Raw genomic sequence first — 107,449 nt, 5'->3', positions numbered from 1 at the left:
CCTCGAGATGGTTGACCGCGATCAGCGGCTTGCCGCTCGCCAGCGCCAGCGCCTTGCCGGTCACCAGCCCCACCATCACTCCGCCGATCAGGCCCGGGCCCGCGGTCGCCGCGATCGCATCGACTTCGCCCAGCGTCACACCGGCTTCATCGAGCGCAGCCTCGACCAGGGGGGCCAGCACCTCGACATGCGCGCGCGCCGCGATTTCGGGCACCACGCCGCCGTAGGGCCGGTGCGCCGCCTCCTGCCGCGCCAGCTTGTGCGCGAGGATGCGGCGGTCGGTGGTGACCAGCGCCGCGGCGGTTTCGTCGCAGCTCGATTCGAGACCCAGGATCAGCGCCATTGCATCCATCTAGAACCCCGATGCATTAGCACAAGACTATGGCCCTCTTCCGCCTCGGTTCCCGCGGTTCGCCGCTCGCCCTCACCCAGGCCGCGATGGTGCGCGAGGCGCTCGTCGCCGCGCACGAAGTCGCGCCCGAGGATGTGGAGATCGTCGTGATCCGTACCACCGGCGACAAGGTGCAGGACCGTCCCCTCGCCGAGATCGGCGGCAAGGCGCTGTGGACCAAGGAGCTCGATCGCGCACTGCTCGCCGGCGAGATCGATGCCGCGGTCCATTCGATGAAGGACGTCGAGACGATCCGCCCCGAGATGATCGCGATCGCCGCGATGCTGCCCCGTGCCGACGTGCGCGACCGGCTGGTGGGAGCCGAATCGTTCGAAGCGCTGCCCGAGGGCGCAGTGATCGGCACCAGCTCGCCGCGCCGCGCCGCGCAGGTCCGCAGACTCCGCCCCGATCTCCGGACGGTCTTCTTCCGGGGCAACGTCGACACACGGCTCGCCAAGCTCGCCGCGGGCGAAGCCGACGCAACCCTGCTCGCCGCCGCCGGGCTGGAGCGGCTGGGGCGTCATGACGTCGGCACGCCGATTCCGATCAACGTGATGCTCCCCGCGCCCGCTCAGGGCGCCGTGGGCGTCGAATGCCGCGCCGATGATTCGCGCGTGTGCGCGCTGCTCGCCGCGATCGACGACGCGCAGACGCACGCCTGCGTCCTCGCCGAGCGTGCGCTGCTCGCCGCGCTCGACGCCAGCTGCCATTCGCCCGTCGCCGCGCTCGCGACGATCGAAGGCGCGATCCTGACGCTGCGCGCCGAACTGCTCGCCGAGGACGGCAGCGCGCACGTCTATGCACAGCTCGAGGGCGCGCCGCTCGACTCGGGGCTGCCGCGCGCAGTCGCGGCCGACCTGCTCGCGCGCGCGCCCGACAGCGTCCGCCGGCTGTTCGGCGGATGAGGCGACCGATCGCGGTGCTGCGGCCGCAACCGGGCAACCGCGCCACCGCCGCCGCGATCGAGGGCCGCGGGCGTGTCGCGATCAGCCTGCCGCTGTTCGAAGTCCGCCCGCTCGCCTGGGAAGCGCCCGATCCCGCCGGATTCGACGCGCTGATCCTCACCAGCGCGAACGCCGTCCGCCACGCCGGCCTCGGCCTCTCTGCGCTCGCCTCGCTCCCCGTCCATGCCGTGGGCGAAGCGACCGCCGATGCGGCACGCCGCGCGGGGCTCGCGGTCGTCTCGGTCGGCCAGGAGGGCGCCGCCGAGCTGATCGCCAATGCCGAGGCGCGCGGAGTCCGCCGCGCGCTCCACTTGTCGGGCCGCGAACATACGCTGCAGCCGGGCGGCATCGTCGCGCGAATCGTCCCGGTCTATGCGAGCGAAGCCGTGCCCGTCGCACCCGAAGCCGTCGCGCGGCTCGCGGGATCGGTCGCGCTGGTCCATTCGACTCGCGCCGCACATCGGCTCGCCGAGCTGGTCGCGGCCCCGGCACGCGGACGGATTGCGCTGGCCGCGATGAGCGCGCGCGTCGCCGCGGCCGCAGGCACCGGCTGGGAAAGCGTGGTCGTCGCACCGACACCGCATGCCGAGGCACTGATCGCCACCGCGATAGCGCTGGCCGATTGACCGAGCGGGCGACGCAGCGAATAAGGGGCGCCATGAGCGACGAGCCCCTCGCGCCCGAGCCCGTCCGCGGCTCCGCCGGAAAGAACAGCCTGCTGATCGGAGGCATTGCCTTCGTCGGAGGAATTGCCGCGACCGCGGCTGCGCTGCAGCTCTGGGGCACCATGGGCCCGGAGCCGGTGCCCGAACCCACGCCAGTGACCACCACGATCGAAGCGCCGCCCTTCGTGCGTCCGCCGCTCCCTCCGGGGACCGACATGGCGACTCTCAACGCCCGCGAGCAGGAGCTCGCGGCCAGGCTCGACCAGCTCGATGCCCGGCTCCGCGAAGTCGACAGCGGCTCGCGCGTGGCATCGGCGCACGCCACCCGGGCCGAGCAGCTGATGGTGGCCTTTGCGGCGCGCCGCACGCTCGAGCGCGGCCAGCCGCTCAACTATCTCGAGCCGCAGCTGCGCGCGCGGTTCGGCGAGAAGCACGGCGATGCCGTCGCGGCGATCCTGCGCGCCGGCGAAGAGCCGGTGACGCTCGAGGACCTTCGTCTCGCGCTCGACACGATCGCGCCGCGGCTCACCAGCAGCCCCAGCGACACGCTGTGGGCGCAGGCGCGCCGGCTGCTCACTGATCTGGTCGTGCTGCGCCAGGCCGAATCGCCCAGCCCGCGCACGTCCGATCGGCTCCGCCGCGCGCGCCGCTCGCTCGATCAGGGCCAGGTCGAGGCGGCGCTGGCGGAGGTCGTCCACATGCCCGGTGCCGCCAATGCCGAGAGCTGGGTGAGCGCGGCGCGGCGCTACATCGCCGCGCGCAAGGGGCTGGCCGAGATCGAGAAAGCGGCGCTCGAAGCGCCGACTCCGGTGCCGACGGGCGCGGCGGCGGCGCCGCTTTCCGCGGTGCAGCCGGTGAGAATCTGAGAGGAAAAACGTAAAAATGGCTGAGATGGGCCGGTTCGACTGGCAGGATCCGTTCGCGCTCGACGCGCAGCTGACCGACGAGGAACGCATGGTTCAGGGCGCCGCGCGCGACTATGCGCAGGGCGAGCTGCTGCCGCGCGTCACCAGCGCCTTCCTGGAAGAGCGCTTCGATCGCGAGATCATGGCCGAGATGGGCGCGCTCGGGCTGCTCGGCGCGACGATTCCCGAATCCTATGGAGGCGCCGGGCTCGGCTATGTCGCCTATGGCCTCGTCGCGCGCGAAGTCGAGCGCGTCGATTCGGGCTATCGCTCGGCGATGAGCGTGCAGTCCAGCCTCGTGATGCACCCGATCTTCGCCTATGGCACCGAAGCGCAGAAGCGGAAGTATCTGCCGAAGCTCGCGACCGGCGAATGGGTAGGCTGCTTCGGCCTGACCGAGCCCGATGCCGGCTCGGACCCCGGCGGCATGCGCACCCGCGCCGAGAAGATCGATGGCGGCTATCGCCTCACCGGCACCAAGATGTGGATCACCAATTCGCCGATCGCCGAAGTGATGGTGGTCTGGGCCAAGTCCGATGCGCACCAGGGCGCGATCAAGGGCTTCGTGCTCGAACGCGGGATGAAGGGCCTCTCCACGCCCAAGATCGAAGGCAAGCTGAGCCTACGCGCCTCGGTCACTGGCGAAATCGTGATGGATGGCGTCGAAGTGGGCGAGGAAGCGCTGCTTCCCGAGGTCCAGGGACTCAAGGGACCCTTCGGCTGCCTCAACCGCGCACGCTACGGCATCGCCTGGGGTTCGATGGGCGCGGCGGAGGCGTGCATGCACGCCGCCCGCCAATATACGCTCGACCGCGCCCAGTTCGGCCGCCCGCTCGCCTCCAACCAGCTCGTCCAGCTCAAGCTCGCCAACATGCAGACCGAGATAGCGCTCGGGCTCCAGGCGGCGCTGCGCGCGGGGCGGATGTTCGACGAGGGCACGCTGGCGCCCGAGGCGATCTCGATCATCAAGCGCAACAATTGCGGCAAGGCACTCGATATCGCCCGCGTCGCGCGCGACATGCACGGCGGCAACGGCATCTCCGCCGAGTTCCACGTGATGCGCCACGCGATCAACCTCGAGACGGTCAACACTTACGAAGGCACGCACGACGTCCACGGGCTGATCCTCGGCCGCGCGATCACGGGAATCGCCGCGTTCTGATGGGGCCCGATCGTCAGCCCATCCTCCAGGGCGAACTTGTCACGCTCCGGCCAATGGCCGCCGAGGACCGCGAGGCATTGTTCGCGATTGCCAGCGATCCGCTGATCTGGGAGGTCCACCCGGCGCACGATCGGTGGAAGCGCGAGGTGTTCGACGCATTCTTCGACGCCGGGCTCGCCTCGGGCGGCGCGCTGACGATCGAGGACCGCGCGACCGGCGAAGTGATCGGCTCGAGCCGCTACGATGGCTATGACGCTGAGGCCGACGAGATCGAGATCGGCTGGACCTATATCGCGCGGGCCTATTGGGGCGGCACCTACAATCGCGAGATCAAGCGGCTGATGCTCGATCACATCCACCGCTTCGTTGGCACCGCCACCTTCATCGTCGGCGAGGACAATATCCGCTCGCGCAAGGCGATGGCGAAGATCGGCGGCGTGCTGCGCGAGGGCACGGTCGAGCGGACGATGGCGGGCGAAATGCGGCGGCACGTGATTTACGAGATCCGCAAGGGATGAAGCCGCTGGCGGGCCTCAAGGTCGTCGAGCTTGCGCGCATCCTCGCGGGCCCATGGTGCGGCCAGCTGCTCGCCGACCTTGGCGCCGACGTGATCAAGATCGAGCGCCCCGGCGAGGGTGACGACACGCGCCACTGGGGCCCGCCCTTCCTCCACGGCCCCGACGGCGAGAACCTCGACGCTGCCTATTTCCACGCCTGCAACCGCGGCAAGGCAAGCCGGGCGATCGACATCGCTACCCCTGAAGGGCAGGCTGAGGTCCACGCGCTGATCGCGGACGCCGACGTCGTGATCGAGAACTACAAGGTCGGCGGGCTGGTAAAATACGGCCTCGATCCCGCCAGCCTGCGCGCGCTGAACCCCCGGCTCATCGTCGCCTCGATCACCGGCTTCGGCCAGACCGGCCCCTATGCCGCCCGCGCAGGTTACGACTTCATCATCCAGGGCATGGGCGGCTTCATGAGCCTCACCGGCGAGCCCGACGGCGCGCCGCAAAAGGCCGGCATCGCCTATGCCGACATCTTCACCGGCGTCTATTCGGCGGTCGCGATCCTTGCCGCGCTCCGCCACCGCGACGCCACCGGCGAAGGCGCACACATCGACATGGCGCTGCTCGACACGCAGGTGGGCGTGCTCGCCAACCAGGCGCTCAACTGGATGGCGAACCCGGCCAAGGTGCCGCACCGGATGGGCAACGGCCATGCCAACCTCGTGCCCTATCAGGCCTTTCACGCCCGCGACGGCGAACTGATCGTCGCGGTCGGCAACGATTCGCAGTTCCGCAAGCTCTGCACGGTGCTCGGCCTGAACCTCGCCGACGATCCGCGCTTCGCGACCAACCCCGCCCGCGTCACGCACCGCGCCTTGCTGATCCCGCTGCTCGAAGCCGCGATTCGGCTCTGGGCCAAGGCCGACCTCTACGAGGCGCTCGAGGCCCAGGGCGTCCCCGCCGGCCCGATCAATGTGCTCGACGAAGTCTTCGCCGACCCGCAGGTGATCGCGCGCGGCATGAAGATCGACCGCGAAGGCATCCCCGGCCTCGCCAGCCCGATCGTGATCGACGGCGAACGCATGGTCTCGGACAAGCCGAGCCCGAAGCGGCCTTAGGATCTCACCAAAGCACCGGCTTGGCGATCATCAGCCAGAACACCCCGATCAGCCCCAGGAACGCGGGCCATCCCAGGGCAAACCACCAGCGCATCGCCTGATCATAATCGTGACCGAGCGGCTCGCCCGTTTCACAGGCCCGCTGCGCCAGCCGCTGCGCGCGGATCTGCAGGCCTACGACCGGCACCCAGCAGGCGAAGGCGATCAGGTAGAGGCCGTAGGTGGCGACCAGCCACGACGAATCCAGCGGCCATCCGGCCTGCCGCACGAGCAGCAAGCCGCTCGCGGGCTGCATCACCCCGCTCGTTCCGGTGAATATCCAGTCGGCTCGCACCACCATCCGTCCGACAGTGGCGATCGTCGCCGGATCGCGCGTCAGATGCGCGTTCCAGAAGTACCAGGCGGTTCCTGCGCCGAAGCCGAACAGCACGGTGCTGCTCAGCACATGCACCCATTTGAGGAGTAGATACGCGTCCATCAGCGATTGTCTCCGATGGCGCCATGGACAAGCACCAGCGCAAGGATCGGCAGGTTCTTGAGCAGTGGACCCAGCGGATCGGTCCAGAGGCCAGGAAGGCCGATTCCGATCACGAGCGTGTAGCCGCCTATCACCGCCAGCTGCACCAGCGTAGCGGCGCGCGCTTTGCGGTCCAGCAGCACCAGCGCGGCAATACCCAGATCGAGCAGGCTGCTGCCGATGCGCAGCGGATCGGCCCAGCCCTGCGGCGCGCCGACTGCCTCGATCAGCTCGGCAGTGGGCACCGCTCCATAGGCGAGGCCGAGCAGCGCAGAGGCGAGCCAGAGCAGCACGAGCACCGCTTTCACGAATGGCGCGAGGAAGAAGAGGCGGGCGTGCCAGCGATCCTGCACCTGCGCGGGGCGATCACGCAGCGCTTCGCCAAGGCTCCGCGGACGAAACCCGATAGCCTGCGCGAACGCCTGGCTGTCTCCCGCATTGCCCGCAACGAGCTGCGCGAGACTGTTTGTCGCAATCGGTCCGCTGCCCGCCATATCGCCCAATCGTCCGAGCAGTCGCATGATGGGCATCGGCACCGAAACGAAACGCGCGGCTCCGAATCCCAGCCATGCCCGATAGTGGTCGAGCAGCGAACGCAGGCTCAGCGTGTCCGGACCGACAGGCTCCAACGTTCGTCCGGCGAAGCGCGAATCCTCACAAACGATCCGCACCGCACGCGCCAGGTCGCGCGCATGGATTGGAGTGAAGACGAAGCCTCCCGTGCCCGGAAGCGGCACGCGCCAGGGCAGTCCGGCCATGCCCCGCAGCAGCGAGGTTCCACCGAAGCTCCCATCGCCATAGACCAGCGACGGGCGCAGGATCGTCCAGTCCACGCCCGATTCGCGCAGCACCCATTCGCCTTCGAGCTTGGATCGGGCATAGTCGGTTGCAACATCGCCGCGCGCGCTGATCGCGGAGATCAGGACGATGCGCCCCACCCCGGCAGCGGCAGCCGCGGCATGGAGCGCGCGCGGCATGTCGACGTGCATCGCGTCCATCGTGCGCCCGCGTAGCACACCAGCGGCGTTGACGATGACATCGGTACTCCGGGCGAGCGGTTCCCAGTCAGAAGCCCGTGTAGCCCGGGCAAGATCGCGCTCCTCGATCGCTGCATCGGGAAAGGCTTGGTCCAGTCCCTCGGCACGGCGAACGACGGCGGTGACTTCATGGCCCTGCGCGATCAGCTCGGCAAATATATGCCGGCCGATGAACCCGCCGGCACCCAGCAGCAATATCCGCATCCATCATCCCCCGCCGGGGATCGGCATAGCGCGTGGATCGCGGCCGCGCAGGCGAATTCTCGCTAGCCCAGCCGGCGGATCAGCTCCTGTGCCGCGGCGGGCGCGCGGACCTTGCCGCCGTGGATGAAGAAGACGAAGGTTTCGCGCGGCTTCCTGGGCGGGTCGGCATCCACCACATAAGGCAATCCCTCGGGCCGGCCGCCCGCTGCCCAGGTCCGCGCCGCCTCGATCCAGCGCGGCAGGTCGGATTCGGGATAGCAGAAGGGGTTGTCATCCTCGCCGGCCTCGAGCCGGGCATAGACGAAATCGCCGGTGACATCAGCGATCGCAGGATATTGCGGCGAATCGGCGAAGACGACCGCTGCGTCCGCCTCGCGGCACATTGCGACGAACTCGGGCACGGCGAAGCTTTCGTGGCGCACCTGGATCGCATGGCGCAGCGGCACGCCTTCATGGGCCTTGGGCAGGAGCTTCAGGAAAGCGCCGAAATCCTCGGGGTCGAACTTCTTGGTGGCCATGAACTGCCACAGGATCGGGCCGAGCCTGTCGCCGAGTTCGATGATCCCCTGGCCGACGAACTTCGCGATCGATTCGCCGCCCTCGGCCAGTACCTTGCGGTTGGTGCAGAAGCGCGAGGCCTTGACCGCGAAGACGAAACCGTCGGGCACGGTCTTCGCCCAGCCCTCGAACGTCGCGGGCTTGAAGCCCGAATAATAGGTGCCGTTGATCTCGATCGCGGTCAGCGCGCGGCTGGCGAATTCGAGCTCCTTCTTCTGGCTGAGCCCCTCGGGATAGAAGGTCCCGCGCCACGGCTCGAAGGTCCAGCCGCCGATTCCGACTCGTATGGGTGCTGCGTTCATGGCGCGAAGCTAGCCGCTCCGCCGCTCCGCGCCAGCCCGAATGCTGCGGCTAAACCCTCAGCGCACCCGCGACCAGGTCTGCGACTTGCAGATCACGCCGAACAGCACGCAGCCCTTGCCGACCATCTTGTCCTCGGCGGCGAAGCTCAGCGTGCCCGAGAAGGTCTGGCGGATGTCGGGCACGAACACCTTGCCCTTCCACTTGCCCTTGCCCGCGGGCGCGAGGTCGCGGAACAGCCGGGTGCCGACCAGATTCTCGGTGCCGCCGCGGCGCGCGTCGGCGATCGCCTTGGCGCTCGCCCAGGTGACCGTGCCGCAGATGGCCTCGCCGCATTTGTCGATGCGCACGTGCACGCTGTTGCTGGGGTTGCGCCATTCGCTCGCGATCGGCGCGGCGGCGCGATCGTTGGCGGCGGCGGGCACGGCAGCCAGCGGCAGCGCGGCGATCGCGAGCGCCAGCAGATTCGAAACAAAGGACTTCAGCACAGGCAATACCTCAAACGAAATCATGGCCGTCTGCACGGCGCGAAAACACCGATGATCGGGAGCCCTTCCCGCTTTCGGGACGCAAGAGATTTGGAAACCGAATGCGGCGCCCGCAAGGCGACAATCTGGAAACGCTGTGTTGGCGGCGGCGCAATCATGTCCGGGCCGTGGCCCCGGAAGCCGCTGGAGCGGGCGAAGGGATTCGAACCCTCGACCCCGACCTTGGCAAGGTCGTGCTCTACCCCTGAGCTACGCCCGCTCTGGCGTCTGGCCCGTGCGAAAGAAGCGCACCGGGCGGGTGAGGCGCGGCCACTAGCAGCGGGTTTCGGGGAGCGCAAGCCCCTTGCTGCGATTCGGGAAAAGGCTTGGCGCGAAGCGGCGGAACGCCCACATAGCGCCGATCCCGATCCGCCAATCCCACGAGGAGCAGTCCGTTGGCCACGCTTGGAATGAGCCCCGCCGAGAAGGAAGCCGTCGAAGCTTTCCGCCGCGACATCGTCGAGCCGTCGATGACGAGCCTGGTGATCATCGATTTCTGGGCCGAATGGTGCGGGCCGTGCAAGGCGCTGGCGCCGGTGCTCGACAAGATCGCCACCGATTATGCGTCCAAGGGGGTCAGGCTCGCCAAGGTCGACGTCGACAAGAACCAGTTCATCGCCGCGCAATTCCAGGTGCGATCGATCCCCACCGTCTATGCGATGTTCCAGGGCCAGCTTGTCGCCGATCTCTCGACTGCGCGCACCGAGACTCAGTTCCGCACGATGCTCGACCAGATCCTGCGCCAGTTGCCCGTGCAGAGCGAGGACGCGCAGGCCGAAGCCGAGATCGAGCCGCTGATCGCGATGGGCGAGCAAGTGCTCGCCGACGGTGACAACGAGCGCGCGCTGTCGGTCTTCGACCAGATCCTCGAGCTTGCCCCCGAGCATCCCGCAGTCGTCGCCGGGCGTGCCCGCGCGCTCGTCGCGCTCGGCCGAACCGAGGAAGCCGCTGCAGCGCTCGACGCGCTTCCCGAGGAGGCTGCCAAGGCCCCCGAGATCGAGCGCGCCCGCGCCGCGGTGAGCCTCGCGCAGGAGGCCCAGCCCGTCGACGATCTCACCGACCTGCGCACCCGCGCCGCCACCGGCGACATGGACGCGCGCTACGAGCTCGCCGGCGCGCTGATGACGAGCGACCGCGACGCCGCCGCCGAGACGCTGCTCGCGATGATCCAGGAAGACCGCGAGTGGAACGAAGCCGCCGCCCGCGCACGGCTGCTCAAGCTGTTCGAGGCAGTGGGGCTCGAGGATCCCTGGGTATCGGCGCAGCGCCGCAAGCTCTCCGCGATCCTGTTCGGATGACGGTGACGCGGCTCTCGGTGTTCCCGCTTCCCGGCGCGCTGCTCTTCCCCCGGATGCAGCTGCCCCTGCACATCTTCGAGCCGCGCTACCGGGCAATGGTGTCCGAAGCGCTCGCGCGCGACCGGCGCATCGGCATGATCCAGCCGCGCGATTCGGCCGATCCGCCTGCGCTGTTCGACATCGGCTGCGTCGGCCGCATCGCCGATGTCGAGGCGCTGCCCGACGGCCGCTTCAACATCGTCCTCGAAGGGCTCGCGCGGTTCACGATCCTGCGCGAGCTCGATGTCGCCACGCCCTTCCGCCAGGTCGAAGCCGAGCTCGAGGAGGCGGGCCCGGCGCAGGTGCTCGCCCTCGCCGAGCGCGCGAGCATCGAGATGGAGGCGCGCCGCTTCGCCGACGGGCTCGGCTATGCCGTCGACTGGGAAGCCGTCAGCCGGCTCGACGACGAATCGCTCGTCAACGGCATCGCCCAGATCGCCCCGTTCGACGCCGCCTCGAAACAGGCGCTGCTCGAGGCCGGCTCACTGAGCGACCGCGCCGAGCTCGTCGTCCAGCTCATGCAGTTCTTCGGCCGCCACGGCGAGGACCGGGCGACACTGCAATGAGCACTCTTCCCATGATGGAGATCGACCCCTGGCTGCTCGAACGGCTCGTCTGCCCCGCGACGCGCACCAGGCTGCGCTATGACGCGGAGCGCCAGGAGCTGGTCTCGGACGAGGCCGGCCTTGCCTATCCGATTCGCGACGGCGTGCCCGTACTGCTGGTCGAAGAAGCGCGGAAGCTCTGAATTTCAAGTCCTGTACCCCGGCGAAGGCCGGGGCCCAGTTGCCACGCACTCAAAGGCGCGAGCGACTCGAAGAGAGTCCGAGTCTATGCCGTCACACCCTGCAGCAGCTTGGGCACGTCGCCGCTCTCGCCGCGGGCCTCGGCCATGAACCAGCCCTTCAGCGGCGGCAGCTTGTCGACCGCCGAGAGGCCGAAGCGCCGTACCGCGCTCGCGGTACGCCCCGGAATCCCGAACAGGCGGGTGAGGCCATCAGTCGCCGCGGCGACCATGAAGGTGTCGAGCCCGCGCCAGCGCTGGTAGCGCGCGAGCAGCTGCGGGTCGCCCAGGTCCATGCCCAGCCTCTTGCCGTCGACCAGCACCTCGACCAGCGTCGCCACGTCGCGGAAGCCCACGTTGACGCCCTGTCCCGCGATCGGATGGATGCCGTGCGCGGCATCGCCCACCAGCGCGAGCCGATCGGCGGTGATCCAGGCGGCGTGATGAAAGCCGAGCGGATAGCTCGACCGCGCCGAGAGCGGCCCGAGCTTCCCCAGAAAGCCGCCCATCTTCTTCTCGGCCTCGGCCAGATAGGCGCGCGGCGAAATCTTCATCATCCCCGCCGCTTCGCTCGCCTTGACGGTCCACACCACGGCCGAGCGATGGCCGTTCTCGTCGTCCAGCAGCGGCAGGATCGCGAACGGCCCCTCGGGGTAGAAGATCTCGAAGGCGATGTTCTCATGGGCACGCTCGTGCCCCAGCGTCGCGATCATCGCGGCATGGTCATAGCTCCAGCGCGCGGTCTTGAGTCCTGCCGCCTCGCGGGTGGGCGAATTGCGTCCCTCCGCCGCCACCAGCAGCGGCGCCCGCACCACTGCGCCCGAATCGAGCGTAGCCGTGACGCCGATCGCATCGCGCTCGACCGAGACTGCGCGCGTCTTCATCCGCACATCGGCCCCCGGCGCCGCCTGCGCCGCCTCGAACAATGCCCTGCGCAGCACGCGGTTCTCGAACATATGGCCGAGCGCGCCTTCCTCCGCGTCGGGCGCGAAGTCGAGCTTGCCGGGATCGAGTCCGTCCGAAACGCGGATGCCCTGGATCGGGCAGCCCTTGCCCGCCAGCCGCGGCGCCACGCCGATCGCCTCGAACATCCGCATCGGGGCGCTCGCGATCGCCGAGGCGCGCCCGTCGAACCCCGCGCCGAGGATCAGCTCGGGATCCGCCGGGTCGATCACGATCGAAGTGAGGCCATGCGCATCGAGCGCAACCGCAAGCGCGCTGCCGACCAGCCCGCCGCCGAGGATGAGGACGTCCGCGCGATCCATAGCCTCCGCACTAGGGTCCAGACCCATAAACCGCAATGGCCGGGACGGAGCGGATTTTGGCGCATGGGTAGGAATGAGGAGGGAGCGATGCCGAAGCATCGTGACCGACAAGTGACGCCCTCCATGGGCCAAAATCCGCCCGCCGCTTCGCGGTTGCCCTGTCGCGCCCGCCGGCTGCGTTGCGGCACTTGCGCGTAGCGCCGCTACGCGCTGCGCACCGCTCCTTGCCGGACGAACACGACAGGGCAATCCCGGCCGTTGTGGTTTATGGGTCTGGACCCGGGCGCCGCAGCCTCCACGCGACAAACGCTTTCCTACACACCGTTGTTCTGCTATTGTTCCGACAGATGCGCGTTCTCGCCGGTGATATTCCCACGCACGACGCGTAATAAAATTACGAGATGCACGCAGTTTCCGTGAAAAGAGTCAAAACTGGCGGTGCCCGCGATGCTTGACGGGGGACTCCCCACAGGCGATGATTCGCGCCGCACCCCCTGACAATTTGGAGGCTGGACGATGGCGTCCCGCGCAGAACCGTCGCCGTTGCGCGACACGATGAAGGCAGGCGCGCGCCGCAGCGGCGCGCTGATCGGCGGAACCCTGCTGTTCCTGCTGACGATGGCCGCCGTGCTCGCGCTCCTCACCTATCATTCGCAGGATCCTTCGCTGAATACCGCCTCGGGCGGTCCGGCGCGCAATCTGCTCGGCAATCCGGGCGCCTGGACCGCGGATCTGCTGCTGATGGTTCTCGGCCTGCCCGTCGGGCTGATCGCTCCCGTCGGCCTTATCATCGCGCATCGGCTCTGGACCGATCGCCCGGTCGGCAATTGGCGGCGGATGTTCTGGGGCGTGGCGATCGGCGTGGTGCTGCTCTCTACTGCGCTTTCGTTCTTTTCCAGCGATTCGGTGCTGTGGCTCGTCGGCGGCTGGGGCGGCGTGATCGGCCTCAGCATCGCTAGGCTGTTTTCCTGGGGCATCGGCTTCATCGGCCGGCCCGACATCGAATTCTGGATCACCCGCGGGCTGGGGCTGGTCTTCGCGCTCACCGGCCTGTGGATCTGGTGGCGCAGCCTGGACCTCCGCTTGCCGGAGCGTGGTGCGCGCACGCCGGGCGATTCGCCCGCGCAGCGGCCGCAGCGCTCGGCCACGGCCGAACCGCTGCTGCGCGAACCTCCCGAAGTGCGCGAGCCGCGCGAACCGCGCAAGCTGGTGGTGCCCGACAATCGCCCCGGTCCGGTGATTGCCGACCGCTCGATCGCTCCTTCTCCCGCGCGCAGCAAACCGCCCGAGCAGACCAGCCTCGACTTCAAGGACAGCTACAAGCTGCCTCCGCTCGATCTGCTCAAGGCGGCGCCGCCCAACCAGAACGCCGTGATCGACAAGGCTGCGCTCGAGCGCAACGCCCGCCTGCTCGAAAGCGTGCTCGACGATTTCAACGTCAAGGGCCAGATCGTCGAAGTCCGCCCGGGCCCCGTCGTCACCATGTACGAGCTGGAGCCGGCGGCCGGCATCAAGGCTAGTCGCGTCATCCAGCTCGCGGACGACATCGCACGCAACATGAGCGCGATCTCCGCGCGCGTCGCGACCATCCCCGGCCGCACCGTGATCGGCATCGAGCTTCCCAACGCCAAGCGCGAGCCGGTCAACCTCCACGAGCTGATCGGCAGCGAGGCGTTCGAATCGCAGGGCGCGTCGCTCCCGCTCGTGCTGGGCAAGAACATCGCCGGCGATCCGGTGATCGGCGATCTCGCGCCGATGCCGCACCTGCTCGTCGCCGGCACCACTGGCTCGGGCAAGTCGGTCGGGCTCAACTCTATGATCCTGTCGCTGCTCTATCGGCTCACGCCCGATCAGTGCCGGATGATCATGATCGATCCCAAGATGCTCGAACTGAGCATCTACAAGGACATCCCGCATCTGCTCGCCGATGTGGTGACCGATCCGCCCAAGGCCGTGCGCGCGCTCAAATGGGCAGTCGAGCAGATGGAGGATCGCTATCGCATGATGGCGAGCGTCAACGTCCGCAGCCTCGCCAGCTTCAACGACAAGGTGCGCGCCGCGAAGCTCAAGGGGCAGGCGCTCGGCCGCAAGGTCCAGACCGGCTATGATCCCGATACCGGCCGGCCGATCTACGAGGAGGAGACGCTCGATCTCCAGCCGCTGCCGCAGATCGTGGTGATCGTCGACGAGCTTGCCGATCTGATGATGACCGCGGGCAAGGAAGTCGAGTTCCTGATCCAGCGGCTCGCGCAAAAGGCGCGCGCGGCGGGCATCCATCTGATCATGGCGACGCAGCGCCCCTCGGTCGACGTCATCACCGGCGTGATCAAGGCGAACCTGCCGACCCGCATCAGCTTCCACGTCACGTCCAAGATCGATTCGCGCACGATCCTGGGCGAGCAGGGCGCCGAGCAGCTGCTGGGCAAGGGCGACATGCTCTACATGCCCGGCGGCAAGCAGATCGTTCGCGTCCACGGCCCGTTCGTGAGCGACGACGAAGTCCAGGCGGTCGCCGATTTCTGGCGCGCCCAGGGCGCCCCCGATTACATCAGCGCCGTCACCGAAGAGCCCGAGGACGGCGGATTCAGCCTCGAAGGCGCTCCCGATGGCGAGGACAGCCCCGAGGACCAGCTCTATCGCCGCGCCACCCAGCTGGTGGCGGAAAGCCAGAAGGCATCCACCTCATGGCTCCAGCGCCAGCTCCGCGTCGGTTATAATTCGGCGGCGCGCCTGGTCGAACGGATGGAGAAGGACGGCCTGGTGTCGCGGCCCGATCACGTCGGCCGCCGCGAAGTGTTGATGGACACCGACGGGCGCCCGCTGTGAGGATCATTTGGTGCGCGCGGGGGTTCAGGAGGCATTCAAGCCACCCCGCCTAGGGGCATCATCCGGCAATTGGAGAAGAAATACGTGTTTGCACGGCCCCTCGCCCTCACTCTGCTCGCCGCTCCCGCGCTGGTCGCCGCCGCGCCTGCGCCCGAGCTCGCCCAGGTGCAGCAGCACCTCCAGGCGGTGAGCAGCATGACCGCGGATTTCACTCAGATCGACCGCAACGGACGCGCGCTCACCGGCACGATGACGCTCAAGCGTCCCGGCAAGATCCGCTTCCAGTATCAGAAGGGCGTGCCCCAGCTGATCGTCGCGGACGGCAACAGCCTCTATTTCATCGACTATCAGGTGCGGCAGGTCGATCGCTGGCCGATCGGCAATTCGCCACTGGCGGTGCTGCTCAATCCCAAGCGCGACATCACCAAATATGCGACGCTCAAGCCCACCGGCGATCCGGCCGTCTTCTCGGTCGAAGTCCATGATCCGCGCCATCCCGAATATGGCCGGATCACGATGATCTTCCAGAAGAACGCCTCGGCGCCCGCCGGGCTGATGCTTCAGGGCTGGGTGGCGCTCGATTCGCAGAACAACCGCACCACCATCCGCCTGGCGAACCAGCGCTTCAATGCACCCGTTTCCGACGGAGCGTTCCGCTGGAACGATCCGCGGAGGCAGGGGCCCCGCAATCGCTGACGTCACTGGCCTGCTGTTCATCTCCGCGACAGGTTACGGGGCCTAAAAACCAGAGTGCGGATGTGGGCCATTACCTGAGATTTCCCCCTGTTGCTCGGGATTGACCCACATCCCGCCTGCGTGAACGAACGCTAGGTCGGCCCTCGCTCCACTGCCCCCGGAGCGGGGGCCTTTCCGCATCTGGCGCAGCGGGATTTGGATAGCTACATCGTCCGGGTGAAGATCGCTTCCTGGAACATCAATTCGGTGCGTTTCCGCATCGGCATCGTCGAGCAATTCCTGCGCGAGGAATCGCCGGATATCCTGTGCCTTCAGGAAACCAAGGTCATCGACGGCGACTTCCCCGAAGCGCCGTTCCGCGCGCTCGGCTATGAGCACATCATCAAGCACGGCCAGCGGATGCACCACGGCGTCGCCATCCTCTCCCGGGTGCCGGTGGTCGAGGATGATCGCTTCGACTGGCAGGCCAACGGCGAGGCCCGCCACGTAGGCGTCCGGCTCCCCAACGGCGTGCGGCTCGAGAATGTCTATGTGCCGGCCGGGGGCGACACGCCAGACCGCGAGATCAATCCCAAGTTCGGCCAGAAGCTCGATTTCGTCGAGCGGATGACGCGCTGGTCGGAGGGGCTGCGGGTGCCTTCGATCCTGGTCGGCGACCTCAACATCGCCCCGCTCGAATGCGACGTGTGGAACCACAAGGCGCTGCTCGACGTGGTGAGCCACACGCCCGTCGAGGTCGAGGCGATGGGCCGCCTCCAGGCCGCGCACGACTGGGTGGACCTGGGGCGCAGCTTCATCCCGGCGCCCGAGCGTTGCTTCACCTGGTGGAGCTATCGCGCGAAGGACTGGGCCGCCTCCGATCGCGGACGCCGTCTCGATCATATGTGGGCGAGCCCCGAAGTCGCCCGGACCGCAACCAACCACAAGGTGCACGAGCCCTGCCGCAGCTGGCTCAAGCCGTCCGACCACGTGCCGATCGTCACGGAATTTGACTTTTGAGCGATCCGCGCGCCGTTGCCCGCGCCATAGACGCGCTCCGCCGCGGCTGGCCGATCGCGATCCGCGGCGGCGACGGTACGCTGCGCCTGCTCGCAATCGAGACTGCCGACCCCGAACGGCTCGACGCCTTCGATCCTGCCGGAGAGGCGCCCGTGCTGCTCTCGGCCGGCCGCGCGGCGACGCTCAAGCTCGCCAACCAGCGTGAGGCCGCCGCACCCGATTGCCCGGTGCTGGTCGAGCGGACTCCCTGGCTCGACTTCGGCACCGCAACCGCGCTCGCCGACCCGCAGCTCGACTTGGCGACACCGCTCAAGGGCCCCTTCCGCGCAGTACCGCTCGCCGCCGCCGCAGCCGCGGCTGCGGCGCTACGCCTCGCCCGGGTCGCCGGGCTGCTGCCGGCATTCTTCGCCATTCAGGGGGAGGACGCCGAGGCGATCACGCCCGCCGACATTGACGCCCATGAGGATGCCAACCGGCTTCGCATCGTCGGCCGCGCTCGGCTTCCCGTCGAAGGCGCGGAGGACGCGGAGATCGTCGCTTTCCGCACCGACGAGATGCCCGGCGAGCACATCGCGCTGTTGATCGGCCAGCCGGACGGACGGCCGCCGCTCGTGCGGCTCCACAGCGAGTGCCTCACCGGCGACATGCTCGGCTCGCTCAAATGCGATTGCGGCCCGCAGCTTCGCGCCGCGATAGAGGCAATTGCGGCCAGCGGATGGGGCATCCTGCTCTATCTGCGCCAGGAAGGTCGCGGCATCGGCCTGATCAACAAGCTGCGCGCCTATGCGCTGCAGGACCAGGGCTTCGACACGGTCGATGCCAACACCCGGCTCGGCTTCGCGGTCGACGCGCGCAACTTCGCTACGGCGGGGCGGATGCTCGCACTACTGGGGCAGCGGAAAATACGCTTGCTCACCAATAATCCCGACAAGGTAGCTGCGCTGCAGGAGGCGGGGATCGAGGTGATCGAGCGCGTGCCTCATAAGCTCCCGCCGAACCCGCACAACGAACGCTATCTCGCCACCAAGCGCGACCGCACGGGGCACCAACTTTAAAGAATCAGCCGCGCCACTTCGCCAAAGTCGTGCGCGATCTCCTGGACTCCGAGCGCACGCAGCCGTTCGCCATGATCCGGCGCGCAATGCATGCCCGCGCAAAGCCCGATCACATGCGCCCCCGACGCCACCGCGCCGGTCACCCCCACCGGAGAATCCTCAAGGATAACGGTGCACTCGATATCCACGCCCAACTCATGAGCTGCGTGGAGATAGACATCCGGCGCAGGCTTGCCGCACGCGACATGCTCGCGTCCGCTGAAGATCTTGTCCCCAAAGGCATCGCGCACGCCAAGGTGCTCGAGATGCCGAGTGATCCAGCGCGTCGAACTCGACGAGGCGATCGCACGCGGCAGTGTAGGCGGCAGTGCGCGGATGAAGGCGATCGCGCCCGCCACCTCGGGAAGCCCCTCCTCGAGAGCCCGTCGATCCTCCTCGGCACGAGCATCGTGGAAATCCTCGGGAATGGGACGGCCGATCCACTGCTCGATCGCCGAGTGGAAGTCATTCCCAGCGAGGCCCATGAAGTTCGCCATCGACTGTTCGGGCGTGGTCGGATGGCCGATCCGAGTCAGATATTCGGCGATCTGCCGGTTGCCGGCATATTCGCTCTCGAGCAGCACGCCGTCGAAATCGAAGATTATGGCGTCGAACTTCACGAGCGTGCTCCGAACAAGGCGGTGCCGACGCGCACATGCGTCGCGCCGATCATCACCGCGGTTTCATAATCGCCCGACATGCCCGTGCTGAGCCCTGTCAGGCCGTGGTCGCGTGCGAGCTTCGCCAGCAGCGCGAAATAAGGCGCCGGCTCCACATCCAACGGCGGCACGCACATCAGCCCGGCGATCGGCAGCTCCGCCGCGCGTGCCTCCGCGAGCAGATCGGGCAGCGCCTCGATCGCGCACCCGCCCTTTTGCGGCTCGGCGCCGATATTGACCTGAACGAAGCAGTCAGGGCGCCGACCGGCGCGGTCCATCGCCTTGGCGAGCGCCGGGACGAGCGAAGCGCGGTCGACCGAGTGAATCGCATCGAACAGCGCGACGGCATCGTCCGCCTTGTTCGACTGGAGCTGACCAACCAGATGGAGCCGCACGTCCGGCGTCTCGGCCCGCAGCTCGGGCCACTTCGCGGCGGCCTCCTGGACGCGGTTCTCGCCGAACACACGCTGGCCTGCTGCGATCAGCGGCCGGATCGCGACAGTTTCGTGCATCTTGGATACGGCGATCAGCTCGACCGAATTGGACTTGCGACCGGCGAGTCGAGCGGCACGCGCGATCTTCTCGCGTACTTCGGCGAAGCGCTGACTGACATCGTCTATGGACATGCCCCGCGCTATAGGCAGGCGGATGCACCGCCGCCACCCCCTGCCGCACCTCTGGCTGATGACCGATGAACGCATGGGCGACGCGCTCTGGGCAGCTATTGAGCGGCTGCCGCGCGGAAGCGGAATCGTCTTCCGTCACTACCAACTCGAACAACGGGAGCGACGCGCACTGTTCGCGAAAGTGACGAAGCTCGCCCGCAAACGCGGGCTGCTGCTGGTGCGGGCGGGCGGCCAGCGCCTCGGGCCCCGTGAAGCAGGAGTCCATGGCGAACGCGCCCGCCCGGGGCTGGTTTCGACTCACCCGGTGCATTCACGGCGCGAAGCGGTCGCGGCAATCCGACAGGGGACCGATGCGTTGTTCGTGTCGCCGGTGTTCCCGACGCGCTCGCACCCCGGCGCACGCACGCTCGGCCGCGTGCGGCTGGGGCTGATGATCCGGGATTTGCGCGTGCCGGTGATCGCGCTCGGGGGGATGAATACGCAGCGCGCGAAAGGACTTGCGGTGCTCGGCGTCTATGGCTGGGCAGGTATAGACGCCTGGACCTGAGCGTCAGAAGCGGAAGGCGGTTCCCACATAGACCGCCTGGCTGTCACGGCGATCGTCACGCAACTCCGGCAGCCGGTCACGCTCGCTCTTGTAGCGGACGCCCGCAGTCACAGCGAGATTGCGAGTCAGCGAATAGGACCCGCCCACGTCGATCGAATAGCTCGGCTTGTCGCCGATCAGCACGGGCGTATCAGCTAGCGGACGATCCGCAGCGGCGATCACGCGGCCGGTGATTCGCTTACCGGCGTAGCTGACGCCGACATTGGTCTGCTCGCGCCCGCCGGGCTGGCTCACCAGATCGACTCGAGTCACGTCGCCCGAGACGGCGAAGCGCTTCCAGCCTACCGACACACCGAGGTTATAGGCGATCGGCGCGAGGCTGACCGCTTCCGCGGAAGCCAGCGCGCTGCGCTCGGCGGCTCGGGCCGCACGCGTCGAGCGCGCGCGCACTGCGACCGTCACTGCACGGTTGCCACGGCGCGATTCGGACGGTGTGAAGCGGAAGCCGCTCTCCGGAAGTCCGCTGCGCGCGAGGACGGCGGCGAGCTTGGGATCGGCGGCAGCCGGAGTGAAGGCGCCGAAGCCACGCGGGACCGAAACCGCGGAACGCTTGTCGAGGCGCTGGGCGCCTCCATTCTCCTGCGCCTGGAGCGCGGGCGCGATAATCGCGCCGGCGGCGCACAGCGCCCCGAGCCCGACTCCCGCGATCCAACGTCCCAGCCGCATTTTCACTCCCTTTAGATAAGGCGCCTACCATGATTCGGGAGCATGGTTCCACCGGTGGCACAAATTTCGTGCAACTGTTGCTCCATGCCCACAGAATCAGCAGACAATTAGGTACAAACCGCCTCGCGGGCCTGCGAATCGGCGCCTTGCTCCCGCCATATCAACCCCTATAGATGCTCGCACTGGTTTTCCCTTGCCTTTAGGAATGTGTCGATGAACCGCCTGTTGCGCACCGCGATCCTGGGGTCGCTCGTCCTTTCGGTTGCCGCGTGCGGCGGCAAAGAGCGCCCCCAAGCCGATCTCGCCGCGTCGAAGGTCACCACCATCGGCGTGAATTCCTATTTGTGGCGCGCAAGCCTAGACACGCTGAGCTTCATGCCGCTGCTCCAGACCGATTCGAACGGCGGGGTTATCGTCACCGACTGGTATGTGAACCCGAACGTGCCGACCGAGCGGATGAAGGTGACCGTCACCATCCTGGACCAGGACCTGCGCGCCGACGCGCTGCGCGTCGCGGCGCTGCGCGAAGTGAACTCGACCGGCCAGTGGGTCACCGCTCCGGTTCAGGCGGCTACGGTACAGAAGCTCGAGGACATCATCCTCACCCGTGCCCGCGATCTGCGCCGCTCCGCCCTCGTCAACGACTGAACCGACGGGGACATTAGCGATGACGTCGCGTTTCAACCCGCTCAAGGCGGACGCGGCGTGGCAGAAGGCGTGGGAAGAACGCCGCACCTTCGCCGCGCGTGACGATTCGCCCAAGCCCAAGAGCTTCGTGCTCGAGATGTTCCCCTATCCTTCGGGGCGCATCCACATGGGCCATGTGCGCAACTATACGATGGGCGACGTGCTCGCGCGCTTCCGGCGCATGACAGGGCATGAAGTGCTGCATCCTATGGGATGGGACGCCTTCGGCATGCCCGCCGAGAATGCCGCGATGGAGAAGAAGGTCCATCCCGGCGCCTGGACGCGGCAGAACATCGCGACGATGAAGGCACAATTGAAGCGTCTGGGCTTCGCACTCGACTGGACACGCGAGCTCGCCACCTGCGAGCCCGGCTATTATGGCCAGGAACAGGCGCTGTTCCTCGACCTGTACGAGGCGGGACTCGTCTATCGCAAGGAATCGGCGGTCAACTGGGACCCAGTCGACATGACCGTCCTCGCCAACGAGCAGGTGATCGACGGCCGCGGCTGGCGATCGGGCGCGCTGGTCGAGCGCAAGAAGCTCAGCCAGTGGTTCCTGAGGATCACCCAGTTCGCCGACGAACTGCTCGAAGGGCTGAACGGCCTCGAGCACTGGCCGGACAAGGTCAAGCTGATGCAGGAGAACTGGATCGGCAAGTCCGAGGGGCTGCAGTTCCGGTTCAAGCTGTCCGACGACGGCGAAGTCGAAGTCTTCACCACGCGGCCGGACACTATCTTCGGTTCGAGCTTCGTCGCGATCGCGGCAGACCATCCGATCGCGCAGCGCCTCGCCGCGGACAATCCTGAGGTCCAGGCGTTCATCGAGCGCTGCAAGCAGGGCGGCACCACCGCCGCCGAGCTCGAGACGCAGGAGAAGTTGGGACTCGACACCGGGCTTCGCGCTACGCATCCCTTTGATTTGACATGGGAATTACCGGTCTACATCGCGAATTTCGTGCTGATGGACTATGGCACCGGTGCGGTCTTCGGCGTGCCCGCGCACGACCAGCGCGATTTCGAATTCGCGACCAAATACGCCCTGCCGATCCGCCGCGTGGTATCCGAAGGCGACAAGACCGCGCCGGAGTTCCACGAGGACGAGGCCTATACCGGCCCCGGCACGCTGGTGAACTCGCACTTCCTTGACGGCATGGACGTGACCGACGCCAAACGCGAGGTCATCCGCCGCGCGGAGGAAGACGGCTGGGGCACCGGCACCACCGTGTGGCGCCTGCGCGACTGGGGCGTGAGCCGCCAGCGCTATTGGGGCACGCCGATCCCTATCATCCATTGCGATGCGTGCGGCGTCGTTCCCGCACCGCGCGAGAGCCTGCCGATCGTGCTGCCCGAGGACGTGAGCTTCGACATTCCGGGCAACCCGCTCGACCGGCATCCGAGCTGGAAAAACGTCGATTGCCCCAGGTGCGGATCACCTGCGCGCCGCGAGACCGACACGCTCGACACTTTCGTCGATTCCTCCTGGTATTTCATCCGCTTCGCTAGCCAGCCGAGCGACAAGCCGTTCGACAAGACGGTGGCCGAGCAATGGCTGCCGGTAGGCCAGTATATCGGCGGCGTGGAGCACGCGATCCTGCACCTGCTCTACGCGCGCTTCTTCACCCGCGCGCTCCAGCACATGGGCAAGCTCGACGTGGCCGAGCCGTTCGCCGGGCTGTTCACCCAAGGCATGGTGACACACGAGACCTATAAGTCGCGGGCGGGTGCTTGGCTCTCGCCCGAGCAGATCCGCCGCGACAGCGCAGGCGCGGTCGAGCTCGCGACGGGCGATCCAGCGATCGTTGGCCGCATCGAGAAGATGTCCAAGTCCAAGAAGAACACGGTCGATCCCGAGCCGATCGTGGACCAATATGGCGCGGACGCGGTGCGCTGGTTCATGCTCTCGGATTCGCCGCCCGAGCGCGACCTGGAGTGGACCGAGAACGGCATCGAAGGTGCGTGGCGCTTCGTCCAGCGGCTGTGGCGGTTGTTCGATGGGCTTGACGAGAGCCAAGACGCCAACGGCGCGGACAAGGAGCTGCTCCGCAAGCTCCACCGCACCATCGCCGGGGTTGCCGAGGACATCGAGGCGCTGTCGTTCAACAAGGCTGTCGCCAAGCTCTATGAGCTGGTCAACGCCATCGAGAAGGCACCGGCATCGGCAGCGCGCGCAGAAGCGATCCACACGCTCGCACGGATCGTTGCGCCGATGGTGCCGCACCTCGCCGAAGAGGCCTGGGCGGCAATGGGCAATGAAAACCTGATCGCCGACGCCGCCTGGCCCGAAGCCGATCCGGCACTGCTCGTCGACGACGAAGTGACGATCGCCGTGCAAGTGAATGGCAAGCTGCGCGATACGCTGGTAATGCCGAAAGGAGCCGCGCGCGCCGATGTTGAGGCGGCGGCACTTGCATCGGACAAGATCGTCCGGCTGCTCGAAGGAAAGGCCCCGCGGAAAGTGATCGTTGTGCCCGATCGCCTGGTGAACCTCGTCGCATGAGATGGGCGGCGCTCCTGCTTGGCGCGGTGGCGCTTTCGGGCTGCGGGCTGAAGCCGCTCTACGGCGGCGGTGACGGCAGGCAGGTCCGCGCGACGCTCGCCGCGGTCGAGATCGCGCCGATTCCCGGCCAATCCGGCTGGCTGGTGACCAACGCGCTGCGTGACCGCCTCAACACCGGACAGCGGAGCGGAGCGCGGTATCGGCTCCAGGTCGAGCTCGATGACCAGATCGTCGGGCTGGGCGTGCGCCGCGACGATTCGGTCGCGCGCGAGCGCCGGACGCTGCGCGCACGCTATCAGCTGGTCGACCTCACCAACGGCGCCATCGTCCTCGATGCTGCGGCGGGATCGGACGCTGGCGTCGACGTGGTCAATTCGGAATATGCGACGATCGCCGCCGAGCGGACCGCGCTCGAACGGCTTTCGGAGATCGTCGCGGACCAGATCGTCGCACGCGTGGCGCGCTTCGCCCAAACGGCCCCCGCTCCAGCCGGCGCGCAATGAAGGCGACCGCGTCGCAGATCCGCGCCGCCGTCGACAAGCCCAACCCCGACACCCGGCTCTACCTGTTCCATGGTCCCGACGAAGCCGGCGCGGCCGAGCTCGCCGGGCGGCTGGCGCGCGCGCTGGGACCGGAGGCCGAGCGTGTCGACGTCGACATGAAGGCGCTCCGCGATCAGCCCGGGCGGCTCGCCGATGAGGCGGCCTCGATGTCGTTGTTCGGCGGGGTGCGCTATGTCCGCATCGCCGGGATCGAGGAAGGCGCGATCGAAGCCGTGACGCTGCTGCTCGAGGCCGAACGCGCCGGAAACCCGGTGATCGCGATCGGGTCGGGGCTCAAGGCCAGCGGTAAGCTTGCCAAGCTGGCGATCGCCTCGCAGTGCGCGCTCGCCTTCGCCTGCTATGTCCCTGAGGGGGTCGATGCCGCCAAGCTCGCCTCGGCGGTGGCGCGCGAGCACGGGCTGCGGCTGACGAGCGACTTGGCCCAGCGCCTAGCGTCGGCGAGCGGCGGTGACCGCGCGATCCTGACACGCGAGATCGAGAAGCTCGCGCTCTACCTCGATGCCGCGCCGGATCGGCCGCATGATGCCGACGCCGACGCTTTCGAGGCGATCGGTGCCGATCTGGGCGAAAGCGAGATGTTCCATCTCATCGATGCGATCCTCGATGGCCGAGTCGATACGCTCGGCTCCGAGCTGGCGCGTTTGGGTGCTAGTGGCGGATCGGCGATTCCGCTGCTGCGCCAGCTCGTGCGCCGGCTGATGACGCTCGCCGATATCCGTGTGGACGTGGACTCGGGCTTGGCTATCGACCAGGCACTTGAAAAACATCGTGTTTTCTTCCGGGAGAAGCCGGCCACCGGACGCGCGCTGCGCCGCTGGAATGCGGGCCAACTCGCCCGCGCGATCGAGCGTGTGCGTCAAACCGAACGCGCGCTGATGCACGGCGCGAGCGCAGGGGAAGTCCTTGCGGAGGCCGAGTGTACGGCGCTCGCCCGCCAGGCAGCGCGAGCGCGCGGTTGAGGCTAGATCCGCTCGCCGGTCAGGCGCTGGCAGACCATGTCGAGCTGGTCGAGCGTCGAATAGGACAAGGTCAACGTGCCACCCCTGCCGCCATGCGCGATGCGGACGTTGAGCCCTAGCACATCGCCGAGCTGACGCTCGAGCGCGGCGATATCCGCGTTGCGTTCGGGGGATGCGCCGACAGCGCGACGCACGGATTCGGGCTTGGCCTCGCGCGCGAGCTTCTCGGTCTCGCGCACCGACAGGCCCCGCGCCACGACTTCGCGCGCCAGCCGTTCGGGATCGGGCGCGCCGATCAGCGCGCGGGCATGCCCCATCTCGAGCGCGCCTTCGATCACCATCTGCCGAACCGATTGCGGCAATTCGAGCAAGCGGAGGAGATTGGCGACATGGCTGCGCGACTTGTGGACGAGCCGACCGAGCGCTTCCTGGGTGTGGCCGAACTCGCCGATCAGCCGCGAATAGGCCTCGGCTTCTTCGATTGCATTGAGATCCTGGCGCTGGATATTCTCGACCAGCGCGATTTCCATCGCCTCGGCGTCGCTGAGCTCGCGGACAATGACCGGGACTTCGTGCAGCCGTGCGCGCTGCGCCGCGCGCCAGCGGCGTTCGCCGGCGACGATCTGATAGCTATGGCCGTGCGGACGGACGACGATCGGCTGGATCAACCCTCGCGCTGCGATCGACTGGGCGAGATCGTCGAGCGCCGCCTCGTCGAAATGCCGCCGTGGCTGGCCCGGGTGCGGCGCGAGCGAGCTGACCGGCAGCATGCGCACTCCGGTGGGGTTTCCGCCCTCCGTCGCACCCGAGATCGGCGCCTCCTGAACGCTGTCGCCCAACAGGGCGCTGAGCCCGCGGCCGAGGCCGGGACGCGCTTTGCGGGGGGCTGCGGCAGAATCGGTCATGCGGCCTTCTTGAGTTTGGGCAGGCGGTCGATCACTTCGCGTGCGAGCGCGATATAGGCTTCCGATCCGGCGCAGCGATGATCGTAGATCAGCGCGGGCACGCCGTGGCTCGGCGCCTCGGAAAGACGGACGTTCCGGGGAATCACCGTCTCGAAGACGACAGGCCCGAGCACCGCACGGACATCGTCGGCGACTTGGTCGGTGAGGCGATTGCGGCGATCATACATCGTCAGCGCCACGCCGAGGATCGACAGGCCCGGATTGAACCGGCCCCGGATACGCTCGACGGTGCTCAGCAGCTGGCTCAGCCCCTCCAGCGCGAAGAACTCGCACTGCAGCGGCACCAGCAGCGCGTCGGCGGCAACCATCGCGTTGATCGTGAGAAGCCCCAGCGAGGGCGGGCAGTCGATCAGCACCACATCCCATCGCTCCGCGCGGTAGCGTGCGATCGCGGCATCGAGCCGGTGGGTGCGCGCATCGAACTCGACAAGCTCGATTTCAGCGCCCGAAAGGTCCTGGGTGGCGGGGATGACGTCCAGCCCCGGGATGCGTGAGGCAACCGCCACCTCATCGAGCCCCGATTCCCCCACCAGCAGGTCATAGGAGGAGCGCTCGCGCTGCGCATGGCCAATGCCCAGGCCGGTGGAGGCATTGCCCTGCGGATCGAGGTCGATCAGCAGCACGCGCTGCCCGGTCGCCGCCAGCGCGGTGGCGATATTGATGGCGGTTGTGGTCTTCCCCACTCCGCCCTTCTGGTTGGCGATCGCAATGCAGATCATCTGGGCCGCACCCCCCGGGCTACCACGACGCCCGAGTCAGGCTGTGTGATGCTTGGTTCCACGTGGAACACACCCTGCCACTTCATGCGCGCGGCTTCCACCTCCGATTGCGCATTGCGCCCCTTGGGCAGCAGCCAGACTGTGGACGAATCTGTGCAGTGAATTGTGGACGAGAACAACTGGGACAACTCAGCGACCGCACGGGCTGAAACCACTGCCGCGGGTATGGCGGTCCGATAGGTCTCCACCCGTGATCCCTGCACGACGATCTTCTCGCTCAGGCCCAGCGCCTCTGCGGCTCGGCGGAGGAACTCGATTCGTTTAGCGCGTGGCTCAACCAGCACGACGGGACGACCGGTCAGTGCAGCCACAACGATGCCTGGGAGGCCGGCGCCCGAGCCGACATCGAGCCAGGCGCCACTGTCCGGCGCGCCTTCGGACAATGGCACAAGCTGGGCAGAATCGACGAAATGGCGCACCCACAGCGTCTCGAAGGTAGAGGCGGCGATGAGGTTCTGGTGCTGGGCTTCTTCCCGGAGCAGTTCGGCATAGCCGTCGAGCAGTGTTTCACGTGAAACGCCGAACCGCTCCCGAATCCAGAGCCGCGCCTCCTCTTCGGTCATGCCGCGGATCGCCGGGCGTGGAGAAGAATCGCCGAAAGCGCCGCTGGGGTTATCCCGCGGATGCGCGATGCCGCGCCCAGCGTCGCGGGCCGGGCTGCGGAAAGCCGTTCGACCATTTCGTTCGAAAGACCAGGAATAGCGGCAAAGTCGAGATCGGCGCGCAAGCGGACATTGTCATTGGCGCGAAGCTGCGCCACCTCCGCTGCCTGCCGCTCGAGATACGGCGCATAACGCGCATCCTCGACAAACTCGGCAAGCAGCACCTGATCGGCGTCGAGCGAGTCGCCCGACACGTGATGCAATTCCACTGCGGGAAAGCGCAGCCATTCCTTGGCACTGCGCCGCCCCCCGTCGAGCGCAACCGCAGCGCCCCGCTCCTGCAGATTGCTAGCGGTGTGCTGAACCGCGAAATGCTGCTCCAGCTTGTTGCGCTCGCGCCCACGCCATTCCATGCGGGCGATGCGCTCCACACTCAGACAGTCGAGTCGCCCGGCAATATCCCCCAGCCGAGTCTCGGCGTTGTCCGCACGCAGCCGAAGCCTAAACTCTGCGCGTGCGGTGAGCATACGATAAGGCTCTGTAACGCCCTGGAGCACCAGATCGTCGATCATCACGCCGAGGTAGCTCTCGGCCCGATCCAGAATCAGCGCCTCACGCGCGAGCGCGTGCGCGGCCGCATTGATGCCGGCAACCAGCCCCTGTCCTGCCGCTTCCTCATAACCCGTGGTCCCGTTGATCTGCCCGGCGAAGAAGAGTCCTGAAAGCTGTGGAAGGGCGAGCGTGGCTTCGAGTGCGCGCGGGTCGATATAATCATACTCGACGGCATAGCCCGGTGTGACGATCCGGCATCGCTCAAGGCCGGGCACCGACTCGACCATCGCTTGCTGGATATCCACCGGAAGCGAAGTCGACATACCGTTCGGATAGATAAGGTGCGTCCCCAGCCCCTCGGGCTCAAGGAATATCTGGTGCCCGTCGCGGTCGCCGAAACGATGAATCTTATCTTCGATTGAGGGGCAATAGCGCGGCCCCTGCGCATCGATCGCGCCGGTGAACAGCGGCGAGCGGTCGAGCCCGGCGCGGATCGCGTCATGCGTCGCCGCGGTGGTCCGCGTCACGCCGCAGTGAAGCTGGGGCAGCGCGCGCGCCGGCGTGAGCGGCGACATCGTCCACTGCTCGACGTCGGACGGCTGCTCGTCCACGCGGGCCCAGTCGATCGAACGTCCGTCGAGGCGCGGCGGCGTGCCGGTCTTGAGCCGCGCCATCGGCAGGGCGAGCTCGCGGAGCTGCTGCGCCAGCCGCGTGGCTGCGGCCTCACCGATCCGCCCACCTTCGAACCGCTCCTCGCCGCGGAAGATTCGCCCGCCCAGAAAAGTCCCGGTGGCGAGCACCACCGCAGGTGCTTCCAGCAACGAACCGTCGGCGAGTCGGAGACCAGCCACAACGCCCCCACGCACTTCGAGCGCTGAGGCCTCGCCTGACACCAAGGTGAGATTCGTCTGCGCCTCTAGCATGTGCTGGATCGCGGCAGCGTAGCGGACCCGGTCCGCCTGGACGCGCGGGCCCTGTACCGCGGTTCCCTTGCTGCGATTGAGCATCCGATAGTGGATACCCGCGGCATCGGCAGCGCGCGCCATCAATCCATCGAACGCATCGATCTCGCGGACCAGATGTCCCTTCCCCAAACCCCCGATCGCGGGGTTGCATGACATCGCGCCGAGCTTTGCGAGATCGAAGCTCAACAGCGCCGTGCGGGCACCGCGGCGCGCAGCAGCAGCCGCGGCCTCGGTGCCTGCATGGCCACCGCCGATGACGATCACGTCGAACTTCATGCTCGTGCAGCTAGGGATTTCAGGCGCCAAGGTCAAAAGCGTTCCACGTGGAACATCATTTTCCGATGCAGAACCGCGCGAAAAGCGCGTCGAGCATCGCTTCGACACTCGCCTTGCCGGTGATCGCGTCAAAGGCGATCCGCGTACTGCGTAGCTCTTCCGCGAGCAGAAGCAGGTCCGCTTGAGCCGCCGCCCGTCGCAGTGCCGCTGCTGCGTCCTGACACAGCCGGCGCTGACGCTGGTTGAGTGCGACCATATCCGGGGGCGGAAGGAGCGCGTCGGCGAATGCAGAAAGGCGGCCCCAGAGCGCGTCTATACCCGCGCCCGTCACCACAGAAACTGCCAGATCTTTGCCGTCGGCCGATCCCCGTTCCGCCTCATCCGCCCTTGCATGAATCCATAGCACCGCAGGATGCTGGGGCGGCGGATCGTCGCCGAGCCACAGCAGGATGTCCGCTACGTCCAGCGCGTCACGCGCCCGCGCAATGCCGATTTCCTCGATCGCATCGCCCGGCGCCTCGTTTAATCCTGCGGTATCGATAAAGAGATAGGCAGTCCCGCCCCGCACGACCGGGGCTTCGATCCGGTCGCGCGTCGTGCCTGCGATCGGCGAGACGATCGCTGCGTCCCGCCCCACCAGCGCGTTGAGCAAGGTCGACTTGCCCGCGTTGGGCGGGCCGGCAAGCACGACGCGCAAACCGTCGCGCAGCCGCTCGACCGGTGGCCGCTCCGCCACCACCTCTACGTCCGCAGCGAGTGCCGCCGCGCCGTGCTGAAGCGTGAGCAGCGCGTCGCCGGGACCGGAAACATCGTCCTCGTCGCTATGGTCGAGCAGTGCTTCGGCATGTGCAGCGAGCGCGAGCAGCCGCGCTTCCCAGCCCTCGACCTCCCGCCGCACCGCACCCTCCGCCGACCGAAACGCAACGCGTCGCTGCCCCTCGGTCTCGGCGGCCAGCAAATCGCCCAATCCCTCAGCTTCACTCAGATCGAGCTGGCCATTGAACAGCGCGCGGCGCGTGAACTCACCCGGCTCGGCGGGCCGCATGCCTTGGATAGATCCGAGCGCAGCCTCCACCGCGCGGACCACCGCCCTCCCCCCGTGAAGGTGCAACTCGGCCAAATCTTCACCCGTCGCACTCCGCGGACCTGGGAACAACAGCACCAACGCACGGTCGAGCAACTCGCCGTCCGACGGATCGCGCAACGCTCGCAGCGCCGCGCGTCGCGGCGCCGGCAGATCGCCTGCAAGCGCTTCGACCGCGGCGAACGCCTTGGAGCCACTCAAACGCAACACAGCGATTGCGGCGGGCGGTGCACCGCTCGACACCGCGAAGATCGTATCCACGTCAGCCGGCCTTGTTCCCGCCTCCGCCTTCGAACAAGCCGCGCCAGAAACTCATCCCCGCCTCGCCCATTGGCGCCCAGTTCCGGATCATGGCTTCAAAAGCTTCAGGATTTCCTTGTTTATCAATAGCTTCTGACATCATCGCGACATAGCGATCGTGGATCGGAGACAAATCCGGCAGCCCCATCGCCCGGCGCGCTTCCTCCGGGGTGCATTCGACTTCGACATTGATCTTCATGGGCAGCTTCTCCGCTTGAGCGCGCCGCGGCGCGGCTGCTAGGCATTCGTCCATGTATGCGCGCGACCAGGCCCTGATCGCAACGCCTGTCGGTCCGATCCGGATCACGGGTGATGAGAGCCGGATCACGGCCGTGCACATTGGAGACGAAGGCCCGCTGTCGCGGGCAAGCGCTGTGGCGGTCCGCGACGCGGTCGAACAGCTCGAACTATGGTTCGCAGGTGAGCGCCAGAGCTTCGATCTGCCGCTCGCCCCAACCGGCACCGATCGCGGCGAAACGCTCCGCCAAGGTCTGATCGAGGTGCCCTACGGCGATACGCTGAGCTATGGCGAACTCGCGCAGCGGCTCGGCTCCAGCGCTCGCGCGATCGGGCAGCTTTGCGCGCGCAATCCCTTTCCGATCATCGTCCCGTGCCACCGCGTGCTCGGCGCCGGCGGCAAACTCGGGTTCTATTCGGGCGGCGAAGGACCCAGGACCAAATTCTGGCTGCTCGAGCACGAGCGGCGCCATGCGAGAGGGACATTGCTATGACCGGGACGATCCAGATCGACGCGCTCGACGGCAGCGGCAGCTTCGACGCCTATGTCGCCGAACCCGCGGACACGCCGCGCGCGGCCATCGTCGTGATCCAGGAAATCTTCGGCGTGAATCCCGGCATCCGCGCGCGTTGCGACCGTTGGGCCGAGAGCGGCTATCTCGCGCTGGCACCCGATCTGTTCTGGCGGATCGAACGCGGCGTCGAGCTCGATCCTGACGTGCCCGAGCAGTTCCAGCAGGCACTAGGACTGATGAACAAGTTCGACCAGGCGCAGGGCGTCTCGGATATCGAAGCGACGATCAAGGCGGCGCGCGCCCGGCTGGGCGAAGGCGGTAAGGTAGGCGTGGTTGGCTACTGCCTCGGCGGCCGCCTTGCCTTCATGTGCGCAACGCGGACAGATTCGGACGCGAGCGTCGGCTATTATGGCGTCAGCATCGACAATCTGTTGGCCGAAAAGCACGCGATCGCGCACCCGGTGCTGCTCCATGTCGCAGGCGCCGATCATTTCGTGACTCCAGACATTCAGGCAAAGATGCACGAAGGGCTCGACGGCCACTCCAGGGTCACGCTTTACGACTATCCGGGCGAGGATCACGGCTTCGCAACTGAGAGCGGCAAGCGGCGCTCAGAGGAAGCGGCGCAGCTGGCAGACAAACGGACCGCGGAGTTCTTCGCAGAGAATCTGGGCTAGGGCCCAAGGTCACCAATTCCGTTCGCCCTGAGCCTGTCGAAGGGCGCTCTACAGCGCTCCCCTCGCCAAGAACTCGCCCTTCGACAGGCTCAGGGCGAACGGACCTCCTAGGCGAAGAAGCTGGTGATCCCCGGCGTCTCGTGGCTGCCCACCCAGCCTTCGTAGATCATGCGGAAGGCGACGAAGACGATCACGGCCAGGCCGATATACGCGATCCAGCGGTAGCGGTCGATTAGCTTGGCAATAAAGTTCGCTGCCAACCCCATCAGCGCGACCGAGAGCAGCAGGCCCACTACCAGGATGCCCGGGTGCTCACGTGCGGCGCCAGCGACCGCCAGGACGTTGTCCAGGCTCATCGAGACGTCGGCGACCGCCACTGCCCAAGCAGCGCCTGCAAAGCTCTTGGCGGGCCTCAGGCCCGAATGCTCGTCGCCACCGATCTCCGCCGATCCCTGGCTGTGCGTGCCCTGGCGGATTTCGCGCCAGAATTTCCAGCTCACCCACAGCAGCAACAGCCCGCCGGCGAAGATCAGCCCGACGATTCCCATCAGCCAGCTGACGATCAGCGCGAAGGCGATGCGCAGCACCAGCGCCGCGCCGATACCGATCAGGATGACCTTCTTGCGCTGATCGGCTGGAAGGCCCGCGGCGAGCGCGCCGACGACGATCGCATTGTCGCCCGCGAGCACCAGATCGATCATCAGCACCGAACCGAACGCCGCGAGCGCCGTCGGCTCGGTGATGTTCGAGAAATCGGCGACGATGTGGTGCCAGATTTCGGCAGGGGAGCCGAGGCCCGCGGCCGCGGCGCTGAAGATCAGATCGAGCATGCGACAGCCCTAGCGCCGGGATTGACGCGCGCAAGAGTACGCGACAGCGGCACGCGGGTTCCGTGTACGATTTCGGACAGCGACACGGGCAAACCCCGCGCTGCCGGCCCGACTGCAGATTACTGGTTCATCGAGTCGAAAAAGTCCTCGTTGGTCTTCGAGTCCTTCATCTTGTCGAGCAGGAACTCCATCGCGTCGACGGTGCCCATCTGCATCAGGATGCGGCGCAGCACCCACATCTTGGTGAGCTTGGCCTTCTCGACCAGCAGCTCTTCCTTGCGGGTGCCCGACTTGCCCACGTCGAGCGCCGGGAAGATGCGCTTGTCGGCCACCTTGCGATCGAGGACGATTTCCGAGTTACCGGTGCCCTTGAACTCTTCGAAGATCACTTCGTCCATGCGGCTGCCGGTGTCGATCAGCGCGGTGGCGATGATCGAAAGCGAGCCGCCTTCCTCGATATTGCGCGCGGCGCCGAAGAAGCGCTTCGGCCTCTGCAGGGCGTTCGCGTCGACACCGCCGGTCAGCACCTTGCCCGAGCTCGGCACCACGGTGTTGTAGGCGCGGCCGAGACGCGTGATCGAATCAAGCAGGATCACCACGTCCTTCTTGTGCTCGACCAGGCGCTTGGCCTTCTCGATCACCATTTCGGCCACCTGGACGTGGCGCTGCGCCGGCTCGTCGAAGGTCGAGGAAATGACCTCGCCCTTCACGCTGCGCTGCATGTCGGTGACTTCCTCGGGCCGCTCGTCGATGAGCAGCACGATCAGGAAGACTTCGGGATGGTTGTCGGTGATCGCCTTGGCGATGTTCTGGAGCAGCACGGTCTTGCCGACGCGGGGCGGCGCGACGATCAGCGCGCGCTGGCCCTTGCCCTGCGGCGCGACGATGTCGATCACGCGCGCCGACTTGTCCTTGATCGTCGGATCGAGCGTGTCGAGGCTGAGCTTCTGCTCGGGATAGAGCGGCGTGAGGTTGTCGAAATTGACGCGATGGCGGACTGCGTCGGGATCGTCGAAATTGACCGAGACGAGCCGGGTCAGGGCGAAATAGCGCTCGCCGTCCTTGGGCGCGCGGATCTCGCCTTCCACGGTGTCGCCGGTGCGCAAGCCGAACTTGCGCACCTGATTGGGCGAGACATAGATGTCGTCAGGGCCGGCGAGATAGTTCGCCTCGGGGCTGCGCAGGAAGCCGAAGCCGTCGGGCAGCACTTCGATCGTGCCTTCGCCCATGATCTGGTCGCCCTGCTCGGCCTGTGCCTTGAGGATCGCGAACAGCAGATCCTGCTTGCGGAGCGTGGACGCGCTCTCCACGCCGAGCTCCTCGGCCATGGTGACCAGTTCGGCGGGCGCTTTTTTCTTGAGGTCCTTGAGGTGCATGGGGAGTCCGGGTGCTGGGAAGCTATGGGGGGAGCGTCGGTCGGCGAAAGATGCGCGCGATTTGCGATGCTGGAGGGAGGGTGCGCCCCGGATTCCCGGAGCACGCGAGTCGAATTAGGTGCGCCCCCCACCCAAGTCAACCGGGATCGGCAGCGATTGACGCAGCTGCGGACCCTTAGACGCGGAGTCGGGGCTCAAAAGGGCTTCACGACTGCCAGGACCACAATCAGCACCGCCGCGAGCGCCGGCAGCTCGTTGAGCATCCGCAGGCGCCGGGTCGAAAGGCTAGCCACCCCCGCCGCAAGCTTCTTCGAATAGCCCACCGCCCAGCCGTTATAGCCCGAGAGCGCGATCACGAGCAGCAGCTTGGCATGCAGCCAGCCGATCCCCGGCTGACCGTCGAACAGCCCGACATTGGCCGCCAGCGCAATCCCGAGCAGCCAGACGATCGCCATAGAGGGCGAGAGGATCATCCGCTTGAGCAATGCCTCGCGCTTCACCCAATCGGCGGCCTGAGGCGTGCCCAGCGCCTCCTGGTGATGGATCAGGTAGCGCGGCAGCAGAAACAGTCCGGCCATCCAGAAGATCACGAAGATGATGTGGAACGCCTTCACCCACAGATAGGCGCCGCCCAGGAATCCCGTCATGCTCGCCTCCACTTCCGGACAATCATGCCCGCCGCACTCGTGCCAACAGCTGCTCGACATGCGCGATCGGCGTGTCGGGCAGGATGCCGTGGCCCAGGTTGAAGACATGCGGCCGATCGGCGAACGCCGCAAGGATGCGATCCACCGCGTTATCGAGCGCCGACCCGCCTGCGATCAGCGCCAGCGGATCGAGATTGCCCTGCACCGGCAGGTTGGCGGGCAGCGAAGCATGCGCCCAGGCCGGATCCACCGTCTCGTCGATCCCAATCGCATCCACGCCGGTCTCGCGCGCATAGGCGGGTAGCTTGCCGCCCGCGCCCTTGGGAAAGCCGATGATCGCGACCTGTGGGCAACGCGCGCGCACCCCGGCTACGATCCGCGCGGTCGGCGCGATCACCCATTGCTCGAACTGCGCAGGCGAAAGGCTTCCTGCCCAGCTGTCGAACAGCTGCACCGCCTCCACGCCTGCTTCGACCTGCGCCGCCAGATAATTGATTGTGCAGTCGGCGATGCGGTCGATCAGCGCCTGCATCAGCGCGGGATCGCCATAAGCGAGGCGCCGTGCCTCCGCCTGCTCGCGAGTCCCTTGGCCGGCGATCATATAGGTGGCGACCGTCCAGGGGCTTCCCGCGAAACCGAGGAAGGTGGTCGCCGCCGGCAGCTGATCGCGCACGCGCCGCACCGTCGCAAAGACCGGATCGAGCACCGTCGAGTCCGCCGCCAGCGCATCGAGCACTGCGCGCGCGCCGATTTTGGGCGCCAGCCGCGGCCCCTCGCCGGTCTCGAACCACAGCTTCTGGCCGAGCGCCATCGGCACCACCAGAATGTCCGAGAACAGGATCGCGCCGTCCATGCCGAAGCGCCGGATCGGCTGGAGCGTGATCTCGGCCGCAGTTTCGGGATCCATCGCCAGTTCGAGGAATCCGCCCTTTTCGGCTCGCATTGCGCGATACTCGGGCAGGTATCGCCCGGCCTGGCGCATGAGCCAGATCGGCGGGACCGGCTGCTTCTCGCCGCGGAGCGTCGCGAGCAGGGGCTTAGGGGTCGGAGTGCTCAGATCGGCCTCTTTCCAGAATCAATTAAGATAAGAATCTAAGGGTTGTTGGAGTCAGTTGGCGCGTGGAAGCCGGGGCTTATGCGTTGATCCGGATATTGCCAACAGATTGACTCGCGCCGCGCCGCGGAAGCCCTCGGATTCGGTGGCGCATTCCACGTTTTTCACAGCTTGTGGAATGGAACAGCGGTCCGTGGATGCGGTTGTGGAAGAATCACGCGCCGAGTCCCCGATTCCGGCGCGCTTGGTCCACGCGCCCGGTTGCGCTACCGCCTATCCGCCATGTTCTCCACAGATTCACGCACGGCCTGATGCGGCTGCACCTCCACCTGCTCTCGGATTCGACCGGCGAGACGCTGGAGAATATCGCCAAGGCCGCGCTCGCGCAGTTCGACGACGTCGAGACGCTGCGGCATTTCTGGCCGATGGTCCGTTCGGAGGCGCATCTCGAGCGAATCCTGCAGGAGATATCGCAGAACCCCGGGCTGGTGATCTTCACGCTGGTGAACAGCGACATTCGCCGCACGCTGGAAATGCGCTGCCGCGCGATGGGGCTGCCCGCGATCGCGCCGCTCGATCCGGTGAGCCACGCGCTTTCGAGCCTGCTAGGCCAGGAAGCCAAGGCGCGCCCTGGCCGCCAGCACATGCTCGACGCCGCCTATTTCGCGCGCGTCGATGCGATCCAGTTCACGATCGCGCACGACGACGGGATCGGCGCGGAGGATTGGGAGGAATCGGATATCGTCCTGGTCGGCGTTTCGCGATCGTCCAAGACGCCGACTTCGATCTATCTCGCCAATCGCGGCTACAAGGTCTCAAATATCCCGATCGTGGTGGAGGCGCCCCCGCCGCACGAGCTGTTCCAGCTTCAGCACCCGCTGATCGTCGGGCTCACCACCAGCGCCGACCGGCTCGTCCAGATCCGCCGCAACCGGCTGCTCTCGCTCAACCAGAATCAGGAGACGAGCTATGTCGATCAGGATTCGGTCCAGCGCGAGATCGCCTATGCCCGCCGCATGTTCGCCGACAATGGCTGGCCGGTGATCGACGTGACGCGCCGCTCGATCGAGGAAACCGCCGCCGCGATCATCCAGCTCTGCAACGAGCGCACGCTGGAGGCGAAGGGCGCATGACGACGCTGGTTCTCGCCTCGCAGAGCGCGTCGCGCCGCGCGATGCTCGATGCGGCCGGCGTCCCGCACGAAGCGGTCGCCGCGCAGGTCGACGAGGCATCGGCCAAGCAAGCGCTGCTTGCCGAAGGCATCCGCCCGCGCGACCTTGCGGATGCGCTCGCCGAACTGAAGGCGCTCAAGGTCTCGACGCTCGTCCCGCCCGCGCTGGTGCTGGGCGGCGACTCGCTCGTCGCGCTCGACGATGGCAGCCTGCTCGACAAGCCCGAGAGCCGCGAACAGGCCGGCGAGCATCTGCGCCGCATGTCGGGGCGCACGCACGATATCTACAGCGCTGCGGTGATCGTCGAACAGGGCCGCCCAGTGTGGCGCCATGTCGATCGCGCCAAGCTTCATGTCCGGCCGCTCTCCGAAGCCTTCATCGAGCAATATCTCGACCTCGAATGGCCGGCGATCGCAGGCTGCGTCGGCTGCTTCCGGATCGAAGGGCCGGGCGTCCAGCTCTTCAGCCGCACCGAGGGGAGCCACTTCACCATACTCGGCATGCCGCTGCTGCCGGTCCTCGATTATCTGCGCGTGCGAGGGGTTCTGACGTCATGAAGCCTGGTTCGACTTCGCTCACCACAGGCTATGCCGAAGTGATCGGCGATCCGATCGCGCACTCCAAATCGCCGCTGATCCACGGCTTCTGGCTCGACGCGCTGGAGATCGACGCCGAATATCGCGCGGTGCGCGTGGCGCCCGAGGGGCTCGCCGACTATTTCACAGCGCGCCGCGCCGATCCGGCCTGGCGCGGCACCAACATCACCATCCCGCACAAGCAGGCTGCGCTCGACCTGGTCGAGGACCGCGGCGGCGTTCGTGCGACGATCGGCGCGATCAACACCGTGGTGCGCGCCGAGGACGGCGCATTGATCGGCACCAACACCGATGCCGGCGGCTTCTACACGCCGATCGCCGGGCTCGACCTCGAAGGGCGCCATGCCGTGGTGGTGGGGGCCGGCGGCGGTGCACGCGCGATCCTGTTCGCGCTGGCGCGGCTCGGGATCGGCCGGGTGACGATCCTCAACCGCAACGTGCTCAAGGCCGTAGCGTTGCTGTCGAGCTTCGGGATCAAGGGCGATGCCGTGCCGCTCGGATCGCCGCTTCCGCCCGCCGACCTGCTGGTCAACGCCAGCGCGCTCGGCATGGCGGGCCAGCCACCGCTTGATATCGACCTTTCGCCCCTCCCCGAGCATGCCGTAGTCTATGACATCGTCTACGCCCCGCTCGAGACTCCGCTGCTGGCGCAGGCACGCGCGCGCGAGCTGGACACGGTCGATGGGCTCGAAATGCTGATCGGCCAGGCGGCTCTCGCCTTCGAGCTGTTCTTCGGCGCCGAGCCCCCGCGCGACCGCGACGAGGAGTTGCGCGCGCTGTTGCTCCAATGAGCCGCCGTCCGGTGATCCTGGGGCTCACCGGCTCGATCGGCATGGGCAAGTCCACCGTGGCGGGGATGTTCGCCGACGAAGGCGTGCCAGTGTTCGATGCCGATGCCGTGGTGCACCAGCTCCAGGGCCCCGGCGGCGCGCTGGTGGCGGCGATCGAGGCCGAATTTCCCGACACCACCGGCCCCGAAGGCGTGAACCGCACGGCGCTGCGCGAGGCGGTGTTCGGCAAGCCCGAAGCCTATGCACGGCTCGAAGCCGTCGTCCACCCCGCAGTCGCCCGCGCGCGCGCCGCCTTCCTCGAAGCGTACCGCGATGCGCCGCTCGTCGCCCTCGACGTGCCTCTGCTGTTCGAAGCGGGTGGCTGGCAGGCGGTGGACCGGATCGCCGTGGTGTCGGCCCCTGCCGAAGTGCAGCGCGCGCGCGTGCTCGCCCGTCCGGGAATGACCGAGTCGCGTTTCGCCGAGATCCTCGCACGCCAGCTTCCCGACGCCGAAAAGCGTGCACGCGCCGATTTCGTCATCCCGACCGGCGGCAGCATGGACGAAACGCGGGAGGAAGTTCGGCGGCTGATCGCTTGCCTCGTGGGCCGCACAGGAGGATAAGCGGGAAAATGCGCGAAATCGTGTTCGATACCGAAACGACGGGTCTCAGCTTCGCAGGTGGGGACCGGCTGGTCGAGATCGGCTGCGTCGAACTCCACAACCGGGTGATGACCGGGCGGACGTTCCACGCCTATATCAATCCCGAACGCCCGGTGCCGGTCGAGGCGTTCAACGTCCATGGCCTTTCGGATCGCTTCCTTGCCGACAAGCCGCGATTCGACGAAGTGGTCGAGGGGCTGCTCGAATTCATCGGCGATTGCCCGCTGGTCGCGCACAATGCGGGGTTCGATTTCGGATTCCTCAATGGCGAGCTCGGCCGCTGCGGTCGTCCCCTGGTCGATCTGGGCCGAATGGTCGATACGCTCACGATCGCCCGCTCGCGCCATCCCGGGGCCAAGCACACGCTCGATGCCTTGTGCGTCCGCTACGGGATCGATCTCAGCGCGCGCCAGCTGCACGGAGCATTGCTCGACGCCCAGCTGCTCGCGCAGGTTTATGTCGAGCTGACCGGCGGGCGGCAGATCACGCTCGGCCTTGCCGTCGACACGCCGATCATTCGAGAGACCCCGGAAGAGGCTCCGGCGCGGGTGCATGTTCGTCCGGCGCGGCATTTCGCGCCCTCTAATGCGGAACTTGCACGCCACGCAGCCTTTCTCAAGACAGTGGAAGAGCCGCTCTGGGGCACGGCCGCGTCCGGTTGACGCGTTTCGGCCGCGTACCTAGCTGCGGTCGACAATACGGAGGAAAAGTCCATGGAGATCCGGGTTTCGGGGCATCAGGTCGAGACGGGTGATGCGCTTCAGACGCAGGTTACCGATCGGCTCCAGGGCATCGCGAACAAATATTTTGCCCGCGCGATTTCCTCGCACGTCACGTTCGGGCGCGGTCCCCGCGACAATGGCTTCACTTGCGACATCGTCATGCACGTGATGCAGGGCCTGGTACTCAAGGCGACCAACAGCGGCATGGAGGCGCACGGTGCGTTCGACGGAGCGGCCGACCGGATCGACAAGCAGCTCCGCCGCTATGTGCGGCGCCTCAAGGATCGCCACAATGGCGAAGCCACGGCGCTTGCCGAGAACGGCGCCTATGACAATGCCGGCTACACGCTGTTCCAGGAGCCGGCCGAGGAGGAAGAGCCGGCCGAAGCACCGCTGATCATCGCCGAGACCCGCGTCGACGTGCCCGATGCGAGCGTATCCGATGCGGTGATGATGCTCGACCTCAGGAACACCAACGCGCTGCTCTTCCGCAATTCGGGTACCGGCGCTTATAATATGGTCTATCGCCGCGGAGACGGAACGATCGGCTGGGTCGAGCCCAATCGCGCCCCCGCCTGAAACCGCCCTCCGGGGATATTTGGACGACCAATGACCGAAATCAGCGAATTGCTCGCGCCGGAAGCGGTGCTTTCCGGCGTGAGCGCTGCCAGCAAGAAGGCGCTGTTCCAGCAGCTCGGCGCCGCGGCGGAGCGTGCCTATGGGCTCGACGCGCGTCTGGTCGCCGATCGGCTCGCGGCGCGCGAGAAGCTGGGCTCCACCGGATTCGGTCAGGGGGTGGCGATCCCGCACGGCAAGCTCGAGGAGCTGAAGCGCGTGGTCGGCATCTTCGTGCGCCTCGCGCAGCCGCTCGACTTTGCCGCGGTCGACGAGCTCCCGGTCGACCTGGTGTTCGTGCTGCTCTCGCCCGTCGGCGCCGGGGCTGAGCATCTCAAGGCGCTGGCCGCCGTGTCGCGCAAGCTGCGCGACCGCAATTTCGCCGCCAAGCTGCGCGGTGCGGGCTCACCCGACGCGCTGTTCGCGCTGCTCGCGGGCGTGGAAACGCGTGACGCCGCCTGATCCATTGCCGCCGACGGGAGCCGAGGCGCATTTCCGCGCGCTCGAATCGCTCTATGCCGCGGCGCCGATCAACCAGCTATTCGAATCGCGGCTCGAAATTCCCGAGAGCGGAGTCGCGCGGATCTGCTTCCAGATCGATCCGCGCTATTTCCACGCCGCCGGCGCCGCGCACGGCACGAGCTATTTCAAGATGCTCGACGATGCCGCCTTCTACGCGGTCAACAGCCTGGTCACCGATCGCTTCGTGCTCACCACGGCCTTCAATCTGCTCCTCACCAAGCCGCTAGGCGAAGGGCCGGTGATCGCTGAGGGCAAATGGGTGAGCGGCCAGCGCCGCGTGTTCGTCGCCGAAGCGCGGCTGATCGATTCGACGGGCGAGGAAGCCGCGCGCGGCACCGGAACCTTCATGCGCTCGCGAATCCCGCTCGCTTCGCTCCCCGGCTATCGGATCCCGTAATGGCACGGCTGGCGACGGCCATGCTGGTCAACGCATTGGTCCGCCGCGCCAATCAGCAAGGCGGCTCGGCAATGGTGCTCGCCAAGGGCGACGCGACCGCCGGTGGAATCCTGTTTCTCGCCTATGAGAGGGGCAGAAATCCGCGGTTTTTCGAGCGCGGGCTGGGCCCTGAGGGGCTACCGGCGCTGCTGCCTTCGGGACCCAATGAACTCGCCGACGAAGCCGCCGTTACCGACTATTGGCAGCGCCGCCGCGCGCGCGACAACGACCTTTGGGTGCTGGAGCTGGATATCGCAGAGGCCGAACGGTTCGCCGCTGAAACGTTAAGCTTTGATTGACTTGTTGCTGCCCGTACCCCTAGGGGCGGTTCGTTAAATAGCGTTGTACCGTTCGGGGTGTGAAGTCGAGCGGTTACGCAGTCGGGGGGAAGCCCGGCGGCCCGTGGATCGACATGATCATTAAGGGGGGTCGGCCGCGCACCAACCGCATAGCAATGAAGTTTGATGAAATTCCTGCCTCGCGCCGCGTCCTTCGCGGCTGTGACTTTCTGCGTTGGCGCACTTGCACAAGCAGCCACCCCCGCCGTCCAGGCGGTTCAGATTGCGCCAGTCCAAGCCAATAACACTTTGGAACAGACTGTTGTTCCCACCACGGCCGAGGGCCGGGTCATCCATAAACAGCCGGGCGAGATCGTCCAGCCGCTCCCCGAAGCGGCGCTCCAGGAAGACCAGGATTACGCGACGCTCTCCGCAGCGGTCGATGCGCACGACGACCTCGATGCCGCGGCCGATCGCGAGCTCAATTGCCTTGCCGTAGGCGTCTATTACGAATCCAAGGGCGAGCCGCTCGCGGGCCAGCTCGCTGTAGCCGACGTGATCCTCAACCGCACCAAATCGGGCCGCTTCCCCAAGACGGTCTGTTCGGTGCTGGCCCAGCGTGGCCAGTTCTCCTTCATTCGCGGCGGCAAGATCCCCACCCCGCCGAACAACGCCCAGTGGCGCAAGGCGCTGGCGGTGGCGCAGGTCGCGCAGAAGAATCTGTGGGACAGCCCCGCGGAGAACGCGCTTTTCTTCCACGCGCGCTATGTCCGGCCGAGCTGGAACCGCGCGCGCGTCGCGACGGTGGGCAATCACATCTTCTATCGCTGATCCCGGTCACGGGTTTTCAGCGTTCCCATAATGTTCTAGGGGCCGGGGATGGAATTCGATCCGTCCCCGGCGTCTGTTCAGGTGCCGTCCGCGCTTGTGGCCGCAGACGTCGCACGCGGCGTGACGCGGATGCTTCTCCGCCACGATTGCGTCGCGATCGCCGAAGTCCCGCTCGACAGCGGCCGCAGGGCCGATCTGATGGCGCTCGATTCGCGCGGAAACATCGTGATCGTCGAGATCAAGGTGTCGCGCGCCGATCTGCTCGGGGATGGCAAATGGACCGACTATCTCGCGCATTGCGACCGGTTCTTCTGGGCGGTCCCTGAGGGGTTCGATCTCAGGCCGTTAGACCAGCCGGGATTCCTTCCCGAGCGCGCCGGGCTGATCGTTGCCGACCGCTACGATGCCGCAGTGGTGCGCGAGGCGGCGACGGTGCCGCTCGCGAGCGCGACGCGCCGCAAATGCACCTTGGGGTTCGCGCGGCGCGCGGCGCGGCGGGTGATCAACCTGCTCGACCCGGAGGCCGAGGCGCAGTTCTGACTGCCGCGCCGGAACTTAGGACTTCGGGCCTGAAGCGCCCTGGGCCTTGTTCTTGCCGGCATCCTCGATGAGCTTGGCGATCCCGGGCCAGCGTGTCGCCTCCCGTGCATAGTCGCGCGCCGATTTGCCGCTGCCGTAATCGGCCTTGTCGGGATTGGCCCCGGCATCGAGCAGCCGGCGCACGATCTCTTCGTTGTGCATCTGCACCGCGCGGATCAGCGGCGTCTCGCCGCCTGCGTTGGCTAGGTTCACATTGGCCTTGTAGCGCAGCAGGACGGTGACGCCTTCGGTCCAGTTCTGCTCTACGGCGATGATCAGCGCGGTGTTGCCGCGGCGGTCCTGCAGGTTGGGATTGCAATCGTCGGCCTGGAGCAGCGCGCGCAGATAGAGCGCGTCCGATCGGCGCGCGACGATGTGGAGTGCGCCTTCGCCGGTATTGCGGTCCTTGGAATTGACGATGCGGAGCGATTTGTCCTGGAGATATTTGTTGACCTTGTTCCCGTCGGCGTCGCGGACCGCTTCGAGAAACTCGTAGCTGTCCGAAAACTGCTGCGCCGCCGCCGGCGCACCCAGGACAAGCGCGACCGCTGCCGCCATGCCGAAAGCACGAAACACCATGATACGCAGAAACCTTTTGCTGGAACCCCGTTCTTGCGGATGTCCGTCTAACAGATCATGTGCTGTCACGCCATGAACAGGATCATCGCCGCACTCATCATCGCCTCTGCCTTTCCGCTCGTGGCCTGCGGCGGCGCCGCCGCGCCCGAGCAGCCTCCGCTCGCAGGCGCCAAGATCGGCGGCCCCTTCGCGCTCACCGATCAGGATGGCCGCACGGTGCGCGATACGGATTTCGCCGGTCGTTACCGGATCGTCTATTTCGGCTACACTTATTGCCCCGACGTTTGCCCCACGGACATGGCGAAGATCGGCCAGGCGATGAAGCTCCTCGACAAGGAAGCCCCGCGCACGTCCGCCAAGGTGGTGCCGATCTTCGTCACCGTCGATCCCGAGCGCGACACGCCCGCGGCGGTCAAGGAATTCGTGGCGAACTTCCACCCGCGCGTCGTGGGCCTCACCGGCTCGCCGCAGGCGATCGCGGATGTGGCGAAACGCTACGCCGTCTACTTCAAGAAGCAGCCGGCGGGACCGAGTGGCGGCTATCTGGTCGATCACCTCGCCGTCGCCTTCCTGATGGGGCCGAACGGCGAGCCGATCACGTCGCTTCCGATCGACAAGGGCGGCAGGGCGGTCGCCGATCAAGTGAAGCATTGGGTGCGATGACGAGCGGGCGCTTCTGGGAAGACCTTCCGCTCGAGAAGCTCGACCGCGCCCAGTGGGAGGCGCTGTGCGACGGCTGCGGAAAATGCTGCGTCCACAAGCTGGAGGACGAGGAGACGGGTGAGCTGCTCGCCACCAACGTCGCCTGCCGGCTGCTCGATCGGCGGATGGGCCGGTGCAGCGATTATCGCCACCGCCACGCCTATGTGAGCGAATGCGTCCGGCTCAATGCAAGCAATGTCGCCGGGATCGAATGGCTGCCCTCGACCTGTGCCTATCGGCTGCGTGCAGAGGGCAAGCCGCTCCCCGACTGGCATTATCTGGTGAGCGGCGACCCTGAGTCGGTCCATAAGGCCGGCCAGTCGACACGCGGCTGGACGATCTCGGAGGATGATGCCGGCGACTTCGAGCACCATCTCGTGGACCGGGAGCTTTGAGCGGCGGAATCGAAGTCGTCCGCAATGCCCGCGCCCGGCGCATGCGCCTGTCGGTCGATCCCCGCGACGGCCGCGTCCGGCTCACGCTCCCGCCGCGCGCATCGCTGCGCAAGGCACTCGCCTGGGCCGAGGAGCATAAGAGCTGGATCGCGGCGCAGCAGGCGCAGCTGCCGGAAATGCTCCCCTTTTCTGCGGGTACGCGGATCCCCTTCATGGGCGGGGAGCTCGAGATCGTGTGGGACACGCGCGGCCCCAGGACTGCGCGGCGCGAAGGCGATCGGTTGCTGTGCGGCGGGCCTGAGGAGTCGCTTTCCCGCCGTGTCGAGCGCTGGCTCAGGGCCGAGGCGCTGCGGACGCTCAGCGAAGAGACCGAAGAATATGCGGCGCGTGCCGGCGTCACCGTCACGCGCGTCGCGATCGGCGATCCGCGCGCGCGTTGGGGCAGCTGCGCCTCCTCGGGTGCGATCCGCTATAGCTGGCGGCTGATCCTCGCCCCGGCGCATGTCCGCCGCGCCACCGTCGCGCACGAAGTCGCGCACCGCATCCACATGAATCATTCCCCGGCGTTCCACCGGCTGGTCGCGACGCTCTACGAAGCCGATCCGGCACCCGCGCGCGCGTGGCTGCGCCGCAACGGTGCCGCGCTCCACCGGGTGGGGCGGTAGAACCCTCCACAATCCTCCCCCGCCAGGGGGAGGTGGCGCGCGAAGCGCGTCGGAGGGGGAGGAGGCACATCGGCTGGCAGGTTCTGGAATCCGCCCCCCTCCGTCAGCCTGCGGCTGACACCTCCCCCTGGCGGGGGAGGATAGGTAACGGTTTGGCTTCCTTATTTTAAGGAGTCGAACGCCTGGAGATAGCTACTCCAAAATCCCCTGCGGCACCTCGCGCGGCGGCTGCCGTTCGGTGGTCGGCTGGCGCGGCACTTCGCGCACCGGCGGCACGGCGCGCCCCGGCGCGGGCTGCGGCGCAGGGGGCGTTCGGCCGGTCATCCGGTCGATCCAGTCCTGGTCGATCTGGTCTTCGGGCTCTGCGGGGGCGGCGGGCGTCGGCTCGGTCCCGTCGGTCAGCGGCTGCTGGTCTTCCGGAAGCGGATTGCCGTCCTCGTCGACGAACATGCCGTTGTCGGGCCCGGCATAATAGGCATTGTCCTCGGGCTCGAGCTGCCATTCGGGCAGCGTCACCTGGGTCTCGAACTGCTCGACCGGCCGGTTGGCCACCGCCTTGCTCATGAATGCCGAGAAAGCGCGCGCAGGCGCGGTGCCGCCCTGCAGCCCCGGCACGACGCGCGCGTCGTCGCGTCCCATCCAGACGCCGGTGGTGAGCCCGCTCGAAAAGCCGATGAACCAGCCGTCCTTGTTCGAGCTGGTGGTGCCGGTCTTGCCGGCGACCGGGCGGCCGATCTGCGCGGCGCGGCCGCTGCCGGCGGCGACCGCGGTCTGGAGTAGGTCGGTCATCTGCGCGGCGACATAGGGCGCGACGAGCACATGGCTGGTGTCGACTTCGTGCTGGTAGATCACCTGGCCGTTCGCAGTGACGCGGGTGATGCCATAGGGAGTCACCGCCACGCCCTTCTGCCCCACCGAGGCGAAGGCACGCGTCATGTCGATCAGTCGCACGTTGGAGGTGCCGAGCACCATCGCCGGCTGGGTGTTGATCGGCGTGGTGATGCCGAAGCGGCGCGCCATGTCGGCGACTGCGCCGAAGCCCACTTCCTGACCCAGCTTGGCCGCGATCGTATTGAGCGAATAGGCAAAGGCTGTGCGCAGCGTCACCTCGCCGGAGAAGCGCCCCGAATTGTTGCGCGGCGTCCAGCCGTTGATCGTCACCGGCTCGTCGACGACCGTGTCGTCCACCTTGTGTCCCGCTTCGAGCGCGGCGAGATAGACGAACAGCTTGAAGGCCGAACCCGGCTGGCGCACCGCTTGCGTCGCCCGGTTGTAGATAGAAGCGACATAATCCTTGCCGCCGACCATCGCGCGCACTGCGCCGTCTCGATCGAGGCTCACCAGCGCGCCCTGGGCGTTGGAGGGCGAATTCTTGCGGATCGCTTCGTCCGCCGTGCGCTGCATGTTGAGGTCGAGCGTGGTCCACACTTCCAGCGGCGCTTCGGTCTCGTCGATCAGCATCTCGAGCTGGGGCAGCGCCCAGTCGGTGAAATAGCGCACGCTGTTCTGGCGCGGCTCGGGCGCGAGCTTGACGCTGCGGGGATCGGCGGCCGCCGCTTCCCCGGCGGTGATCTTGCCCGTCTCGGTCATCAGGTCGAGCACCACGCTGGCGCGGGCGACCGCTGCGTCGGCGTCCGCAGTGGGCGAATAATGCGAAGGCGCCTTGACCAGGCCCGCGATCACCGCGGCCTCGGCCAGCGTCAGGCTGCTGCCCGGATGGCCGAAGAACTTGCGGCTCGCCGCGTCGATCCCATAGGCGCCGCCACCGAAATAGACCTTGTTTAGATAGAGCTCGAGGATCTGCTCCTTCGTGAACTTCTGCTCCATCGCGAGCGCGAGCACCGCTTCGCGCATCTTCCGACCGAAATCATATTTGTTCGAGAGGAAGATGGTGCGCGCGACCTGCTGGGTGATCGTCGATGCGCCCTGGAGGCGCCGGCCCGATCCGCGGTTCGCGACCGCGAAGCGCGCCGCGCGCATCAGGCCCCAAGGATCGATTCCCCAATGACTCTCGAAGCGGCGATCCTCGACTGCGACGATCGCGTCCTTCATCTCCTGGGGAATCTGATCGTAGGGGACCCACTCGCCGTAGCTCGGCCCCAGCGAGACGAGCACGGTGCCGTCCACGGCATGGACGCGGATCATCTGCCCATTGGGCGAGGATTTGAGTTCGTCGTAGCTCGGCAGCGACGTTCTGGTCGAATAGACTGCGATCACCAGCGCGATCAGCGCGAGCAGGCCCGCGGCACCGCCCACGATCAGCGACCAGATGCCGACGCGCTTCCATGTGGCGAGATTGCGCCACCCGGGCGCACGTTTGGCTTTCGGCAATTTGGACGCCATCGGCTAGGTGGTTAAGCCCTATTCGCGCGGCTCACAAGGATCAGGAGCCGGAGGCATCCAGACTATCGCCCGCAGGGTTTCCGCCACGTGAACGAAAGTCGAGGCTCACCGAGTTCATGCAGTAGCGCAGGCCGGTGGGCGGCGGGCCGTCCGGGAAGACGTGGCCCAGATGCCCGTCGCAGCGTGCGCAGCGCGCTTCGACCCGGCGCATCCCGTGGCTGGTATCGGCATGCTCGGTCACATGATCGGGCGCGATCGGCCGGGTGAAGCTCGGCCAGCCCGATCCCGAATCATATTTGTCGATGCTGTCGAACAGCTCCAGCCCGCAGCCTGCGCAGCGATAGATGCCGTCGGCCTTGTTGTCGTTGTAGCGGCCCGAAAAGGCGCGTTCGGTTCCGGCCTCGCGCAGCACATGGAACTGCTCGGGCGTCAGGCGCTTGCGCCATTCGGACTCGGGAAGGTTGAGATGCTCCATCGACTCTGCATCTGTGCGTGCCCGCGCGGGGCGTCAATCGGGCTTGTCCGCCATTCGTCGCGGAATCGCTTCCCATCTGCGGGTTGCCCGGCCGCGAGCCGCGTTCTAGCGCCTTCACCATGATACGCCGAGTCGTCGCTTCGTCGCTGGCGGTTTCGCTGGTCGCCGGCTGTGCGGTTCCCGAGGCGCGGCTGCGTTCGGGGCTGATCCGCGCCGGCCTTCCCAAGCCCCTCGCCGCCTGCATGGCCGAGCGGATGGTCGACCGGCTCTCGCTCGCCCAGCTCGGCCGGATCGCCGACCTGCCCGAGGCGGAGCACGCCGAATCGCTCGACCGGTTCCTGCACAGCGTCCGCGCGCTGGGCGATCCGGAGATTCTGGGCGTCACGTCCAGTTCCGCCGCGCTTTGCGCCACCGGGCTCGCGGACTGACATTATTGCGATCGTGTCGCAGTCGCAATAAAGCGGAAAAGGTTGGATTCCTCTTGCCTGCTGTGCTTAAGGCGGGCGCGCATTCCCGCCCTTCGAAACTGGAGAGCCCTCTCCCATGAACATCCATGAATATCAGGCCAAGGAACTGCTCGCGAAGTTCGGTGCGCCGATCGCCGCTGGCCATGCCGCCTTCACTGTCGAGGAGGCGGTCGAGGCCGCCAAGCGCCTGCCCGGGCCGCTCTATGTCGTGAAGTCGCAGATCCATGCAGGCGGCCGCGGCAAGGGCAAGTTCAAGGAACTGGGTCCCGACGCCAAGGGCGGTGTCCGTCTCGCGTTCAACCTCGACGAAGTTCGCGCGCACGCCACCGACATGCTCGGCAACACGCTGGTGACGATCCAGACCGGCGATGCCGGCAAGCAGGTCAACCGCCTCTACGTGACCGACGGCGCCGACATCGCCAAGGAATTCTACCTCGCGCTGCTGGTCGATCGCGTCACCGGCCGCGTGGCATTCGTCGTCTCGACCGAAGGCGGTATGGACATCGAGGAAGTCGCGCATTCGACGCCTGAGAAGATCCACACCTTCGCCGTCGATCCCGCGACCGGCTTCATGCCGCACCACGGCCGCGCCGTGGCCAATGCGCTCGGGCTCAAGGGCGATCAGGCCAAGCAGGCCGCCAAGGTCGCCGCGTCGCTCTATGCGGCATTCCTGGGCACCGACGCCGCGCAGATCGAAGTCAATCCACTCGCGCTGACCGAGCAGGGCAACCTCCTCGTCCTCGACGCCAAGGTCGGATTCGATTCGAACGCGCTGTTCCGCCACAAGGATCTGATGGAGCTCCGCGACGAGAGCGAAGAGGATCCGATGGAGCTCGAGGCGTCGAAGTACGACCTCGCCTACATCAAGCTCGATGGCGACATCGGCTGCATGGTCAACGGTGCCGGCCTGGCGATGGCCACGATGGACATCATCAAGCTGAACGGCATGTTCCCGGCCAACTTCCTCGATGTCGGCGGTGGCGCCAACAAGGAGAAGGTGACGGCGGCGTTCAAGATCATCCTGGGTGACCCGAACGTGAAGGGCATCCTCGTCAACATCTTCGGCGGCATCATGCGCTGCGACATCATCGCCGAGGGTATCGTCGCCGCGGCGAAGGAAGTGAACCTCCAGGTTCCGCTGGTCGTCCGCCTCGAAGGCACCAACGTGCAGCAGGGCAAGGACATTCTCGCCAATTCCGGTCTCGCCATCGTTCCGGCGAACGACCTGGGCGACGCGGCGAAGAAGATCGTCGCCGAGGTCCAGAAGGCGGCATGACCGCCACCCCGGAAGCGCGCGAAGGCGGATGCCGCTGCGGGCGGGTCCGCTTCCGCGTCTCCGGGGCGCCGCTTTTCACGGGCGCCTGCCATTGCCGCGGCTGCCAGCGGATGACCGCCAGCGCCTATTCGGTGAGCGGCGGCTGGCCCGCCGACTGCTTCGAAGTGACCGAGGGCGATCCAGTGATCGGCGGCCTCCGTGGCGCTACTCGACATTATTTCTGCCCGGATTGCATGAGCTGGCTGTTCACCCGGCCCGAAGGCTTCGACGATTTCGTCAACGTCCGGACGACGCTGCTGGACGTGCCGCCTGCCGATCCGCCCTTCCTCGAGACGTGCACCGCCGAGGCGCTTCCCTGGGCGAAAACCGGCGCGACGCACAGTTTCGAGAACTTCCCTCCACCCGAGTCGTTCGGCCCATTGATGGCCGAGTTCGCCGCGCGCGTGTCGGCTACAGGTTGACGTTCGCGTAAACGTAAGCCAGTTACGACCCAATTCGAGGGTCATCGAGGAAGGATGCGATGAAGGTCCTGGTACCGGTCAAGCGCGTGCTTGACTTCAATGTGAAGCCCCGCGTGAAGGCGGACGGCACGGGCGTCGATCTGGCGAACGTCAAGATGAGCATGAACCCGTTCGACGAGATCGCGATCGAGGAAGCCGTGCGCCTGAAGGAAAAGGGCGCCGCTACCGAAGTGGTCGTGGTCACGATCGGCGTCGCAAAGGCGGAGACCGACGTGCTGCTCACCGCGCGAGCGATGGGCGCTGACCGCGCGATCCTGATCCAGACCGACGACGAGGTCGAGCCGCTGGGCGTCGCCAAGCTGCTCGCCAAGGTCGTTGAGGAAGAGCAGCCCGGCCTGGTGATCCTGGGCAAGCAGGCGATCGACGACGATTCGAACCAGACCGGCCAGATGCTCGCCGCCCTGCTCGGCTGGCCGCAGGGCACCTTCGCTTCGAAGGTCGAGCTCGGCGGCGCGGGCGTAAAGGTCACCCGCGAAGTCGACGGCGGGCTCGAAACCGTCGATCTCAAGCTTCCCGCGATCGTCACCACCGATCTGCGTCTCAACGAGCCGCGCTATGCGACGCTTCCCAACATCATGAAGGCCAAGTCCAAGCCCGTCGCAAAGAAGACCGTCGCGGATTACGGGGTCGATGTCGCGCCGCGCCTCAAGACCCTCAAGGTGATCGAGCCGGGCAAGCGCCAGGCCGGCATCAAGGTGGGCTCGGTCGACGAGCTGGTCGAGAAGCTCAAGGGCATGGGCATCGCCAAGTAAGCGCATGCATTCCCGTTCGGGCTGAGCCTGTCGAAGCCCGTTGTGACTCACCGCCCTTCGACAAGCTCAGGGCGAACGGATCGGGGAATGCTCCCCGAGGAGACTGATATGAAGACTCTGGTTTGGGTCGAACACGACAACAAGGCCGTCAAGGACGCGACGCTCGCCACGGTGACCGCCGCGTCGAAGCTCGGCGAAGTCCATCTGCTCGTCGCAGGCGCCGGCTGCGCGGCGGTGGCCGACGAAGCCGCCAAGATCGCCGGCGTCGGCAAGGTTCATCTCGCCGACGATGCGGCGTACGAGCACGCGCTCGCCGAGAATGTCGCGCCGCTGATCGCCAAACTGATGGAGAGCCACGACGCCGTGCTCTTCCCGGCGACCACCACGGGCAAGAACGTCGCGCCGCGCGTCGCCGCGCTGCTCGACGTGATGCAGATCTCGGACATTCTCTCGGTGGAAGGGCCTGACACCTTCACCCGGCCGATCTACGCCGGCAACGCGATTGCCACCGTCCAGACCAGCGACAAGAAGCTGGTGATCACCGTGCGCGGCACGGCGTTCGAAAAGGCGGCGACCAGCGGCGGCAGCGGCGCGGTCGAGGCCGTGAGCGGCGATGGCGATGCCAGTGCAGATCGGGGTCTCTCGACCTTCGCGGGCGCCGAGATTGCCGAATCGACTCGCCCCGAGCTCACCAGCGCCAAGGTGATCGTCTCGGGCGGCCGTGCGCTCCAGAACGGCGAGAACTTCCACGCGATCATCGAGCCGCTCGCCGACAAGCTCGGCGCCGCGGTCGGTGCATCGCGCGCCGCGGTCGACGCGGGCTATGTCCCCAACGACTATCAGGTTGGCCAGACCGGCAAGATCGTCGCTCCGGAAGTCTATATCGCGATCGGCATCTCGGGCGCGATCCAGCACCTGGCGGGCATGAAGGATTCGAAGACGATCATCGCGATCAACAAGGACGAGGATGCCCCGATCTTCCAGGTCGCGGACATCGGCCTGGTCGGCGACCTGTTCAAGATCGTCCCGGAGCTCACCGAGAAGCTCTGAACGGTCCTAAGCACGAGACGACGAAGGGGGCGGCCGGCAACGGCTGCCCCTTTTTGGTTCCGGCCGAGGCATAGATAAATTAGTATTGACTAATTAATTAGTACGCACTAATTAAAAAGTCATGATCCAGGCTGTACCTCTCGATACCGTCATGCGCGCGCTCGCCGACCCGACCCGCCGGGCGGTGTTCGAGCGCATCGCGCGCTCGGAGGAAATCAACGTCGCCGAGCTGACGCGCGCCAGCGGCGTCACCCAGGGCGCGGTTTCGCAGCATCTCAAGTCGCTCAAGCTCGCCGGACTGGTCTCCGAGCGGCCCCAGGGGCGGAACGTCTACTACCGGGCACGTCCCGAAGGCCTCGAACCGCTGTTCGACTGGCTGAAGCACTATGACAATTTCTGGCGCGATCGCTTCGCCGACCTGCGCACCCTTCTCAAGGAGATCGATCCATGAACGATGTCGCATTGCAGAGCAGCACCCAGGCGATCGTGGTCGAGGAGCTGTTTCCCCACGCGCCCGAAACGATCTGGCGGACGCTGACCTCAGGCGCGTTGATGGGCCGCTGGCTCGGGATGATCCCGACCGATTTCGAGCCCGTGGCGGGCAACCGCTTCACCTATCAGACCACGCCCGCCGGCGAATGGGACGGCACGATCCACTGCCAAGTCCTCGAAGCGGTGCCGAACAAGCGCTTCGCCTATTCATGGAAGGGCGGGCACGCGGGCAACCGGGAATATGGATCGCCGCTGGACACCATCGTCACCTTCACGCTTGAGCCTGTGGAAGGCGGCACGCGCTTGCGCCTCGTCCATTCGGGCTTCGTGCTGCCGACGAACGATTCGGCGTACCGCAATATGAGCGGCGGCTGGACCAAGGTCGTCCCGCGGATCGGCGAGGTCACCGGGGAGGCTTAGAGCCAGGATCGAGCCGCGGCGCCTGAACCAACGATCCTCCCCCGCAAGGGGGAGGTGTCATGCGAAGCATGACGGAGGGGGAGGAAGCACGCCAGTCACGTTCTGGCATCCGCCCCTCCGACGCCTTCGGCGCCACCCCCCCCTGGCGGGGAGGATTAGGGCCGATCGAAGCCAGTGCGGCTTCAGATTGTCTCTCCTGTATTTGGAGAGAATTGAAAACCCAATCCGCAACGCAGGAGCATGAATCATGCGAACCGAACTGCCGGAGAGCCATCCCCCGATCGTCTCGCCCCAGGAGTGGGCGGCAGCGCGCGAACGGCTGCTCGTCAAGGAGAAGGCCCACACCCGCGCCGGCGATGCACTGGCCGCCGAGCGCCGGCGAATGCCGTGGATGGAGGTCGACAACGCCTATCGATTCGATGGACCGGCGGGGCCGACAACCCTGCTCGATCTGTTCGAAGGGCGGCGCCAGCTGATCGTCTACCGCGCCTTCTTCGAGCCCGGTGTGTTCGGCTGGCCCGATCATGCTTGCCGCGGATGCTCGATGGTGGCCGATCAGGTCGCCCATGTCGCGCATCTGAACGCGCGCGACACCAGCCTCGCCTTCGTCTCTCGCGCACCCCAGGCTGACATTGCCCGTCTCAAGGCGCGGATGGGCTGGACGATGCCCTGGTACACGATCACTGATGGCTTCGACGTCGATCTGGGCGTGCACGAGTGGCACGGCACCAATGCCTTCATTCGCGACGGTGATCGGGTCTTCCGCACCTATTTCATCGACAATCGCGGTGACGAGGCGATGGGCGGCACCTGGAGCTACCTCGATATCACTGCGCTCGGCCGGCAGGAGCTCTGGGAGGATTCGCCTACGGGCTATCCGCAGACGGTGCCCTATAAATGGTGGAACTGGCACGATAATTATGCTGCGGAAGCGGCGCCCGATCCCAAATGGGTCGAAGTGTCGGACGCCGGCGAGGCGGCGTTCCGGGCGGAAGCGGGCGCACCGGAATGACTCGCACCGCCGCCGACTGGCTGGCCTTCGCCGCCGCGCCGAGCTTCGCGCTGATGGCTTTGTTCAGCGTGACTTACGGCAGCGGGCCGGCAGAGCTGCTCTGCGCTGCCGCTGGTGGAGCGCCGCTCACGGGAATGGCCACCATGTACGCGCTGATGAGTCTCTTCCATGCGGGGCCCTGGATCCGGCGCTTCTCCGCGCAGGGAAAGCCGGTGAGGCGGACGGCGGGTAGCCTCTAGTCACGGCTGCCTAAGCGACCAACGGCCCCGATCGTCTTCTCACGGGTCGGGCTTGATGCTTTCGACGAGGACGTTCGCCCGACCGGGCGGCGCCGAGTTGACGGTCTCCCGCGTGTCGCATTTCGGATCGGGCGCGAAGGCATACCAGTGGATGCGCGTCCGCTGGCGCAGCGTCCGAAACAGTTTTCCAGTGGCGGGATCGGTCATCTGCGCGTCGAAGCGCCCGTCGGTCGACATGATCGCGCGCCATTCGAGCGGCTGGGCGCGCAGCGTGGCCTTCTTCGCGTCCAGATAGTCGTTCTGGATCATCGCCGGCTCGAGCTGCACCACCAGGTCGCGCCCGGCCATGATGTTGGTGAAGCCGACGTTGGAGAATTCCTCGACCGACCAGCTCCCGTCGGCCGCGGCCTCTCCCCAGCCGACGCGCAGCGGACTGCCCCGCCGCACCGCCGCGATCAGCGATGCCCGGTCCCCCGCCACCTCCTCGCCATGCGGCCCGTTGGCAAACAGGAACCGCCAGTCCGAGGGGCAGGCGTCAGGCGCCGCGAGCGCGAGGAGAGCGGCCATCAGCATCGCTACATTCTAATGCGCCACCATCTCCGCGTCGATGCTGTGGACCGATTGCATTCACTGCATTCGTATGTGCAGCCTCGGCCGGTTGACGCTGCAGTGCAGCATAGCCATCTGGCGTCGATGCTCGCCCCGGCAACGCCTGTCTCCGCGCCCGCGCGCCACCCTGCGCTCGTCCATTTCGCGCTCGCGATGGGCGGCTTCGCGATCGGCACCACCGAATTCGCGACGATGAGCCTCGTGCCGGACATGGCGCGCGGTCTCGGCATCGACGAGCCGGCCGCGGGTCATGTGATCAGCGCCTATGCGCTCGGCGTGGTGGTCGGCGCGCCGCTGCTTGCGGTGGCGGCAGCGAAGCTTGCGCGGCGCACTCTGCTCATCGCGTTGATGGCCAGCTTCGCGCTGTTCCATGTGCTGAGCGCGCTGGCGCCGACCTATGGCTGGATGCTCGTGTTCCGATTCCTGAGCGGGCTGCCCCATGGCGCCTATTTCGGCATCGCCGCGCTGGTCGCCGCGTCGCTGGTGCCTTCGAACAAGCGGTCCCAGGCGGTCGGGCGGATGATGCTGGGCCTCACCATCGCGACCGTCGTAGGTGTGCCGATGGCCAATTGGCTCGGCCAGGCAGTCGGCTGGCGCTGGGGCTTCGCCGTCGTGGCGGTGCTCGCGCTGGTCACCGTGGCGCTGGTGGTGCTGCTTGCGCCGCGCGATGCCGCGCCGCGCGGGGCCAGCCCGCTGCGCGAGCTGGCGGCGCTCGGCAACGGCCAGGTCTGGCTCACGCTCGGGATCAGCGCGATCGGCTTCGGCGGGCTGTTCTGCGTCTACACCTATGTCGCCTCCACCCTGCTCGAAGTGACGCGCGTGCCCGCCACGATGATTCCCGTGGTGCTGGCGGTGTTCGGCGGCGGGATGACGGTGGGCAACCTCCTGGTACCGCGCTTCGCCGATCGCGCGCTGATGCCCACCGCGGCGGTGCTGCTTCTGAGCAGTGCGGTGGCGCTGGCGCTCTATCCGCTCGCGGCGGCGAACCTTTGGTCGATCTGTCTCAGCGTGTTCGCGATCGGCCTGACCGGCGCGCTCGGCCCGGTGCTCCAGACTCGGCTGATGGACGTGGCGGGCGAGGCGCAGGCGCTCGCCGCCGCGCTCAACCATTCGGCGTTCAACACCGCCAACGCGCTCGGGCCGTGGCTCGGCGGGATGGCGATCGCTGCGGGCTGGGGCTGGACCTCGACGGGCTATGTCGGCGCCGGGCTGGCGCTCGGCGGTCTCGCGATCTGGGCGGTGGCGGTGACGCTCGACCGGCGTCAGCGCTCCATGTCCGCGTCGGACGGAGCCTCGTCCTTCCAGCCAGGTGCGAACCGCAGCACCAGGAATCCCGCCAGTGCGGAGAGGATCGAGCCGGCGAGCACGCCGATCTTGACCTCGTCCACCAACTCGGGCCTGCCGGGGAACGCCAGCCCGCCGATGAACAGGCTCATCGTGAACCCGATCCCCGCGAGCAGCGACACGCCATAGATTTGCGGCCAGCTGGCGTGGCCGGGCGGATGGGCGAAGCGCGTCTTGGCGGCGATCCAAATGCTGCCGAAGATGCCGATCTGCTTGCCCAGGAACAGCCCGAGCATGATCGCCAGCGGAAGCGGTGCCAGCAGGATCGCGGGCGACATGCCGGCCAGCGACACGCCTGCGTTCGCGAAGCCGAACAGCGGCACCACCAGATAGGCGGACCAGGGGTGGAGCGCATGCTCCAGCCGGTGGAGCGGTGAATCTTCATGGTCGGGCGCACCCGGGCTGGGACGGAGCGGGATCATCATCGCGGCGGCTACCCCCGCGATCGTCGCGTGGACGCCTGAAAGGAAGACGAAGTACCAGAGCAGTGCAGCCAGCAGCAGATAGGGCCAGAGCCGGCTCACCTTGCTGCGGTTGAGTATGTACATCACCGCCATCACCAGCGCCGCCAGCCCCAGCGCAAGGCTGTTGATGCTGTCGGTATAGGCAACCGCGATGATCGCCACCGCACCCATGTCGTCGACGATCGCCACGGTGGTGAGGAAAAGCTTGAGCGAGGTCGGCGCACGCTTGCCGAGCAGCGCGAGCACGCCGATCGCGAAGGCGATATCGGTCGCGGCTGGGATCGCCCAGCCGTCGCTCAGATTCGGCGTGCCGGCGGTGAAGCCCAGATAGACCAGCGCGGGCACCAGCATGCCGGCTGCCGCGGCGATCACCGGCAGCCGCCGCCGCTCCCAGCTCGCCAGCCGCCCGTCGACGAACTCGCGCTTGATCTCCAGCCCGACGAGCAGGAAGAACAGCGCCATCGCCGCGTCGTTGATCCACAGATGCACCGTCATCGGCCCGTATTTCGGGCTGATCACCGGGCCGGTCTGGAAGTGCAGGAAATGCAGATAATCGTCGGCGAGGCCGGGCACGTTCGCCGCGATCATCGCCAGAACGGCCGCGGCGATCAGGATGATTCCGCCAGCCGCCTCGTCGTGGAGAAAGCCGCGAAGCGCCGAACGGGCCCGTTTGCCGAGCGTCTTGGTCATCGGTGATCCCCTTTCGTCTGTTCCTATCGGCTGGAATGGGACCGGCAAAGCCCTTACGAGGGCGGGATGCAGACGAGTGCAACTTTGAGCCTGCGCAGCACGCCGTGGCGCTGGTGGCGGCGCCAGATGACCGGTTCGATCGATCACGTCGCCGTCATCGAGAAGGTGCGCGGCGAGGCCGGATTCGACGGGCGCTACGCCTTCATGATCCTGATGTCGGCGGGGATCGCTGTGCTGGGCCTGCTGCTCTCCTCGCCTGCGGTGGTGATCGGCGCGATGCTCATCTCGCCGCTGATGGGCCCTATCATCGGCTTGGGTTTCGGCCTGGCCACCTTCGACTGGCCCGAGATCCGCCGCGCATCGATCGCGTTAGCGGGTGGCGTCTGCATCGCCGTGCTGTTCTGCGCGCTGATCGTGCTCTTCTCGCCGATCCAGAACGTCACCAGCGAGATCGCGGCGCGCACCCGGCCGAACCTGTTCGACCTGCTCGTAGCGCTCTTCTCCGCGCTCGCAGGCGCCTATGCGATGGTGCGCGGGCGCGAAGGCACGATCGTCGGCGTCGCGATCGCCACGGCGCTGATGCCGCCGCTCGCGGTGGTCGGCTTCGGCCTCGCCACCGCCAACTGGACGGTGTTCGGCGGATCGCTGCTGCTGTTCTTCACCAACCTGATGACGATCGCACTCGCCGCCGCACTGGTCGCGCGCTTCTACGGCTTCGGCACGCATCTCTCGCCCCAGCACACGATGCTCCAGACCGCGCTCGCCGTGGCCGTCTTCCTCGCACTTGCCGTGCCGCTCGGCATCGCGCTGCGCCAGATCGCGTGGGAGAGCGTCGCGTCGCGCCAGGCGAGCGAGGTCGTCGCCGCGCAGTTCGGCAGCGACACGCGGCTCAGCCAGCTGGACCTGGATTTCGCGCGCGAGCCGGTGCGGGTGAGCGCGGTGGTGCTCACGCCCGAGCTGCGCGCCGGCGCGGAGAAGGACGCGACCGAGACGTTGACGCGCCTGTTCGGCCGGCCCGTCGAAGTGCGGCTCGAGCAATATCGCGTCGGCACTGCCGCCCAGGCCGAAGCGGCGCAGCTCTCCACCGTGGCGCGCGCCAGCGCGGCGCGAGCGGCGACCCATGCGGCGGACCAGCTCGCGCTCGCCGCCGGGGTGAGCATCGACGCCGTGACGATCGACCGCGAGCGTAAGCGCGTGCTCGCGCGCGCCACGCCGCTCCCCGGCGCGCGGCTTTCGGCCTATCGCATGCTCGAGCAGCGCGTCGCCGCCGCGGAGCCCGGCTGGACCGTCGAGCTCACGCCGCCCGCAGCTACGCTCGATCCGGTCTCGTTCGCAGACGAAGGGCCCGACGCCGCGGGCAAGGCCGCGCTCGACACCGCGATCTGGGGCGCGCGCCGCCTCGGCCTGCCGCTCGGAGTTTCCGGCGCACGCGCCGGCGAGGTTGTCGCGCTGCTCGAACGTGCCGGCATCGCCGCCGAGCACGTGCCCGGTTCGGATGAAGCCGTGGCGCTCGAATGGCGGGCGCCCGAAGTCGCGCCCTGAGGGCTCAGGCGGCGCGCGCCAGCGCGTCGGCGATCAGCTTGCGGCTGTTCTCGATCCCGTAGAGCGCGATGAAGCTTCCCATCCGCGGCCCCTGCTCGGACCCGAGCAGCGTCTCGTAGAGCGCCTTGAACCAGTCGCGCAGGTTATCGAACCCGCCAAGCTCGCCAAACTGTGCCTTGCCGATCTCATAGACATGGTTCTGGATGTCCTCGGCCGAAGCGTCGGCAGGCATCCCCGCCAGCACCGCGTCGAGCCGCTCGAGCGCCGCCACTTCCACGCCCGCGGGCGCGCGACGCTGGAGCGTGGGCGCCACGAAGTCGCGGTTATAGGCCAGCGCATAGCCGATCAGCTTGTCCAGCGCGGGATAGGCTTCGGGTGAGGCGTCGGCGACATAGTTGGAGAGATAGCCCCACACCTGCTCCTTGGACGCATCGCCCCCCATCACCCCGACGAGGTTGAGCAGCAGCCCGAAAGTCACCGGCAGCGTCTCTGCCGGCACATCGCCGTTGTGGATGTGGTGCACCGGGTTGCCGAGCTTCTGCTCGATCGGCTGGGCGGGATAATTGCCGCGGAACTGCCAATATTCGTCCACCGCGCGCGGGATCACGCCCATGTGGAGCGCCTTGGCGCGCTTGGGTTCGCGATAGAGGTAGAAGGCCAGGCTCTCGTCCGGCCCATAGGTCAGCCATTGCTCGATCGAGAGGCCGTTGCCCTTCGACTTGGAGATCTTCTCGCCATTCTCGTCGAGGAACAGCTCGTAGTTGAAGCCCTCGGGCGGCTTGCCCCCCAGCGCGCGCGCGATCTTGCTCGACTGGGTGACCGAATCGATCAGGTCCTTGCCCGCCATTTCGTAATCGACTCCCAGCGCCACCCAGCGCAGCGCCCAGTCGACCTTCCACTGCAGCTTCGCACGGCCGCCGAAGATCGATTGCTCGATGCGCTCGCCCTCGTCGTCGAAAGCGATCATCCCGGTCTCGGCATCGAGCACTTCCACCGGCACCTGCAGCACCACGCCGGACTTGGGGCTCACCGGCAGCACCGGTGAATAGGTCGCCTGCCGCTCGGCGCGCAGCGTCGGCAGCATGATGTCGAGGATCGCCTGATAGTTGCGCAGCACCGCCTTGAGCGTCGCGTCGAAACGGCCGCTGGCATAATATTCGGTCGACGAGGCGAACTCATAGTCGAAGCCGAACTGGTCGAGGAAGCTGCGCAGCTGCGCATTATTGTGATGCGCGAAGCTCTCGTGGCAGCCGAAGGGATCGGGCACGCGCGTCAGCGGCTTGCCCAGGTTCGCGGTCAGCAGCTCCTTGTTGGGCACGTTGTCGGGCACTTTCCGCAGCCCGTCCATGTCGTCGCTGAACGCGATCAGCCGCGTCGGAATGTCGGATATCGCCTCGAAGGCGTGACGCACCATCGTCGTGCGCAGTACTTCCTGGAACGTGCCGATGTGCGGCAGGCCCGAGGGGCCGTATCCGGTCTCGAACAGCACATAGCCCTTCTCCGGCGCGCCGTTGGGATAGCGCTTCAGCAGCTTGCGCGCCTCTTCATAAGGCCAGGCCTTGGATTCGAGCGCGGCGGCGCGGATAGCTTGCTTGTCGGTCATGATGCGGCGCGTGTAGCGAACAGCGGCGCGGGGGGCCAGTGTACCGATCGCTTCTACCGATCCGAAGATCGTTTGCCTTTGGGCAATTGCTTCAACGCCGTTTTGACTGCCCTTATTGCCTCGTCAGCCTCCGCATGACGCAGCAGCTTCTGCTCGGCCCTGTATTTCTCATACTCGCGTTCCGCATGCGCCTTTGCGGCAGTCATGGCGACGCGGCCGCCGCTCCGCAGGACGACGCGTCCAAGTTGGCTGAGTTGCTGGTCTAAGAGTGTCGATGCCTGGCCCATGGTGGTGAGGCGTCCCAAGTCGAGCTGATCCTCGAATATGTCGAGCAATATGGTCGTCAGACGATTGAGCTCACGAACCTCGGCGGGACCGAGATAGTTCTTCGATACCGCGACGTCCGCTTTCCGGATATTGCCATGCTGCCAGGTTTGCAGGCCCATATTCGGCTGAGTGGCGTCCGCTCTCTCGGAAAGCACTTCTGCAGGAGTGTTCGAGCAGACGGCGTAAATGAGCTTGGCCTGGGTCTGCTTGTAGAAACCCTGCCAAGCCTCGCTGTGCCCGTCATAATCCTGGCACATCGCGCAAATAGCGCGCAGTTCGCGATAGACGTTGGCCTCGTCCGATCGAATGTCCCGGATGATGTCGCGGAGTTCGGCGATCCTATCGCGATTCTCGGGGCTCTTGAGGCGAGCGGCGTCGATCACGAAGCCCTTGGTGGCGAATTGTACGAGCTTCTCCGTTGCCCACCTGCGGAACAGCGTCGCCTGCTTCGAGGAGACGCGGTATCCGACCGAGATCACCATATCGAGACTGTAGAGCGTGACCGGTTTGGCGGACGAAGCAATTTGCGTTTTATGCAAATTGCTCTCGTCCAGTTCTCCGTCGTCGAGGATCGCGCTGATGTGTCGAGAGATCGTCGATACGTCCCGCCCGAACAACTCCGCGATTTGTGCCTGCGTCATCCACAGCTGCTCGCCCTGATAACGCACTTCGACATGAAGGCCGGTGCTGCTGGCGTAGATCAGGAATCGATCGCCGGTGCTTTCGTCTTCATGCAGCCGGACAGGCTCCAGTTCGCTCATTTCCAGCACCGCCCCTTGAACGTAACGGGAACATGCTAGCAGATCGTGAGACTTTCGCAATCGTCACTCGGAAGGCCAATATTCAGAACTCCTCCCCGAAGGGCCCCCTTCCAATGTAGGATTTCGTCTGGGATAGACTCGTCGATGCACGAGTCGCCTGCCATCGTCATTCCGCATTTCATGCCCGTCCCGCTGGTGCGCAGCCGCCGCGACGGCTGGACCCCGGCGCGCCAGCGCATCTTCCTCGCCGCGCTGCTGGAGACCGGCGTCGTCGCCAGAGCGGCGCGCGCTGCGGGGATGGGGGTGACGTCCGCGTACAATCTGCGCCGCCGCAAGGGTGCGGAGAGCTTCGCCGCCGCCTGGGATCAGGTCGAGCAGGTCGCGCGCGATCGGGCGCTCGCTTATGTCATCGAGCATGTCCTGAACGGGGAGACGCACCCGCGCTTCTATCGCGGCCGCTATGTCGGGCTGATCCACCGCGTCGATCCCAAGGTCGCGCTCGCCGCGGTCCGCGTCGCCTTTGCCGAGCCGCCTCCGCGCCGTCGGGCAAAGTGAAAAGATGACGCGCGACTCCCTTCACTTTGCAGTCAGCTTGACTCCTCCAATGACTGGTCAACCGGAACGGAAAGTGTACGACGTGGCGTGTCGATGAGCCTGCACCTCCCCTATCCTGCGCTGCACGCGAGCCACGGCGGCGTCTGGATCGCCACCGAGGGCGAGACGCGCGCGATCGGCCGGGGAGAGGCGATCCGCATCGCCGCGGACACGCCGGTGATCCTGCTCAACGCGCCGCTCGTCGGCCAGCGGCTGGGCCATCCCGAGCTTTCGGGGCTCGATTTGCTCGAGCTTTTCGCCTTCCTCCACCCGGCGCGATTCATGGTTCCTACGCCAAAGGGCCTCGCGCGCGTCACCGGGCTCGATGCGCCCGCGGACGATGCCGGGGTGGCCGCGCTCCTGCGCCGTGCCGCCGAGGTGCTGCTCGCCGTGCCCGATGGCGACTGGCCCGAACGCGAGGGTGCGTGGAATTCGCTCCAGTCGCTCTTCCGGCTGCGCTGGCCCTGGGCAGTGGCGCTCAGCCAGCGCGTCGCCAAGCCTGCCCAGGCCGAGCGCTGGCTCTTCTCGAAGCTCCCCGAATGGGAGGAGCGTGCCGCGCGGCCCGCCCCGCGCACGGTGACGCTCGCCGAACCCGACATCGCCGATCGGCTCGCCCGCCTCACCGGCAGCGGCGCCGAGCGCCGCCAGGGGCAGCGTGACTATGCCGCCGCGGCTGCCGCGGCCTTTTCCCCGCGCGCGATCCGCGATGCGCCCAACATGGTCCTCGCCGAGGCGGGAACCGGGATCGGCAAGACGCTCGGCTATCTCGCTCCCGCTTCGCTCTGGGCCGAGCAGGCGGAGGGGCCGGTGTGGGTATCGACCTTCACCAAGGCGCTCCAACGCCAGCTATCCTATGAGGGCGAACGGCTTTTCCCCGATCCCGCGGTCCGCAAGCCCCGCATCGTCACGCGCAAGGGGCGCGAGAATTACGTCTGCCTGCTCAATCTGGAGGATGCGCTTCAGGGCGGTTTCGCGGGCCGCGCGGCGATTCTCGCCCAGCTCGTCGCGCGCTGGGCGGCCTATAGCGCTGACGGCGACATGGTCGGCGGCGATCTGCCCGGCTGGCTCCCCACGCTTTTCCGCCGCAACGGCTCGACTGCGCTCACCGATCGGCGCGGCGAATGCATCTACGCCGGCTGCCCGCACTATCGGAAATGCTTCATCGAGCGCGCCGCGCGCGCCAGCGCCGATGCGGACATCGTCATCGCCAATCACGCGCTGGTGATGGTCAACGCCGCGCGCGGCCGCGAATCGGCGACGCGCCCGACGCGCTACGTCTTCGACGAAGGCCACCACCTTTTCGACGCCGCCGACACGATGTTCGCCGCGGCGCTCACCGGGCAGGAGGCGATCGAGCTGCGCCGCTGGGTGATCGGCCCTGAGTCGGGGTCGAAGGGACGCCGACGCGGGCTCGCCGCTCGCCTCTCGGACGTCGCGAGCTATGACGAAGAGGGCGGCCGCGCGATCGCCGAGGCCGTCGATGCCGCGCGCGCGCTCCCCAGCGACCAGTGGCTCCAGCGGCTCGCCGAGGGCGACCCCTTCGGCCCGGTCGAGGCGCTGCTCGCCGCGGTGCGCGGGCTCGTCTATGCGCGCGACGCCAATGGCTCGGGCGATGCCGGCTACGGCCTCGAGACCGAGCTCGCCGAACCCGATGCCGCGCTGGTCGAGGCGGCCGGCCCGGCGGGTGCCGCGCTCGATTCGCTGCTCCGCCCGCTGGTCCGGATCGGCCGGCGGCTCGAGGCGGTGCTCGCCGATTCGCCCGACTGGATGGATGGTCCCGCCCGCGCCCGGATCGAAGGGGCGATCGCCTCGCTTGGCTGGCGCACCGATACGGTCGGCGCCTGGCTCGCGCTGATCGCGCGGATCGGCGGCCCGGCCGATCCCGAGTTCGTCGATTGGCTCGCTGTCGATCGCGTCGAGGGCCGCGAATATGACGTGGGGCTCCACCGCCACTGGCTGGATCCAACGAAGCCCTTCGCCCGCACGGTGCTCGAGCCCGCGCACGGCGTGCTCGTTACTTCCGCGACGCTGCGCGCAGGGGGCGACTGGGAGGTAGCGGAGGCGCGTTCGGGCGCGGCGCATCTGATGCGCCCCGCGGCGCGGTTCGAAGCGCCGAGCCCCTTCGACTATGCCGGCCAGGCCGAAGTGCTGATCGTCACCGACGTCAAGCGCGGCGACCTGCCCGCGCTCGCCAATGCGTATGCCCGGCTGATCGTCGCCGCCGGGGGCGGCACGCTCGGGCTGTTCACCGCGATCCGGCGGCTGCGCGCGGTCCACGCCCGGGTTGCCGATCGGCTCGCGCGCGAAGGCCTGCCGCTGCTCGCGCAGCACGTCGATCCGATCGACACTGGTACGCTCGTGGACATCTTCCGAGACGATCCGCGCGCCTCACTGCTCGGCACCGATGCGCTTCGCGACGGCGTCGACGTTCCGGGCGAATCGTTGCGGCTGGTGCTGATGGAGGGGGTTCCCTGGCCCAAGCCGACGGTGCTCCATGCTGCGCGGCGGCTTGCAGGCGGGGGCAGCGCCTATGACGATCGGATCGTCCGTGCTCGCCTCGCCCAGGCGTTTGGCCGGCTGATTCGCCGTGCCGACGACCGCGGTACCTTTGTGCTGCTGTCGGCCGCGATGCCGTCGCGGCTGCTCGGCGCCTTTCCCGCGGGCACCCCGGTCGCGCGGGTGTCCCTGGACGAGGCAGTGGAGCGCGTGCGGCTTTCCTCGGAGCCGCGCTTGCGGCATGAGGCGCCGGCCAGAGGTCCAATTCCCGGGGTCGCATGAAAACGCTCACGCTGCTGCGCCATGCCAAGTCCGGCTGGGACGATCCGGTCGCGCGCGATTTCGATCGGCCGCTCAACGGCAAGGGGCAGCGCGCGGCAGCGATGATGGGCCGCCACATGAAGTCGCTGGGGTTAGTGTTCGATCTTGTCGTCGCCTCGCCTGCGGCGCGCGTGATCGAGACGCTCGCGCATGTCGGCGAAGGCTATGGCAGCGATCTCGCGCCCGCCTGGGACAAGCGCATCTATCTCGCCTCGGTCCCGACACTGCTCGATGTGGTGCACGAGCTTCCGGAGGCGGCCGATCGCGTCCTGCTGGTCGGGCACAATCCCGGGCTCGAGGAGCTGGTCCTGCTGCTGGTTCCCGACAACGGTCCGCTACGCGAAGAGGTGGAGGTCAAGTTCCCCACCGCGAGCCTGGCCGAAATCCGTCTCGCCGGGAGCAGCTGGGCCGATGCCGCGGCGGGCGCCGCCGAGCTGGTCCGTTTCGTGCGCCCCCGCGACCTGGACCCCAGCCTCGGGCCCGATACGCCCTAGGGTCTAGATCCATAAGCGGCAACGGTCGTGATTGCCCTGTCGCGTTCGTCCGGCAGGGAGCGGTGCGCAGCGCGTAGCGGCGCTACGCGCAAGTGCCGCAACGCAGCCGGCGGGCGCGACAGGGCAACCGCGAAGCGGCGGGCGGATTTTGGCCCATGGAGGGCGTCGCTTGTCGGTCACGATGCTTCGGCATCGCTCCCTCCTCGCTCCTACCCATGCGCCAAAATCCGCTCCGTCACGATCATTGCCGCTTATGGATCTAGACCCTAGCCGGCGTCGTCCTTCAGCGCCTTCGCCAGCGAGTCGCGCACCGCCTGCAGCGATTCGGCGGGGCTGACGCGGGGGGACGCTGGCGCGGGCGAAGGCCTGACCTTCTTCTCGCCGGCGAGCAGCCGCTGCACGCCGCGGATCGTATAGCCCTCGTCGACCAGGAGGTGGTGGATCCGCCGCACCAGCGCAACGTCTTCGGGCCGGTAGTAGCGCCGGTTGCCGGCGCGGGTCAGCGGCCGGAGCTGCGGGAAACGCGTTTCCCAATAGCGCAGGATGTGTTGAGGCCGCCCGATCTCCTGGGCAAGCTCACCGATGGTGCGGAGGGCGCCGGCCGCTTTCTCTGCGGCCATAGGATTTCCCTCAGCCGCCCGCCACGATGCGGTCCCGCATCATCTGGCTGGCCCGGAAGGTTAGCACGCGGCGCGGGGCGATCGGCACCTCGACCCCAGTCTTGGGATTGCGGCCGATGCGCTCGCCCTTATCGCGAAGGATGAAGCTGCCGAAGCCGGAGATCTTCACATTCTCGCCGTTTGCCAGCGATTCGCACATGTGATGAAGGATCTGCTCGACCAGCCGGGCAGCGTCAGCACGGCTGAGGCCCACCTCGCTGTGCAGCGATTCGGCCAGATCGGCCCTGGTCAGCGTGCCCGCAGCCACCATGTCGGCAATTCCCCCGGAGTTGGACGGTGTCGACTTCTACTTATCAGATTGTATTCGCCCCGCAAACGGGAACATTACGGAGAGACAACGTCAGGGAAATACCTCAGAAACGGACGACCGCGGCACCCCAGGTGAAGCCTCCACCCATCGCCTCCAGCACCAGCAGCTGCCCTCGTTTGATGCGCCCGTCGCGCACCGCGGTGTCGAGCGCGAGCGGCACCGACGCGGCGGAGGTGTTGGCATGCTCGTCCACCGTCACCACCACGCGCTCGGGCGCGAGGCCTAGCTTGCGCGCGGTCGCGTCAAGGATGCGGGCATTGGCCTGGTGCGGCACCACCCAGTCGACATCGCTGGTCTGCAGCCCCGCGGCGGCGAGCGATTCCTCCATCACCGTGGCGAGGTTCACGACTGCGTGGCGGAAGACCTCGCGCCCCTTCATCCGGAGCTTGCCGACGGTGCCGGTGCTCGAAGGACCGCCGTCGACGTAGAGAAGATCGTTGTGCCGGCCGTCGGCGTGGAGCCGAGTCGCGAGGATACCGCGGCCGCTTTTCTCGTCGCTTTCCTGTGCCTCGAGCACGATCGCACCAGCGCCGTCGCCGAACAGCACGCACGTCGCGCGGTCCTCCCAGTCGAGGATGCGGCTGAAGGTCTCGGCACCGATCACCAGCGCACGCTTGTGCGCACCGGCGCGGATCATCGAATCGGCGACCTGGAGTGCGTAGAGAAAGCCCGAGCAGACTGCGGCGACATCGAACGCGACGCAGTCGTTGATACCGAGCGCGGTCTGAACGCGGGTGGCAGTGGCCGGGAAGGTCTGGTCGGGGGTGGCCGTGGCGAGAACGATCAGGTCGATGCTCGCCGCGGAGACGCCCGCAGCCGCGAGCGCGGCCTTGGCGGCGCCGGTCGCGAGCGTGCTCGTCGTCTCGTCGTCGGCGGCGATGTGGCGGAAGCGGATTCCGGTGCGCTCGACGATCCACTCGTCGCTCGTGTCCACTCGCTCTGCCAGCTCGGCATTGGAAACGCGACGCTCCGGCAGGAAGGAGCCGGTCCCCAGGATCACCGAACGCAATGTCACGCAGCCTTCGCCTCGATATTCCCCAGATCCTCGGCGATGCGCCGGTTGAGGTCGTCACGCAGCATTTTGGCGGCGAAGCCGATGGCGGTGTCGACGCCGACTTCGTTGGCGCTGCCGTGGCTCTTCACGACGATGCCGTTGAGCCCGAGGAAGACGGCGCCGTTATGGTTGTTGGGATCGAGGTGGTGGCGCAATAGCTCGGTCGCGGGGCGCGAGATCAGGAAGCCGATCTTGGAGCGAGTCGAGCTCGAGAAGGCGCGCTTGAGCAGGTCGGCGACAAAGCGCGCGGTGCCCTCGATCGTCTTCAGCGCGATATTGCCCGAAAAACCGTCGCAGACGATCACATCGACTTCGCCGCGAGACAGTTTGTTGCCTTCGATGAACCCCTGGAAGTCGAGCCGCAGGTGCGCGGCAGCGCGAAGCTCCGCAGCGGCCTCGCGGATGCTCTCGGTGCCCTTCATTTCCTCGGTGCCGATGTTGAGCAGCGCGACTCGCGGGCGCTCGAGGTCGAGCGCGATCCGGGCATAGGCAGCGCCCATCACGGCGAACTGGACGAGGTTGCGCGAATCGACTTCGGTGTTGGCGCCCAGGTCGAGCATCACCGTGTCGTTCTCGCCCAGCGTCGGCATCAATGCGGCGAGCGCGGGGCGGTCGATGCCCTGCATCGTGCGAAGCGCGAGCTTGGACATAGCCATCAGCGCGCCGGTGTTGCCGGACGAAACCGCAGCCCCCGCCTTACCCTTTTTCACCAGGTCGATGGCGATCCCCATCGACGTGGTCTTGGCGCGGCGAATCGCAGTGCTCGGCTTTTCGTCGGACGCAACGACCTCAGGCGCGTGGACGATCTCCGACGCGGCGGTGAGATTCGGGTGGGTCTTCAGCCCCTCGCGGATCTGCGCCTCGTCGCCGACCAGGATGAATTCCATCCCGTCGAACCGGCGGCGCGCCCGTGCGACGCCCGCCAGCATGACTGCGATCCCTTCGTCGCCGCCCATGGCGTCGACGGCTATTCGCATCGGGATCGTCATGCCGGCCGGCCCCTGTTCGCGTGGCGTATCAGGCCTCGACGGAGGTGACTTCGCGGCCATTATAGTGGCCGCACGCCGCGCACAGATGATGCGGGCGCTTCAGTTCGCCGCAGTTCGAGCATTCCTGGAATGCTTCGACCGTGAGCGCATCGTGCGCCCGGCGCATGCCACGCCGCGACGGCGAGGTCTTTCTCTTGGGAACGGCCATCAGGCACCTTTATCCGAACAAACCTAGAATCAGGTCGCGATACGCCCGCATGGCTTGCCGGGCAAGCGACGGCTGGGCCGGCCGCTCGCCGGACCAGCGGACAGGTCACGAAGCGAATGCGCGCCTATAGCGATTCTTGCTCATAGTGCAAGGCCGTGTAGGAAGGAGGGCAGAAGGGGGATTGCCAATGTTGCTTCCTGTTGCACTCACCACTGCCGGCGCCGCCGCGCTCGTCAACTTCTGGCTCGCTCTGCGCGTCAGCCAGGTCCGCCGCGCCGAGAAGATCTGGGTCGGCGACGGCGGCAATGCGCGTCTCGCAGCGCGGATGCGCGCCCAGCTCAACTTCGCTGAATATACGCCGATCGTGCTGATCCTGATCGCGCTGATCGAATTCGGCGCGGGGACGAGCCTGTGGCTGTGGATCGTCGCCGCGGTGTTCCTCCTCGGCCGGCTGCTCCACCCGATCGGGATGGACGGCTGGATGCCGGGGCGGATGATTGGTGCGCTCACCACCATGCTCACGCTGATCGGCCTCGCCGCTTATGCCATCTACCTCGCCCAGCAATACGCCAACCCACTGCGGTGAGATCAGTCGCGCGCGAGCGCCGCATCCCCCACGAAGGGGTTGGTCCGCCGCTCGTGCGCGAAGTTGCTCGCCGGACCGTGGCCGGGGACGAACACCGTGTCGCCGCCCAGCGGCCACAGCTTGCCGGTGATCGCGTCGATCAGATCCTGGTGATTGCCCAACGGGAAGTCGGTGCGGCCGATCGAGCCCTGGAACAGCACGTCCCCCACGATCGCGAGCTTCGATGCGGGATGGTGGAATACGACATGGCCCGGCGTGTGGCCGGGGCAATGATAGACGTCGAGCACGAGCGTGCCGACCGTGACCTGGTCGCCTTCCACCAGCCACCGATCCGGCTCGAACGGGGTGCCGCGCACGCCATAGCGCCGCCCGTCGTCCTCCAGCCGTGCGATCCAGAAGCGGTCCGCTTCGTGCGGCCCCTCGATCGGCACGCCGAGCTCCTTCGCGAACTCGCCCGCCGCGCCGCAATGATCGATGTGGCCGTGGGTGATCAGAATCTTCTCGATCGTCACCCCATGTTCGGTCGCCGCGGCACGGAGCCGGTCGAGGTCGCCGCCGGGATCGACGAAGGCGCCGCGCATCGTCTCGGTGCACCACAGTAAAGTACAATTCTGCTGGAGCGGAGTCACCGGCACGATCGCCGCGCGCAAGGGAGTGTTCGACATGCCAGCCAGATAGGCGGCGCGCCGGGACGCGGCAACATGGGCTTGCCCCGCGCGCGGCAGGGCTCCATTCGGGCGCGGCATGCCGCTTCCTGAACCGCCTTTCGTGCTCCTCGACGATGCGCGCGCCGATGGCGCCCCGGCGCGCCTCTACTCGCGGCCGGTTGAGATCGTCAGCGCTGGGACCACCGGCGAAGTGCCCGCGGCGCTAGAACGGCTTCGCGTTGGTCGCAGCCGAGAGCTGCACGCCGCCGGCTACCTAACCTATGAAGCCAGCGCGGGCCTGGTGGCTGAAGCTTGGCGCGAGCCACCCCGTCCCTCCGATACTCCCCTGCTCTGGTTCGGGCTGTTCGACGGCTTTCGAGAGGTTACCCCGGAAGCAGTTCCCACGCTGCTTCCCGATCCTGCCGGAGCCTGGGCAGGGCGCCCCCATCCACAAGTCGCACGCACCAACTACGAAACGGCCTTCGCGCGCGTCGCCGACTATATCGCCGCGGGCGACATCTATCAGGCGAACCTCACCTTCCGGGCTGCGGTGCGCCACGCCGGCAGCGCGCCGGCGCTCTATGCGCTGCTGCGGGCCCGCGCCCGCGCCGGCTATGGCGCGCTGGTCGCGACCGGCGCGCGCTGGCTGCTGAGCTTCTCGCCCGAGCTGTTCTTCGCGCTGGAAGCCGGGAAACTGACGACACGGCCGATGAAGGGTACAGCGCTCCGCGGCGCATCGCCCGATGAGGACGCAGCGCTCGCCGCCGCGCTCGCTGCCGACGAGAAGCAGCGCGCCGAAAATCTGATGATCGTCGATCTGATGCGCAACGATCTCGCCCGAGTCGCACGCCCCGGCAGCGTCGCGGTTCCCAGCCTGTTCGAAGTTGAGCGCTATCCCACCGTCCACCAGATGGTTTCCACCGTCACGGCCGAACTCGCGCCGGACCATGACGCGATCGACGCACTTGCCGCACTCTTCCCCTGCGGATCGGTGACCGGCGCCCCCAAGATCCGCGCGATGCAGGTTATCTCGGAGGTCGAGGCGAGCCCGCGCGGCATCTATACGGGCGCGATCGGACGCCTCGACGCCAATGGCGACGCGATGTTCAACGTTGCGATACGGACGCTGGCGTTGGATGAGCCGGGGCAGGCGCTGCTCGGGCTCGGCTCGGGCGTGGTCGCCGATTCGCAGGGGCCGGAGGAATGGGATGAGTGCCTTGCCAAGGGAGCCTTCGTGACTGCGGGCGAGACCGGGTTCGACCTGATCGAGACGATGCGTTTCGATCCCGAGGACGGCATCGCGCTGCTCGAGCGACACCTGACGCGGATCAAGGAAAGCGCGGAGGCGCTCGATTTCGCGTTCGACCGTCACAGCGCACGCAACGAGCTCCAAGCCGCCACCTTCCGCCTGCGCAGCCCCGCGCGCGTCCGACTGCTGCTGGGGCGCTCCGGCGCGATCGCGATCGGCATCACCCCGCTTCCGGAGCCCGCGCCCACACCGGTGCGTGTCGCAGTCGCACCGCTCCCCGTCGCGCCCGACGATTTCCGCCTGCGCCACAAGACCAGCCGCCGCGGCTTCTACGATCGTGCCCGCGCGGCGGCGGAAAGCTGGGAAGTGGTGTTCACCGATCCCGAAGGTTTCCTCACCGAGGGCAGCTTCACGTCGATCTTCGTCGAGCGGGGCGGCGTGCTGGTGACTCCGCCGTTCGCGCGCGGGCTGCTGCCAGGCGTGCTCCGCGCCGAGCTGGTAGAGGCGGGTCGCGCGGTCGAGGGAGACCTCCGGCCCGGGGACCTCGCGAACGGCTTCTTCGTCGGCAATGCGCTGCGCGGACTGGTTGCAGCCGTTACAGTTGCGGAAAGCGCGAAGCCGGACGTATAGGCGCGCCGTTCCTCTCCCGAGAAGGCGCCCCGCACATGCAGACTTCCGCCGCGCTCCAACGCATCCAGCCCTCCGCCACGCTCGCGATGACCAGCCGCGTGTTCGAGCTGAAGCGCCAGGGGATCGATGTGATCGGCCTCGGCGCCGGCGAGCCGGACTTCGACACGCCCGATTTCGTCAAGGAAGCCGCGATCGAAGCGATCCGTGCGGGCAAGACCAAATATACCAATGTCGACGGCACGCCCGAGCTCAAGCAGGCGATCGTCGGAAAATTCGCGCGCGAGAACGGCCTCACCTATGCCGAGAACCAGATCAGCGTGAACTCGGGCGGCAAGCATACGCTGTTCAACGCCTTCTGCGCGACGATCGACGCGGGCGACGAAGTGATCGTCCCGGCGCCTTATTGGGTGAGCTACCCCGACGTGGTCGAATTCGCGGGCGGCAAGCCCGTCTTCATCGCCGCCGGTGCGGACCAGGCCTATAAGATCAAGCCCGAGCAGCTCGAGGCGGCGATCACCGCGAAGACCAAGTGGGTGGTGCTCAACTCGCCCTCGAACCCGACCGGCGCCGCCTATAGCGCAGCGGAGTTGAAGGCGCTGGGCGACGTGCTCGAGCGGCACCCGCATGTGCTGATCTATGCCGACGACATGTACGAGCATATCCTCTACGACGGCTTCGAATTCGCGACGATCGCGCAGGTCTGCCCGTCGCTCTATGATCGTACGCTCACGGCCAACGGCGTGTCGAAGGCCTATGCCATGACCGGCTGGCGGATCGGCTATGCCGGCGGCCCGGCCTGGCTGATCAAGGCGATCGGCAAGCTCCAGTCGCAGTCGACCTCGAACCCCTGCAGCATCTCGCAGGCCGCCTCGGTCGCTGCGCTCACCGGCGATCAGGGCTTCCTGAAGGACCGCGTCGCCGCTTTTCAGGCGCGGCGCGACCTCGTCGTGTCGATGCTCAACGAAGTCGAGGGCATGGCCTGCCCCACGCCCGAAGGCGCCTTCTACGTCTATCCCGAGTTCGCCGGGCTGATCGGCAAGACCACCCCCAAGGGGCAGGAGATCACCACCGACGAGGAAATGATCTCCTATCTGCTCGACGAGGGCCGAGTCGCCGCGGTGCACGGCGCCGCCTTCGGCCTGTCGCCCGCGATGCGGATCAGCTATGCCACTTCGGAGGCGCTGCTGCGCGAGGCATGCTCGCGTATCCAGGAGGCCTGCGCCGCGCTGCGCTGACCTGGCCCGGGAGGGCTCATCAATGCCGAAGCCGATCGTGTTGCTTCTGGTTGCCGCACTGCCGGGCGTGGGTCCCGCGGTGCGCGCGGTTCCCGTGCCTGTCCCGGCGCAGGACGTAACCGGCGTAAAAGGGCCGCAGACCGCGGTGCTCGCGGGCGGCTGCTTCTGGGGCATGGAAGCGGTGTTCCAGTCGGTGAAGGGCGTCCAGTCGGTGACGAGCGGCTATGCCGGCGGCACGCGCGCCACTGCCAGCTATGCCCAGGTGGCACGCGAGTACACCGCCCATGCCGAGGCGGTCCGGATCGTCTATGATCCCGCCCGCGTGAGCTACGGCACGCTGCTGCGCATCTTCTTCTCGGTCGCGCACGACCCCACTCAGCTCAATCGCCAGGGGCCCGACAAGGGGCCGAGCTACCGGTCGGCGATATTCCCGCAGGACGAGCGCCAACGCCGCGTCGCCGCTGCCTATCTCGCGCAGCTCGCCGGAGCGAAATCCTATCCGAAGCCGATCGTCACGAAGATCGAGACCGGGGGATTCTATCAAGCCGAGTCCTATCATCAGGACTTCTTCTGGCGAAACCCGACCCACCCTTACATCCTGCGCTGGGACAAGCCCAAGGTGGCTGCCTTCCGCAACGCCTTCCCCCGGCTCGCGAACTGACCCGCAGGGGTCCGTTGCGCTGCCCCGTTCCGCTGGGATCGAACCACATCCGTTCGCCCTGAGCTTGTCGAGGGCGCATTTCCAAGCCCGTTGGCGGGAGGATGGCCGCCCTTCGACAAGCTCAGGGCGAACGGGGCTTCGGTTGGGCCTATCTATCCTTCCCATGACGAGGAAGGATCGAAGCTAGATCAGCCCCATCGCTGCGAGCTCGCGCATCAATGCGGGTGGCATCTCGACTAGATCGCCGCCGTCGCCCAGGTCCGCCGGGGCGTCGCTGCCTTCCAGATAGCGCCAGCCCTGATGGGCGCGTTTGGGACGCGGATGGACGAGAATCAGCCGCGGCTCGAGGCGGATCGCGGTGCGCCCGCCCTCAGCCTCGCCGAAGCCGATGATCGGGGTGCGCCCGACCAGCTGATGCTTGATGATCCAGAAGAGCGACCCGCCCTCGATGCCCTCGGAAACGATCTCCCCGTGCCGCTTGGGCAGGTAGCGGGTAGGGTGCTCCCATGGGCCACCGCGGCTCGCGAGGCGCTGGCTCAGGTAATCGACGGAGTCGCAGCCAAAGGCGACCTTGGTGAGATGAAGCGGCACGGCGGCAATCTGGGTTTTCGGGGCGCTCGGATCAACCGACCAGCCCGCTCGCAGTGGCGAGCCCCAGGAAGGCGAGGAAGCCCATCGAATCGGTCACCATGGTGACGAAGATCGATGAAGCGACTGCCGGGTCCTGGTTGAACCGTTCGAGCGTCACCGGCACGAGCACGCCGGCTAGTCCAGCGATCATGATATTGCCCAGCATCGCCGCCGCAATCACGATGGGCAGGGCGCCGTCGCTCGAGAGTTCCGGGAGTACCGTCCCCAGTGCGGCCACGGCGATACCGATCGCCGCCGCCACGGTGATCCCATTGAGCAGCGCGATCGAGATTTCGCGTCGGATCGTCCGGATCGTGTTCGACTGGGTCAGCTGATTGGTGGCGAGCGCGCGGACCGTGACGGCCAGCGTCTGCGTGCCGGCATTTCCGCCTACCCCGGCCACGATCGGCATCAGCGCAGCGAGAACCGCCTTCTGCGCGATCGTGCCCTCGAAGAGGAAGACGATGCTGGCAGGAATCAGCGCAGTCACCAGATTGGTGATCAGCCACCGCACCCGGCCCTTGTAGCTGTCGATCACCGGCTCGTTGATGTCGCCTTCGCCGGCACCCGACAGGCGCAATATGTCCTCGCCCGCCTCTTCGGAGATGATGTGGACCACGTCGTCCACCGTGATCATTCCGACGAGCCTTCCGCTCGCATCGATCACCGCGGCGGAGATCAGCGCGTATTTCTGGAAGCGGAGCGCCACTTCCTCCTGGTCCATGTCGACCGGGATCAGCGTCTGCTCGCGCTTCATCACGTCGCTGATCGCCACCGCGCGCGGCGTGCGCAGCACCCAGCTCAGGTTGCAGGTGCCCACCGGCTTGTGCGCGGGATCGACGACGAAGATTTCCCAGAAATCGGTAGTCAGCGCATCGTCGCCGCGCAGATAGTCGAGCACGTCGCCGACGGTCCAATGCTCGGGCACCGCGATCAGCTCGCGCTGCATCAGGCGGCCGGCGGATTCCTCGGGGTAGGAGAGCGCTTCCTCGATCGCGGCGCGGTCGTCGGGGTCGAGCGCGCGGAGCACCTCGCGCTGGTCCTCGACGTCCATGTCCTCGATGATCGCGACCGCGTCGTCGGTGTCGAGCTCGGCGGCGATGTCGGCCACCTGGTGCGGCTCGAGCGCGTCCACCAGCACTTCGCGCACCCAGTCGTTCATCTCGGCGAGCACATCGCCGTCGATCAGATCGGAGATCGCGGCGACCAGCGCCGGGCGCTGCTCGGCGGGTGTGAGCTCGACCAGGTCGGCGATGTCCGCCGGGTGGAGCGGCGCCACGCGCGCGAGCGCCGTCTCGGTGTCGCCGGCCTCGACTGCCTCGAGCACTGCGCTGACGAACTCGGGCTTCAGCCGGTCGTCCTCGTCCAGCTCGCTTTCGGGGGCGGGGTTCTCGGAATGAAGTTCGGTCTCACTCATGGTCGACCTCCTTCGGCTGGCCCTGGCCCGGCGCTGCCATCGTCGCAGACGATTTGCAACTCCTGCCCGGCGCCCCTAGGTGCGGGCCTGACTGTTTCAGTGGAGTTTCCGACAGTGGCAGAGCCTACCAACCTCGTCATGACCCTCGATACCGGCGAGGTGCACATCAAGCTGCGCCCCGATCTCGCCCCCAAGCACGTCGAGCGCATCGTCAAGCTCGCGGACGAGGGCTTTTACGACGGGGTGGTATTCCACCGTGTGATCGACGGGTTCATGGCGCAGGGCGGCGACCCGAGCGGCACCGGCATGGGCGGCTCGAAGGAGCCCAACCTGCCTGCAGAGTTCAGCCGCGAGCCGCACGCGCGCGGCGTCTGCTCGATGGCGCGCACGATGGATCCGAACAGCGCCAATTCGCAGTTCTTCATCTGCCTCGACGACGCGACCTTTCTCGACGGCCAGTACACCGTCTGGGGCGAAGTGACCGACGGCATGGAGCATGTCGACGCGCTCCCCAAGGGCGAGCCGCCGCGCGAGCCCGGCAAGATCGTCAAGATGCGCACCGAGGCCTGATCGCACTGGAGCCCCTCCCTTTGCGGAGGGGCTTTCGCTCACACCTTGTCCGCTTCCATCGCCTCGATCAGCCAGTCGTGGAAGATTTTCACCGGCCGTTGGCCGAGCGCGCGCGGGCGGCACACGAACCAATAGCTGTAATGGCTCTCCACCGTCAGGTCGAAGAGCCGCACCAGCCGCTCGTCGCGCGCCGATTCGAAGTGCGATTCGAGCATGAAGGCCACCCCCAGCCCCTGCGCCGCTGCCTCGAGCATCAGATTGCCCGAATCGAAATGGTCGATCGCCAGCGGCTCGAGATCGGGAAAGCCCGCCGCGGCGCGCCAGGCAGTGAAGGTTTCCGGCATGTCGCGGTGCACCAGCGCGGTGAGCCGCGAAAGCTGCTCGGGCCGCGTGATCGGATCCGGCCCTTCGAGCAGCGAGCGCGCGCCGATCACATGGACTCGGTTGCGGTCGAGCCTTCGCGCATAGAGTCCCGGATCGATATCGCGCGCAATTACGATCGCAGCGTCGAGCCCGTCGCCGAGCCGCGCTACGCCGTGGCTCGCGGTATCCACGTCCAAATGGAGCTCGGGGTGCTTGCGCTTGAGCTCGGGCAGCTTGGGCAATAGCCGCTGCGTCGCGAACAGCGGCAGAACGCCCAGCCGCAGCCGGAGCAGCTCGGTGCCGCTCGTCATCGCCTCGACTGCGTCGGTCATGGCATCGAGCGCGGGGGCGATCAGCCCCAGCAGCCGCTCGCCATCGTCGTTGAGCCGCAGCGCCTGGTGCCGCCGCTCGAACAGCGGCTTGCCGATGAAGCGTTCGAGCGACTGGACCCGGCGGCTGAGCGCGGGCGACGACAGCGCCAGCTCCTCGGCGGCGGCCTTGATCGATCCAAGCCTGGCCACCTGGACGAAGGCCTCGATGGCGGTAAGGGGCGGGAGCCTGCGCATTCAGCCTCTTTTGTGCACTGCATCACGAATATCGACCAGGACTTGCGTTCACGCAAGTCACCAAGGTTACCAAGACTCGCCGTCGTTACGCCAACGACGGTTGCAACTCCTGCAACGGTCGTTTGTTCATTTCGCACTTGCACAATTTTATGCCGCACCGCACATAGAGCAGGCCTTTCAGGCATCCTCTCCTAAAACTTTCCCGGCGGGCCCTTACGGCCCGCCATTTTTTTGCCCCCTCGCGGCACGCAACTCGCGTTCCTATGTTCCGCCTTCATGCCTTGAGGGGACATTTGAATGGCGGATGACGAAAGCAGGGGTCGCAAGCTCCAGGTAGCCAATGCCCGGCCCGAGGACAGCGGCCGCGGCCTCGCGCATATCCCGCGCTCGCTGATGGCGGCGCTCGGGATCACCGAGGGCGACGTGATCGAGATCGTCGGCAAGCGCGCCACGCCCGCGCGCGCGGTGCTGCCCTATGCCGAGGACGAGGGGCTCGAGCTGCTCCGCATCGACGGGCTCCAGCGCGCCAATGCCGGCGTCGGCTCGGGCGATTTCGTCGAGGTGCGCCGGGTCGAATCCAAGCCCGCCACCCGTGTTGTCTTCGCCCCCGCTCAGGCGAACCTGCGGCTCCAGGGCTCGAGCAACGCGCTCAAGCGCACCTTCTTCAATCGCCCGCTCACTGCCGGCGACACGATCTCTACCGTCGGCCACCAGCGCGCCGACATCCCGCCCAACGTCGCGCAATACCTCCGTGCGCCCGCCTATGCGCTCCAGGAAATCCGCCTCGCGGTGATCTCCACCGTGCCGCGCGGCGTGGTCCATATCGACGAGAATACCGAAGTTGAGCTCCGCCCCGAATATGAGGAGGCAAAGGAAAGCCGCCGCGCCGATGTGACCTATGACGATATCGGCGGGATGGCCGGCACGATCGACCAGCTCCGCGAGATGGTCGAGCTGCCGCTGCGCTACCCCGAGCTGTTCCAGCGCCTCGGCGTCGACCCGCCCAAGGGCGTGCTGCTCCACGGCCCGCCCGGAACCGGCAAGACGCGGCTTGCGCGCGCAGTCGCCAATGAAAGCGACGCGACCTTCCACCTGATCAACGGTCCCGAGATCATGGGCTCCGCCTATGGCGAATCCGAATCGCGCCTGCGTCAGGTGTTCGAGGAAGCCGCTAAAACCGCACCTTCGATCGTGTTCATCGACGAGATCGATTCGATCGCGCCCAAGCGCGGCCAGGTCTCGGGCGAGGCGGAGAAGCGCCTTGTCGCTCAGCTCCTCACGCTGATGGACGGGCTCGAGGCCCGCGCCAACATCGTCGTCATCGCCGCGACCAACCGGCCCGAGGCGATCGACGAGGCGCTGCGGCGTCCCGGCCGCTTCGATCGCGAGATCGTCGTCGGCGTTCCCGACGAGCGCGGACGTCGCGAGATCCTCGGCATCCATACTCGCGGTATGCCGCTCGGCGAACACGTCGATCTCGGCGAGCTCGCGCGCACCACTTACGGCTTTGTCGGTGCCGACCTCGCGGCGCTCGCCCGCGAAGCCGCAATCGAAGCGGTGCGGCGGCTGATGCCCAAGCTCAACCTCGAAGACCATAGCATCCCTACCGAAGTGCTCGACACGCTCTCGGTAACGCGCGAGGATTTCCTGGAAGCACTGAAGCGCGTCCAGCCTTCGGCGATGCGCGAAGTGATGGTGCAGAAGCCCAACGTCCGCTGGGACGATGTCGGGGGGCTCGACGATGCGCAGATGCGTCTCAAGGAAGGCGTCGAGCTGCCCCTCAAGGACCCCGACGCGTTCCGCCGCCTGGGCATCCGCCCGGCCAAGGGCTTCCTGCTCTATGGCCCGCCGGGTACCGGCAAGACCCTGCTCGCCAAGGCTGTCGCGCGCGAGGCGGAGGCGAACTTCATCGCCACCAAGTCGAGCGACCTGCTCAGCAAATGGTATGGCGAAAGCGAGCAGCAGATCGCCCGGCTGTTCGCGCGCGCGCGCCAAGTCGCACCCTGCGTGATCTTCATCGACGAGCTCGATTCGCTGGTTCCCGCGCGCGGCGGGGGGCTGGGCGAGCCGCAGGCGACCGAGCGCGTGGTCAATACCATCCTCTCGGAGATGGACGGGCTCGAGGAACTGCAATCGGTGGTGGTGATCGGCGCGACCAACCGGCCCAATTTGATCGATCCAGCCTTGCTTCGTCCGGGTCGGTTCGACGAGCTGGTCTATGTCGGGGTGCCCGATCAGGCCGGCCGCGAGCGGATCCTGCGCATCCAGACCGAGAAGATGCCCCTGGCGGCCGACGTGGACCTGGCCGACATCGCCGTCCGCGCCGAACGCTATACCGGCGCAGACCTCGAGGATGTAGTCCGCCGCGCCGGCCTCGTGGCGCTTCGTCGCTCGCTCGAGGCGAGCGAAGTGACGATGGCCGATTTCGAGGAGGCGCTCGCCGATTCGCGCGCGACCGTCACGCCCGAGATGCAGACCGAGTACGAGGCGATGCAGGGCAAGCTCAAGCAGGATGCCGTCTCGATCCAGCCGCTCGGCTTCATTGCTCCGGGGATGCTTCGTCCGCGCGGCTCGAAGCAAGGCTGAGCCAGGCGTAAGCGAGCAAGGCGGCCAGCGCCCCTGCCGCGCTCAGGTAGGGGAGCGGCCGCCAAAGCTCGTAGAGCCCGACGCCGATCGACGGGCCGAGCACGAAGGCCGCGCCGTTGACCGACGTTACCTTGCCGGCGACCGATCCCTGCGCCGAGTGCCCGACTGCCAGCGAGGATCCAGCGGTGAACCCCGGCCGCGCGAACCCGAACCCCAGCGATGCGAGCGCATAGCCCAGCGCGATCCCGTACAGCGAAGTCGCAGTGCCCGTCGCCGCGCAGCCGATCGCGCCCACCACCAAGCCCGCGATCACCAGCGCCCGGGGTGTCAGGTTGAGCAGCGGAATCAGGCCCCATTGGGCGAGCAGCGCCGATCCCGCGCCCATCATCAGTACCAGGCCGGTCGGCTCCAGCGCCTCCATCGGGCTGGCTCCCAGCCGATCGATCACCAGAAAGCCGATTGCCTGGCCGGTCATCGCCTGCGCATGGCCGACGACGAGCCCTACGATCATCCACGCACGCACACGCGGATCGAAATAGCCTATGCGCTCGCCGGGTTCCGCTACCGCGGCCGTCACGCTCGCGCCGGTCGCTTGCCCGCCGATGCTGGGATAGCCGATCGCCGCGCCGTGCGACTGGGTTTCCTCGCGCGGCAGCAGGCGGATCACTGCCACCCAGATCGCCGCGCCGATCGCCGCCGCCACGAAGGCGGGGCCGGAGAGCCCGATCGTCGGCCCGCCGCGCCACAGGTCGCCGAACACCAGATAGGGCGCGATCGCAGGGCCCAGGATCGTCCCGAGCCCGAAAGCCGAGGCGAGCAGTGTCAGCGCGCGCGTCCGCTCTTCTCGGCTGGTGCGGCCGGCGACGATCGCCTGCACCGCGGGAGGCGCGGCGGCGCCGAACGCGCCATAGATCACCCGCGCGGCGATGAAGGCGATGAAGGTCGCGAGTGGCGCCAGCACACCGTTGATGCCCAGCGCCAGGAACAGCCCGCACAGAAACAGCGATATGGTGAAACCGGCGATGCCGACCAGCACCATCGCGCGCCTTCCGTGCCGGTCCGAACGGTTGGCCCAGAAGGGCGCGGCGATCACCCACAGCAGCGCCGAGACCGAGAAGACGGCCGCCACCGCGCTATCGGCCACGCCCAGCGAACGGCCGAGCGCGGGGAGTACCGATTGCAGCGCGGTATTGCCCGCCGCGATCGCCAGCATCACGGTGAAGAGCAGTGCGAAGGTGCGATCGAATCCGCTGATCCGCACCGCGGGCACCTTCACCCGCGCTTCCAGCTGTAGCTGCGCCCGATCTCCGCGACATGGAGTTCGTACCATCGGTACCAGCGGTCGCGGCCCGCATCGCGGATCGCGGCATGCTCGGGATGCTGGCGCCAGGCGATGGCGCTCGCCTCGTCGGCCCAATAGCTGAGGGTGATGCCGATCCCGTCGGCGTCGCGCACGCTGTCGACCCCGCGATAGCCCGGCTGCTTCGCCGCCAGCGCGGCCATTGCTTCCGCCGCCGCGGCATAGCCTTCGTCGTCCACGCCGGTACGCGCCGACACGAACATCACCGCCGTCTGCCCCGACCGATCTTCCGCCATGCGCCACCGCTTAGGCGGTCTGGCCACGAAGGCAAAGGCACTTCAAATCCTTCCCGCCAGGGGAAGGTGGCGCGCGAAGCGCGACGGAGGGGGAGGAAGCGCGCCCGTCAAAGCTTCTGGCATCCGCCCCCTCCGTCAGCCTGCGGCTGCCACCTCCCCCTGGCGGGCGAGGATTGGACGGCTTTCGTCCTTTCCCGGCTTACTCTACCCCCGCCCCATGCTCACCGATTGGCATTTCTATGCGCTCGCCATCCCCGCCGTGTTCCTGATCGGGCTCGCCAAGGGCGGGTTCGCGGGAATGGGCGCGCTGTCGCTGCCGATGCTCACCTTCGTCATCGATCCGGTGCGCGCCGCGGCGATCCTGCTCCCGATCCTGATTGTGCAGGACGTGGTGGGCGTCTGGGCGTTCCGGCGCAGCGTCGATTGGCGCGTGCTCGGCTGGATGCTGCCGGGCACGCTGCTCGGGATCTGGCTCGGCTATGCCTTTGCCGCCAGCGTCTCCCCGCTTGGCGTCATGGCGGCAGTCGGAGTCATCTCGATGCTGTTCGGCGCCTATCGGCTCTGGACCGCGCGCCATTCGGTACCGCGGCCGCGCCGGCGGCTGCCCGAATGGCTGGGATCGCTATTCGGAGTCGCCTCCGGCTTCACCAGCCAGATCGCGCATGCCGGCCAGCCGCCGTTCCAGCTCTGGGTGCTGCCGCGGGGGCTGTCGCGCGACATGCTCGTGGGCACCACTGCGGTCTTCTTCGCGGCGACCAACTGGCTCAAGGTCCCCGCCTATGCCGCGCTCGGCCAGTTCACGCCGGCGAACCTGCTCACCGCCGCCGCGCTGATGCCGGTCGCGATCGGCTCGACCTTCGCGGGCGTGTGGCTGGTCCGCCGCGTCGCGCCCGAACGCTTCTACACCGCGATCTACTGGCTGATGATCCTGGTCGGTGCGGTACTGGTCTGGGAAGCCTTCGAATAGGGCTTCCAAAATAGGATTTCAGCTGCTTGCGTGGTCCGTATGACCACCGTCTCGCCTTCCGAGTCGCTCCTAACGCGAACGGCAGGGCAGCGGCGGCAAAGTGAAAGAATGGAAGCCGACTCCCTTCACTTTGCCGGCACGAGTCAAGCAGACCGGATCAGTCGAACAGGCTGGAGACCGAGCTTTCGTCGGCGATCCGCCGGATTGCCTCGGCGAGCAGCGGCGCGATCGTCAGGTGGCGGATCTTCTTGCTCTCGGCGATCACTGCATGGTTTCCGATCGAATCGGTGATGACGAGCTCGGCCAGCGCCGAATTGTCGACGCGCGCCACGGCGCCGCCCGAAAGCACGCCATGGGTGCAATAGGCGACCACGTCCTCCGCCCCCGAAGCCTTGAGCGCGGCGGCCGCGTTGCAGAGCGTGCCCGCCGAATCGACGATGTCGTCGATCAGGATGCAGAAGCGCCCCTCGACCTGGCCGATGATGTTCATCACTTCCGATTCGCCCGGCCGCTCGCGGCGCTTGTCGACGATCGCCAGCGGCGCGTTGTCGAGCCGCTTGGCGAGCGCACGCGCACGCACCACGCCGCCCACGTCGGGCGATACCACCATCCACTGCCTGTCGGGGAAGCGGGTGTGGATGTCCGCAGACATCACCGGCGCGGCGAACAGATTGTCGGTCGGGATGTCGAAGAAGCCCTGGATCTGCCCGGCGTGGAGATCGACCGAGAGCACGCGGTCGGCGCCCGCGGTGGTCACCAGATTGGCGACGAGCTTGGCCGAGATCGGGGTGCGGGGCCCCGGCTTTCGGTCCTGGCGGGCATAGCCGAAATAGGGGAGCACTGCAGTTATCCGCTTGGCCGATGCGCGCTTGAGCGCGTCGACCATGATCAGCAGCTCCATCAGATTGTCGTTCGCCGGATAGCTGGTCGATTGGAGGACGAACACGTCCTCGCCGCGCACGTTCTCCAGGATCTCGACGAAGATCTCCTCGTCGGCGAAACGGCGCACGTTCGCCTGGGTGAGGGGGATTTCCAGGTAATCGGCGATCGCCTGGGCAAGCGGCAGATTCGAATTGCCGGCCATGAGTTTCATAGGGATGCGGCCTCCCGTCCGCCTTGTTCGGTTGCACTCCCCTTAGGACGCGGATCGGGCAAGGCAAAGAGGCATTGCCGCCCGGCGGTGCGGGTCCTAGGTCGCGGGCATGACCGTCACCACTCGCTTCGCGCCCAGCCCCACGGGAACGCTGCACGTCGGCAACATCCGAACCGCGCTCCACAACTGGCTGTTCGCGCGCCGGCATGGCGGCCGGTTCCTGCTCAGGATCGACGATACCGATCGCGAGCGTTCGGAGGAGCGGTTCGTCGATTCGATCCGTGCCGATCTCGCGTGGCTGGGGCTCGTGCCCGACGGCGAGGAGCGCCAGTCGGGGCGTTTCGAACTGTACGAGGCGCGCTTCGCGGAGCTGGTCGCTAGCGGCCGGGTCTATCCGGCGTATGAGACTGCGCAGGAACTCGAGCTCAAGCGCAAGATCCTGCTCGGCCGCGGTCTGCCCCCCGTCTATGATCGCGCCGCGCTTGCGCTGAGCGATGCGGAGCGCGCGGCTTTGGAGGCCGAGGGCCGTCGCCCGCACTGGCGTTTCCGGCTCGATCACGGCGCAGCGATCGAATGGGACGACCTCGTCCGCGGGCACCAGCGCTTCGATCCGGCGCTGATGAGCGACCCGGTCGTCCGCCGCGCCGACGGCTCGTGGCTCTACCTGCTCCCCTCGGTGATCGACGACATCGACATGGGCGTGAGCCATGTCGTGCGCGGCGAGGACCATGTCTCGAACACCGCGACCCAGCTCCAGATGTTCGAAGCGCTGGGCAGCGCTCCGCCCACTTTCGCCCACGAGGCGCTGCTGACCGGAAGCGAGGGCAAGCTCTCCAAGCGGCTCGGCTCGCTGGGCGTGGCGCACTTCCGCGAAGAGGGAATCGAGCCGCAGGCGCTGGTAGCGGTGCTCGCGCGGCTCGGGACGAGCGACCCGGTCGAGCCCTTCGTTGACGTCGCGCCGCTGGTCGAGAGCTTCGATTTCGCCCGCTTCGGCCGCGCCCCTGCCCGGTTCGACGAAGCCGAGCTCGCCGCACTCAACGCCCGCATCGTCCACCAGCTCGATCACGCCGCCGTGGCGGATCGCCTGCCCGACGGGATGGGCGAAGCGGCATGGGAAGCGATCCGTCCCAATCTCTCGACCGTCGGCGAAGCGGCCGACTGGTGGCAGGTGGTCGAGGGACCGATCGATCCTCCGACGCTTCCCGAGGACGACCGCGCCTATATCCAGCGCGCCGCCGAGGTAGCCGCCACAATCGACTGGACCGCCGACCCCTGGTACGCACTCACTGGCGCACTCAAGACCGAAACCGGCCGGAAGGGCCGCGCGCTGTTCCTGCCGCTCCGCCTCGCGCTCACCGCCCGCGAGCATGGTCCGGACATGGCCGCGCTCCTCCCGCTCATCGGCCGCGAGGCAGCGATCTCCCGATTGTCGGCCGCCTGAAGCGACGAAGAGGGAACTATTTACACGGATTTGTTATGATGTATCATCGCTAAACCCGGCAAAGACCGGTGGCTAGGAGATGGAGTGCAACGCCATGTATGCCGAACATCGTTACGAGCCCCGCCAGTCGCGCAGCGCCAGCTTCGGCGCCGCTTTCCTCATCAACGGCGCGGTGATGGCAGGTATCTTCTTTCTGATCGCTCCGAACATCGTCTCGGCGGTCAAGGACGGTCCCATCACGCTCATCACGCCCTACGATCCCCCGACGCCGCCGCCAATCGACGAGCCCAAGCCGGAGCCTCGCGCCGAGCCGCGCACGAACATGGAGCCACCGGTCGTTGCGCCGACGCCGGTGATCAGATCCGACACGACCAATCCCACCACCGTTACGGAGACAATTCCACCTCTACCGCCCTCAACCAATTTCGCGGAGAAGGTTGGACCGACAAGCTTTGCAGAACCCACGCCTCTGCCTCTGCCGCCGCTGGTCGGCGCATCGCAGGACATGCGCTACCTCAAGGACTTCCAGCCCCCCTATCCGGCATCCGAGCTCCGCGCCGAGCGTGACGGCGTGGTGCGGCTGAAGGTGCTGATCGGGATCGACGGGCGCGTGAAGGCAGTCGAGCAGCTCAGCGCCACCAGCACGGCCTTCTTCGAGGCGGCACGGCGCCAGGCGCTCTCCAAATGGCGCTTCAAGCCGGCCACCCGCGGCGGGGTGCCCGAGGAGAGCTGGAAGACGATGAGCGTCCGGTTCGAGATCGCGAGCCAGTGACGCCCCTGGCGCGGGGGTTTGCCCTAGAGCCCCCGCGCCCCTATCTTTGCGGGCAACATGACTCTTCTCAAATATTTCTCGCCGCTGCGCGCCTTTCGGGATCTCCGGCTCTTTCTGGCCACGCGCAAGCGCTATGAGTTGTGGTTTATGGCGGTGGCGGCGGCAGTGACGGTGCTGGTCCTCTCCGGTTTCGTCGCCGATTCGCGGATCGAGCGCGAGTATCGGCCCAACATCATCTATGTCGAAAGCTGGCCGATCACCCGCACCGACGAGCAGATCCGCGCCCAGCAGAAGATCGACCAGGCCAAGAAGCGCATCGCCGAGGCCGAGATCGAGAAGAAGCGCAAGGCGCAGCAGGCCGAATTCAAGAAGATAGACGACAAGCTCGAATCGTGGGGCCTCTGAACCCCGATTCGCGATGGATGGCGGCAGCGCTCGCGCTCTCCGAGCGCGGACGCGGACGCACCGCGCCCAATCCGAACGTAGGCTGCGTGATCGTGCGCGACGGCGTCGTAGTCGGCCGCGGCTGGACCCAGGCTGGCGGCCGCCCGCATGCCGAGGCGGTGGCGCTGGACGCAGCGGGCGAGAATGCGCGCGGTGCGACCTGCTACGTCACGCTCGAACCCTGCGCGCATGTCTCGCCACGAGGCCCCGCATGCGCGGATTTGCTCGTTGCGGCGCGCGTTGCCCGAGTCGTGATCGCCCTCGGCGACCCGGACCAACGCACCAATGGAGAAGGCGCGGCGCGGCTGCGGGCTGCCGGGATCGAAGTCGTGGAAGCCGTTGCCGAAGCGCAGGCTCGCGCTGCGATGGCAGGTTTTCTCGCGCGGCAGGCGAAGGGCCGCCCTTTCGTCACGCTCAAGCTTGCGACGTCGCTCGATGGCCGAATCGCGCTTCCCTCGCGCGAAAGCCGCTGGATCACCGGCCCCGAGGCGCGCGCGCATGCGCATCTCGAGCGGGCGCGGAACGAGGCGATCCTGGTCGGCCGGCGCACCTCGGAGGTTGACCAGCCGCGCCTCGACGTGCGGCTCGCCGGACTCGAAGATCGCTCGCCGCGGCGCGTCCTCCTTTCCCGTCACCCCCGCGAAAGCGGGGGGCCATCTCCCGCGCTGTCGTCCGTGTCGCACGGTGAGGAGACGGGTCCCCGCTTTCGCGGGGATGACGGTTGGGAGTTATTGAGCGCACCTGCCGACATCGCCACTCTAGAAGGTGTCGACCACCTGCTGGTCGAAGGCGGTGCCGAGACCGCAGCCGCATTCCTGCGCGATGGCCTCGTCGACCGGTTGCTCCTCTATCGCGCGCCGATCCTGATCGGCGCCGGCACAGCCGCGCTGGGCGACATCGGGCTCGCGCGGCTGGGCGATGCGCATGGTCGCTGGCGGCTCGTGGATGCACGGCAGCTTGGCAGCGACCGACTCGAAGTCTACGCGGGCACCTGAAATGTTCACTGGAATCGTCACCGACATCGGCATCATTGCCGAAGCACGGCAGCAGGGTGACCTGCGCGTCCGCGTCACCACTGCCTATGACACGAGCGAGATCGATCTCGGCGCGTCGATCTCCTGCTCGGGCGTGTGCCTGACGGTCGTCGACAAAGCGCCGGGCTGGGTGGCGTTCGATGTCTCGGCGGAGACCGTTTCGCGCACTGCGCGCGATCAATGGGTCGTCGGGCGCAAGCTCAACCTCGAACGCGCGCTGCGGCTCGGCGACGAGCTCGGCGGCCACATCGTCACCGGCCATGTCGACGGCATCGGCACCGTTGCCGAATGGCGCGAGGAAGGCGGGTCGCACCGGCTGACGATCGCGGCGGGCAAGGAGATCGCGCCCTATGTCGCGGCTAAGGGATCGATCACGATCGATGGTGTCTCGCTCACCGTCAACGAAGTGCGAGACACCGCCGAGGGCGTGGAAATCCTGCTCAATATCATTCCCCATACGGCCGCGGTCACTACATTGGGTGCGATCGAGGCGGGTCGTGAAGTCAATCTCGAGATCGACGTGCTGGCTCGTTATCTCCAGCGCATGGAGGCACTCCGTGGCAAAGCCTGAGCATTCAAATCCCCTGGCCCGTCTCAAGCACGGTTTCCTCTCCTCGCCCGAGGAGCTGATCGACGAGGCCCGTAACGGGCGCATGTTCATCCTCGTCGACGACGAGGACCGCGAGAACGAGGGCGACCTCGTCATCCCCGCGCAGATGGCGACGCCCGATGCGATCAACTTCATGGCGAAGTACGGCCGCGGCCTGATCTGCCTGGCGATGACCAAGAGCCGGGTCGATCAGCTCGGGCTCGACCTGATGAGCCGCTCGAACGGCACGCGCCACGAGACGGCGTTCACTGTCTCGATCGAGGCGAAGGAAGGCGTCACCACCGGCATCTCGGCAGCGGATCGCGCGCGCACCATCTCGGTCGCGATCGATGCGTCGAAGAGCGCCGAGCATATAGTGACTCCCGGCCATGTCTTCCCACTGGTCGCGCGCGATGGCGGCGTGCTGGTGCGCGCCGGCCATACCGAGGCGGCGGTCGACGTGGCGCGGCTCGCGGGGCTCAATCCCTCGGGCGTGATCTGCGAGATCATGAAGGACGATGGGACGATGGCGCGGATGGACGACCTCGTCTCCTTCGCCCAGTTCCACAACCTCAAGATCGGAACGATCCGCGACCTGATCGCCTATCGCCGCCGCCACGACCATCTCGTCGAGAAGCGCGCCGAGGCCCGCTTTACCAGCGATTGGGGCGGGGAGTGGACCGCGCTGACCTTCTGGAACAAGGCGACCGGCAGCGAGCAGGTCGCGCTGGTCAAGGGCAAGGTCGATCCCGCCAAGCCCACTTTGGTCCGCATGCACGCACTTTCGCCGTTCAGCGACATCTTCGGCGAGGGCGGCCAGCGCGGTGGGCTGTTGCGCCGGTCGATGGAGATCATCGGCGAGGAAGGATCGGGCGTCGTCGTGGTGATCAACCGCCCGCGCGCCGACCAGTTCTCGGTGGCGCTCCAGGCCAAGGCGGGCACGCTCCAGCCCAAGGACATGGAGGAGCTGCGCGACTACGGCGTGGGCGCCACGATCCTTACCGAGCTCGGCGTGCACGACATGGTGCTGCTCACCAATACCCACCACACGCTCGTCGGGCTCGACGGCTACGGTCTCTCGATCGTCGGCGAGCGCGCAATCGATCTGGACAAATAATGGCCCGCGTACTCATCGTCGAAGCTCGATTCTACGAACATCTCAATGATCTGCTGCTGAGCGGCGCGCGCACTGCGCTGCAGGAGGCGGGGCACGACTATGAAGTCGTCACCGTACCCGGCGCGCTCGAAGTGCCCGGCGCGATTTCCCTGGCGGCCGATAGCGGAGAATATGACGCCTATGTCGCGCTCGGCGTGGTGATCCGCGGCGAAACCTATCATTTCGAGATCGTCGCAGGCGAAAGCGCGCGCGGGATCATGGCGCTCGCGCTCGAAGGGCTCCCGATCGGCAACGGCATCCTCACCGTCGAGGATGAGGAGCAGGCGCTGGTCCGCGCCGATCCCGAGCAGAAGGACAAGGGCGGCGAGGCGGCCAAGGCCGCGCTCGCGATGCTCGCGCTCAAGAGCCGCTTCGGCTGATGGCGATGCAGCCGCCGCCCTCCCGCTACAAGGTGGTGGAGCGCGGGCGCCGGCTGGAAGTAATCGACACGCGCACTGGTGCGCCGGTCCGTGCGCCCATGACTGCATCGCCCGCCGAGCGCCGCACGAGCCCGATGCTCCGCAAGCTTGGCTCGGGCGACGGCACCAGCTTCACCACCAGCCCGCTCTACGATGCCAAGGGTCCGCGCACGCTCAAGCTCGACTATGCGGCCATGGCGCGGCTCAGGCAGCTTCGCTTCGCCGTGGCGATCGGTGTAGCCGTGATGGTCGCAATTGCCTTCCTCGCCTGGTGGCTGATCCCTGTCGCGGTCGTGGCGATCGCGAACGCGAAGACCCGTTCGGGTATCCGCGCCGCAATCACCCGCTGGCTCGACGGCTTCGATCAGGCCGCGCGCGATTCCTCCAGGAGCGGATAGTCGAGGTACCCCTCGGCGCCCTGACTGTAGAAGGTCTGCACGTCGGGCGTGTTCAGCGGGGCGCCTGCGCTCAGGCGCCGGACCAGATCGGCATTGGCGATGAAGGGCCGGCCGAAGGCGATCGCGTCGGCATTGCCTGAATCGAGCTCGGCCTGGGCGCGGGCCGGACCATAATCCTGGTTGAGCACCAGCGGCCCGTCGAACATCTTGCGGATCGCAGGCGAGATGCGAGGCTGGTCGCTTCGGCCAAAGGTGCCCTCGGGCGTCTGTTCCCGCAGCTCGAGGAAGGCGATACCCGCGTCCGACAGGAACTTCGCTGCGGGCACGAATACTGCTTCGGGATCAGGGTCCTCGACGCCTTGCGAATTGCCGTTGGGTGAAAAGCGGACCGCCGTGCGGTCGGCGCCTGCCTCTTCGATCAGCCGTTGCACCACTTCGCGCAGCAGCCGCCCGCGGTTCTCGGGGCTGCCGCCATATTCGTCGTCGCGGTGGTTGGCGCCGGCGCGCAGGAACTGGTCGATCAGATAGCCATTGGCAGCGTGAAGCTGAACGCCGTCGAATCCGGCGCGCAATGCGTTGCGAGTCGCGCGCGAATAATCGTCGAGCACGCGCGCGATATCGTCCTTGGTAGCGGGCCGTGCCTCGGCATAATCCTGCTTGCCGGCATAGGTGTGCGCCTGTCCCGGGGCGGTCGTGGCAGAAGAGGAGAGCGGCTTGGCGCCATCGAGGAAGCTCGGATGAACGATCCGGCCCATGTGCCAGAGCTGCGCGAAGATCCGCCCGCCAGCCTTGTGCAGCGCCTCGACCACGGGCTTCCAGCCTTCCACTTGCGCCTCGGTCCAGAGGCCCGGCGCATTGGGCCAGCCGAGCCCTTCGCGACTGATTCCCGTCGCTTCGGAGATGATCAGCCCGGCCTCGGCGCGTTGGGCGTAATATTCGGCCATGATCGGCGTCGGAACATGCTCGCGCGTCGCGCGGGCGCGGGTCAGCGGCGCCATCAGGATGCGGTTGGGCGCAGCGACGGCGCCGAGCTGGATCGGATCGAACAGGCTGGGCATCGGGAAAAACCCTCTTTGGTGTGACGCCGGCGAGATAGGACGCTAGAGGGAGCCATGCACCAAGGTGGGTCTCAAAGAAAAACTAATCCTGGGCAAACCACGGGCGCGCCGGTCGCAGCCGTCGTCGCGGTGGTGCTGGCCAATATCGCGCTGGCCTTCGGCCCGCTCTTCGTCCGCCTGAGCGACGTGGGGCCGGTCGCCGCGGGCTTCTGGCGGCTGACGCTCGCCGTGCCGGTGCTGCTCGCTGCCGCCTTTGCCATGGGGCAGAAGCCGATCGCCTCGGCCAAGGGGCTGTGGGGCGTGCTCGCGTTCGCCGGCCTCGCCTTCGCCGCCGATCTCGCGAGCTGGCATCTGGGCATCGTCCGCACCACGCTCGCCAATTCGACGCTGTTCGGCAACTCGGCGACCTTCATCTACCCGATCTACGGCTTCATCGCCGCCCGGATGTGGCCCACGCGGCCACAGGCGGCGGCGCTGCTGCTGGCTGCACTCGGGGGCGGGCTCCTCCTGGGCCGCTCGGCCGAGCTGTCGCCGCGGCATCTGGTAGGGGATCTCTTCTGCCTGCTCGCCGGGGTGCTCTATGCGGTCTATTTCATCCTGATGGCGCGGGCGCGCGAGGCGATGGCTCCGGTGCCGGCCCTGGCACTCTCCTCGCTTGCGACGATTCCGCCGCTGCTGGTTCTGGCGCTCTTCCTCGGCGAGCAGGTGCTGCCGCACAACTGGTGGCCGCTGGTCGGCATGGCGGTGGTCAGTCAGCTCATCGGCCAGGGACTGATGATTTACGCTTTGGGGCACCTCTCGCCGCTGATCGTCGGCATCGCGCTGCTGATCCAGCCGGTGGTGGGCGCGACGATCGGCTGGATCGTCTATGACGAGCGGCTCGCCGCCGCCGATCTGTTCGGCGCGGCGCTGGTCGCTGCGGCGCTGGTGATGGTGCGCGGCGGCGCAAAGAAGCCCGAAGCGCTTGCGCCCACCGCTGGGGAGCCTAAATCGAACTGATGGACCTGGCAGACGCCACGCTCGACGAATTGCGCGACGCGCTTGCGCCTGCGGTCGCCGCCAACGCCGCATTCGACGGCTGGAACGCGCGCGCGCTCGACGCGGCGGCGGTTTCGTTCGGCGTCGATCGCGATGTCGCGCGGCTCGCCTTCTCCGGCGGCGCGATAGCGATGATCGACGCCTGGTTCGCGAGCATCGATCGGGGAATGGCTGCGCGCTTCACGCCGGAGGGGCTGGCGGCGATGAAGATCCGCCAGCGGATCGCAGCGCTCGTGGAGGCGCGGCTCGATCTGCTGGCCGCCAATCGCGAGGCGCTCCGCCGCGCCACCGCGATCCTGGCGATGCCCCAGAACGCGCTTCGCGCCGCGCGGCTGGGCTGGCGCGCGGCAGACGTGATGTGGCGGCTCGCCGGCGATACCGCGACCGACTATAATCATTATACCAAGCGCACGCTGCTAGGCGGCATCTACGCCGCGACCATTGCCGTCTTCCTCCAGGACGAGAGCGAAGGCTGGGCCGATACGCGCGCTTTCCTCGCGCGGCGGATTGAGGATGTGATGCGCTTCGAAAAGGCCAAGGCGGGGTTTCTCGCGCGCACGCAGAACCGCCCGAGCCTCTCGCGTTTCGTCGGGCGGCTCCGCTATCCCGTGGTCTGATCGCGCCTCCGGCAGATTACCCTATGGCGTCCGGGCGCGCCTATTGATAATGACTCGCAGCATGAACATCGCCGCCGCGATCCCCGTGCCTCTTCGGCTCGCCAAGATTCCCCGCCAACGCCCTGCCACGGTGACTGGAGTCGACTGGCACTCGCTCACCGAGCCGGAGGCGCGCCGTCTTCGCGAACTCGGGCTCGACGAGGGCGTGGAGGTCGAGCTGCTGCATCGCTCTGGCCTGCTCGGGGGCGGGCCGGTCGCGTGCCGGATCGGCCGCATGACGGTGGCGCTGCGCCGCCATGTCGCCGCTGCGATCCATGTGAGCCTGGGCGCCGGCTGATCCGATGAACCAAGCCCCACTCGTTGCGCTGGTCGGCAATCCCAATGCCGGCAAGAGCGCGCTGTTCAACGCGCTGACCGGCGCGCGCCAGAAGGTCGGCAACTACCCCGGCGTCACCGTCGAGCGTCACGCCGGCCGCATGGCGCTGCCCGACGGCCGCCCGGTCGAGCTGCTCGACCTGCCCGGTACCTACAGCCTGGAGCCGTCGAGCCCCGACGAGCAGGTGACGCGCGACGTGCTCGTCGGCCGGCAGGCGGGCGAGCGGCTTCCGGACGCGATCGTCGTGGTGGTCGACGCCTCGAACCTCGACAATCACCTTCGCTTCACGCTCCAGCTGATCGCGCTCGGGCAGCCGCTCGTCGTTGCGCTCAATATGATCGATCTTGCCGAGCGCGACGGATTGGTGCTCGATCCCACGGCGCTCGAGCGCGAGCTGGGCGTGCCCGTGGTGCCGACCGTCGCGGTACGCCGCCGCGGTCTCGACATGCTCAAGGAGCGCCTCGGCGAAGTCGTGCGCAGCGCCAATCAGCTACGCCCCGGGGCGGGCGTGCCGCACGACATCGTCACGCTCCAGCGCCGTGCGCGCCAGATCGCGACTGCGGTGACGCTGTCTGAGACCGGCGCCCGCCGCTGGACGCACCGGTTCGATTCGATCGCCTTGCATCCGGTGGCAGGACCGATTCTGCTGCTCGGGCTGATGTTCGTGATGTTCCAGGCGGTGTTCGCCTGGTCCGAAGCGCCAATCGGCTGGATCGAAACGCTGATGGGCTGGATCGCGGAAGGCGTGACCGGCGCGCTTCCAGACGGGTGGCTCCGTTCGCTGCTCGTCGACGGCGTGATCGCGGGCGTCGGCGCGGTGGTCGTCTTCCTGCCGCAGATCCTGATTCTGTTCGGCTTCATCCTCGTGCTCGAAGCCTCGGGCTATATGGTCCGTGCCGCCTTCCTGATGGACCGGGTGATGGCCAGTGTGGGGCTTTCCGGCCGCGCCTTCATTCCGCTGCTCTCCAGCTTCGCCTGCGCGGTGCCGGGTATCATGGCGACGCGTACCATCTCGGACGAGAAGGACCGGCTCACCACTATCTTGATCGCGCCGATGATGACCTGCTCGGCGCGGCTGCCTGTCTATACGATCATCATCGGCGCGATGATTCCCGATCGCGCCGTGGCGCCGGGGGTGGGCCTTCAGGGGCTGGTGCTCTTCGCGCTGTATCTGCTCGGGATCGTTGGGGCCTTCTTCGCCGCGCTGCTGCTCCGCCGGACGGTGACCAAGGGCGCGACCAGCGGCTTCATGATGGAGATGCCCAAATACCAGCTGCCGCGGCTGCGCGACGTGCTGCTCGGGCTCTGGCAGCGCGCCGACATCTTCCTGCGCCGCGCGGGCACGATCATCCTCGTGACCACGATCGTGCTCTGGGCGCTGCTGAGCTTCCCCAGGGCGCCCGAAGGCAGCGGCATCTCGCAGGTCGATTATTCGATCGCCGGCCGGATCGGCAACGGGCTGGAGAAGGTCGTCGCTCCGATCGGCTTCAACCGCGACATGGCGCTGGCGCTGATCCCGGCGATGGCCGCACGCGAAGTGGCGGTCGCGGCGATCGGCACCGTCTACGCGATCGACGATCCCGAAGGCGACGCCGGCCAGGCATCGATCCGCGAGAACCTGCGCGCCCATTGGACCCTTCCCAGCACGCTCGCCTTCCTGATGTGGTTCGTCTTCGCGCCGCAGTGCATCTCGACGATCGCCGTGACCCGGCGCGAGACCAACGGGTGGAAATGGCCAGCGTTCATGGTTGGCTATTTGTTCGCACTGGCCTACGTAGCGGCTGGAGCGACCTATTGGACGGCGGTCGCGCTCGGACTTTAGGAGCGGAAGTAGATGGCGGGTTCGGTGAACAAGGTGATTCTGGTCGGCAATCTCGGCCGGGACCCCGAATCGCGGTCGTTCCAGAATGGCGGCAAGGTGGTCGAGCTGCGCATCGCCACGTCGGAGACGTGGAAGGACCGCCAGAGCGGCGAAAAGCGCGAGAAGACCGAATGGCACACGGTCAAGATCTTCTCCGAAGGTCTCGCCAACGTTGCCGAGCGCTATCTGCGCAAGGGCAGCAAGGTCTATCTCGAAGGCCAGCTCCAGACCCGCAAATGGCAGGACCAGTCGGGCGCCGACCGTTATTCGACCGAGATCGTCCTGCAGGGCTTCAACGCCCAGATGGTGCTGCTCGACAGCCAGGGCGGCGGCGCCGGCCGCAGCGGCGGGGCGAGCGACGATTGGGCCGGCGGTGACGAATTCTCCGGCCAGTCCTCCAGCCGCGGCGGCGGCACCTACAATGGCGGCGCCGGAGCGGCTGCGCGCCCGGCGGGCGGCAGCGCGGCCGGCGGCTTCCCCGACGATCTCGACGACGACGTGCCGTTCTGACGCCCGATCGTGTCAGCGTTAGAAGCGAATCACATTGACCGGAGTCGCGGCGGAATTCGCGCGCGGGGTTAGCCAGACCACTGCGAACGCGCCGCCGTCTGCGCGATAGCCGATCGCACTCTCGCCGGGAGAAAGGGCGCCGCGGACCTCCGCAATCGGTTGCCAGCCGGCGGCGCGGGCCTTCGCATCATAATAGGTCTCGAGCCCGGCCAGGTCCGAGCCCGCGGGTGCGACGTAGCGCGTCACCTCCGGCTTTCCATGGCGCGGGCCGAGCAGATCGACGACATGCCCCACCGCGGTCGCATCGGCGGCGGCAATCGCATCCCCGAAGGTATATTCGGCGGGATGGGAGAGCATCGCCGGAGGCTCAGGAACTTTTGGCGGCACGACAGAGCAGGCGCTGAGTGTCAGCAGCAAAAGCGCGCGCCGCATCAGGGAAGAGGCGCGCGCTTTCCGGCTCAAGGCTTGCCGGTCCGCTGCACGGTGCTGAGGCTGGTGTTGAACGCGTTGCGGATGTCGTCGCCGACCGCCAGCTCGTTGGTCTGCGGATCGACCGGGAGTGCTCCGCGCTCCAGCCGTTGCGCCGGAGCGAGACCCGGATCCTCGAGCGCCCAGCGCACTGCATAATGCGTCCATTCCTTGCCGACGCTGGCGGCCGTGCCCACCGCATCGCCGCCGATCTTCGCCTTGTCGATGATCGAGAGAGCCGAATCGAGCACCGAAGTCATCACTTCCTGCTGCTTCTTGACGTCGGTGGACCAGGATTGGGCCCCGGCATAGGCGGCGCCGACGAAATAGCCGAGCGCACCGGCATTCTCGCGCCGCTCCTGCGATCCGCCGTTGGCGACGCGCACCTGCGTGACCTCGTCGAGCCGCTTGGCCGGATCCTGGTTGAGACCGTTGCCGAGCTGGAGCTTGGCCATGATCTCGCCCAGCTTCTTCTCCTGGCCGCTCTCCATCAATGCGCGCGAATAGGTCCCCATATCGGAACCGTCGATCGTCTCGCTGTTGTACGCGAGCTCGCGGATCACTCCGGTGGTATCGCTGTCGATGATCTTGGTGAGGCCATCGGTGATGGTCTTCATCGTCTCGTCCTTGCCGGTGATGATCGGCTGGCCGGCGAACCCGTTGGTCTCGCGCACGCCGCGCAGCGTATCGGCGCCGGCATCGAAGATGCGCGCCTTGAGATCGGGGTCGGAGATCGAAGCGGCGGAGTCCATCAGCCCGGTAAAGCTCTCGGCATTCCAGCCGACGCTGGGCGTGCCCATGCTGCTCGTCATCGTCTCGTCGATCGATGCGGACATCACGGCGCGCAGCTGCTCGGAATTGAGCGCCTTGAAGCCGTCGGCGGCATAGACGCTGCCCTTGAGGCTGGTGAGGACCTTGCCTACCGCGGCCGCCTCGGCATCGCTCTTGTGGCTCGACGTGCTGAAGACATGGCTCTCGGTCCAGTTCGCCCCGTCAGTGACCTGGCCCTTCATCGCCTCGACATATTTGACCTTGTCGTAGCTGGAGGCGTGCGTCGCGACTGCGTCCGCCAGCTCGGTGACGCGCTTGTGCCCGTCGGCGCCGCCGTCGGTCTTGGCGAAGGCGTCGCTCACCGCGGCGAGGCTCGGTCCGTCGAGCTTCTTGGCGAGATCGGTGAAGAGGTCGCGCCGCTCGTCGGCCGAATAGCCGCCGTTTCCGAACCAGTCGCCGTCGACTGCCTCGCTCGCGAGCTTGTCGAGCTGGCCCTGGTTCTGCAGCTCGTCGATCACCGCATCCGCGTCGGTCGCGGAAAGGCCCTGGAGCTTGGAGCGGATGTCGTTCATCTCACCGTGGCTGACGGTGTTGAACATGCCCGAGCTGTCGAGCTTTCCCTTGATATAGTCGACGGCGGCCTGCTGGACGGGGCTAACCATGGTCTTCTCCTCGCGAGGGCGCGCCGGAACGGGTCCGGCATCGCACCTTCAAGACCATGGTTCCGGCATGTGCGCCCTCCACGATTCGATTAGGCAGCCTAAACGAATCGCTTAGTGCGCCGCGCCTCAGCCGCGCCCGCGGTTCCACAAGATCAAACCGCCGACTCCGGCGCCAAGCGCGGCGAGCGCGATCGGGGCATAGATGCCGGGGCTGGCGCTCGTCGCCGTTGCGGCCACGGCTTCCACGGGCTCGGCCGGCATGGACGGGCGGGTGCGGCTCCCGGTGCTCGCGGGAACGAAGCCCTGCTCCGTGAGCTCCATCGTGGTCAGATCCAGCCCCATGCGCTTGGCGCCCTGGTTCACGGCCGCGCCGATCTGGCGCATCTGCGCGGAATTGCCCTTGGACTGTTCGACGACCGAATCGATCATCGCCGCTTGGATGAGGAGCGACTCGGCGAGCTCCTGCTTGGCAGCGTCGCCGGCGCCGACGAGTTGGGGAGAGGCGCTGAGGGCCCGCGCGGCCTGATCGCGTACCGCATCATTGGTCGCGCGCGAGGTGACGTTGTTGTGGCCGCGCGTGGCCTGCCAGGCGTTGATCCACCACACGGTATAGGCGTCCGCGACATTGTCGACGCGCATGCCCTGCTGGGCGAGCGCGCCGCCGATCTTGTCGATGATGTCGCCCGAGGCGAAGAGCTTCTCGAGCTGTGCCGCACCGGCCGGATCGGTCGCGCGGGTCTTGTCGACGAACCGGGAGAGATTGGCGGTGCGCCTGGATTTCGACGGCGTGTAGCGAAGCGCTCGAGTGTTCACGGCGGGAGCTGCCGATTCGGGAACGAAGCTCGGCCGCGAGGATGCGGTGTTCCCTTCCGCGGAGCCAGAGCTCTGGCGCTCCACCTGTTCGCGCAGATGGAGGCCGAGCACGTCGGTTCCGGTGATCGACGGCGTGATCGTGCTCCAGCTCATGTCCTGGGCCGATGCTGCCGCGGGCCACGTCAGCGCGAGACCCAGCGTCCATACGAGCGAGCGTTTCATGGCTACCCTCCTTATAAAAAACGAGGGAGGGCGGACATAAGTCCGCCCTCCCGGTACGCGAAACCAGTGGAAGTGAAGTTTACTGCTTGCGGGCCATGCTGCTGAGGCCTTCGCCGATCGTCTTGATGACGGTGCTGCTGGCGTTCATCAGATAGGAGAATTCCTGGCCGGCGACCTGCAGATCGGTGGAAGCCTTCACCGACTTCTTGCTGCCCTGCTTGTCGAGCGCCTTGGCCATCTTGTCCATGTCCTCGACCTTCTTGTCGAGCGCTTCGGCCATCGAGTCGGCGATGACCTGGAGCCAGCTGCGCTTGCCGCCCGCGGTCTTCTTGGCTTCGGCCATGTCCTTGCCGCTCTTGAACGCTTCCGAGAGCTGCTCGAACATCTCGCGCGAGTCCTGCTCGGCCGAGCGCTGCAGCTCGCCCTGCTCGGCCGGCGAGAGGTTGAAGGCTTGGCCGAGCTGCGAAACCGCCTCCGCGATCGTTGCCGGGCCGCCGATCGTGCCGGTTCCGGCGGAAAAGGCGTTCTGCGCCATGTTGATCATGCCCTGCGGCAGGCCGAGCTGCTGGCCGAGCTGCTGGATCACCTGCTTGCCGATCGCCGAGCCGAGCAGCTGGACTGCGAGCGAAGCCCATCCGGCAGGCCCCATCGCGAGCTGCGTCATCGCCGTGACCGGATTGAACACCGAGCCCATCAGGCCACCCAAGGAGATACCCATGACCGTTCCTTTCCGCTGAGAATTTCGTGCTCCATGCGGGGAGCTGGCCGGTCGCGGCTCGCCGCCGCCACGCATTGGAAACTGGCCCGGATCGCCCCGGCGCGCGCTCGACGATTCGTTTAGTTCGCCTAAACGAATCGCTTAGATGCCTGGAAATGCGCGGGAGCGAGCCGGTGCCGCAATGCGCCGGATGGCGCATTCCCCAAAAGCCTCGCGTGCTCATTCGAGCGGCAGGAAGAGCAGTCCTGCCAGGCTGTTGAGTTCGCGAACGCCGTCGAGGTCGAGCTTGCGAATCGCGTTGTTCATATGGGTGCGGACGGTGTTCTCGGTCATGTTGAGCAGCGTCGCGATGTCGCCGTTGGCTCGCCCCCAGCCGAGGAAGCGCAGCACCGCCGCTTCGTTGCGCGTGAGCGTCTGCAGCCCGGCGATGTGGAGCAGCGGCACGCGCCAGCCGGCGACGATGAACTCGCCGATCGTGATCTCGCGCACATGCGCCTCGCGCCGTGCCTCAGACTCGCGCAGCAGCTCGACCAGCCGCGCCAGTTCCTCCGCATCGGCGGGGCCCTCGGGCATGCCGTGGGTCAGCCGCGAGGCCTGCACTCCGCTCACTGCGGCTGCCCCGTGCGCTGGAGCACGCCGCCCGCGATCTCGGCGCGCGTGCCGAGATCGGCGACGATCGCTTGGGCGAGCAGCGGAAGAGTGAGGATCACGACGAAGACGGCCGCGGCCGCCTTGATCGGCATCGACATGGCGAAGACGTTGAACGACTGGGCGAAGCGATTGAGGAAGCCCAATGCCGCGTCGATCACATAGAGCACGGTCAGCACCGGCGCGGCGAAGATGAAGGCAAGCGCGAACAGCCGCCCGAACTCGCCTTCAAAGAACTGCACCGCGCGCATGTCGATCGCGAGCCCGCCGGGCCCCAGCGGCCAGACGGTGTAGCTCGCCATCACCGTGCCGACGAGCAAAGTGAGCCCGCCCGCGGTGACGAAAATCACTTCGGCGAAGCGCCCGAGCAATATGCCAGTTAGCGACGTGGTGGTGCCGCTCAGCGGGTCGACCAGCTGGCCGATCGTCGCGCCCACCTTGGTATCGATGATCTCGCCCGCGGCGGAGAGCGCCCACATCACGGTTCCGAAGAAGAGGCCGATGATGGCCCCTGCCGCAGCTTCCTTGAACAGCATACGCGCCCAGTCCATCGCCGAGAGGCGTTCGGGGATGAAATCGGGCTGGACCGCGAGCGCGACGAGCCCGAACGTCACGATGATGCTGTTGCGCACCGTCCCCGGCATCACTTCGCGCGAGAAGACCGGAACGAACACGAAGGCGAAGGCAAAGCGAGTCGCGGCAACGCCGACGGTGAGCAGCTGATCGAGCCAGGGCATCGCCGCGAACAGCGGGATTCCGACTCCGGGAGGTGCCGCCTCGATCACCGCCCGACCCCCGCCAGTCCCATGAAGATCGTGTCGGCATAGCCGTAGAGCGTTCCCGCCATCAGGCTGGCGGTCACGAAAATGCTCACCACGATCGCGAAGAACTTGAGCGTGTATTGGAGCGTCTGCTCCTGGAGCTGGGTCGCCGCCTGGATGATCGCGACGAGCAGCCCGACGACCGACGCGGCAATGATCGGCGGCGCCGACAGCAGCAGCACCAGCCAGAGCGCCTGCACCGTGAGATTGACGATGTCGTCGCTCATCGGGCCGCCCCCTCACGCATAGGACAGCACCAGCCCGTGGGTGAGCTTCACCCAGCCGTCGACGAGCACGAACAGCAGGATCTTGAACGGCAGCGAGATGGTGACCGGCGAGAGCATCATCATGCCCATCGCGAGCAGGATGTTCGAGATCACCATGTCGATCACCAGGAACGGCAGGAAGATCAGGAATCCGATCTGGAAGGCGAGCTTGAGTTCCTTGACCACGAAGGACGGGATCACGACGACGAAATCGCTCTCCTTGAGCGCGTTCGCGGCGGCGGGATCGCCGATCCGCTGCTGGGTGCGCAGGAAGAAGGCACGCTCGCGCGGATCGCTGTGCTTCATCAGGAATTCGCGTAGCGGCTCCTTCGCGCGATCCGCGGTGGCGAAGATGTCGCCGGTGCTTTCGATCGGGTTCTCCTCGGCCTGCGGCTCGCCGGGCATGGTCGGCGCGGCCGGCCCCTCGATCGCGGCGGCGGCCTGCATTTTGCCCAGTGTCGGATACATGACGAACACGGTCAGGATCAGGGCGAGCCCGTTGAGTACCAGATTGGGCGGCACCTGCTGGAGGCCCAGCGCATTGCGCACCAGGCTGAGCACCACGACGATCTTGGTGAAGCTGGTGACCATCACTGCGAAGAAAGGCGCGAGCGCGATCAATATGACCGTGATCAGCGCCGAGCCGGGAGTGAACTCGGCCAGGTTCACGCGTGCGCCTCCGCCGCATCCGGATCGACTTCGACCGGTTCGGTGGCGTCGGCATCGTCGATCTGCGCGCGCTCCTCGATCAGCACCGCGAAACGATCGCCGAGTTGCACCAGCTCGCCGCGCGCCAGAAGCCTGCCGGCGACGAGCAGCTCGACGGGCATTCCGTCGGTGAGCGGGCCGAGCGGCAAGGCCGTTCCGGGCCGCAGCGTAGCGAGCGATGCGGCGCTGGTCGCCCGATCGGGCAGGCGAACGGTGAGCGGCACGGCAAAATCGCGTTGGGCAGCGGATGCTGCGGGTTCGGAAGCCATCGGGTCTCCTTCGGGATGCAGAGTGAAGCCTCCGGTCGCGAGGTCGAGCTGGCCGGTGAGCGCAGAACCGTCGCTTCCCTCAAGCACGGCCGTCGGCTGGGCGCCGATCAGCACCAGATCGCCCGCGGCAAGCGCGCCCGCCTCGGCGACGCCGAGCCGCGGGCCTGCGGCGAGCACACGCAGCACCACCGGCAGCCTCGCGTCGGCGGGCTGCAGCGCGTGCGCCCGGGTCTCCCACGCTGCGCGTTCGGGATGGTCGGTCGGGAAGGCGATCGTCGCGGCAATGGCATCGGCGGTGAGCGACAGGACGATGCACGAGGGCGATCCACCATTCCCAACTGCGCCCGGCTCGAGCGCGATGCCGAGTGCTGCCTCGACTCGCGCGAGCAGCGGGTCGGCGCGATCGAGCAGGGTGATCGCATCGCCAACGCGTTCGGGGGAGAGCGGTGGCCCGCCCGCGACGCGGAAGCGGACCCCGCCCGAACAGATGAACCAAGGGCCGGCGGGCGCGCTCTGCACGATCGTAGCGTCGATCCCGTCGGCTTCCATCAGAGCGATCAGCGCCTCGGCGAGCGCCGCCACCTCCGCCTCGACGCGCGGTAAGCTGCTCAGCGCATCCAGGCGGAGTGCCGTCGCCATCACGGCCGCACCACTGGAGGTTCAGCTGGCGTCGCGGCCCCGCCGGGCCAGCGCGCGAGCAGCGTGATCGAGCCGGTGGTCACGCCCACCAGCATCGTCTCGCCGCGTGCCTCGATCATCACCACGCGCTCGCGTTGCCCGAGCGGCATCGATCGCAGGAAACGGATCGGCTGCTCGCCCTCGCCGTCCGAGCGGACGCCGAGCTGACGGTCCTGCACCTTCTTGAGCAGCCAGATCACGCCCCAGGCCATCCCGAGCACCAGCGCGAGCGCCAGCACGATTGCCAGGATCGACGAGACTACGGCTCCAATACCCATGCGCTTTTCGGTTTCCTTGTTTGTGGCTCAAATGGCCGGGAGAGGGACAGGGGCGGCCGTGGGCCGGCGCCCGGCGCCGTCCATGTCGTGCCACATCGGTGCCTCGCCGCTGCGGGCCTTGGCTGCCCAGAGGATCACTGCGGCGATCGCGTCGAACATGTCCTCGGGCACGATCTCGCCGATCTCGCCACGCGCCCATAGCGTGCGGGCGGTCTTGACGTTGCGGATGATCGGAACGCCTGCCTGCTCGGCTTCGGCGCGCATCGATGCCGCGAGCGCGCCCGCGCCTTTCGCGGCGATCACCGGCACCGGGCAGTTTTCCTGATCATAGTCGAGCGCGATCGCGATATGGGTGGGGTTGACGAGCAGCGCCGCCGATCCGCGCGTGGCGCCCAGCGTGTTCTGGCTCGCCCATTCCTGATGGAGGTCGCGGCGCATCGACTTGACCTGCGGGTCGCCCTCGTCCTCCTTGTGCTCCTGCTTGATGTCGCGGCGGCTCATCTTCATCTTCTTGATGAAGCTGTGCTTGGCGTAGACTCGGTCCGCGACGGCGACGAACAGGAACACGCAGACCACCATCGCGAGCATCCTGATCGTCAGCGACCAGGTCTGGCCCAGCGCCGCCATCGCGGCAGTACGGCCGGACTCGTCGATCGGCGAGGTGCCGGCGAGCCGGATCAGTCCGCCCGCTCCCTCCAGCGCGCTGCGCAGGATGAACCAGGCGATCGCGCAGATCAGCGCGACCTTGACCAGCGTCTTGGCGAGCTCGAACAACCCGTCCTTGCCGAACATCCGCTTCAATCCTTCCATGGGATTGAGCTTCTCGAGCCCGAACTTCATCTTCTCGGTCGTCAGGATCGGGCCGATCTGAAGGAATTCGGTGAAAGTCGCGATCGCGGCGATCGGAACCAGAGTGACGAAAGTGATGCGCACCAGCGTTTCGGCCGCATCCCGGCCGATCGCAGTCGCGGCGCTGTCGAACGGCAGCGTCGTGGCGCCGGCCAACGTGTTCGACGCCAGCCGCGCAATCTCGCCCGCGGCATATCCGGATACGCCGAGAAAAACCACGAGCCAGGCGAGCGTGAGCAGGCCGGTTCCCAAGTCCTTGGACTTGGCGACATCGCCCTTCTTACGTGCGTCCCGCAACTTCTTGGGTGTAGGAAGCTCGTTCTTGTCCGCGCCGTCTTTGCCTTGGGCCATGCTTACGCATTCTCCTGCGCCGAAATCGGCCGACGGCAAGAAAAGCCGCGGCGATGATCTCGTCAGCCCGAGCAGGTCTATAGGTTTGACTGTCCGTGGGGCGGAACAACCAATGCAGCATTAAATCCCGCAGCAGGCGCATCGCGGTCAACTGCCGTTAAGGCGCGGCAAAACGTTCAAGATTCCGACAAATAAATGAAAAATAAGGTTAATTTCTGATTCTCCAAAGGCGAATCGTGTATAATGTGCGACAAGCTGAGTACGAATTATCGTTGCGAGTCTGCAATAATTAGAAAGTTCCCTGCATCATCCACGATTCACCGACGAAAACAAACGATTCATCGGGAAGATGGCGCTATTGAAAAAGATCAATCAATGACTTGAAACTGCAAGAAAAGGCGGACACGCTTTAAGTGCTTCCGGACGAGCAGGACGGGAGATGTGGGGCATCGTGCTGAGACGATTGTAGGCCGCGAAGGTCGACGGTGGTTTGGGGAGCGATGCGACTATGATGGATGTGTTCGATAGGGCGCTCGGTCCTGCGCTCGTCATTGCTATTGCCGTACTGGCGCAGCCGGCGAGCGCCAGGGACGATCCCCCGCCGCCGATGCCCTGTCCCCTCACCGCGACTCTGCGCGTACCGGACGCAGCGTCGCTCGCGGGGTTGCAGACGCTGAGCCAATGCTCGGGGGTCGTGGCGGCTCCCGCGACTCCGGGCGAGGTTGTGCCGTCCGAGGATCTCCGGATCGCGCCGGAGCCGGTGCGGGTTCGCCCCGCAGGCGCGCAGGCAGTCGCCGATGCCCGCACCGCGACTGATGGACCGATGCAGGTGGCGGCAATCGCGCCGGCCGCCGACGAGCCGCTGGACCTTGCGAGCGCAATCGGCCCGGTGGACGCAAGCGCGATCCTGGCGATGCGGCCGATCTCCTATACCACCCCCTATGACGCGATGATTGGGCGAGTCGCGGCGCGGCACCGGATCGATCCGCTGCTGCTCCACGCAGTGATCGATCAGGAGTCGCGCTACCAGGCCAATGCCACGAGCCGCGCCGGCGCACGCGGGCTGATGCAGCTGATGCCGGGCACCGCGCGGATGCTGAACGTGCCCGGCGGCGCGATCACCGATGCGGAGGCCAATGTCGACGGCGGGGCGCGGCTGCTTCGCCAGCTCCACACCCGCTTCAACGATTTCCACCTGACGCTCGCCGCCTACAACGCCGGCGAGGGCGCGGTGCGCAAATACGGCAATCAGGTTCCACCCTATCCCGAGACCCAGGACTATGTCCGCAAGGTGATGGCGCGCTACGAACGGCTGGTTTCCGAGCAGGCGGCGGGGACCCGCTGAGCGTGATTCGCGGGATTCCCCTCCGGCGCATCGGCGCGCTGCCTGTTCGGGTGGCGGACATATTGCTTGTCGGTGTCCTCATAGCGGTCGTCATGCTGATGATCGTGCCGATGCCGCCGCTGGCGCTGGACGTGCTGATCGCGACCAACATGACGATCGGCATCCTGCTGCTGCTGAGCGCGATGTACGTGTCCAAGCCGCTCGATTTCTCGACCTTCCCCACCGTGCTGCTGCTGTCGACGCTGTTCCGGCTGGCGATCAGCATCTCCACGACTCGGATGATCCTCACCGAGATGGACGGCGGCGACATCGTCCAGCAGTTCGGCGAGATGGTCGCGGGCGGCAATCTGGTGGTCGGCCTGGTAGTATTCCTGATCATCACCGTCGTGCAGTTCATCGTCATCTCGAAAGGCGCCGAGCGAGTCGCGGAGGTGGCGGCGCGGTTCAGCCTCGATGCGATGCCCGGCAAGCAGCTCTCGATCGACAGCGACCTGCGCTCGGGCATCCTCACCAAGGACGAGGCGCGCGAGAAGCGGCGCACGCTCGAGCTCGAGAGCAAGCTCCACGGAAGCCTCGACGGCGCGATGAAGTTCGTGAAGGGCGACGCGATCGCCTCGATCGTGATCGTGCTGGTCAATCTGATCGGCGGACTCGCGGTCGGCATGCTCTACCACGACATGTCCGCTTCGGATGCCGCGACCACCTTCTCGATCCTGACGATCGGCGACGGGCTGGTGGCGCAGGTGCCGGCGCTCTTCTCGGCGATGGCGGCAGGCCTGCTCGTCACGCGGACCACCGACGAGGAGCATGACCGCGACCTCGGCCCGGCGATCGCGCGCCAGATCTCGGGCAAGCCGCATGTGCTGATGATCGCGGGCGGGCTGGCGATCCTGCTCGGCCTCGTCCCGGGCTTCCCGACGCTCGTCTTCTTCGCGCTCGCCGCGGCACTGCTCGCGGGCGGCATTGGAAGTCACCCGACCTCGGGCGCCTGGGTGCGGGGCAAGCTGGGCCTCGCGCCGACAGGCGGCGCCGCGATGCTTGCCGGAGAAACCGTGATCGAAGCGCGCGCGCTCCCCGCGCTCGATGCACTGCGGCTCACCGTGGGCATGCCCGCCGACCGGCCCGAATTCCGCGCGCTGGCGGAGCTGGTCCGCGCCAAGGTCGCGACGCTTCAGGAGCGCAGCGGCATTCCGATTCCCGATCTTCGCATCGTCTCCCAGGGCGGGCACGAGGGCAGCTGGGCGCTTTCGGCGCACGACGCTCCGCTCGGCGCAGGCGTGGTCGAGAGCGGCGACCCGGCGACCACGATCGGCGAGCGCGTCGAGCAGTTGCTGGCGCGCAACCTGGTGCTGTTCCTGGGTCTGCAGGAAGTGACCGACCAGCTCAATCGGCTGGGCGAGAGCCATCCCGAGGTCGTCAAGGAAGCCGTGCGCGCGGTGCCCACCGGCCGGATCGGCGAAGTGCTCCGCCTGCTCGCCGAGGAGCGCGTGCCGCTGCGCAACTTCCGCGACGCGATCGAGGCGGTCGGCGAGGTCGGCCAGTACGAGCGCGAAGCAGTCGCGATGGCCGAGCGCGTGCGTATCGCGATGCGCCGCCACCTGATCGCGCCGCTGTGCGACGAAGGGCGGCTGCGCGTGCTGATCGTCGGCGCCGCGCTGGAGGACATCATCCGCCAGACGCTCACCCCGGTCGACGGGCAGATGCGGCTCGCGATCAACCCGCACCAGATGCGCGCATTGAACGCACTGCTCGCCGAGCAAGTCGCCGCTTCGGGAGCGCGGGCGGTGCTCACCGCGCAGGACCTGCGCCGGCCGCTGCGCCTGCTGATCGCGGGCGATCTGTTCGACGTGCCGGTGATCTCCTTCAACGAACTGAACCCAGCGGTGCCGCTGGACATCGTGGGCGAGCTCAATTCCGTCCCCGAGAGCCTGGCGAACCAGATGCAGGACGAGCTTGCCTTATGACGATTCGGCCGTGGCGTAGCTGGATGATTCTCGCATGCGCGGCGCTGGCGACAGCCTCGGCATCCGCGGAGGCGCCCCCGCTGCCCGACAAGAC

At 67.1% G+C, this 107,449-nt stretch carries 120 protein-coding genes, 1 tRNA gene and 1 pseudogene (2 of these 122 cut by a window edge); 71 read left to right on the top strand and 51 right to left on the bottom strand.

Annotated elements, in window-relative coordinates; translation table 11 throughout:
- Window positions 1-343, bottom strand: partial view of a tRNA (adenosine(37)-N6)-threonylcarbamoyltransferase complex transferase subunit TsaD gene (gene tsaD / locus ACMGDH_RS03345; RefSeq protein WP_436827213.1) — the 5' portion only. Its footprint begins 683 nt before the window's first position; only the first 343 of its 1,026 coding nucleotides appear in the window; its start codon is at window positions 341-343; its stop codon lies beyond the left edge, outside the window.
- A 38-nt stretch (window positions 344-381) separates the two neighbouring features.
- On the opposite strand from tsaD, the gene hemC reads away from it, so the two are divergent.
- From hemC to ACMGDH_RS03315, 6 genes are read left to right on the top strand one after another with little or no spacing between them, the layout of a single operon-like run.
- Window positions 382-1,296 (top strand): hydroxymethylbilane synthase, encoded by a 915-nt coding sequence (hemC, locus tag ACMGDH_RS03340; RefSeq protein ID WP_436826495.1) that lies wholly within the window; start codon window positions 382-384, stop codon window positions 1,294-1,296.
- Window positions 1,293-1,961 (top strand): uroporphyrinogen-III synthase, encoded by a 669-nt coding sequence (locus ACMGDH_RS03335; RefSeq protein WP_436826494.1) that lies wholly within the window; start codon window positions 1,293-1,295, stop codon window positions 1,959-1,961. The genes hemC and ACMGDH_RS03335 overlap by 4 nt, the downstream gene beginning before the upstream one ends.
- Before the next feature lie 32 nt (window positions 1,962-1,993).
- The gene (locus ACMGDH_RS03330) at window positions 1,994-2,866 is read left to right on the top strand and encodes a hypothetical protein (protein WP_436826493.1); all 873 of its coding nucleotides are present in this window, start codon (window positions 1,994-1,996) and stop codon (window positions 2,864-2,866) included.
- 16 nt (window positions 2,867-2,882) lie between these two features.
- Window positions 2,883-4,067: an acyl-CoA dehydrogenase gene (locus ACMGDH_RS03325; protein ID WP_436826492.1), complete on the top strand. Its 1,185-nt coding sequence runs from the start codon at window positions 2,883-2,885 to the stop codon at window positions 4,065-4,067.
- Window positions 4,067-4,585: a GNAT family N-acetyltransferase gene (locus tag ACMGDH_RS03320; protein ID WP_436826491.1), complete on the top strand. Its 519-nt coding sequence runs from the start codon at window positions 4,067-4,069 to the stop codon at window positions 4,583-4,585. The genes ACMGDH_RS03325 and ACMGDH_RS03320 overlap by 1 nt, the downstream gene beginning before the upstream one ends.
- Window positions 4,582-5,691 carry a CaiB/BaiF CoA transferase family protein gene (locus ACMGDH_RS03315; protein ID WP_436826490.1) on the top strand — a complete coding sequence of 370 codons (1,110 nt, stop codon included), beginning with the start codon at window positions 4,582-4,584 and terminating at the stop codon, window positions 5,689-5,691. The genes ACMGDH_RS03320 and ACMGDH_RS03315 overlap by 4 nt, the downstream gene beginning before the upstream one ends.
- Before the next feature lie 4 nt (window positions 5,692-5,695).
- On the opposite strand, the gene ACMGDH_RS03310 is transcribed toward ACMGDH_RS03315, so the two are convergent.
- From ACMGDH_RS03310 to ACMGDH_RS03290, 5 genes are all read right to left on the bottom strand, one after another.
- Window positions 5,696-6,169, bottom strand: coding sequence for a DUF2269 family protein (locus tag ACMGDH_RS03310; RefSeq protein WP_436826489.1), 474 nt, complete (start codon window positions 6,167-6,169; stop codon window positions 5,696-5,698).
- Window positions 6,169-7,449: an SDR family oxidoreductase gene (locus ACMGDH_RS03305; RefSeq protein WP_436826488.1), complete on the bottom strand. Its 1,281-nt coding sequence runs from the start codon at window positions 7,447-7,449 to the stop codon at window positions 6,169-6,171. The genes ACMGDH_RS03310 and ACMGDH_RS03305 overlap by 1 nt, the downstream gene beginning before the upstream one ends.
- A 62-nt stretch (window positions 7,450-7,511) precedes the next feature.
- Window positions 7,512-8,309 carry a DUF72 domain-containing protein gene (locus tag ACMGDH_RS03300; RefSeq protein WP_436826487.1) on the bottom strand — a complete coding sequence of 266 codons (798 nt, stop codon included), beginning with the start codon at window positions 8,307-8,309 and terminating at the stop codon, window positions 7,512-7,514.
- A 57-nt stretch (window positions 8,310-8,366) separates the two neighbouring features.
- Window positions 8,367-8,795: a DUF2147 domain-containing protein gene (locus ACMGDH_RS03295; RefSeq protein ID WP_436826486.1), complete on the bottom strand. Its 429-nt coding sequence runs from the start codon at window positions 8,793-8,795 to the stop codon at window positions 8,367-8,369.
- A gap of 184 nt (window positions 8,796-8,979) precedes the next feature.
- Window positions 8,980-9,054 (bottom strand) — tRNA-Gly (locus ACMGDH_RS03290).
- A gap of 190 nt (window positions 9,055-9,244) precedes the next feature.
- Here ACMGDH_RS03290 and ACMGDH_RS03285 point away from each other — a divergent pair.
- Genes ACMGDH_RS03285 through ACMGDH_RS03275 form a run of 3 tightly spaced genes read left to right on the top strand, consistent with a single transcriptional unit; the run spans window position 9,245 to window position 10,919 of the window.
- Entirely contained in the window at window positions 9,245-10,132 is an 888-nt protein-coding gene (locus tag ACMGDH_RS03285; RefSeq protein ID WP_436827212.1) for a tetratricopeptide repeat protein, read from the top strand.
- A complete protein-coding gene (locus tag ACMGDH_RS03280; RefSeq protein ID WP_436826485.1) occupies window positions 10,129-10,737 on the top strand; it encodes an LON peptidase substrate-binding domain-containing protein in 609 nt (202 codons plus the stop codon). The genes ACMGDH_RS03285 and ACMGDH_RS03280 overlap by 4 nt, the downstream gene beginning before the upstream one ends.
- Entirely contained in the window at window positions 10,734-10,919 is a 186-nt protein-coding gene (locus ACMGDH_RS03275) for a Trm112 family protein (protein ID WP_436826484.1), read from the top strand. Before ACMGDH_RS03280 ends, ACMGDH_RS03275 begins: the two co-directional genes overlap by 4 nt.
- 83 nt (window positions 10,920-11,002) lie before the next feature.
- Here ACMGDH_RS03275 and ACMGDH_RS03270 read toward each other — a convergent pair whose 3' ends face one another.
- The gene (locus tag ACMGDH_RS03270; protein ID WP_436826483.1) at window positions 11,003-12,220 is read right to left on the bottom strand and encodes a UbiH/UbiF/VisC/COQ6 family ubiquinone biosynthesis hydroxylase; all 1,218 of its coding nucleotides are present in this window, start codon (window positions 12,218-12,220) and stop codon (window positions 11,003-11,005) included.
- 516 nt (window positions 12,221-12,736) lie between these two features.
- On the opposite strand from ACMGDH_RS03270, the gene ACMGDH_RS03265 reads away from it, so the two are divergent.
- From ACMGDH_RS03265 to ribA, 4 genes are all read left to right on the top strand, one after another.
- Window positions 12,737-15,046, top strand: coding sequence for a DNA translocase FtsK (locus ACMGDH_RS03265; protein WP_436826482.1), 2,310 nt, complete (start codon window positions 12,737-12,739; stop codon window positions 15,044-15,046).
- 84 nt (window positions 15,047-15,130) lie between these two features.
- Window positions 15,131-15,742 (top strand): LolA family protein, encoded by a 612-nt coding sequence (locus ACMGDH_RS03260; RefSeq protein WP_436826481.1) that lies wholly within the window; start codon window positions 15,131-15,133, stop codon window positions 15,740-15,742.
- A 216-nt stretch (window positions 15,743-15,958) separates the two neighbouring features.
- The gene (locus tag ACMGDH_RS03255; RefSeq protein ID WP_436827211.1) at window positions 15,959-16,741 is read left to right on the top strand and encodes an exodeoxyribonuclease III; all 783 of its coding nucleotides are present in this window, start codon (window positions 15,959-15,961) and stop codon (window positions 16,739-16,741) included.
- Window positions 16,738-17,796, top strand: coding sequence for a GTP cyclohydrolase II (gene ribA / locus ACMGDH_RS03250; protein ID WP_436826480.1), 1,059 nt, complete (start codon window positions 16,738-16,740; stop codon window positions 17,794-17,796). The genes ACMGDH_RS03255 and ribA overlap by 4 nt, the downstream gene beginning before the upstream one ends.
- On the opposite strand, the gene ACMGDH_RS03245 is transcribed toward ribA, so the two are convergent.
- Both ACMGDH_RS03245 and ACMGDH_RS03240 read right to left on the bottom strand, forming a co-directional pair.
- A complete protein-coding gene (locus ACMGDH_RS03245; protein ID WP_436826479.1) occupies window positions 17,793-18,455 on the bottom strand; it encodes an HAD family hydrolase in 663 nt (220 codons plus the stop codon). The genes ribA and ACMGDH_RS03245 overlap by 4 nt on opposite strands.
- Window positions 18,452-19,120: a YggS family pyridoxal phosphate-dependent enzyme gene (locus tag ACMGDH_RS03240; protein ID WP_436826478.1), complete on the bottom strand. Its 669-nt coding sequence runs from the start codon at window positions 19,118-19,120 to the stop codon at window positions 18,452-18,454. Before ACMGDH_RS03240 ends, ACMGDH_RS03245 begins: the two co-directional genes overlap by 4 nt.
- Window positions 19,121-19,142: 22 nt before the next feature.
- Between ACMGDH_RS03240 and ACMGDH_RS03235 the strand changes: the two genes are divergently transcribed.
- Window positions 19,143-19,667, top strand: coding sequence for a thiamine phosphate synthase (locus tag ACMGDH_RS03235; RefSeq protein ID WP_436826477.1), 525 nt, complete (start codon window positions 19,143-19,145; stop codon window positions 19,665-19,667).
- A 3-nt stretch (window positions 19,668-19,670) separates the two neighbouring features.
- On the opposite strand, the gene ACMGDH_RS03230 is transcribed toward ACMGDH_RS03235, so the two are convergent.
- Window positions 19,671-20,393 (bottom strand): hypothetical protein, encoded by a 723-nt coding sequence (locus tag ACMGDH_RS03230; RefSeq protein ID WP_436826476.1) that lies wholly within the window; start codon window positions 20,391-20,393, stop codon window positions 19,671-19,673.
- 213 nt (window positions 20,394-20,606) lie between these two features.
- Between ACMGDH_RS03230 and ACMGDH_RS03225 the strand changes: the two genes are divergently transcribed.
- From ACMGDH_RS03225 to holA, 4 genes are read left to right on the top strand one after another with little or no spacing between them, the layout of a single operon-like run.
- Window positions 20,607-21,041 (top strand): DUF3576 domain-containing protein, encoded by a 435-nt coding sequence (locus ACMGDH_RS03225; protein WP_436826475.1) that lies wholly within the window; start codon window positions 20,607-20,609, stop codon window positions 21,039-21,041.
- Window positions 21,042-21,060: 19 nt separating this feature from the next.
- Entirely contained in the window at window positions 21,061-23,577 is a 2,517-nt protein-coding gene (leuS, locus tag ACMGDH_RS03220; RefSeq protein ID WP_436826474.1) for a leucine--tRNA ligase, read from the top strand.
- Complete coding sequence (lptE, locus tag ACMGDH_RS03215) at window positions 23,574-24,080, top strand: LPS assembly lipoprotein LptE (RefSeq protein ID WP_436826473.1); 507 nt, start codon at window positions 23,574-23,576, stop codon at window positions 24,078-24,080. The genes leuS and lptE overlap by 4 nt, the downstream gene beginning before the upstream one ends.
- Window positions 24,077-25,099 carry a DNA polymerase III subunit delta gene (gene holA, locus ACMGDH_RS03210; RefSeq protein WP_436826472.1) on the top strand — a complete coding sequence of 341 codons (1,023 nt, stop codon included), beginning with the start codon at window positions 24,077-24,079 and terminating at the stop codon, window positions 25,097-25,099. Before lptE ends, holA begins: the two co-directional genes overlap by 4 nt.
- A gap of 2 nt (window positions 25,100-25,101) precedes the next feature.
- Here the strand turns inward: holA and ACMGDH_RS03205 are convergent, their stop codons facing one another.
- The 6 genes from ACMGDH_RS03205 to ACMGDH_RS03180 are packed head-to-tail and all read right to left on the bottom strand — an operon-like array spanning window position 25,102 to window position 30,821.
- Window positions 25,102-26,004 carry a ParB/RepB/Spo0J family partition protein gene (locus tag ACMGDH_RS03205; RefSeq protein WP_436826471.1) on the bottom strand — a complete coding sequence of 301 codons (903 nt, stop codon included), beginning with the start codon at window positions 26,002-26,004 and terminating at the stop codon, window positions 25,102-25,104.
- Window positions 26,001-26,783, bottom strand: coding sequence for a ParA family protein (locus ACMGDH_RS03200; protein ID WP_436826470.1), 783 nt, complete (start codon window positions 26,781-26,783; stop codon window positions 26,001-26,003). Before ACMGDH_RS03200 ends, ACMGDH_RS03205 begins: the two co-directional genes overlap by 4 nt.
- A complete protein-coding gene (gene rsmG / locus ACMGDH_RS03195) occupies window positions 26,780-27,406 on the bottom strand; it encodes a 16S rRNA (guanine(527)-N(7))-methyltransferase RsmG (protein ID WP_436826469.1) in 627 nt (208 codons plus the stop codon). Before rsmG ends, ACMGDH_RS03200 begins: the two co-directional genes overlap by 4 nt.
- A complete protein-coding gene (gene mnmG, locus ACMGDH_RS03190) occupies window positions 27,403-29,238 on the bottom strand; it encodes a tRNA uridine-5-carboxymethylaminomethyl(34) synthesis enzyme MnmG (RefSeq protein WP_436826468.1) in 1,836 nt (611 codons plus the stop codon). Before mnmG ends, rsmG begins: the two co-directional genes overlap by 4 nt.
- Before the next feature lie 55 nt (window positions 29,239-29,293).
- Window positions 29,294-30,583 (bottom strand): tRNA uridine-5-carboxymethylaminomethyl(34) synthesis GTPase MnmE, encoded by a 1,290-nt coding sequence (mnmE, locus tag ACMGDH_RS03185; protein WP_436826467.1) that lies wholly within the window; start codon window positions 30,581-30,583, stop codon window positions 29,294-29,296.
- A gap of 1 nt (window position 30,584) precedes the next feature.
- A complete protein-coding gene (locus ACMGDH_RS03180; protein WP_436826466.1) occupies window positions 30,585-30,821 on the bottom strand; it encodes a DUF6489 family protein in 237 nt (78 codons plus the stop codon).
- Window positions 30,822-30,873: 52 nt separating this feature from the next.
- Between ACMGDH_RS03180 and ACMGDH_RS03175 the strand changes: the two genes are divergently transcribed.
- A complete protein-coding gene (locus ACMGDH_RS03175) occupies window positions 30,874-31,353 on the top strand; it encodes a methylated-DNA--[protein]-cysteine S-methyltransferase (RefSeq protein ID WP_436826465.1) in 480 nt (159 codons plus the stop codon).
- Window positions 31,350-32,051 carry a dienelactone hydrolase family protein gene (locus tag ACMGDH_RS03170; protein WP_436826464.1) on the top strand — a complete coding sequence of 234 codons (702 nt, stop codon included), beginning with the start codon at window positions 31,350-31,352 and terminating at the stop codon, window positions 32,049-32,051. Before ACMGDH_RS03175 ends, ACMGDH_RS03170 begins: the two co-directional genes overlap by 4 nt.
- A 107-nt stretch (window positions 32,052-32,158) precedes the next feature.
- On the opposite strand, the gene ACMGDH_RS03165 is transcribed toward ACMGDH_RS03170, so the two are convergent.
- The 4 genes from ACMGDH_RS03165 to hemE all read right to left on the bottom strand — a co-directional run bounded on the left by ACMGDH_RS03165 (window position 32,159) and on the right by hemE (window position 35,961).
- A complete protein-coding gene (locus ACMGDH_RS03165) occupies window positions 32,159-32,881 on the bottom strand; it encodes a TerC family protein (protein WP_436826463.1) in 723 nt (240 codons plus the stop codon).
- Between the two features lie 119 nt (window positions 32,882-33,000).
- Window positions 33,001-34,257, bottom strand: a complete 1,257-nt coding sequence (rho, locus tag ACMGDH_RS03160; protein WP_436826462.1) for a transcription termination factor Rho — start codon at window positions 34,255-34,257, stop codon at window positions 33,001-33,003.
- Window positions 34,258-34,451: 194 nt separating this feature from the next.
- Complete coding sequence (locus tag ACMGDH_RS03155; RefSeq protein WP_436826461.1) at window positions 34,452-34,904, bottom strand: HemJ family protein; 453 nt, start codon at window positions 34,902-34,904, stop codon at window positions 34,452-34,454.
- Window positions 34,905-34,926: 22 nt separating this feature from the next.
- The gene (hemE, locus tag ACMGDH_RS03150; RefSeq protein WP_436827210.1) at window positions 34,927-35,961 is read right to left on the bottom strand and encodes a uroporphyrinogen decarboxylase; all 1,035 of its coding nucleotides are present in this window, start codon (window positions 35,959-35,961) and stop codon (window positions 34,927-34,929) included.
- Between the two features lie 308 nt (window positions 35,962-36,269).
- Between hemE and ACMGDH_RS03145 the strand changes: the two genes are divergently transcribed.
- From ACMGDH_RS03145 to ACMGDH_RS03095, 11 genes are all read left to right on the top strand, one after another.
- Entirely contained in the window at window positions 36,270-37,091 is an 822-nt protein-coding gene (locus ACMGDH_RS03145) for a pyruvate, water dikinase regulatory protein (protein WP_436826460.1), read from the top strand.
- 41 nt (window positions 37,092-37,132) lie between these two features.
- Window positions 37,133-37,687 (top strand): Maf family protein, encoded by a 555-nt coding sequence (locus tag ACMGDH_RS03140; RefSeq protein WP_436827209.1) that lies wholly within the window; start codon window positions 37,133-37,135, stop codon window positions 37,685-37,687.
- Complete coding sequence (gene aroE / locus ACMGDH_RS03135) at window positions 37,684-38,517, top strand: shikimate dehydrogenase (protein WP_436826459.1); 834 nt, start codon at window positions 37,684-37,686, stop codon at window positions 38,515-38,517. The genes ACMGDH_RS03140 and aroE overlap by 4 nt, the downstream gene beginning before the upstream one ends.
- On the top strand, window positions 38,514-39,119 hold the full coding sequence (gene coaE, locus ACMGDH_RS03130; protein ID WP_436826458.1) for a dephospho-CoA kinase: 606 nt from the start codon (window positions 38,514-38,516) through the stop codon (window positions 39,117-39,119). The genes aroE and coaE overlap by 4 nt, the downstream gene beginning before the upstream one ends.
- 8 nt (window positions 39,120-39,127) lie before the next feature.
- Window positions 39,128-39,820, top strand: a complete 693-nt coding sequence (gene dnaQ, locus ACMGDH_RS03125; RefSeq protein WP_436826457.1) for a DNA polymerase III subunit epsilon — start codon at window positions 39,128-39,130, stop codon at window positions 39,818-39,820.
- Window positions 39,821-39,871: 51 nt separating this feature from the next.
- On the top strand, window positions 39,872-40,459 hold the full coding sequence (gene hpf / locus ACMGDH_RS03120; RefSeq protein ID WP_436826456.1) for a ribosome hibernation-promoting factor, HPF/YfiA family: 588 nt from the start codon (window positions 39,872-39,874) through the stop codon (window positions 40,457-40,459).
- A 30-nt stretch (window positions 40,460-40,489) separates the two neighbouring features.
- Window positions 40,490-40,957, top strand: coding sequence for a PTS sugar transporter subunit IIA (locus tag ACMGDH_RS03115; RefSeq protein ID WP_436826455.1), 468 nt, complete (start codon window positions 40,490-40,492; stop codon window positions 40,955-40,957).
- Window positions 40,944-41,414, top strand: a complete 471-nt coding sequence (locus tag ACMGDH_RS03110; RefSeq protein WP_436826454.1) for a PaaI family thioesterase — start codon at window positions 40,944-40,946, stop codon at window positions 41,412-41,414. The genes ACMGDH_RS03115 and ACMGDH_RS03110 overlap by 14 nt, the downstream gene beginning before the upstream one ends.
- The gene (locus tag ACMGDH_RS03105; RefSeq protein ID WP_436826453.1) at window positions 41,414-41,752 is read left to right on the top strand and encodes a DUF1491 family protein; all 339 of its coding nucleotides are present in this window, start codon (window positions 41,414-41,416) and stop codon (window positions 41,750-41,752) included. The genes ACMGDH_RS03110 and ACMGDH_RS03105 overlap by 1 nt, the downstream gene beginning before the upstream one ends.
- 288 nt (window positions 41,753-42,040) lie before the next feature.
- A complete protein-coding gene (locus ACMGDH_RS03100; RefSeq protein WP_436826452.1) occupies window positions 42,041-42,562 on the top strand; it encodes a cell wall hydrolase in 522 nt (173 codons plus the stop codon).
- Window positions 42,563-42,610: 48 nt separating this feature from the next.
- Window positions 42,611-43,102: an MmcB family DNA repair protein gene (locus tag ACMGDH_RS03095; RefSeq protein WP_436826451.1), complete on the top strand. Its 492-nt coding sequence runs from the start codon at window positions 42,611-42,613 to the stop codon at window positions 43,100-43,102.
- A 15-nt stretch (window positions 43,103-43,117) separates the two neighbouring features.
- Here the strand turns inward: ACMGDH_RS03095 and ACMGDH_RS03090 are convergent, their stop codons facing one another.
- On the bottom strand, window positions 43,118-43,720 hold the full coding sequence (locus ACMGDH_RS03090) for an ankyrin repeat domain-containing protein (RefSeq protein WP_436826450.1): 603 nt from the start codon (window positions 43,718-43,720) through the stop codon (window positions 43,118-43,120).
- A 72-nt stretch (window positions 43,721-43,792) separates the two neighbouring features.
- Between ACMGDH_RS03090 and ACMGDH_RS03085 the strand changes: the two genes are divergently transcribed.
- From ACMGDH_RS03085 to ACMGDH_RS03075, 3 genes are read left to right on the top strand one after another with little or no spacing between them, the layout of a single operon-like run.
- Window positions 43,793-44,383, top strand: a complete 591-nt coding sequence (locus ACMGDH_RS03085; RefSeq protein ID WP_436826449.1) for an SCO family protein — start codon at window positions 43,793-43,795, stop codon at window positions 44,381-44,383.
- Window positions 44,380-44,817 (top strand): YcgN family cysteine cluster protein, encoded by a 438-nt coding sequence (locus tag ACMGDH_RS03080; RefSeq protein ID WP_436826448.1) that lies wholly within the window; start codon window positions 44,380-44,382, stop codon window positions 44,815-44,817. Before ACMGDH_RS03085 ends, ACMGDH_RS03080 begins: the two co-directional genes overlap by 4 nt.
- Window positions 44,814-45,482, top strand: a complete 669-nt coding sequence (locus ACMGDH_RS03075) for a M48 family metallopeptidase (RefSeq protein ID WP_436826447.1) — start codon at window positions 44,814-44,816, stop codon at window positions 45,480-45,482. The genes ACMGDH_RS03080 and ACMGDH_RS03075 overlap by 4 nt, the downstream gene beginning before the upstream one ends.
- A gap of 192 nt (window positions 45,483-45,674) precedes the next feature.
- Here the strand turns inward: ACMGDH_RS03075 and ACMGDH_RS03070 are convergent, their stop codons facing one another.
- On the bottom strand, window positions 45,675-47,825 hold the full coding sequence (locus ACMGDH_RS03070) for a transglycosylase domain-containing protein (protein WP_436826446.1): 2,151 nt from the start codon (window positions 47,823-47,825) through the stop codon (window positions 45,675-45,677).
- Between the two features lie 40 nt (window positions 47,826-47,865).
- The gene (msrB, locus tag ACMGDH_RS03065; RefSeq protein WP_436826445.1) at window positions 47,866-48,300 is read right to left on the bottom strand and encodes a peptide-methionine (R)-S-oxide reductase MsrB; all 435 of its coding nucleotides are present in this window, start codon (window positions 48,298-48,300) and stop codon (window positions 47,866-47,868) included.
- A 119-nt stretch (window positions 48,301-48,419) separates the two neighbouring features.
- Between msrB and ACMGDH_RS03060 the strand changes: the two genes are divergently transcribed.
- The 9 genes from ACMGDH_RS03060 (at window position 48,420) to ACMGDH_RS03020 (ending at window position 54,529) form a co-directional block, all read left to right on the top strand.
- A complete protein-coding gene (locus ACMGDH_RS03060; RefSeq protein WP_436826444.1) occupies window positions 48,420-48,728 on the top strand; it encodes a hypothetical protein in 309 nt (102 codons plus the stop codon).
- A gap of 115 nt (window positions 48,729-48,843) precedes the next feature.
- Window positions 48,844-50,043, top strand: coding sequence for an ADP-forming succinate--CoA ligase subunit beta (gene sucC / locus ACMGDH_RS03055; RefSeq protein ID WP_436826443.1), 1,200 nt, complete (start codon window positions 48,844-48,846; stop codon window positions 50,041-50,043).
- The gene (locus ACMGDH_RS03050; protein ID WP_436826442.1) at window positions 50,040-50,504 is read left to right on the top strand and encodes a GFA family protein; all 465 of its coding nucleotides are present in this window, start codon (window positions 50,040-50,042) and stop codon (window positions 50,502-50,504) included. The genes sucC and ACMGDH_RS03050 overlap by 4 nt, the downstream gene beginning before the upstream one ends.
- A gap of 59 nt (window positions 50,505-50,563) precedes the next feature.
- Window positions 50,564-51,316, top strand: a complete 753-nt coding sequence (locus ACMGDH_RS03045) for an electron transfer flavoprotein subunit beta/FixA family protein (protein ID WP_436826441.1) — start codon at window positions 50,564-50,566, stop codon at window positions 51,314-51,316.
- Between the two features lie 108 nt (window positions 51,317-51,424).
- The gene (locus ACMGDH_RS03040) at window positions 51,425-52,366 is read left to right on the top strand and encodes an electron transfer flavoprotein subunit alpha/FixB family protein (protein WP_436826440.1); all 942 of its coding nucleotides are present in this window, start codon (window positions 51,425-51,427) and stop codon (window positions 52,364-52,366) included.
- A 121-nt stretch (window positions 52,367-52,487) separates the two neighbouring features.
- Complete coding sequence (locus tag ACMGDH_RS03035) at window positions 52,488-52,817, top strand: ArsR/SmtB family transcription factor (RefSeq protein ID WP_436826439.1); 330 nt, start codon at window positions 52,488-52,490, stop codon at window positions 52,815-52,817.
- Window positions 52,814-53,278 carry an SRPBCC family protein gene (locus tag ACMGDH_RS03030; protein WP_436826438.1) on the top strand — a complete coding sequence of 155 codons (465 nt, stop codon included), beginning with the start codon at window positions 52,814-52,816 and terminating at the stop codon, window positions 53,276-53,278. The genes ACMGDH_RS03035 and ACMGDH_RS03030 overlap by 4 nt, the downstream gene beginning before the upstream one ends.
- Before the next feature lie 247 nt (window positions 53,279-53,525).
- Window positions 53,526-54,290, top strand: coding sequence for a DUF899 domain-containing protein (locus tag ACMGDH_RS03025; protein ID WP_436826437.1), 765 nt, complete (start codon window positions 53,526-53,528; stop codon window positions 54,288-54,290).
- Window positions 54,287-54,529 (top strand): hypothetical protein, encoded by a 243-nt coding sequence (locus ACMGDH_RS03020; protein ID WP_436826436.1) that lies wholly within the window; start codon window positions 54,287-54,289, stop codon window positions 54,527-54,529. Before ACMGDH_RS03025 ends, ACMGDH_RS03020 begins: the two co-directional genes overlap by 4 nt.
- A 39-nt stretch (window positions 54,530-54,568) precedes the next feature.
- Here the strand turns inward: ACMGDH_RS03020 and ACMGDH_RS03015 are convergent, their stop codons facing one another.
- Complete coding sequence (locus ACMGDH_RS03015) at window positions 54,569-55,096, bottom strand: hypothetical protein (protein ID WP_436826435.1); 528 nt, start codon at window positions 55,094-55,096, stop codon at window positions 54,569-54,571.
- 126 nt (window positions 55,097-55,222) lie between these two features.
- Here ACMGDH_RS03015 and ACMGDH_RS03010 point away from each other — a divergent pair.
- A pseudogene (locus ACMGDH_RS03010) lies at window positions 55,223-56,419 on the top strand (MFS transporter); the annotation flags it as partial.
- On the opposite strand, the gene nhaA reads toward ACMGDH_RS03010, so the two are convergent.
- A complete protein-coding gene (gene nhaA, locus ACMGDH_RS03005; protein WP_436826434.1) occupies window positions 56,401-57,636 on the bottom strand; it encodes a Na+/H+ antiporter NhaA in 1,236 nt (411 codons plus the stop codon). The pseudogene ACMGDH_RS03010 and the gene nhaA overlap by 19 nt on opposite strands.
- 66 nt (window positions 57,637-57,702) lie before the next feature.
- Between nhaA and ACMGDH_RS03000 the strand changes: the two genes are divergently transcribed.
- A complete protein-coding gene (locus ACMGDH_RS03000) occupies window positions 57,703-59,178 on the top strand; it encodes a DUF389 domain-containing protein (protein ID WP_436826433.1) in 1,476 nt (491 codons plus the stop codon).
- 4 nt (window positions 59,179-59,182) lie between these two features.
- On the opposite strand, the gene ACMGDH_RS02995 is transcribed toward ACMGDH_RS03000, so the two are convergent.
- Together ACMGDH_RS02995 and rhuM are read right to left on the bottom strand one after the other, a co-directional pair.
- Window positions 59,183-60,781 carry a lysine--tRNA ligase gene (locus ACMGDH_RS02995; RefSeq protein WP_436826432.1) on the bottom strand — a complete coding sequence of 533 codons (1,599 nt, stop codon included), beginning with the start codon at window positions 60,779-60,781 and terminating at the stop codon, window positions 59,183-59,185.
- Window positions 60,782-60,834: 53 nt separating this feature from the next.
- Window positions 60,835-61,869, bottom strand: a complete 1,035-nt coding sequence (gene rhuM / locus ACMGDH_RS02990) for a RhuM family protein (RefSeq protein ID WP_436826431.1) — start codon at window positions 61,867-61,869, stop codon at window positions 60,835-60,837.
- 144 nt (window positions 61,870-62,013) lie between these two features.
- On the opposite strand from rhuM, the gene ACMGDH_RS02985 reads away from it, so the two are divergent.
- The 3 genes from ACMGDH_RS02985 (at window position 62,014) to ACMGDH_RS02975 (ending at window position 65,774) form a co-directional block, all read left to right on the top strand.
- Window positions 62,014-62,424 (top strand): hypothetical protein, encoded by a 411-nt coding sequence (locus ACMGDH_RS02985; protein ID WP_436826430.1) that lies wholly within the window; start codon window positions 62,014-62,016, stop codon window positions 62,422-62,424.
- Window positions 62,425-62,517: 93 nt separating this feature from the next.
- Window positions 62,518-65,241: an ATP-dependent DNA helicase gene (locus tag ACMGDH_RS02980; protein ID WP_436826429.1), complete on the top strand. Its 2,724-nt coding sequence runs from the start codon at window positions 62,518-62,520 to the stop codon at window positions 65,239-65,241.
- Window positions 65,238-65,774: a SixA phosphatase family protein gene (locus ACMGDH_RS02975; protein ID WP_436826428.1), complete on the top strand. Its 537-nt coding sequence runs from the start codon at window positions 65,238-65,240 to the stop codon at window positions 65,772-65,774. The genes ACMGDH_RS02980 and ACMGDH_RS02975 overlap by 4 nt, the downstream gene beginning before the upstream one ends.
- Before the next feature lie 266 nt (window positions 65,775-66,040).
- Here the strand turns inward: ACMGDH_RS02975 and ACMGDH_RS02970 are convergent, their stop codons facing one another.
- From ACMGDH_RS02970 to rpmF, 5 genes are all read right to left on the bottom strand, one after another.
- Window positions 66,041-66,394 (bottom strand): MerR family transcriptional regulator, encoded by a 354-nt coding sequence (locus ACMGDH_RS02970; RefSeq protein WP_436826427.1) that lies wholly within the window; start codon window positions 66,392-66,394, stop codon window positions 66,041-66,043.
- Between the two features lie 10 nt (window positions 66,395-66,404).
- Complete coding sequence (locus ACMGDH_RS02965; RefSeq protein ID WP_436826426.1) at window positions 66,405-66,704, bottom strand: integration host factor subunit alpha; 300 nt, start codon at window positions 66,702-66,704, stop codon at window positions 66,405-66,407.
- A gap of 103 nt (window positions 66,705-66,807) precedes the next feature.
- Complete coding sequence (locus tag ACMGDH_RS02960; protein WP_436826425.1) at window positions 66,808-67,779, bottom strand: beta-ketoacyl-ACP synthase III; 972 nt, start codon at window positions 67,777-67,779, stop codon at window positions 66,808-66,810.
- Complete coding sequence (gene plsX / locus ACMGDH_RS02955; protein WP_436826424.1) at window positions 67,776-68,807, bottom strand: phosphate acyltransferase PlsX; 1,032 nt, start codon at window positions 68,805-68,807, stop codon at window positions 67,776-67,778. The genes ACMGDH_RS02960 and plsX overlap by 4 nt, the downstream gene beginning before the upstream one ends.
- Before the next feature lie 28 nt (window positions 68,808-68,835).
- Window positions 68,836-69,015 carry a 50S ribosomal protein L32 gene (gene rpmF, locus ACMGDH_RS02950; protein WP_436826423.1) on the bottom strand — a complete coding sequence of 60 codons (180 nt, stop codon included), beginning with the start codon at window positions 69,013-69,015 and terminating at the stop codon, window positions 68,836-68,838.
- A 187-nt stretch (window positions 69,016-69,202) separates the two neighbouring features.
- Here rpmF and ACMGDH_RS02945 point away from each other — a divergent pair, with 187 nt between their 5' ends.
- On the top strand, window positions 69,203-69,601 hold the full coding sequence (locus tag ACMGDH_RS02945; RefSeq protein ID WP_436826422.1) for an MAPEG family protein: 399 nt from the start codon (window positions 69,203-69,205) through the stop codon (window positions 69,599-69,601).
- 2 nt (window positions 69,602-69,603) lie between these two features.
- On the opposite strand, the gene ACMGDH_RS02940 is transcribed toward ACMGDH_RS02945, so the two are convergent.
- Window positions 69,604-70,266 (bottom strand): MBL fold metallo-hydrolase, encoded by a 663-nt coding sequence (locus ACMGDH_RS02940; RefSeq protein ID WP_436827208.1) that lies wholly within the window; start codon window positions 70,264-70,266, stop codon window positions 69,604-69,606.
- A gap of 79 nt (window positions 70,267-70,345) precedes the next feature.
- Here ACMGDH_RS02940 and pabB point away from each other — a divergent pair, with 79 nt between their 5' ends.
- The 3 genes from pabB to msrA are packed head-to-tail and all read left to right on the top strand — an operon-like array spanning window position 70,346 to window position 74,023.
- A complete protein-coding gene (gene pabB / locus ACMGDH_RS02935; RefSeq protein WP_436826421.1) occupies window positions 70,346-72,127 on the top strand; it encodes an aminodeoxychorismate synthase component I in 1,782 nt (593 codons plus the stop codon).
- Window positions 72,128-72,162: 35 nt separating this feature from the next.
- Window positions 72,163-73,362 carry a pyridoxal phosphate-dependent aminotransferase gene (locus tag ACMGDH_RS02930; RefSeq protein ID WP_436826420.1) on the top strand — a complete coding sequence of 400 codons (1,200 nt, stop codon included), beginning with the start codon at window positions 72,163-72,165 and terminating at the stop codon, window positions 73,360-73,362.
- Between the two features lie 22 nt (window positions 73,363-73,384).
- Window positions 73,385-74,023 carry a peptide-methionine (S)-S-oxide reductase MsrA gene (gene msrA, locus ACMGDH_RS02925; protein ID WP_436826419.1) on the top strand — a complete coding sequence of 213 codons (639 nt, stop codon included), beginning with the start codon at window positions 73,385-73,387 and terminating at the stop codon, window positions 74,021-74,023.
- 183 nt (window positions 74,024-74,206) lie between these two features.
- Here the strand turns inward: msrA and ACMGDH_RS02920 are convergent, their stop codons facing one another.
- Both ACMGDH_RS02920 and mgtE read right to left on the bottom strand, forming a co-directional pair.
- The gene (locus ACMGDH_RS02920) at window positions 74,207-74,614 is read right to left on the bottom strand and encodes a DUF1489 family protein (protein WP_436826418.1); all 408 of its coding nucleotides are present in this window, start codon (window positions 74,612-74,614) and stop codon (window positions 74,207-74,209) included.
- 31 nt (window positions 74,615-74,645) lie between these two features.
- Window positions 74,646-76,070, bottom strand: coding sequence for a magnesium transporter (mgtE, locus tag ACMGDH_RS02915; protein ID WP_436826417.1), 1,425 nt, complete (start codon window positions 76,068-76,070; stop codon window positions 74,646-74,648).
- 114 nt (window positions 76,071-76,184) lie between these two features.
- On the opposite strand from mgtE, the gene ACMGDH_RS02910 reads away from it, so the two are divergent.
- Window positions 76,185-76,640, top strand: coding sequence for a peptidylprolyl isomerase (locus ACMGDH_RS02910; protein ID WP_436826416.1), 456 nt, complete (start codon window positions 76,185-76,187; stop codon window positions 76,638-76,640).
- 38 nt (window positions 76,641-76,678) lie between these two features.
- Here ACMGDH_RS02910 and ACMGDH_RS02905 read toward each other — a convergent pair whose 3' ends face one another.
- A complete protein-coding gene (locus tag ACMGDH_RS02905) occupies window positions 76,679-77,569 on the bottom strand; it encodes a LysR substrate-binding domain-containing protein (RefSeq protein ID WP_436826415.1) in 891 nt (296 codons plus the stop codon).
- A 297-nt stretch (window positions 77,570-77,866) separates the two neighbouring features.
- Here ACMGDH_RS02905 and ACMGDH_RS02900 point away from each other — a divergent pair, with 297 nt between their 5' ends.
- A complete protein-coding gene (locus tag ACMGDH_RS02900) occupies window positions 77,867-80,155 on the top strand; it encodes a CDC48 family AAA ATPase (protein ID WP_436826414.1) in 2,289 nt (762 codons plus the stop codon).
- On the opposite strand, the gene ACMGDH_RS02895 is transcribed toward ACMGDH_RS02900, so the two are convergent.
- Both ACMGDH_RS02895 and ACMGDH_RS02890 read right to left on the bottom strand, forming a co-directional pair.
- The gene (locus ACMGDH_RS02895) at window positions 80,109-81,368 is read right to left on the bottom strand and encodes an MFS transporter (protein WP_436827207.1); all 1,260 of its coding nucleotides are present in this window, start codon (window positions 81,366-81,368) and stop codon (window positions 80,109-80,111) included. The two genes, ACMGDH_RS02900 and ACMGDH_RS02895, sit on opposite strands and share 47 nt — an antisense overlap.
- Before the next feature lie 59 nt (window positions 81,369-81,427).
- A complete protein-coding gene (locus tag ACMGDH_RS02890) occupies window positions 81,428-81,751 on the bottom strand; it encodes an antibiotic biosynthesis monooxygenase family protein (protein ID WP_436826413.1) in 324 nt (107 codons plus the stop codon).
- 217 nt (window positions 81,752-81,968) lie between these two features.
- Here ACMGDH_RS02890 and ACMGDH_RS02885 point away from each other — a divergent pair, with 217 nt between their 5' ends.
- Window positions 81,969-82,718 (top strand): sulfite exporter TauE/SafE family protein, encoded by a 750-nt coding sequence (locus ACMGDH_RS02885; RefSeq protein WP_436826412.1) that lies wholly within the window; start codon window positions 81,969-81,971, stop codon window positions 82,716-82,718.
- Between the two features lie 157 nt (window positions 82,719-82,875).
- On the opposite strand, the gene ACMGDH_RS02880 is transcribed toward ACMGDH_RS02885, so the two are convergent.
- On the bottom strand, window positions 82,876-83,811 hold the full coding sequence (locus ACMGDH_RS02880; protein ID WP_436826411.1) for a ribose-phosphate pyrophosphokinase: 936 nt from the start codon (window positions 83,809-83,811) through the stop codon (window positions 82,876-82,878).
- Between the two features lie 109 nt (window positions 83,812-83,920).
- On the opposite strand from ACMGDH_RS02880, the gene gltX reads away from it, so the two are divergent.
- The 8 genes from gltX to ACMGDH_RS02840 all read left to right on the top strand — a co-directional run bounded on the left by gltX (window position 83,921) and on the right by ACMGDH_RS02840 (window position 90,064).
- Window positions 83,921-85,252 carry a glutamate--tRNA ligase gene (gltX, locus tag ACMGDH_RS02875; protein WP_436826410.1) on the top strand — a complete coding sequence of 444 codons (1,332 nt, stop codon included), beginning with the start codon at window positions 83,921-83,923 and terminating at the stop codon, window positions 85,250-85,252.
- A gap of 94 nt (window positions 85,253-85,346) precedes the next feature.
- Window positions 85,347-86,024, top strand: a complete 678-nt coding sequence (locus ACMGDH_RS02870) for an energy transducer TonB (protein ID WP_436826409.1) — start codon at window positions 85,347-85,349, stop codon at window positions 86,022-86,024.
- Window positions 86,025-86,081: 57 nt separating this feature from the next.
- Window positions 86,082-86,429: a hypothetical protein gene (locus ACMGDH_RS02865; RefSeq protein ID WP_436826408.1), complete on the top strand. Its 348-nt coding sequence runs from the start codon at window positions 86,082-86,084 to the stop codon at window positions 86,427-86,429.
- Window positions 86,430-86,446: 17 nt separating this feature from the next.
- Complete coding sequence (ribD, locus tag ACMGDH_RS02860; protein ID WP_436826407.1) at window positions 86,447-87,463, top strand: bifunctional diaminohydroxyphosphoribosylaminopyrimidine deaminase/5-amino-6-(5-phosphoribosylamino)uracil reductase RibD; 1,017 nt, start codon at window positions 86,447-86,449, stop codon at window positions 87,461-87,463.
- Window position 87,464: 1 nt separating this feature from the next.
- On the top strand, window positions 87,465-88,073 hold the full coding sequence (locus tag ACMGDH_RS02855) for a riboflavin synthase (protein WP_436826406.1): 609 nt from the start codon (window positions 87,465-87,467) through the stop codon (window positions 88,071-88,073).
- Window positions 88,060-89,208 carry a 3,4-dihydroxy-2-butanone-4-phosphate synthase gene (gene ribB, locus ACMGDH_RS02850; protein WP_436826405.1) on the top strand — a complete coding sequence of 383 codons (1,149 nt, stop codon included), beginning with the start codon at window positions 88,060-88,062 and terminating at the stop codon, window positions 89,206-89,208. The genes ACMGDH_RS02855 and ribB overlap by 14 nt, the downstream gene beginning before the upstream one ends.
- A complete protein-coding gene (ribH, locus tag ACMGDH_RS02845) occupies window positions 89,208-89,627 on the top strand; it encodes a 6,7-dimethyl-8-ribityllumazine synthase (RefSeq protein WP_436826404.1) in 420 nt (139 codons plus the stop codon). Before ribB ends, ribH begins: the two co-directional genes overlap by 1 nt.
- Window positions 89,627-90,064 carry a hypothetical protein gene (locus tag ACMGDH_RS02840; protein WP_436826403.1) on the top strand — a complete coding sequence of 146 codons (438 nt, stop codon included), beginning with the start codon at window positions 89,627-89,629 and terminating at the stop codon, window positions 90,062-90,064. Before ribH ends, ACMGDH_RS02840 begins: the two co-directional genes overlap by 1 nt.
- On the opposite strand, the gene ACMGDH_RS02835 is transcribed toward ACMGDH_RS02840, so the two are convergent.
- Complete coding sequence (locus ACMGDH_RS02835) at window positions 90,031-91,122, bottom strand: alkene reductase (protein ID WP_436826402.1); 1,092 nt, start codon at window positions 91,120-91,122, stop codon at window positions 90,031-90,033. The two genes, ACMGDH_RS02840 and ACMGDH_RS02835, sit on opposite strands and share 34 nt — an antisense overlap.
- Before the next feature lie 54 nt (window positions 91,123-91,176).
- Between ACMGDH_RS02835 and ACMGDH_RS02830 the strand changes: the two genes are divergently transcribed.
- The 5 genes from ACMGDH_RS02830 to ssb all read left to right on the top strand — a co-directional run bounded on the left by ACMGDH_RS02830 (window position 91,177) and on the right by ssb (window position 95,524).
- Window positions 91,177-92,121: a DMT family transporter gene (locus ACMGDH_RS02830; RefSeq protein WP_436826401.1), complete on the top strand. Its 945-nt coding sequence runs from the start codon at window positions 91,177-91,179 to the stop codon at window positions 92,119-92,121.
- Window positions 92,121-92,777 carry a COQ9 family protein gene (locus ACMGDH_RS02825; protein WP_436826400.1) on the top strand — a complete coding sequence of 219 codons (657 nt, stop codon included), beginning with the start codon at window positions 92,121-92,123 and terminating at the stop codon, window positions 92,775-92,777. The genes ACMGDH_RS02830 and ACMGDH_RS02825 overlap by 1 nt, the downstream gene beginning before the upstream one ends.
- Before the next feature lie 61 nt (window positions 92,778-92,838).
- Complete coding sequence (locus ACMGDH_RS02820) at window positions 92,839-93,114, top strand: FeoA family protein (RefSeq protein WP_436826399.1); 276 nt, start codon at window positions 92,839-92,841, stop codon at window positions 93,112-93,114.
- A 4-nt stretch (window positions 93,115-93,118) separates the two neighbouring features.
- Window positions 93,119-94,975, top strand: coding sequence for a ferrous iron transporter B (gene feoB / locus ACMGDH_RS02815; protein WP_436826398.1), 1,857 nt, complete (start codon window positions 93,119-93,121; stop codon window positions 94,973-94,975).
- A gap of 12 nt (window positions 94,976-94,987) precedes the next feature.
- Window positions 94,988-95,524, top strand: coding sequence for a single-stranded DNA-binding protein (ssb, locus tag ACMGDH_RS02810; RefSeq protein WP_436826397.1), 537 nt, complete (start codon window positions 94,988-94,990; stop codon window positions 95,522-95,524).
- 18 nt (window positions 95,525-95,542) lie between these two features.
- Here the strand turns inward: ssb and ACMGDH_RS02805 are convergent, their stop codons facing one another.
- The 11 genes from ACMGDH_RS02805 to ACMGDH_RS02755 form a co-directional block, all read right to left on the bottom strand.
- Window positions 95,543-95,881 carry a hypothetical protein gene (locus tag ACMGDH_RS02805; RefSeq protein ID WP_436826396.1) on the bottom strand — a complete coding sequence of 113 codons (339 nt, stop codon included), beginning with the start codon at window positions 95,879-95,881 and terminating at the stop codon, window positions 95,543-95,545.
- Between the two features lie 101 nt (window positions 95,882-95,982).
- Complete coding sequence (locus tag ACMGDH_RS02800) at window positions 95,983-97,425, bottom strand: hypothetical protein (protein WP_436826395.1); 1,443 nt, start codon at window positions 97,423-97,425, stop codon at window positions 95,983-95,985.
- A gap of 126 nt (window positions 97,426-97,551) precedes the next feature.
- Window positions 97,552-98,460 carry a DUF6683 family protein gene (locus tag ACMGDH_RS02795; protein WP_436826394.1) on the bottom strand — a complete coding sequence of 303 codons (909 nt, stop codon included), beginning with the start codon at window positions 98,458-98,460 and terminating at the stop codon, window positions 97,552-97,554.
- A gap of 79 nt (window positions 98,461-98,539) precedes the next feature.
- A complete protein-coding gene (locus ACMGDH_RS02790) occupies window positions 98,540-99,178 on the bottom strand; it encodes a hypothetical protein (protein WP_436826393.1) in 639 nt (212 codons plus the stop codon).
- 219 nt (window positions 99,179-99,397) lie between these two features.
- Window positions 99,398-99,787, bottom strand: coding sequence for a helix-turn-helix domain-containing protein (locus ACMGDH_RS02785; protein ID WP_436826392.1), 390 nt, complete (start codon window positions 99,785-99,787; stop codon window positions 99,398-99,400).
- Entirely contained in the window at window positions 99,784-100,611 is an 828-nt protein-coding gene (gene sctT / locus ACMGDH_RS02780; RefSeq protein WP_436826391.1) for a type III secretion system export apparatus subunit SctT, read from the bottom strand. Before sctT ends, ACMGDH_RS02785 begins: the two co-directional genes overlap by 4 nt.
- A complete protein-coding gene (sctS, locus tag ACMGDH_RS02775; RefSeq protein ID WP_436826390.1) occupies window positions 100,608-100,874 on the bottom strand; it encodes a type III secretion system export apparatus subunit SctS in 267 nt (88 codons plus the stop codon). The genes sctT and sctS overlap by 4 nt, the downstream gene beginning before the upstream one ends.
- Window positions 100,875-100,886: 12 nt before the next feature.
- On the bottom strand, window positions 100,887-101,582 hold the full coding sequence (gene sctR, locus ACMGDH_RS02770; protein WP_436826389.1) for a type III secretion system export apparatus subunit SctR: 696 nt from the start codon (window positions 101,580-101,582) through the stop codon (window positions 100,887-100,889).
- Window positions 101,579-102,529, bottom strand: a complete 951-nt coding sequence (locus ACMGDH_RS02765) for a FliM/FliN family flagellar motor switch protein (RefSeq protein WP_436826388.1) — start codon at window positions 102,527-102,529, stop codon at window positions 101,579-101,581. Before ACMGDH_RS02765 ends, sctR begins: the two co-directional genes overlap by 4 nt.
- A complete protein-coding gene (gene fliO, locus ACMGDH_RS02760) occupies window positions 102,529-102,846 on the bottom strand; it encodes a flagellar biosynthetic protein FliO (protein WP_436826387.1) in 318 nt (105 codons plus the stop codon). Before fliO ends, ACMGDH_RS02765 begins: the two co-directional genes overlap by 1 nt.
- 27 nt (window positions 102,847-102,873) lie before the next feature.
- Window positions 102,874-104,046 carry an EscU/YscU/HrcU family type III secretion system export apparatus switch protein gene (locus ACMGDH_RS02755; RefSeq protein WP_436826386.1) on the bottom strand — a complete coding sequence of 391 codons (1,173 nt, stop codon included), beginning with the start codon at window positions 104,044-104,046 and terminating at the stop codon, window positions 102,874-102,876.
- Between the two features lie 511 nt (window positions 104,047-104,557).
- Between ACMGDH_RS02755 and ACMGDH_RS02750 the strand changes: the two genes are divergently transcribed.
- From ACMGDH_RS02750 to sctC, 3 genes are all read left to right on the top strand, one after another.
- Complete coding sequence (locus ACMGDH_RS02750; RefSeq protein WP_436826385.1) at window positions 104,558-105,391, top strand: lytic transglycosylase domain-containing protein; 834 nt, start codon at window positions 104,558-104,560, stop codon at window positions 105,389-105,391.
- A gap of 92 nt (window positions 105,392-105,483) precedes the next feature.
- Window positions 105,484-107,355 carry an FHIPEP family type III secretion protein gene (locus tag ACMGDH_RS02745; RefSeq protein WP_436826384.1) on the top strand — a complete coding sequence of 624 codons (1,872 nt, stop codon included), beginning with the start codon at window positions 105,484-105,486 and terminating at the stop codon, window positions 107,353-107,355.
- A 23-nt stretch (window positions 107,356-107,378) separates the two neighbouring features.
- On the top strand, window positions 107,379-107,449 hold the start of the coding sequence (gene sctC, locus ACMGDH_RS02740) for a type III secretion system outer membrane ring subunit SctC (protein ID WP_436826383.1). 1,735 nt of this gene lie beyond the right edge of the window; 71 of the gene's 1,806 nt are visible here — the first part of the coding sequence; the start codon lies at window positions 107,379-107,381; its stop codon lies beyond the right edge, outside the window.

The sequence above is a fragment of the Sphingomonas radicis genome (assembly GCF_051400635.1).
GTDB lineage: Bacteria > Pseudomonadota > Alphaproteobacteria > Sphingomonadales > Sphingomonadaceae > Sphingomonas.
This window is presented reverse-complemented; position numbering and strand designations above follow the sequence as displayed.

Coding starts and splice junctions, on each gene's coding strand:
- hemC (WP_436826495.1), top strand. CDS start 382: ATGGCCCTCTTCCGCCTCGGTTCCCGCGGTTCGCCGCTCGCCCTCACC.
- ACMGDH_RS03335 (WP_436826494.1), top strand. CDS start 1,293: ATGAGGCGACCGATCGCGGTGCTGCGGCCGCAACCGGGCAACCGCGCC.
- ACMGDH_RS03330 (WP_436826493.1), top strand. CDS start 1,994: ATGAGCGACGAGCCCCTCGCGCCCGAGCCCGTCCGCGGCTCCGCCGGA.
- ACMGDH_RS03325 (WP_436826492.1), top strand. CDS start 2,883: ATGGCTGAGATGGGCCGGTTCGACTGGCAGGATCCGTTCGCGCTCGAC.
- ACMGDH_RS03320 (WP_436826491.1), top strand. CDS start 4,067: ATGGGGCCCGATCGTCAGCCCATCCTCCAGGGCGAACTTGTCACGCTC.
- ACMGDH_RS03315 (WP_436826490.1), top strand. CDS start 4,582: ATGAAGCCGCTGGCGGGCCTCAAGGTCGTCGAGCTTGCGCGCATCCTC.
- ACMGDH_RS03310 (WP_436826489.1), bottom strand. CDS start 6,169: ATGGACGCGTATCTACTCCTCAAATGGGTGCATGTGCTGAGCAGCACC.
- ACMGDH_RS03305 (WP_436826488.1), bottom strand. CDS start 7,449: ATGCGGATATTGCTGCTGGGTGCCGGCGGGTTCATCGGCCGGCATATA.
- ACMGDH_RS03300 (WP_436826487.1), bottom strand. CDS start 8,309: ATGAACGCAGCACCCATACGAGTCGGAATCGGCGGCTGGACCTTCGAG.
- ACMGDH_RS03285 (WP_436827212.1), top strand. CDS start 9,245: ATGAGCCCCGCCGAGAAGGAAGCCGTCGAAGCTTTCCGCCGCGACATC.
- ACMGDH_RS03280 (WP_436826485.1), top strand. CDS start 10,129: ATGACGGTGACGCGGCTCTCGGTGTTCCCGCTTCCCGGCGCGCTGCTC.
- ACMGDH_RS03275 (WP_436826484.1), top strand. CDS start 10,734: ATGAGCACTCTTCCCATGATGGAGATCGACCCCTGGCTGCTCGAACGG.
- ACMGDH_RS03270 (WP_436826483.1), bottom strand. CDS start 12,220: ATGGATCGCGCGGACGTCCTCATCCTCGGCGGCGGGCTGGTCGGCAGC.
- ACMGDH_RS03265 (WP_436826482.1), top strand. CDS start 12,737: ATGGCGTCCCGCGCAGAACCGTCGCCGTTGCGCGACACGATGAAGGCA.
- ACMGDH_RS03240 (WP_436826478.1), bottom strand. CDS start 19,120: ATGTCCATAGACGATGTCAGTCAGCGCTTCGCCGAAGTACGCGAGAAG.
- ACMGDH_RS03235 (WP_436826477.1), top strand. CDS start 19,143: ATGCACCGCCGCCACCCCCTGCCGCACCTCTGGCTGATGACCGATGAA.
- ACMGDH_RS03230 (WP_436826476.1), bottom strand. CDS start 20,393: ATGCGGCTGGGACGTTGGATCGCGGGAGTCGGGCTCGGGGCGCTGTGC.
- ACMGDH_RS03225 (WP_436826475.1), top strand. CDS start 20,607: ATGAACCGCCTGTTGCGCACCGCGATCCTGGGGTCGCTCGTCCTTTCG.
- leuS (WP_436826474.1), top strand. CDS start 21,061: ATGACGTCGCGTTTCAACCCGCTCAAGGCGGACGCGGCGTGGCAGAAG.
- lptE (WP_436826473.1), top strand. CDS start 23,574: ATGAGATGGGCGGCGCTCCTGCTTGGCGCGGTGGCGCTTTCGGGCTGC.
- holA (WP_436826472.1), top strand. CDS start 24,077: ATGAAGGCGACCGCGTCGCAGATCCGCGCCGCCGTCGACAAGCCCAAC.
- ACMGDH_RS03205 (WP_436826471.1), bottom strand. CDS start 26,004: ATGACCGATTCTGCCGCAGCCCCCCGCAAAGCGCGTCCCGGCCTCGGC.
- ACMGDH_RS03200 (WP_436826470.1), bottom strand. CDS start 26,783: ATGATCTGCATTGCGATCGCCAACCAGAAGGGCGGAGTGGGGAAGACC.
- rsmG (WP_436826469.1), bottom strand. CDS start 27,406: ATGACCGAAGAGGAGGCGCGGCTCTGGATTCGGGAGCGGTTCGGCGTT.
- mnmG (WP_436826468.1), bottom strand. CDS start 29,238: ATGAAGTTCGACGTGATCGTCATCGGCGGTGGCCATGCAGGCACCGAG.
- ACMGDH_RS03180 (WP_436826466.1), bottom strand. CDS start 30,821: ATGAAGATCAATGTCGAAGTCGAATGCACCCCGGAGGAAGCGCGCCGG.
- ACMGDH_RS03175 (WP_436826465.1), top strand. CDS start 30,874: ATGTATGCGCGCGACCAGGCCCTGATCGCAACGCCTGTCGGTCCGATC.
- ACMGDH_RS03170 (WP_436826464.1), top strand. CDS start 31,350: ATGACCGGGACGATCCAGATCGACGCGCTCGACGGCAGCGGCAGCTTC.
- ACMGDH_RS03165 (WP_436826463.1), bottom strand. CDS start 32,881: ATGCTCGATCTGATCTTCAGCGCCGCGGCCGCGGGCCTCGGCTCCCCT.
- rho (WP_436826462.1), bottom strand. CDS start 34,257: ATGCACCTCAAGGACCTCAAGAAAAAAGCGCCCGCCGAACTGGTCACC.
- ACMGDH_RS03155 (WP_436826461.1), bottom strand. CDS start 34,904: ATGACGGGATTCCTGGGCGGCGCCTATCTGTGGGTGAAGGCGTTCCAC.
- ACMGDH_RS03145 (WP_436826460.1), top strand. CDS start 36,270: ATGCGGCTGCACCTCCACCTGCTCTCGGATTCGACCGGCGAGACGCTG.
- ACMGDH_RS03140 (WP_436827209.1), top strand. CDS start 37,133: ATGCTCGATGCGGCCGGCGTCCCGCACGAAGCGGTCGCCGCGCAGGTC.
- aroE (WP_436826459.1), top strand. CDS start 37,684: ATGAAGCCTGGTTCGACTTCGCTCACCACAGGCTATGCCGAAGTGATC.
- coaE (WP_436826458.1), top strand. CDS start 38,514: ATGAGCCGCCGTCCGGTGATCCTGGGGCTCACCGGCTCGATCGGCATG.
- dnaQ (WP_436826457.1), top strand. CDS start 39,128: ATGCGCGAAATCGTGTTCGATACCGAAACGACGGGTCTCAGCTTCGCA.
- hpf (WP_436826456.1), top strand. CDS start 39,872: ATGGAGATCCGGGTTTCGGGGCATCAGGTCGAGACGGGTGATGCGCTT.
- ACMGDH_RS03115 (WP_436826455.1), top strand. CDS start 40,490: ATGACCGAAATCAGCGAATTGCTCGCGCCGGAAGCGGTGCTTTCCGGC.
- ACMGDH_RS03105 (WP_436826453.1), top strand. CDS start 41,414: ATGGCACGGCTGGCGACGGCCATGCTGGTCAACGCATTGGTCCGCCGC.
- ACMGDH_RS03095 (WP_436826451.1), top strand. CDS start 42,611: ATGGAATTCGATCCGTCCCCGGCGTCTGTTCAGGTGCCGTCCGCGCTT.
- ACMGDH_RS03090 (WP_436826450.1), bottom strand. CDS start 43,720: ATGGTGTTTCGTGCTTTCGGCATGGCGGCAGCGGTCGCGCTTGTCCTG.
- ACMGDH_RS03085 (WP_436826449.1), top strand. CDS start 43,793: ATGAACAGGATCATCGCCGCACTCATCATCGCCTCTGCCTTTCCGCTC.
- ACMGDH_RS03080 (WP_436826448.1), top strand. CDS start 44,380: ATGACGAGCGGGCGCTTCTGGGAAGACCTTCCGCTCGAGAAGCTCGAC.
- ACMGDH_RS03070 (WP_436826446.1), bottom strand. CDS start 47,825: ATGGCGTCCAAATTGCCGAAAGCCAAACGTGCGCCCGGGTGGCGCAAT.
- msrB (WP_436826445.1), bottom strand. CDS start 48,300: ATGGAGCATCTCAACCTTCCCGAGTCCGAATGGCGCAAGCGCCTGACG.
- ACMGDH_RS03060 (WP_436826444.1), top strand. CDS start 48,420: ATGATACGCCGAGTCGTCGCTTCGTCGCTGGCGGTTTCGCTGGTCGCC.
- sucC (WP_436826443.1), top strand. CDS start 48,844: ATGAACATCCATGAATATCAGGCCAAGGAACTGCTCGCGAAGTTCGGT.
- ACMGDH_RS03050 (WP_436826442.1), top strand. CDS start 50,040: ATGACCGCCACCCCGGAAGCGCGCGAAGGCGGATGCCGCTGCGGGCGG.
- ACMGDH_RS03045 (WP_436826441.1), top strand. CDS start 50,564: ATGAAGGTCCTGGTACCGGTCAAGCGCGTGCTTGACTTCAATGTGAAG.
- ACMGDH_RS03040 (WP_436826440.1), top strand. CDS start 51,425: ATGAAGACTCTGGTTTGGGTCGAACACGACAACAAGGCCGTCAAGGAC.
- ACMGDH_RS03035 (WP_436826439.1), top strand. CDS start 52,488: ATGATCCAGGCTGTACCTCTCGATACCGTCATGCGCGCGCTCGCCGAC.
- ACMGDH_RS03030 (WP_436826438.1), top strand. CDS start 52,814: ATGAACGATGTCGCATTGCAGAGCAGCACCCAGGCGATCGTGGTCGAG.
- ACMGDH_RS03025 (WP_436826437.1), top strand. CDS start 53,526: ATGCGAACCGAACTGCCGGAGAGCCATCCCCCGATCGTCTCGCCCCAG.
- ACMGDH_RS03020 (WP_436826436.1), top strand. CDS start 54,287: ATGACTCGCACCGCCGCCGACTGGCTGGCCTTCGCCGCCGCGCCGAGC.
- ACMGDH_RS03015 (WP_436826435.1), bottom strand. CDS start 55,096: ATGGCCGCTCTCCTCGCGCTCGCGGCGCCTGACGCCTGCCCCTCGGAC.
- nhaA (WP_436826434.1), bottom strand. CDS start 57,636: ATGACCAAGACGCTCGGCAAACGGGCCCGTTCGGCGCTTCGCGGCTTT.
- ACMGDH_RS03000 (WP_436826433.1), top strand. CDS start 57,703: ATGCAGACGAGTGCAACTTTGAGCCTGCGCAGCACGCCGTGGCGCTGG.
- ACMGDH_RS02995 (WP_436826432.1), bottom strand. CDS start 60,781: ATGACCGACAAGCAAGCTATCCGCGCCGCCGCGCTCGAATCCAAGGCC.
- rhuM (WP_436826431.1), bottom strand. CDS start 61,869: ATGAGCGAACTGGAGCCTGTCCGGCTGCATGAAGACGAAAGCACCGGC.
- ACMGDH_RS02985 (WP_436826430.1), top strand. CDS start 62,014: ATGCACGAGTCGCCTGCCATCGTCATTCCGCATTTCATGCCCGTCCCG.
- ACMGDH_RS02980 (WP_436826429.1), top strand. CDS start 62,518: ATGAGCCTGCACCTCCCCTATCCTGCGCTGCACGCGAGCCACGGCGGC.
- ACMGDH_RS02975 (WP_436826428.1), top strand. CDS start 65,238: ATGAAAACGCTCACGCTGCTGCGCCATGCCAAGTCCGGCTGGGACGAT.
- ACMGDH_RS02970 (WP_436826427.1), bottom strand. CDS start 66,394: ATGGCCGCAGAGAAAGCGGCCGGCGCCCTCCGCACCATCGGTGAGCTT.
- ACMGDH_RS02965 (WP_436826426.1), bottom strand. CDS start 66,704: ATGGTGGCTGCGGGCACGCTGACCAGGGCCGATCTGGCCGAATCGCTG.
- plsX (WP_436826424.1), bottom strand. CDS start 68,807: ATGACGATCCCGATGCGAATAGCCGTCGACGCCATGGGCGGCGACGAA.
- rpmF (WP_436826423.1), bottom strand. CDS start 69,015: ATGGCCGTTCCCAAGAGAAAGACCTCGCCGTCGCGGCGTGGCATGCGC.
- ACMGDH_RS02945 (WP_436826422.1), top strand. CDS start 69,203: ATGTTGCTTCCTGTTGCACTCACCACTGCCGGCGCCGCCGCGCTCGTC.
- ACMGDH_RS02940 (WP_436827208.1), bottom strand. CDS start 70,266: ATGTCGAACACTCCCTTGCGCGCGGCGATCGTGCCGGTGACTCCGCTC.
- pabB (WP_436826421.1), top strand. CDS start 70,346: ATGCCGCTTCCTGAACCGCCTTTCGTGCTCCTCGACGATGCGCGCGCC.
- ACMGDH_RS02930 (WP_436826420.1), top strand. CDS start 72,163: ATGCAGACTTCCGCCGCGCTCCAACGCATCCAGCCCTCCGCCACGCTC.
- msrA (WP_436826419.1), top strand. CDS start 73,385: ATGCCGAAGCCGATCGTGTTGCTTCTGGTTGCCGCACTGCCGGGCGTG.
- mgtE (WP_436826417.1), bottom strand. CDS start 76,070: ATGAGTGAGACCGAACTTCATTCCGAGAACCCCGCCCCCGAAAGCGAG.
- ACMGDH_RS02905 (WP_436826415.1), bottom strand. CDS start 77,569: ATGCGCAGGCTCCCGCCCCTTACCGCCATCGAGGCCTTCGTCCAGGTG.
- ACMGDH_RS02900 (WP_436826414.1), top strand. CDS start 77,867: ATGGCGGATGACGAAAGCAGGGGTCGCAAGCTCCAGGTAGCCAATGCC.
- ACMGDH_RS02895 (WP_436827207.1), bottom strand. CDS start 81,368: ATGCTGGCGATCGCGGCGGGCAATACCGCGCTGCAATCGGTACTCCCC.
- ACMGDH_RS02890 (WP_436826413.1), bottom strand. CDS start 81,751: ATGGCGGAAGATCGGTCGGGGCAGACGGCGGTGATGTTCGTGTCGGCG.
- ACMGDH_RS02885 (WP_436826412.1), top strand. CDS start 81,969: ATGCTCACCGATTGGCATTTCTATGCGCTCGCCATCCCCGCCGTGTTC.
- ACMGDH_RS02880 (WP_436826411.1), bottom strand. CDS start 83,811: ATGAAACTCATGGCCGGCAATTCGAATCTGCCGCTTGCCCAGGCGATC.
- gltX (WP_436826410.1), top strand. CDS start 83,921: ATGACCGTCACCACTCGCTTCGCGCCCAGCCCCACGGGAACGCTGCAC.
- ACMGDH_RS02870 (WP_436826409.1), top strand. CDS start 85,347: ATGTATGCCGAACATCGTTACGAGCCCCGCCAGTCGCGCAGCGCCAGC.
- ACMGDH_RS02865 (WP_436826408.1), top strand. CDS start 86,082: ATGACTCTTCTCAAATATTTCTCGCCGCTGCGCGCCTTTCGGGATCTC.
- ribD (WP_436826407.1), top strand. CDS start 86,447: ATGGCGGCAGCGCTCGCGCTCTCCGAGCGCGGACGCGGACGCACCGCG.
- ACMGDH_RS02855 (WP_436826406.1), top strand. CDS start 87,465: ATGTTCACTGGAATCGTCACCGACATCGGCATCATTGCCGAAGCACGG.
- ribH (WP_436826404.1), top strand. CDS start 89,208: ATGGCCCGCGTACTCATCGTCGAAGCTCGATTCTACGAACATCTCAAT.
- ACMGDH_RS02840 (WP_436826403.1), top strand. CDS start 89,627: ATGGCGATGCAGCCGCCGCCCTCCCGCTACAAGGTGGTGGAGCGCGGG.
- ACMGDH_RS02835 (WP_436826402.1), bottom strand. CDS start 91,122: ATGCCCAGCCTGTTCGATCCGATCCAGCTCGGCGCCGTCGCTGCGCCC.
- ACMGDH_RS02830 (WP_436826401.1), top strand. CDS start 91,177: ATGCACCAAGGTGGGTCTCAAAGAAAAACTAATCCTGGGCAAACCACG.
- ACMGDH_RS02825 (WP_436826400.1), top strand. CDS start 92,121: ATGGACCTGGCAGACGCCACGCTCGACGAATTGCGCGACGCGCTTGCG.
- ACMGDH_RS02820 (WP_436826399.1), top strand. CDS start 92,839: ATGAACATCGCCGCCGCGATCCCCGTGCCTCTTCGGCTCGCCAAGATT.
- feoB (WP_436826398.1), top strand. CDS start 93,119: ATGAACCAAGCCCCACTCGTTGCGCTGGTCGGCAATCCCAATGCCGGC.
- ssb (WP_436826397.1), top strand. CDS start 94,988: ATGGCGGGTTCGGTGAACAAGGTGATTCTGGTCGGCAATCTCGGCCGG.
- ACMGDH_RS02805 (WP_436826396.1), bottom strand. CDS start 95,881: ATGCTCTCCCATCCCGCCGAATATACCTTCGGGGATGCGATTGCCGCC.
- ACMGDH_RS02800 (WP_436826395.1), bottom strand. CDS start 97,425: ATGGTTAGCCCCGTCCAGCAGGCCGCCGTCGACTATATCAAGGGAAAG.
- ACMGDH_RS02795 (WP_436826394.1), bottom strand. CDS start 98,460: ATGAAACGCTCGCTCGTATGGACGCTGGGTCTCGCGCTGACGTGGCCC.
- ACMGDH_RS02790 (WP_436826393.1), bottom strand. CDS start 99,178: ATGGGTATCTCCTTGGGTGGCCTGATGGGCTCGGTGTTCAATCCGGTC.
- sctS (WP_436826390.1), bottom strand. CDS start 100,874: ATGAGCGACGACATCGTCAATCTCACGGTGCAGGCGCTCTGGCTGGTG.
- ACMGDH_RS02765 (WP_436826388.1), bottom strand. CDS start 102,529: ATGGCGACGGCACTCCGCCTGGATGCGCTGAGCAGCTTACCGCGCGTC.
- fliO (WP_436826387.1), bottom strand. CDS start 102,846: ATGGGTATTGGAGCCGTAGTCTCGTCGATCCTGGCAATCGTGCTGGCG.
- ACMGDH_RS02755 (WP_436826386.1), bottom strand. CDS start 104,046: ATGGCCCAAGGCAAAGACGGCGCGGACAAGAACGAGCTTCCTACACCC.
- ACMGDH_RS02750 (WP_436826385.1), top strand. CDS start 104,558: ATGGATGTGTTCGATAGGGCGCTCGGTCCTGCGCTCGTCATTGCTATT.
- ACMGDH_RS02745 (WP_436826384.1), top strand. CDS start 105,484: ATGCTGATGATCGTGCCGATGCCGCCGCTGGCGCTGGACGTGCTGATC.